Annotated in this window: 98 protein-coding genes and 9 pseudogenes (1 of these 107 running past the window's edge); 49 read left to right on the plus strand and 58 right to left on the minus strand. The window is 72.4% G+C overall.

The genetic code is table 11. The annotated features are described in order from the left end of the window. Positions 1-542: 542 nt before the first annotated feature. Together ACF1ED_RS07430 and ACF1ED_RS07435 are read left to right on the plus strand one after the other, a co-directional pair. Positions 543-1,283, plus strand: a complete 741-nt coding sequence (locus ACF1ED_RS07430) for an N-acetylmuramoyl-L-alanine amidase (protein ID WP_391757542.1) — start codon at positions 543-545, stop codon at positions 1,281-1,283. A 431-nt stretch (positions 1,284-1,714) separates the two neighbouring features. Next, positions 1,715-2,593: a MurR/RpiR family transcriptional regulator gene (locus ACF1ED_RS07435; protein WP_391757544.1), complete on the plus strand. Its 879-nt coding sequence runs from the start codon at positions 1,715-1,717 to the stop codon at positions 2,591-2,593. 298 nt (positions 2,594-2,891) lie between these two features. Here the strand turns inward: ACF1ED_RS07435 and ACF1ED_RS07440 are convergent, their stop codons facing one another. The 6 genes from ACF1ED_RS07440 to ACF1ED_RS07465 all read right to left on the minus strand — a co-directional run bounded on the left by ACF1ED_RS07440 (position 2,892) and on the right by ACF1ED_RS07465 (position 9,454). Further along, the gene (locus ACF1ED_RS07440) at positions 2,892-3,845 is read right to left on the minus strand and encodes an ABC transporter substrate-binding protein (RefSeq protein ID WP_391757546.1); all 954 of its coding nucleotides are present in this window, start codon (positions 3,843-3,845) and stop codon (positions 2,892-2,894) included. A gap of 299 nt (positions 3,846-4,144) precedes the next feature. Then, positions 4,145-5,434 carry a cyanophycinase gene (locus ACF1ED_RS07445; protein ID WP_391757548.1) on the minus strand — a complete coding sequence of 430 codons (1,290 nt, stop codon included), beginning with the start codon at positions 5,432-5,434 and terminating at the stop codon, positions 4,145-4,147. A gap of 135 nt (positions 5,435-5,569) precedes the next feature. Further along, a complete protein-coding gene (locus ACF1ED_RS07450; protein WP_391757550.1) occupies positions 5,570-6,787 on the minus strand; it encodes a M20 family metallopeptidase in 1,218 nt (405 codons plus the stop codon). Next, positions 6,784-7,548 (minus strand): amino acid ABC transporter ATP-binding protein, encoded by a 765-nt coding sequence (locus ACF1ED_RS07455; RefSeq protein WP_391757552.1) that lies wholly within the window; start codon positions 7,546-7,548, stop codon positions 6,784-6,786. The genes ACF1ED_RS07450 and ACF1ED_RS07455 overlap by 4 nt, the downstream gene beginning before the upstream one ends. Continuing rightward, positions 7,545-8,510 (minus strand): amino acid ABC transporter permease, encoded by a 966-nt coding sequence (locus ACF1ED_RS07460; RefSeq protein WP_391757554.1) that lies wholly within the window; start codon positions 8,508-8,510, stop codon positions 7,545-7,547. The genes ACF1ED_RS07455 and ACF1ED_RS07460 overlap by 4 nt, the downstream gene beginning before the upstream one ends. A gap of 2 nt (positions 8,511-8,512) precedes the next feature. Continuing rightward, positions 8,513-9,454, minus strand: coding sequence for an ABC transporter substrate-binding protein (locus ACF1ED_RS07465; RefSeq protein ID WP_391757556.1), 942 nt, complete (start codon positions 9,452-9,454; stop codon positions 8,513-8,515). Positions 9,455-9,756: 302 nt separating this feature from the next. Between ACF1ED_RS07465 and ACF1ED_RS07470 the strand changes: the two genes are divergently transcribed. Beyond that, positions 9,757-11,187 carry a pre-peptidase C-terminal domain-containing protein gene (locus ACF1ED_RS07470; protein ID WP_391757558.1) on the plus strand — a complete coding sequence of 477 codons (1,431 nt, stop codon included), beginning with the start codon at positions 9,757-9,759 and terminating at the stop codon, positions 11,185-11,187. A gap of 101 nt (positions 11,188-11,288) precedes the next feature. Here the strand turns inward: ACF1ED_RS07470 and ACF1ED_RS07475 are convergent, their stop codons facing one another. From ACF1ED_RS07475 to ACF1ED_RS07490, 4 genes are all read right to left on the minus strand, one after another. Then, positions 11,289-12,677 (minus strand): aspartate ammonia-lyase, encoded by a 1,389-nt coding sequence (locus tag ACF1ED_RS07475; protein WP_391757560.1) that lies wholly within the window; start codon positions 12,675-12,677, stop codon positions 11,289-11,291. Positions 12,678-13,017: 340 nt separating this feature from the next. Further along, positions 13,018-13,320: a DUF3140 domain-containing protein gene (locus ACF1ED_RS07480; protein WP_391758711.1), complete on the minus strand. Its 303-nt coding sequence runs from the start codon at positions 13,318-13,320 to the stop codon at positions 13,018-13,020. Between the two features lie 134 nt (positions 13,321-13,454). Beyond that, positions 13,455-13,991, minus strand: a complete 537-nt coding sequence (locus ACF1ED_RS07485; RefSeq protein ID WP_391758713.1) for a Dps family protein — start codon at positions 13,989-13,991, stop codon at positions 13,455-13,457. A gap of 35 nt (positions 13,992-14,026) precedes the next feature. Further along, positions 14,027-14,266 carry a DUF6959 family protein gene (locus ACF1ED_RS07490; RefSeq protein WP_391757561.1) on the minus strand — a complete coding sequence of 80 codons (240 nt, stop codon included), beginning with the start codon at positions 14,264-14,266 and terminating at the stop codon, positions 14,027-14,029. A gap of 120 nt (positions 14,267-14,386) precedes the next feature. On the opposite strand from ACF1ED_RS07490, the gene ACF1ED_RS07495 reads away from it, so the two are divergent. Further along, entirely contained in the window at positions 14,387-15,382 is a 996-nt protein-coding gene (locus ACF1ED_RS07495; protein ID WP_391757562.1) for a hypothetical protein, read from the plus strand. Between the two features lie 189 nt (positions 15,383-15,571). Here ACF1ED_RS07495 and ACF1ED_RS07500 read toward each other — a convergent pair. Together ACF1ED_RS07500 and ACF1ED_RS07505 are read right to left on the minus strand one after the other, a co-directional pair. Beyond that, a pseudogene (locus tag ACF1ED_RS07500) lies at positions 15,572-16,857 on the minus strand (ABC transporter permease). Beyond that, entirely contained in the window at positions 16,857-17,516 is a 660-nt protein-coding gene (locus tag ACF1ED_RS07505) for an ABC transporter ATP-binding protein (protein ID WP_391757564.1), read from the minus strand. Before ACF1ED_RS07505 ends, ACF1ED_RS07500 begins: the two are co-directional and overlap by 1 nt. Positions 17,517-18,229: 713 nt before the next feature. Between ACF1ED_RS07505 and ACF1ED_RS07510 the strand changes: the two genes are divergently transcribed. Genes ACF1ED_RS07510 through ACF1ED_RS07525 form a run of 4 tightly spaced genes read left to right on the plus strand, consistent with a single transcriptional unit; the run spans position 18,230 to position 25,237 of the window. Continuing rightward, on the plus strand, positions 18,230-18,634 hold the full coding sequence (locus ACF1ED_RS07510; protein WP_391757566.1) for a CU044_2847 family protein: 405 nt from the start codon (positions 18,230-18,232) through the stop codon (positions 18,632-18,634). Between the two features lie 3 nt (positions 18,635-18,637). After that, a complete protein-coding gene (locus ACF1ED_RS07515) occupies positions 18,638-20,836 on the plus strand; it encodes a hypothetical protein (RefSeq protein ID WP_391757568.1) in 2,199 nt (732 codons plus the stop codon). 49 nt (positions 20,837-20,885) lie between these two features. Continuing rightward, positions 20,886-21,923, plus strand: a complete 1,038-nt coding sequence (locus ACF1ED_RS07520) for an AAA family ATPase (protein WP_391757570.1) — start codon at positions 20,886-20,888, stop codon at positions 21,921-21,923. A gap of 20 nt (positions 21,924-21,943) precedes the next feature. Beyond that, positions 21,944-25,237: an SAV_2336 N-terminal domain-related protein gene (locus ACF1ED_RS07525; RefSeq protein WP_391757572.1), complete on the plus strand. Its 3,294-nt coding sequence runs from the start codon at positions 21,944-21,946 to the stop codon at positions 25,235-25,237. 343 nt (positions 25,238-25,580) lie between these two features. On the opposite strand, the gene ACF1ED_RS07530 is transcribed toward ACF1ED_RS07525, so the two are convergent. Beyond that, positions 25,581-26,600: an MASE1 domain-containing protein gene (locus tag ACF1ED_RS07530; protein WP_391757574.1), complete on the minus strand. Its 1,020-nt coding sequence runs from the start codon at positions 26,598-26,600 to the stop codon at positions 25,581-25,583. Between the two features lie 223 nt (positions 26,601-26,823). Continuing rightward, the gene (locus ACF1ED_RS07535) at positions 26,824-27,666 is read right to left on the minus strand and encodes a PP2C family protein-serine/threonine phosphatase (RefSeq protein WP_391757576.1); all 843 of its coding nucleotides are present in this window, start codon (positions 27,664-27,666) and stop codon (positions 26,824-26,826) included. A 437-nt stretch (positions 27,667-28,103) separates the two neighbouring features. Here ACF1ED_RS07535 and ACF1ED_RS07540 point away from each other — a divergent pair, with 437 nt between their 5' ends. Then, positions 28,104-28,865 carry a metallophosphoesterase family protein gene (locus tag ACF1ED_RS07540; protein WP_391757578.1) on the plus strand — a complete coding sequence of 254 codons (762 nt, stop codon included), beginning with the start codon at positions 28,104-28,106 and terminating at the stop codon, positions 28,863-28,865. Between the two features lie 100 nt (positions 28,866-28,965). Here the strand turns inward: ACF1ED_RS07540 and ACF1ED_RS07545 are convergent, their stop codons facing one another. The 3 genes from ACF1ED_RS07545 to ACF1ED_RS07555 are packed head-to-tail and all read right to left on the minus strand — an operon-like array spanning position 28,966 to position 29,533. Beyond that, positions 28,966-29,088 carry a hypothetical protein gene (locus ACF1ED_RS07545; protein ID WP_391757580.1) on the minus strand — a complete coding sequence of 41 codons (123 nt, stop codon included), beginning with the start codon at positions 29,086-29,088 and terminating at the stop codon, positions 28,966-28,968. 3 nt (positions 29,089-29,091) lie between these two features. Beyond that, positions 29,092-29,292: a hypothetical protein gene (locus ACF1ED_RS07550; RefSeq protein WP_391757582.1), complete on the minus strand. Its 201-nt coding sequence runs from the start codon at positions 29,290-29,292 to the stop codon at positions 29,092-29,094. Then, complete coding sequence (locus tag ACF1ED_RS07555; protein WP_391758715.1) at positions 29,246-29,533, minus strand: hypothetical protein; 288 nt, start codon at positions 29,531-29,533, stop codon at positions 29,246-29,248. Before ACF1ED_RS07555 ends, ACF1ED_RS07550 begins: the two co-directional genes overlap by 47 nt. Before the next feature lie 201 nt (positions 29,534-29,734). On the opposite strand from ACF1ED_RS07555, the gene ACF1ED_RS07560 reads away from it, so the two are divergent. After that, the gene (locus ACF1ED_RS07560; protein ID WP_391757584.1) at positions 29,735-30,052 is read left to right on the plus strand and encodes a DUF6221 family protein; all 318 of its coding nucleotides are present in this window, start codon (positions 29,735-29,737) and stop codon (positions 30,050-30,052) included. Between the two features lie 295 nt (positions 30,053-30,347). Here the strand turns inward: ACF1ED_RS07560 and ACF1ED_RS07565 are convergent, their stop codons facing one another. The 3 genes from ACF1ED_RS07565 to ACF1ED_RS07575 all read right to left on the minus strand — a co-directional run bounded on the left by ACF1ED_RS07565 (position 30,348) and on the right by ACF1ED_RS07575 (position 33,090). Next, the gene (locus ACF1ED_RS07565; RefSeq protein WP_391757586.1) at positions 30,348-30,887 is read right to left on the minus strand and encodes a hypothetical protein; all 540 of its coding nucleotides are present in this window, start codon (positions 30,885-30,887) and stop codon (positions 30,348-30,350) included. Positions 30,888-31,553: 666 nt separating this feature from the next. Continuing rightward, complete coding sequence (locus ACF1ED_RS07570) at positions 31,554-32,393, minus strand: hypothetical protein (protein ID WP_391757588.1); 840 nt, start codon at positions 32,391-32,393, stop codon at positions 31,554-31,556. A gap of 412 nt (positions 32,394-32,805) precedes the next feature. Then, entirely contained in the window at positions 32,806-33,090 is a 285-nt protein-coding gene (locus tag ACF1ED_RS07575) for a hypothetical protein (RefSeq protein WP_391757590.1), read from the minus strand. A gap of 180 nt (positions 33,091-33,270) precedes the next feature. Here ACF1ED_RS07575 and ACF1ED_RS07580 point away from each other — a divergent pair, with 180 nt between their 5' ends. The 6 genes from ACF1ED_RS07580 (at position 33,271) to ACF1ED_RS07605 (ending at position 45,627) form a co-directional block, all read left to right on the plus strand. Continuing rightward, the gene (locus ACF1ED_RS07580; protein ID WP_391757592.1) at positions 33,271-33,522 is read left to right on the plus strand and encodes a hypothetical protein; all 252 of its coding nucleotides are present in this window, start codon (positions 33,271-33,273) and stop codon (positions 33,520-33,522) included. 971 nt (positions 33,523-34,493) lie between these two features. Further along, on the plus strand, positions 34,494-40,685 hold the full coding sequence (locus ACF1ED_RS07585) for a DNRLRE domain-containing protein (protein ID WP_391758717.1): 6,192 nt from the start codon (positions 34,494-34,496) through the stop codon (positions 40,683-40,685). A 98-nt stretch (positions 40,686-40,783) separates the two neighbouring features. Continuing rightward, a complete protein-coding gene (locus tag ACF1ED_RS07590; protein WP_391757594.1) occupies positions 40,784-41,353 on the plus strand; it encodes a hypothetical protein in 570 nt (189 codons plus the stop codon). Between the two features lie 844 nt (positions 41,354-42,197). Beyond that, positions 42,198-42,389: an SflA family class IV lanthipeptide gene (locus ACF1ED_RS07595; protein WP_391757596.1), complete on the plus strand. Its 192-nt coding sequence runs from the start codon at positions 42,198-42,200 to the stop codon at positions 42,387-42,389. A 2-nt stretch (positions 42,390-42,391) separates the two neighbouring features. Beyond that, entirely contained in the window at positions 42,392-45,016 is a 2,625-nt protein-coding gene (gene lanL, locus ACF1ED_RS07600; protein WP_391757598.1) for a class IV lanthionine synthetase LanL, read from the plus strand. A gap of 296 nt (positions 45,017-45,312) precedes the next feature. Further along, entirely contained in the window at positions 45,313-45,627 is a 315-nt protein-coding gene (locus ACF1ED_RS07605) for a hypothetical protein (protein ID WP_391757600.1), read from the plus strand. A 449-nt stretch (positions 45,628-46,076) separates the two neighbouring features. On the opposite strand, the gene ACF1ED_RS07610 is transcribed toward ACF1ED_RS07605, so the two are convergent. Continuing rightward, positions 46,077-46,529 (minus strand): hypothetical protein, encoded by a 453-nt coding sequence (locus ACF1ED_RS07610; protein ID WP_391757602.1) that lies wholly within the window; start codon positions 46,527-46,529, stop codon positions 46,077-46,079. 317 nt (positions 46,530-46,846) lie between these two features. Here ACF1ED_RS07610 and ACF1ED_RS07615 point away from each other — a divergent pair. From ACF1ED_RS07615 to ACF1ED_RS07625, 3 genes and pseudogenes are all read left to right on the plus strand, one after another. Further along, positions 46,847-47,458 (plus strand): annotated as a pseudogene (locus ACF1ED_RS07615) (ISL3 family transposase); the annotation flags it as partial. 238 nt (positions 47,459-47,696) lie between these two features. Next, entirely contained in the window at positions 47,697-48,341 is a 645-nt protein-coding gene (locus ACF1ED_RS07620; RefSeq protein WP_391757604.1) for a transposase, read from the plus strand. Positions 48,342-48,427: 86 nt separating this feature from the next. Next, positions 48,428-48,937 (plus strand): hypothetical protein, encoded by a 510-nt coding sequence (locus tag ACF1ED_RS07625; protein WP_391757606.1) that lies wholly within the window; start codon positions 48,428-48,430, stop codon positions 48,935-48,937. Positions 48,938-49,205: 268 nt separating this feature from the next. Here ACF1ED_RS07625 and ACF1ED_RS07630 read toward each other — a convergent pair whose 3' ends face one another. Beyond that, on the minus strand, positions 49,206-49,727 hold the full coding sequence (locus ACF1ED_RS07630) for a GNAT family N-acetyltransferase (RefSeq protein ID WP_391757608.1): 522 nt from the start codon (positions 49,725-49,727) through the stop codon (positions 49,206-49,208). Positions 49,728-49,996: 269 nt separating this feature from the next. Between ACF1ED_RS07630 and ACF1ED_RS07635 the strand changes: the two genes are divergently transcribed. From ACF1ED_RS07635 to ACF1ED_RS07655, 5 genes are all read left to right on the plus strand, one after another. Continuing rightward, positions 49,997-50,455, plus strand: a complete 459-nt coding sequence (locus ACF1ED_RS07635; protein ID WP_391757610.1) for a hypothetical protein — start codon at positions 49,997-49,999, stop codon at positions 50,453-50,455. An 851-nt stretch (positions 50,456-51,306) separates the two neighbouring features. Beyond that, positions 51,307-51,861, plus strand: coding sequence for a tellurite resistance TerB family protein (locus ACF1ED_RS07640; protein ID WP_391758719.1), 555 nt, complete (start codon positions 51,307-51,309; stop codon positions 51,859-51,861). A gap of 73 nt (positions 51,862-51,934) precedes the next feature. Beyond that, complete coding sequence (locus tag ACF1ED_RS07645; RefSeq protein WP_391757612.1) at positions 51,935-52,459, plus strand: DUF6296 family protein; 525 nt, start codon at positions 51,935-51,937, stop codon at positions 52,457-52,459. 666 nt (positions 52,460-53,125) lie between these two features. Then, a complete protein-coding gene (locus tag ACF1ED_RS07650; protein ID WP_391757614.1) occupies positions 53,126-53,377 on the plus strand; it encodes an antitoxin MazE7 in 252 nt (83 codons plus the stop codon). 2 nt (positions 53,378-53,379) lie between these two features. Then, positions 53,380-53,760 carry a toxin Doc gene (locus ACF1ED_RS07655; protein WP_391757616.1) on the plus strand — a complete coding sequence of 127 codons (381 nt, stop codon included), beginning with the start codon at positions 53,380-53,382 and terminating at the stop codon, positions 53,758-53,760. Between the two features lie 471 nt (positions 53,761-54,231). Here ACF1ED_RS07655 and ACF1ED_RS07660 read toward each other — a convergent pair. Beyond that, positions 54,232-54,606, minus strand: a pseudogene (locus ACF1ED_RS07660) (LysR substrate-binding domain-containing protein); the annotation flags it as partial. 285 nt (positions 54,607-54,891) lie between these two features. Between ACF1ED_RS07660 and ACF1ED_RS07665 the strand changes: the two are divergent. Both ACF1ED_RS07665 and ACF1ED_RS07670 read left to right on the plus strand, forming a co-directional pair. Continuing rightward, positions 54,892-55,551, plus strand: a complete 660-nt coding sequence (locus tag ACF1ED_RS07665) for an NPCBM/NEW2 domain-containing protein (protein WP_391757618.1) — start codon at positions 54,892-54,894, stop codon at positions 55,549-55,551. A gap of 927 nt (positions 55,552-56,478) precedes the next feature. Next, positions 56,479-57,306 (plus strand): hypothetical protein, encoded by an 828-nt coding sequence (locus ACF1ED_RS07670; RefSeq protein ID WP_391757620.1) that lies wholly within the window; start codon positions 56,479-56,481, stop codon positions 57,304-57,306. Positions 57,307-57,324: 18 nt separating this feature from the next. On the opposite strand, the gene ACF1ED_RS07675 is transcribed toward ACF1ED_RS07670, so the two are convergent. Together ACF1ED_RS07675 and ACF1ED_RS07680 are read right to left on the minus strand one after the other, a co-directional pair. Next, positions 57,325-57,555 (minus strand): hypothetical protein, encoded by a 231-nt coding sequence (locus ACF1ED_RS07675; RefSeq protein WP_391757622.1) that lies wholly within the window; start codon positions 57,553-57,555, stop codon positions 57,325-57,327. A gap of 307 nt (positions 57,556-57,862) precedes the next feature. Next, the gene (locus ACF1ED_RS07680; RefSeq protein WP_391757624.1) at positions 57,863-58,483 is read right to left on the minus strand and encodes a hypothetical protein; all 621 of its coding nucleotides are present in this window, start codon (positions 58,481-58,483) and stop codon (positions 57,863-57,865) included. Between the two features lie 486 nt (positions 58,484-58,969). On the opposite strand from ACF1ED_RS07680, the gene ACF1ED_RS07685 reads away from it, so the two are divergent. Then, a complete protein-coding gene (locus ACF1ED_RS07685) occupies positions 58,970-59,278 on the plus strand; it encodes a hypothetical protein (RefSeq protein WP_391757626.1) in 309 nt (102 codons plus the stop codon). Between the two features lie 304 nt (positions 59,279-59,582). Here ACF1ED_RS07685 and ACF1ED_RS07690 read toward each other — a convergent pair. After that, positions 59,583-59,981: pseudogene (locus ACF1ED_RS07690) on the minus strand (transposase family protein); the annotation flags it as partial. 261 nt (positions 59,982-60,242) lie between these two features. Here ACF1ED_RS07690 and ACF1ED_RS07695 point away from each other — a divergent pair. Continuing rightward, entirely contained in the window at positions 60,243-61,460 is a 1,218-nt protein-coding gene (locus tag ACF1ED_RS07695) for an MFS transporter (protein WP_391757628.1), read from the plus strand. On the opposite strand, the pseudogene ACF1ED_RS07700 reads toward ACF1ED_RS07695, so the two are convergent. Both ACF1ED_RS07700 and ACF1ED_RS07705 read right to left on the minus strand, forming a co-directional pair. Further along, positions 61,457-61,986: pseudogene (locus ACF1ED_RS07700) on the minus strand (dienelactone hydrolase family protein). The gene ACF1ED_RS07695 and the pseudogene ACF1ED_RS07700 overlap by 4 nt on opposite strands. A gap of 230 nt (positions 61,987-62,216) precedes the next feature. After that, positions 62,217-62,342, minus strand: coding sequence for a hypothetical protein (locus tag ACF1ED_RS07705; RefSeq protein ID WP_391758771.1), 126 nt, complete (start codon positions 62,340-62,342; stop codon positions 62,217-62,219). A 3-nt stretch (positions 62,343-62,345) separates the two neighbouring features. On the opposite strand from ACF1ED_RS07705, the gene ACF1ED_RS07710 reads away from it, so the two are divergent. The 3 genes and pseudogenes from ACF1ED_RS07710 to ACF1ED_RS07720 all read left to right on the plus strand — a co-directional run. Beyond that, on the plus strand, positions 62,346-62,558 hold the full coding sequence (locus tag ACF1ED_RS07710) for a hypothetical protein (RefSeq protein WP_391758721.1): 213 nt from the start codon (positions 62,346-62,348) through the stop codon (positions 62,556-62,558). A gap of 16 nt (positions 62,559-62,574) precedes the next feature. Then, positions 62,575-62,712: pseudogene (locus ACF1ED_RS07715) on the plus strand (transposase); the annotation flags it as partial. 132 nt (positions 62,713-62,844) lie between these two features. Further along, positions 62,845-63,282, plus strand: a pseudogene (locus tag ACF1ED_RS07720) (transposase); the annotation flags it as partial. A 15-nt stretch (positions 63,283-63,297) separates the two neighbouring features. Here ACF1ED_RS07720 and ACF1ED_RS07725 read toward each other — a convergent pair. Further along, entirely contained in the window at positions 63,298-64,146 is an 849-nt protein-coding gene (locus ACF1ED_RS07725; RefSeq protein WP_391757630.1) for a DUF4253 domain-containing protein, read from the minus strand. A 45-nt stretch (positions 64,147-64,191) separates the two neighbouring features. Further along, positions 64,192-64,502: pseudogene (locus ACF1ED_RS07730) on the minus strand (transposase); the annotation flags it as partial. A gap of 32 nt (positions 64,503-64,534) precedes the next feature. Between ACF1ED_RS07730 and ACF1ED_RS07735 the strand changes: the two are divergent. After that, a complete protein-coding gene (locus ACF1ED_RS07735; protein ID WP_391757632.1) occupies positions 64,535-65,236 on the plus strand; it encodes a bleomycin resistance protein in 702 nt (233 codons plus the stop codon). A 679-nt stretch (positions 65,237-65,915) separates the two neighbouring features. Here the strand turns inward: ACF1ED_RS07735 and ACF1ED_RS07740 are convergent. Further along, on the minus strand, positions 65,916-66,374 hold the full coding sequence (locus ACF1ED_RS07740; RefSeq protein WP_391758723.1) for a hypothetical protein: 459 nt from the start codon (positions 66,372-66,374) through the stop codon (positions 65,916-65,918). Between the two features lie 639 nt (positions 66,375-67,013). On the opposite strand from ACF1ED_RS07740, the gene ACF1ED_RS07745 reads away from it, so the two are divergent. The 3 genes from ACF1ED_RS07745 (at position 67,014) to ACF1ED_RS07755 (ending at position 68,685) form a co-directional block, all read left to right on the plus strand. Continuing rightward, a complete protein-coding gene (locus ACF1ED_RS07745) occupies positions 67,014-67,367 on the plus strand; it encodes a hypothetical protein (RefSeq protein ID WP_391757634.1) in 354 nt (117 codons plus the stop codon). Between the two features lie 185 nt (positions 67,368-67,552). Continuing rightward, positions 67,553-67,765 (plus strand): hypothetical protein, encoded by a 213-nt coding sequence (locus ACF1ED_RS07750; RefSeq protein ID WP_391757636.1) that lies wholly within the window; start codon positions 67,553-67,555, stop codon positions 67,763-67,765. Between the two features lie 425 nt (positions 67,766-68,190). Then, a complete protein-coding gene (locus ACF1ED_RS07755) occupies positions 68,191-68,685 on the plus strand; it encodes a hypothetical protein (RefSeq protein ID WP_391757638.1) in 495 nt (164 codons plus the stop codon). Between the two features lie 229 nt (positions 68,686-68,914). Here ACF1ED_RS07755 and ACF1ED_RS07760 read toward each other — a convergent pair whose 3' ends face one another. After that, positions 68,915-69,754 carry an alpha/beta fold hydrolase gene (locus ACF1ED_RS07760; RefSeq protein ID WP_391757640.1) on the minus strand — a complete coding sequence of 280 codons (840 nt, stop codon included), beginning with the start codon at positions 69,752-69,754 and terminating at the stop codon, positions 68,915-68,917. Between the two features lie 67 nt (positions 69,755-69,821). Here ACF1ED_RS07760 and ACF1ED_RS07765 point away from each other — a divergent pair, with 67 nt between their 5' ends. Both ACF1ED_RS07765 and ACF1ED_RS07770 read left to right on the plus strand, forming a co-directional pair. Further along, positions 69,822-70,343 carry a MarR family winged helix-turn-helix transcriptional regulator gene (locus tag ACF1ED_RS07765; RefSeq protein ID WP_391757642.1) on the plus strand — a complete coding sequence of 174 codons (522 nt, stop codon included), beginning with the start codon at positions 69,822-69,824 and terminating at the stop codon, positions 70,341-70,343. An 808-nt stretch (positions 70,344-71,151) separates the two neighbouring features. Next, the gene (locus ACF1ED_RS07770) at positions 71,152-71,334 is read left to right on the plus strand and encodes a hypothetical protein (RefSeq protein WP_391757644.1); all 183 of its coding nucleotides are present in this window, start codon (positions 71,152-71,154) and stop codon (positions 71,332-71,334) included. Between the two features lie 680 nt (positions 71,335-72,014). Here the strand turns inward: ACF1ED_RS07770 and ACF1ED_RS07775 are convergent. From ACF1ED_RS07775 to ACF1ED_RS07805, 7 genes are all read right to left on the minus strand, one after another. Then, positions 72,015-72,815 (minus strand): SDR family NAD(P)-dependent oxidoreductase, encoded by an 801-nt coding sequence (locus ACF1ED_RS07775; RefSeq protein ID WP_391757646.1) that lies wholly within the window; start codon positions 72,813-72,815, stop codon positions 72,015-72,017. A gap of 685 nt (positions 72,816-73,500) precedes the next feature. Continuing rightward, positions 73,501-75,102: a phytoene desaturase family protein gene (locus ACF1ED_RS07780; RefSeq protein ID WP_391757648.1), complete on the minus strand. Its 1,602-nt coding sequence runs from the start codon at positions 75,100-75,102 to the stop codon at positions 73,501-73,503. A gap of 18 nt (positions 75,103-75,120) precedes the next feature. Then, positions 75,121-75,579, minus strand: coding sequence for an SRPBCC family protein (locus ACF1ED_RS07785; RefSeq protein WP_391757650.1), 459 nt, complete (start codon positions 75,577-75,579; stop codon positions 75,121-75,123). After that, positions 75,558-76,544, minus strand: coding sequence for an SDR family oxidoreductase (locus ACF1ED_RS07790; protein ID WP_391757652.1), 987 nt, complete (start codon positions 76,542-76,544; stop codon positions 75,558-75,560). The genes ACF1ED_RS07785 and ACF1ED_RS07790 overlap by 22 nt, the downstream gene beginning before the upstream one ends. A gap of 311 nt (positions 76,545-76,855) precedes the next feature. Then, positions 76,856-78,076: a hypothetical protein gene (locus ACF1ED_RS07795; protein ID WP_391757654.1), complete on the minus strand. Its 1,221-nt coding sequence runs from the start codon at positions 78,074-78,076 to the stop codon at positions 76,856-76,858. A 1,167-nt stretch (positions 78,077-79,243) separates the two neighbouring features. Next, the gene (locus ACF1ED_RS07800) at positions 79,244-80,101 is read right to left on the minus strand and encodes a PRD domain-containing protein (protein WP_391757656.1); all 858 of its coding nucleotides are present in this window, start codon (positions 80,099-80,101) and stop codon (positions 79,244-79,246) included. Positions 80,102-80,275: 174 nt separating this feature from the next. Further along, on the minus strand, positions 80,276-82,486 hold the full coding sequence (locus ACF1ED_RS07805; RefSeq protein ID WP_391757658.1) for a glucose PTS transporter subunit IIA: 2,211 nt from the start codon (positions 82,484-82,486) through the stop codon (positions 80,276-80,278). 472 nt (positions 82,487-82,958) lie between these two features. On the opposite strand from ACF1ED_RS07805, the gene ACF1ED_RS07810 reads away from it, so the two are divergent. Both ACF1ED_RS07810 and ACF1ED_RS07815 read left to right on the plus strand, forming a co-directional pair. Beyond that, complete coding sequence (locus ACF1ED_RS07810) at positions 82,959-84,281, plus strand: ammonium transporter (protein ID WP_391757660.1); 1,323 nt, start codon at positions 82,959-82,961, stop codon at positions 84,279-84,281. Then, positions 84,278-84,616, plus strand: coding sequence for a P-II family nitrogen regulator (locus ACF1ED_RS07815; protein ID WP_391757662.1), 339 nt, complete (start codon positions 84,278-84,280; stop codon positions 84,614-84,616). Before ACF1ED_RS07810 ends, ACF1ED_RS07815 begins: the two co-directional genes overlap by 4 nt. Positions 84,617-85,133: 517 nt before the next feature. Here the strand turns inward: ACF1ED_RS07815 and ACF1ED_RS07820 are convergent. Then, positions 85,134-86,105, minus strand: a complete 972-nt coding sequence (locus ACF1ED_RS07820) for a hypothetical protein (protein WP_391757664.1) — start codon at positions 86,103-86,105, stop codon at positions 85,134-85,136. Between the two features lie 228 nt (positions 86,106-86,333). Further along, the gene (locus ACF1ED_RS07825) at positions 86,334-87,872 is read right to left on the minus strand and encodes an MFS transporter (protein ID WP_391757666.1); all 1,539 of its coding nucleotides are present in this window, start codon (positions 87,870-87,872) and stop codon (positions 86,334-86,336) included. A gap of 139 nt (positions 87,873-88,011) precedes the next feature. On the opposite strand from ACF1ED_RS07825, the gene ACF1ED_RS07830 reads away from it, so the two are divergent. Continuing rightward, positions 88,012-88,452, plus strand: a complete 441-nt coding sequence (locus ACF1ED_RS07830; RefSeq protein ID WP_391757668.1) for a MarR family winged helix-turn-helix transcriptional regulator — start codon at positions 88,012-88,014, stop codon at positions 88,450-88,452. A gap of 13 nt (positions 88,453-88,465) precedes the next feature. On the opposite strand, the gene ACF1ED_RS07835 is transcribed toward ACF1ED_RS07830, so the two are convergent. Beyond that, on the minus strand, positions 88,466-89,548 hold the full coding sequence (locus tag ACF1ED_RS07835) for a ParB-like protein (protein ID WP_391757670.1): 1,083 nt from the start codon (positions 89,546-89,548) through the stop codon (positions 88,466-88,468). Between the two features lie 422 nt (positions 89,549-89,970). Further along, entirely contained in the window at positions 89,971-90,387 is a 417-nt protein-coding gene (locus tag ACF1ED_RS07840) for a S8 family serine peptidase (RefSeq protein WP_391757672.1), read from the minus strand. On the opposite strand from ACF1ED_RS07840, the gene ACF1ED_RS07845 reads away from it, so the two are divergent. Continuing rightward, a complete protein-coding gene (locus tag ACF1ED_RS07845; protein ID WP_391757674.1) occupies positions 90,341-92,062 on the plus strand; it encodes a PP2C family protein-serine/threonine phosphatase in 1,722 nt (573 codons plus the stop codon). The two genes, ACF1ED_RS07840 and ACF1ED_RS07845, sit on opposite strands and share 47 nt — an antisense overlap. A gap of 129 nt (positions 92,063-92,191) precedes the next feature. Here ACF1ED_RS07845 and ACF1ED_RS07850 read toward each other — a convergent pair whose 3' ends face one another. From ACF1ED_RS07850 to ACF1ED_RS07865, 4 genes are all read right to left on the minus strand, one after another. Further along, positions 92,192-92,566, minus strand: a complete 375-nt coding sequence (locus ACF1ED_RS07850) for an FKBP-type peptidyl-prolyl cis-trans isomerase (protein ID WP_391757676.1) — start codon at positions 92,564-92,566, stop codon at positions 92,192-92,194. A 196-nt stretch (positions 92,567-92,762) separates the two neighbouring features. Continuing rightward, complete coding sequence (locus ACF1ED_RS07855) at positions 92,763-94,283, minus strand: long-chain fatty acid--CoA ligase (protein WP_391757678.1); 1,521 nt, start codon at positions 94,281-94,283, stop codon at positions 92,763-92,765. Positions 94,284-94,985: 702 nt separating this feature from the next. Continuing rightward, positions 94,986-95,411 (minus strand): hypothetical protein, encoded by a 426-nt coding sequence (locus ACF1ED_RS07860; protein ID WP_391757680.1) that lies wholly within the window; start codon positions 95,409-95,411, stop codon positions 94,986-94,988. Positions 95,412-95,648: 237 nt separating this feature from the next. Beyond that, positions 95,649-96,020, minus strand: coding sequence for a winged helix-turn-helix transcriptional regulator (locus ACF1ED_RS07865; protein ID WP_391757682.1), 372 nt, complete (start codon positions 96,018-96,020; stop codon positions 95,649-95,651). Between the two features lie 77 nt (positions 96,021-96,097). On the opposite strand from ACF1ED_RS07865, the gene ACF1ED_RS07870 reads away from it, so the two are divergent. After that, complete coding sequence (locus tag ACF1ED_RS07870) at positions 96,098-96,508, plus strand: RidA family protein (RefSeq protein ID WP_391757684.1); 411 nt, start codon at positions 96,098-96,100, stop codon at positions 96,506-96,508. Between the two features lie 168 nt (positions 96,509-96,676). On the opposite strand, the gene ACF1ED_RS07875 is transcribed toward ACF1ED_RS07870, so the two are convergent. Then, entirely contained in the window at positions 96,677-97,339 is a 663-nt protein-coding gene (locus ACF1ED_RS07875) for a gamma carbonic anhydrase family protein (protein WP_391757686.1), read from the minus strand. A 282-nt stretch (positions 97,340-97,621) separates the two neighbouring features. Between ACF1ED_RS07875 and ACF1ED_RS07880 the strand changes: the two genes are divergently transcribed. From ACF1ED_RS07880 to ACF1ED_RS07890, 3 genes are read left to right on the plus strand one after another with little or no spacing between them, the layout of a single operon-like run. After that, positions 97,622-98,044, plus strand: coding sequence for a phage holin family protein (locus tag ACF1ED_RS07880; RefSeq protein ID WP_391757688.1), 423 nt, complete (start codon positions 97,622-97,624; stop codon positions 98,042-98,044). Then, the gene (locus ACF1ED_RS07885; protein WP_391757690.1) at positions 98,041-98,436 is read left to right on the plus strand and encodes a DUF3618 domain-containing protein; all 396 of its coding nucleotides are present in this window, start codon (positions 98,041-98,043) and stop codon (positions 98,434-98,436) included. The genes ACF1ED_RS07880 and ACF1ED_RS07885 overlap by 4 nt, the downstream gene beginning before the upstream one ends. Further along, positions 98,433-98,699, plus strand: coding sequence for a DUF4235 domain-containing protein (locus ACF1ED_RS07890; protein WP_391757692.1), 267 nt, complete (start codon positions 98,433-98,435; stop codon positions 98,697-98,699). The genes ACF1ED_RS07885 and ACF1ED_RS07890 overlap by 4 nt, the downstream gene beginning before the upstream one ends. A gap of 142 nt (positions 98,700-98,841) precedes the next feature. On the opposite strand, the gene ACF1ED_RS07895 is transcribed toward ACF1ED_RS07890, so the two are convergent. The 5 genes from ACF1ED_RS07895 to ACF1ED_RS07915 form a co-directional block, all read right to left on the minus strand. After that, positions 98,842-99,765: a GDSL-type esterase/lipase family protein gene (locus tag ACF1ED_RS07895; RefSeq protein WP_391757694.1), complete on the minus strand. Its 924-nt coding sequence runs from the start codon at positions 99,763-99,765 to the stop codon at positions 98,842-98,844. 493 nt (positions 99,766-100,258) lie between these two features. After that, positions 100,259-101,140: a restriction endonuclease gene (locus ACF1ED_RS07900; protein WP_391757696.1), complete on the minus strand. Its 882-nt coding sequence runs from the start codon at positions 101,138-101,140 to the stop codon at positions 100,259-100,261. Between the two features lie 199 nt (positions 101,141-101,339). Further along, entirely contained in the window at positions 101,340-101,777 is a 438-nt protein-coding gene (locus ACF1ED_RS07905) for a DUF2267 domain-containing protein (protein WP_391757698.1), read from the minus strand. Positions 101,778-101,828: 51 nt separating this feature from the next. Continuing rightward, positions 101,829-102,224, minus strand: a complete 396-nt coding sequence (locus ACF1ED_RS07910; RefSeq protein WP_391757700.1) for a DUF2267 domain-containing protein — start codon at positions 102,222-102,224, stop codon at positions 101,829-101,831. Positions 102,225-102,378: 154 nt separating this feature from the next. Next, positions 102,379-102,810 carry an Hsp20/alpha crystallin family protein gene (locus ACF1ED_RS07915; RefSeq protein WP_391757702.1) on the minus strand — a complete coding sequence of 144 codons (432 nt, stop codon included), beginning with the start codon at positions 102,808-102,810 and terminating at the stop codon, positions 102,379-102,381. Positions 102,811-102,882: 72 nt separating this feature from the next. On the opposite strand from ACF1ED_RS07915, the gene ACF1ED_RS07920 reads away from it, so the two are divergent. After that, the gene (locus tag ACF1ED_RS07920; protein ID WP_391757704.1) at positions 102,883-103,557 is read left to right on the plus strand and encodes a type III effector protein; all 675 of its coding nucleotides are present in this window, start codon (positions 102,883-102,885) and stop codon (positions 103,555-103,557) included. A gap of 121 nt (positions 103,558-103,678) precedes the next feature. On the opposite strand, the gene ACF1ED_RS07925 is transcribed toward ACF1ED_RS07920, so the two are convergent. From ACF1ED_RS07925 to ACF1ED_RS07935, 3 genes and pseudogenes are all read right to left on the minus strand, one after another. After that, positions 103,679-104,095, minus strand: coding sequence for a hypothetical protein (locus ACF1ED_RS07925; RefSeq protein ID WP_391757706.1), 417 nt, complete (start codon positions 104,093-104,095; stop codon positions 103,679-103,681). Positions 104,096-104,329: 234 nt separating this feature from the next. Next, positions 104,330-104,716 (minus strand): annotated as a pseudogene (locus ACF1ED_RS07930) (acyl-CoA dehydrogenase family protein); the annotation flags it as partial. 42 nt (positions 104,717-104,758) lie between these two features. Beyond that, entirely contained in the window at positions 104,759-105,163 is a 405-nt protein-coding gene (locus tag ACF1ED_RS07935) for a VOC family protein (RefSeq protein ID WP_391757708.1), read from the minus strand. Between the two features lie 634 nt (positions 105,164-105,797). Here ACF1ED_RS07935 and ACF1ED_RS07940 point away from each other — a divergent pair. Further along, positions 105,798-106,592, plus strand: coding sequence for an SDR family NAD(P)-dependent oxidoreductase (locus ACF1ED_RS07940; RefSeq protein WP_391757710.1), 795 nt, complete (start codon positions 105,798-105,800; stop codon positions 106,590-106,592). A 50-nt stretch (positions 106,593-106,642) separates the two neighbouring features. Here ACF1ED_RS07940 and ACF1ED_RS07945 read toward each other — a convergent pair whose 3' ends face one another. After that, the gene (locus tag ACF1ED_RS07945) at positions 106,643-107,833 is read right to left on the minus strand and encodes a polyprenyl synthetase family protein (RefSeq protein WP_391757712.1); all 1,191 of its coding nucleotides are present in this window, start codon (positions 107,831-107,833) and stop codon (positions 106,643-106,645) included. A gap of 29 nt (positions 107,834-107,862) precedes the next feature. Continuing rightward, complete coding sequence (locus ACF1ED_RS07950; protein WP_391757714.1) at positions 107,863-109,011, minus strand: tetratricopeptide repeat protein; 1,149 nt, start codon at positions 109,009-109,011, stop codon at positions 107,863-107,865. A 421-nt stretch (positions 109,012-109,432) separates the two neighbouring features. On the opposite strand from ACF1ED_RS07950, the gene ACF1ED_RS07955 reads away from it, so the two are divergent. Next, entirely contained in the window at positions 109,433-110,686 is a 1,254-nt protein-coding gene (locus tag ACF1ED_RS07955) for a cation:proton antiporter (RefSeq protein ID WP_391757716.1), read from the plus strand. Between the two features lie 227 nt (positions 110,687-110,913). Beyond that, positions 110,914-111,716, plus strand: partial view of a phytoene desaturase family protein gene (locus ACF1ED_RS07960; protein WP_391757718.1) — the 5' end (the start) only. Its footprint extends 832 nt past the window's final position; only the first 803 of its 1,635 coding nucleotides appear in the window; its start codon is at positions 110,914-110,916; its stop codon lies off the right edge, out of view.

A 111,716-nucleotide genomic window follows, 5' to 3' on the forward strand; every position in this document is an offset into this window, starting at 1 on the left:
ACGGCTCCCCGCAGTGGAAGTCCGGCGCCGGCAACGTCTACGCCGACGAGGGCAACCACTGGGACGTGACCTTCTACAACTGCGGCGGCTGCTGACCGGCACCGCCGGGCCGGTGGCCTCGCGAGGGGCCACCGGCATCAGGGGCGCCCGGAGGGGTTCCCCCGGCTCCCGCACCACCACACCACGTCCTTGGACGCCGAGGGGAGGGCGCCTGCCGCCTGGACCGACTGCGAGGAGAACGATCCCGGCTTTCATCCGAAACGCCATGGGCAACCCACTTCAGATGGAGAACCGTTGAACCAGAAGACCTCTCGCCGCACAGCGCTGCGGGCTGCGATCGGCAGCGCCATCGCCGCGTCGGCCCTGCACCCGGGGACCGCTTACGCCCAGCCTCCTCTTCCTTCGCGGGGGAACGATCGCCCCTTCGTCACGAACCCCCGCGAACCCGGCGCGGTCTACGGATCCGCCGCCTCCCGAAGCCGGCACGCCGAACCCTTGAACGCCGCCGTCGGCTGCGCCACGCCCCGCGGAGGCCGTTCCTGATGGCCGTCTTCGTCACCCGTGCGCAGTGGGGAGCCCGGCCTCCCGCGAGTGTCAGCACCAGCATCACACCGGCCCAGGGCGGTGTGGTCGTCCACCACGTCGACGCCGTCAAGGTGGCCCGGACCGTTCACGCCGACTGCGCCGCGCAGGTACGAGGCATCCAGAACTTCCACATGGATTCCAACGGCTGGTCGGACATCGCCTACAGCCATCTCGCCTGCGTCCACGGCTACCTCTTCCAGGGCCGCGGCGAGAACGTACGCACCGCTGCCCAGGGCACCACGCAGGGCAATGACGACTGGTACGCGGTCTGCGCGCTGACGGGTGGCACCAGCGGCGGCTACGACACCATCACGGTCGGCCTGATCGACGCGATCCGGTACGGAATCGATCGACTGCGGGTGTCGGGCGGGGCCGCGCAAGCCATCACCGGCCATCGCGACCATCACGCGACCGGGTGCCCCGGGAACCTGTACGCCCGCGTCCTCAGCGGAGAGGTGAACCCGGGCGGGGGCCCGCTCCCCTACCCGGGCGTCGCCTTCCGCCAGTCCCCGGCCACGGTGCACGCCAGTGTGGCGACCTGGCAGTACCGGATGAACAGCGCGCACGGCTACGCACTCACCGTGGACGGACAGTACGGGCCGGGGTCGGAGGCGGCCTGCCGCAGTTTCCAGTCGAGCAGGAACCTGAGTGTGGACGGCATCGTGGGCCCGGCCACCTGGGGGGCGACGTTCGCCTGACGGAAGGCAGTCGATCGGGCCGGATCCCCGTCGCGCCGAGGGCCGCGCGATCGGGACGAGGCGGACGGGAGTGTGGCCGCCGCGCTTCGGCGGCTCCGCGACCACGGTGTCCCGCACGGTGTGACCGTGCGGGACACCGCCGTACCGGCCGGGGAGCACGCATCGACAGGCAGCCGGGCTGAAGCGGCGGTCTCGCGGGGTGCTCCGTGGCATCCGCGGGTCGGGGCGGGGCCGGCGGCAGGACGTCTCGGGCGTGATCGCGGAGGCGGGTGTCCGCCGGTGCCCCGCGCAACCTTGGCGGCCGTTCGGCGAGGACTGGGCAGATTCCGTAACAGGCGGTACAGTCGATGACCGTATCCTGATGATCTGAAACGCGAAGAGCCTGGGCTGTGACCAGTCCCCGGTGTCGCCGCCCCGGGGAAAGGTGAACGATGAGTCCCACGCTGGCCGATGAGATCCGCAACAGGCTCGGAGAGCTGAGCCCGGCGGAGCGCAAGGTCGCGCGGGTTCTGTTGGCGGGATATCCCTCCGCGGTCTTCGAGACGGTCGCCACGATCGCCGAGCGGGCCGGCGTATCGGCGCCCACGGTGTTGAGGTGCGCTTCACGCCTGGGTTACCGGGGTTTTCCCGATCTGCAGGCGGCTCTCCGTGCGGAACTCGACGCCCGCAACGCCTCCCCCATCACCTTGTACACGGCCGTGGAGGCATCGGAGCAGCAGCCGGCGGACGCCTCGCGGGGTTCCACCGGATCCCGCCTCGGCGAGCGCGCGACGTTGATGCGGCAGGCGGTCTCCCAGACGTTCGACGAGGTGGCCCCGCACGAGTTCGAGGACGCGGTGAGCCTCCTCGGCGACCCCAGGCGCCGGCTTCACCTGGCCGGAGGACGGTTCACCCACCTTCTGTCCGAGTATCTGGGCCTCCACCTGATGCAGTTCCGCGACCAGGTGGGGCTGGTGCCCCACAAGGACGTGGAGCGGACGTCCTACCTCACCCAGCTCGCCCGACGTGACGTGACCGTCCTGTTCGACTACCGAAGGTACGAGCCGGACAAGACGCTGATGGCAGAGCTGGCCCAGGAGCGGGGCGGCAAGGTCATCGTCTTCACGGATCCGTGGCTCTCCCCCGCCGCCGCGCATGCGGACGTCGTCCTCATCACCCAGGTCTCCTCGGACTCGCCTTACGACAGCTTGACGCCCGCCCTCGCCATCGTGGAGTCGCTGGTCGGCGCCGTCCTGGAGCGGCTGGGCGGTGAGGGACACGAGCGGATGAAGGAGGCCGAGAAGGTCGCCCGTCGCGTCGGTCTCCTGTGAGCGGGACCTTCGCCGTCGTCCTCAGGCCGGCCGTCGGGACCGAGGCGCCCTCGGGGAGGGCCCTGGCCCCACCCGTACCCACGACGGCTCCCGTGGCCTCCGCGAGGCGGGCCGGCGGGTAGGGGGCGTGGACCGCGGGAGGCCCGGTCCCGAGCGGATGCGCGCCTCGCTCCGCCGGCGGTCGGCGGCCCCGGCCCCACCACGGTCGTCCGCGGCCACGGACGCTCCCGCGGGCTCACCCTGGAGGAAGCGGTCCCAGGCCGTCACCTCCAGGATGTGAAGTCCCCTTCGTCGCAGGTCAGTCGAGGGCTCCGTTCACAGTCGCCTCCGCGATCCCGATGCCGGGCACCTGGTAGCTCACCAGGACCTTCCGGTACGAGCCGTCGTCCATGAGGGACTGAAGAGCGGCCTGAATGGCCTCCTTGAGACCCGGGAGTTCCTTCGACACCCCGATTCCCATCGGGGAGGCGCTGTACTCTCCCACCGCCTTGCGCCCCGTCACCGTGGAGAACGACGCCCCGCCGTCCGCATGGGTGGCGACGTGAGCGGCGGTGACCTCGTCGAGGTAGTCGGCGACCACCTTGCCGCTACGGAGGGCGAGCTGGGCCTCGGAGTCCTTGGAGAAGGCGAGGATCTCGATCGGGGGGAGCCCCTCGGCCCGGCAGAGTTCCTGGCGCTGCTGCAGAAGTTTCTGATGGTTGGTGCCGGTCTGTACTCCGACGGGCTTTCCGCACACGTCCGTGACGACGGTGATCTTCTCCGGGTTGCCCTTCCTGACGAGCCAACCGGGTCCGGCGTTCAGGTAGTCGACGAAGTCCACCGACTTCTGCCGGGCCTTCTTGTCGGTCATGGCCGACATGACGACATCGAATTTCCCCGCCTGCACGGCGGGCAGGATGCCGTCGAACTTCTGCGGCTCGAACTCGAACTTGATGCCGAGGCGAGCGCCTATCGCCTGGCCGAGGTCGAAGTCGATGCCGGTGATCCGGCCGCTGCCCTCCTCGGCGTACATCTCGAAGGGGGGATAGGGGACGTCGGTGGCGACACGCACCCTGCCTTTGGCGCGAACGGCTGCGGGGAGCATGGCGTAGAGCTCGGGGTCCGGCTCGACCGTGAGGTCGGGCAGAACGGTGACGGGGCCGCTCATTCCGACGCGGGCGGAGGACGGCGCGTCGGGTCCGGTGCCGCATCCGGAGGTGAGCAACGCCAGAAGCAGTGCGGAGACGACCGCGGCGTGGGAACGGGCGGGCATGGAACGGCCTTTCTCGAAGGTGACAACCGGCGGAGGCGGTTCTGCGGTGTCCGGCTCCGGCCGGCAGGAAGCGGCGGGGTGAAGCGACCCGGCTGGACGGGCCGCGGCTTCACCCCGCCGCTTCCTGAGGGGCTTCTCCTGAGGAGCGGGCGGCTACGAGAGGGAGGACGGCCGCCCCTCGGACGGTGAGCGGGCGGGGACGCCGTCCTGGGAAAGACGGAGGCGGCCGGGCCTGCCGTCCTACGTGCCGGCCGCGGGCGGTGGCGCGCGGAAGGCGCCGGGTCGCGGCACCCGGCCGATCACTCGGATGTGATGTCGATCCGCAGCGAGACGAGGGACTGGGCGGTGGTGCCGTCGCCGGTGTAGGCGGCGAAGCCGCGCGCCTTGGTGAAGGTCACCGCGAACCGCGGTCCGGTCTCGAAGGTCGTCGCGGTCGCGCTGTTCTGGGCGCGCGTCGCCGCGAGCTGTCGGGCGGTGGTGCGGAAGGAGTAGGGGGTGCCGCCGGGATTGGCGGCGGAGTAGAAGACGTCGGTGTTGACCGGTACGGGGGCCGTGGCACCGGGGAGCAGCGGCTGCTTGCCCGGGTGGACGCGCGGCGTCCAGGTACGGGCGTCGTACTGGTCTTCGTCGCTGAGGTAGCTGTAACGGGCCCGGCGGAGGGACCAGGAGCCCGCGGAGTTATGGGCGCGGGCGTCGCGCAGGTCGAGGACGGCGACGCCGTTGGGGCCGAGGACGGTCAGGTGCTCGCGATCGGTGCCGGGCCGGTCGACGACCAGGGCGGTGTTCTCCTCCAGGGCGTAGACGCGGTCGTGGCCGGTGTCGGAGGCGAGTCGCAGCGCTCGGCCCTCGCGGCCGTAGGCGCCGGTGTGGGTGTCGACGAGGCCGGAGCGGAGGAAGCCGAAGCCACCCCGGGGGATGTATCCGAGGCGGGTCGGGTCGTCGAAGTAGCCGGGTGCGCTGCCGTCCCGGAGGGCTTCGTAGGACTCGCCGCCGCTGACCATGTGGGGTCCGGAGGCGATCTGGGCACCGGCGGAGGATCCGGAGACGACGGCGCCGTGGGCGAGCTTGGCGCGGATGGCCGCGAGGACCTTGGAGTCCTTCTGCCGGTCGCCTCGGAGGAGCGTGGTGACGTAGCGGTACTGGTCGCCTCCGCCGAAGAAGAAGCCGGTCATGGACTCGACCTGGGCGACGACGGCGTCCGAGTCGGCGTTGGCGACATGGTCGATGTCCAGGGGGAGCCACTGGGCGTCGGCCGCGCCGTGCCGCTTGAAGAGCTCGGCGTAGTAGGCGCCGTTGCAGGCCGAGTTGCTGCACAGGTCGGGATCCGCGGCGTTGGGGTCCTGGCTCTCGGGTACGGACGCGGCGGTGATGACGCCGATGCGGGCCTTCGGGCCGCCGGCCCTCTTGATGATCTCGCCGTAGACCTGGGTGTTGTTCTCCTTCAGGCCTCCGCCGATCAGGACGAGGGAGCCTGCTTGGCCGCGGGCGGGCCGGGAGTCGGCGCTCGCCGGTGGGACGGCGGCGAGGAGGGCGACGGCGAGGCCGCCGGCGAGGATGGTGCGGCGCGCAGGAGTGGAAGGGACGCGCATCGTGTCTCCCGGTTCGAAAGGGGTGGTGGAGGAGCTCGTGCGGCCGGCGTGGACACGGGAGCGTGGCGATCCGGCGGGTCGGTCGGAGCCGCGGTGGAGGAAGTGAGACTTCTTTTCACCGCGGATCGCGGCCGTTCAGTCGGTGCCGATGTCGCCGAGGGAGGCGATCAGGTCGGCGAGCAGGGCGATGCGCTGAGGCACGCTGGTGATGTCGAGCCATTCCTGAGGCGTGTGGTCGGCACCGCCGACGGGTCCCAGGCCGTCCAGGACGGGGATTCCCGTGCCGGCGATGAGGTTGGCGTCCCCCACTCCGCCGGTGGCGGCGGCGCCGAGATCGATCCCGGCGGCACGGGCGGCTCGGCACGCGTGCTCGAACATGCGCCGGGAGGCGGGGGTGTCCTCCATGGGCGGGCACAGGTCGAGCTGCTCGACCCGGACGGTGACGCCGGGGACGCCGGGATGGTCGGCGGCTTCCTGGATGGCGCGGGTCACGCGCTGGATGTCGGCGGTCGTGGCGGCGCGGACCTCGACGTGGAGTTCGGCCTGGGGGCAGACGATGTTGGGACGGGTGCCGGCCCGGACCACGCCGACGTTGACGGTGACGTCGTCCCAGTGGCCGTTGAGGGCCTGGAGGGCGACGGTCAGGTGGGCGGCGGCGAGTGCGGCGTTGGCTCCGCGTTCGGGTTCGATGCCGGCGTGGGCGGCGCGCCCGGTGACGGTGAGGCGGAAGTCGGCGACGCCCTTGCGGGCGATGACGAGGTCGCCGTTCTCCCGGGCGCATTCGAGGCCGAGGCCGTGGTGCATGCCCTGCGCGGTGCGCTCGATGAGGCTCCTGCTGGCCGGGGAGCCGATCTCCTCGTCGGGGGTGGCGAGGAGGACCAGTTCGGCGAAGCCTTCGAAACCGAGCTCGCCCAGGATCTCCAGGGCGACGATGCCCGCGAGCAGTCCGCCCTTGTCGTCGCTGACCCCGGGGCCGTGAGCGGTGGAGCCGTCGACGCGGAAGGGGCGGGCGGCGGCGGTTCCGTCGTCGAACACGGTGTCCATGTGGCCGGCGAGGACGATCCTGCGTCCGCCTGCCGTCTCCGGCAGCGCGCCGCGCTGCCGTGCGACGAGGGCGTCGCCGTGCTGGTGGCCGTCCGGTGTGGGCGGGAAGCGGACGCGTTCCACGTCGAACCCGATCGTCTCGAGTCGGTGCTCGATCCAGTCGGCGACCTTGTTGACCCCTGCGGCGTTGTAGGAACCGGAGTCGATGGAGACGAGCTGCTCGAGGTCTCGGAGATAGGCGGACTGACGTGCCCGGGCGAGACCGAGGAGGCGTTCGACGCTCTCCCGCCCGCGGGTGGGGGCGGTCACAGGACCTTGGACAGGAAGGCGCGGGTGCGCTCCTGCTCCGGGTCGACGAGCACCTGGCGGGGGTCTCCGGCCTCGACGACGACGCCCTCGTCCATGAAGACGGCGGTGTCGCCGACCTCGCGGGCGAAGCCGATCTCGTGGGTGACGACGACCATGGTCATGCCGTCGGCGGCGAGCTGCCGCATGACGTCCAGGACGTCTCCGACGAGCTCGGGGTCGAGTGCGGAGGTCGGCTCGTCGAACAGCATCAGCTTGGGCTTCATGGCGAGCGCGCGGGCGATGGCGACGCGCTGCTGCTGTCCGCCGGAGAGCTGGGCCGGGTAGTGGTGCGCCCGGTCGCCGAGGCCGACCTGTTCGAGCAGGGCCCGCGCCTGCTCGCGCGCCTCGTTCCTGCGGGCCCCCGCGACCTTGACGGGGGCTTCCGTGACGTTGTCGAGGGCGGTCATGTGCGGGAAGAGGTTGAAGCGCTGGAAGACCATGCCGATGTCCCGCCGGCGGTCGGCGACCTCGCGTTCGCGCAGTTCGTGGAGCTTGTCACCGTGCTGGCGGTAGCCGACGAGCTCACCGTCGACGGTGAGCTTGCCGCCGTCGACCTTCTCCAGGTGGTTGATGCACCGCAGGAAGGTGGACTTGCCGGACCCGGAGGGGCCGAGGAGGCAGCAGACCTGGCCGCGGTCGACGGTGAGGTCGATGCCCTTGAGGACCTCCAGCCTTCCGAAGCGCTTGCGGACGCCTTCGGCTCGCACCATGGGGGTGCTCATCGGTTCTGCTCCTTGCTGTTCTTGCCGAGCCGCTCCGCGGTTCCGCCCAGGAGGCGGCGGAGCGGGGAGACGTGTCCGGCGCGGGTGGTGCCGCGGCCGTAGCGCCGTTCCAGCCACGCCTGGGGCACGCCGAGGAGGGTGACGAGGGCCAGGTACCAGATGCTGGCCACGACCAGCATGGGGATGACCTGGTAGTTCTGGGCGTACACGTCCTGGATGTTGGACATCAGGTCGTGGGCGGAGATGACCGAGACCAGGGCGGTCATCTTGAGCATGTTGATGGTCTCGTTGCCCATGGGCGGGATGATCACGCGCATGGCCTGGGGCAGCACGATCCGGCGCATGGTGAGCGCGGGTCGCATGCCCAGCGAGTGCGCGGCCTCGGCCTGGCCGGGGTCGACGGACTGGATGCCGGCGCGGACGATCTCCGAGGCGTAGGCGGCCTCGTTGAGGCCCAGGGCCAGCAGGGCCGCGATCGCCGGGGTCAGCAGGGTGTTGGTCTCGGCCTGGAAGAACGTGACGTCGGTGAAGGGGATGCCGATCTTCACGTACTTGTAGAGGGCGGCGGCGTACCCCCAGAAGATGATCTGGACGAGGAGCGGGGTGCCGCGGAAGACCCAGACGAAGGCGTTGGCCAGCCCGTACAGCACGGGGCTGGAGGAGAGCCGCATGACGGCGATCAGCGTGCCGAGGGCCAGGCCGAGGAGCATGGCGGCGGCGGTCAGCCAGAGCGTGGTGGCCAGGCCGTCGAAGATGAGGTCGGCGAAGAGGTAGTCGCCGACGATGTCCCAGCGCAGGTTGTCGTTCTTGGCGAGGGATCCGATCAGGCCGACGAGGGCCATGAGCGAGGCGACGGCCGCGATCCAGCGTCCGTAGTTGCGGACGGGGACGATGTCGAGTTCCGCGGTGGCCGGCCGTGCCGCGGCGGCGTTCTTCTGCGGGGTCGGGGCGGTGGCGGGCATGTCTAGTCCACCGCCGCGTTCTTGGTGGCTTCCTTGATGGCGATCGAGGCGACGCCGTACTTGCCGTAGACGGCGACGACCGTTCCGTCGTCGATGAGCGTCTGGAGCGCCTTCTGGATCGCGTCCGTCAGCTGGGGAAGGTCCTTGCTGACGGCGATGCCGTTCGGGGAGGCGTTGTAGCCGCCGGGTGCCGCGGGGTCCTCGGCGAGGTCGAAGGCCTTGCCTCCGTCCGCCGTCTTGGCCACCCAGCCGGCGGCGGGCTTGGTCAGGACCTGCGCGATCACCTTGCCGGAGCGGAGAGCGAGCTGGGCGTCGGAGTCCTTGGGGAAGGTCTGGATGTCGATCTTGCCCTTGCCGGTCTTGCCGCAGGCGTCCTGGTGGGACTTCAGCAGGTCGAGCTGGTTGGTCGCCGCCTGGACGGCGACCTTCCGTCCGCACAGGTCGTCGAGCGTGGTCACGTCAGCCGGGTTGCCCTCGGCCACGAGGATGCCGGAGCCGGACTGGGAGTAGTCGACGAAGTCGACGACCTTCTGCCGTTCCTTGTTGTCGGTGATGGCCGACATCGCGGCGTCGAACTTGCCGGCCTGGATCGCGGGGACGATGCCGTCGAACTTCTGCGGGGTGAAGGTGAAGCGCACGCCCAGCTTCGCCCCGAGCGCCTGGCCGAGGTCGTAGTCGAGCCCGGTGAGGGCCGGCTCGCCCTCCTTCACGAACATCTCGAAGGGCGGGTAGGGGACGTCGGTCGCGACCCGGACCTCACCGGCCTTCTTGATCTTCTCCGGAAGGAGGTCGTGCAGCTTCTGGTCCTTCACGACCTCCATGCCGGCGACGACCAGCTTCCCGGAGGGAGCGGGAGCCTCGTCGCCTCCGCAGGCGGACAGCGAGGCGAGCAGGGTCGCCGCGACAGCGGCGGCCGCTGCGGGACGTATGGAACGAGCGTTCATCGCGTGGAACCTCTCGGTGATTTCTGTCGACGGAATCTGGCCGCCAGACACAGATGGAAAGTTACAGAAGAACCAACTCAATGACTAGATGTAAGTCTCGTTACGTTCACGTAACGGGCCCCACGCGGCTCACCGGAGGAATATTTAGCCCGATTTAAGGCTTCTGAGAGCTCGAATGAGGAGCTTGATCCGTCATACGGACTTACATCTTCCCCTCGTAGCCCATTACTTGTATGTTCCGCTACCAATCCGGTCGCCTCTGGAAGGTGACCACCGGATCGAGCCATCCCTCAGGAGTGCAGATGACCCACCGTTCCCTCAGATCCACCTCGGCTGCCGCCGTCGTCGTCACCGCGTTGGCATCGGTCCTGATCGGGCATCAGCCCGCCCACGCGGCGGCCGACAGGATCCGCCTCGGCAACTCCTCCGACGTCAGCCGCGGTTCGTGGAACGGTCCGGCGTTCACGATGAACGGCGCCGGCGGGATCGTCACGGCCTCGATGACCAGGGCCATCGACGAGATCCGGGGTGGCACCGGCAGCCTCGACGTCGTCGTCCTGGCGGGCTCGGCGCCCACGTCGGGCAGCAAGACCCCGGAATGCGACACGATCACCGCTCTCTCCGGGGTCAACTCCTGTACGACCTGGACCCTGACGGCAGCGGCCGACGGCAACAACAGCCAGGTCAACACCGACGTGCGCAACGCCGAGTTCGTCTACTTCGCCGGCGGCGACCAGTGCCGCTACACGGCCTGGAAGGGAACCGCGCTGGAGGCGTCCGTCGAGTCGGTCGTCGCCAAGGGCGGCGGATCGGGCGGCGGCAGCGCGGGGCACCACGTCAACAGCCCGATCGTCTACGACGCGTGCAACGGCAGCGTCACCAGCGCCGAGGCCCTCGCCAACCCCTACGACCGGTACATCAGCTTCACCACCGGCATGTTCGAGTGGGCGAACTACGGCGCCGTCATCAACGACTCGCACTTCGTCACCCGTGACCGCATGGGCCGGACCATGGCGTTCCTCGCCCGATCGGTGAAGGACGGCCTCGCGCCGGGAGGCGCCGCCTGGGGCGTGGGCGTCGAGGAGGGCGGCGGCTCCCTCTTCCTCGACCGCAACGGTACGGCGACCCAGTACGGCAAGGACGCCTACGTCGTCCTCGCCGACCACCAGCCGGAGCAGGCCGTCGACCGGAAGCCGCTGACCTACTCGGGCTTCAAGATCTGGCGCCTGACGCCGGGCTCGACCTTCGACTTCAAGAACCGTCCGACGTGCGGCTACTACCTGCGGAGCGTCACGAACGGCGTCGCCGACGCGAACCTCTACAGCGGCACTCCGGTGACCGACTGCGGCGGTCAGGGCGGCGGGGCCGCGCTCGCCGAGAGCGAGCCGAACGACACCCGGGACACCGCTGACGACGCGACCGGGCTCGCCTCCCCCGCGTCACTGACCGGCGGCATGAAGTCGACCAGCGACCGTGACTACTTCAAGCTGTCGGTGAACGCCGGGCAGACCGTCTCGGTGAACTGCGCCGTGCCTTCGGCCTACGACGCCGACCTCTACTGGCTCGACGCGAACGGAAGCACTCTGGAGCGGTCCGTCAACGACGGTGCCGGCACGGACGAGTCCCTTTCCTTCACCCGCACCGGTTCCGGCACGGGCACCTACTACCTCGACATGGAGGCCTACAGCGGTTCCGGTTCCGCGACGTACACCTGCACCGTGACGAAGAGCTGAGACGACCGCGTCCCGCGCGGCCCGGCCGGATGCGGTCGGGCCGTGCGGGGCTGCCCCGGGGCCGTGCCACCCACCGGCAGGACGGCCCCGCACCACCTGCCTCACCTGGGCCGGGCAAGGCGCAGGGGGTCGAGAAGAAGGTCGAGCCCGTCCTCCGGGAGCACCCCTGCGCGCACCGCCAGTTCCCGGACGGGAACTCCCGTCGTCCGGCACTCGCGGGCCAGGGCCGTGGCCTGCTGGTAGCCGATCACCGGGTTGAGCGCGGTCGCGAGACCGGCGCTCCTCTCCACCAGGCCGCGCAGGCGCTCCTCGTCGGCCTCGATGCCGACGACGCAGCGTGCGGCCAGCAGACGGCAGGCCGCGTCGAGGCGGTTGACGGAGTTGAGCAGGTGATGGGCCATCAAAGGTTCGAAGGCGTTCAGCTGGAGCTGACCGGCCTGGGCAGCCGCGGAGACGGCGGCATCCGCTCCGACGACGTCGAAGCAGACCTGGTTGACCGCCTCGGGCAACACCGGATTGACCTTTCCCGGCATGATGCTCGACCCCGCCTGCAACTCCGGCAGCCGTATCTCTCCGAGTCCCGCCCCGGGACCGGAGGCGAGCAGTCTGAGGTCGTTGCAGATCTTGGACAGGCGGAGGGCGAACTGCCTCAGGGCCCCCGAGAGCCGGAGGAAACCGCCCACGCCTTGAGTGCTTTCGACCAGGTCACGGGCGGGTCGGACCGGGAAGGACGAGACGGTGCGGAGGTGATGGAGGGCGAGACGGGCGAAGCCGTCGTCCGCGTTGAGACCGGTGCCGATCGCCGTTCCCCCCAGGTTCACCTCCAGCAGGGAATCGCCGGCCAGGCGGATGAGGTCGGCGTCGTCCCGCACCGTGAGGGCGAACGCGTCGAACTCCTGGCCCAGGGTCATGGGCACCGCGTCCTGCAGCTGGGTGCGGCCGATCTTGACCGTCTTCGCGAACGCCCCGCCTCGTTCCACGAAGGCGTTGCGCAGCACGGTCATCCCGTCCAGCAGGCGTCCCGCAGCGGAGTGGAGGGCGAGCTTGACGGCGGTGGGGTACACGTCGTTGGTGCTCTGGGAGCGGTTCACGTCGTCGTGGGGGTGCAGGTGGTCGTAGCTGCCGCGCGCATGCCCCAGGATCTCCAGGGCGCGGTTGGCGATGACCTCGTTGGCGTTCATGTTCGCCGACGTGCCCGCCCCGCCCTGGAAGACGTCGACGACGAACTGGTCGAGCAGTCGGCCCGCGCGGATCTCCCGGCAAGCGGCCACGACGGCACGCGCCCTCTCCTCGGGAAGGGTGCCGAGGTCGAGGTGCGCGAGTGCGGCCGCCTCCTTCACCGCGGCAAGCGCCGCGACGAGTTCGGGGTGCGCCGAGAGGGGGATTCCCGTGAGGGGAAAGTTCTCCAGCGCGCGAAGCGTGTGGATGCCCCAGTAGACATCCGCCTCCACCTCCCGCGCACCGATCAGGTCCTTCTCCTCGCGACGCATCTTCGCTCCTTCACCCTCGACGCCCTCGACACCCCGGCCTCTGCCGTATGACCTGAAGTATCGTATGTTACAGAAGGGGCTCGCAAGACCAGTTTGGAGTTAGACGTTACTCACCCGGAGGAGCACCCGGGGTATGGGCGACAGCGGCGCCCCGGACTTCCGGCAGAGAACGGCGGACCGGCGCGGGGGGGCGAAGGGGCGATGCCGACAGGCACGCCACCGGATCTCCCGGCGGAGCCGGTGGGGGGTGGATCCGCCCGCCCCCACCGGACGCTCCCGTGTCAGCTGTGCGCGCGGCCGGCGGAGTCGCGGAGCCTGGGCGCGCCCGGCTGCCATGGGGTCAGAGTGGGTCATGCCCCCAGTTCATGAGGGAGTGGCGCCACGGGGTACCGGTGACGTCCCCGGTGGGGCGTTGCGCGAGATGACGGTGGATGTAGCCGGTGACCTTGCGCATGTGGGCGATGTCGTCCTCGGTGAGGTCGTTCTTCTTGGTGCGGAGGAGTTCGACGACGCGCCGTCCGGAGGCGTGTCCGACGCTCTCGCCGCCGCCCGTGCTCTGCCCGACGCTTTTCGACTCCTCCGCCTCCAGCCACTTCTCCAGTTCACCCGGCGGCATGTTGACCGCTTCCTCGAACTCGCTGATGCGTTCGTTCCGGGGCGAGGGCTCGACCGGGACGACCGGGAAGCCACAGCCACCGGCCGGAATCTCGACACCCCTGGCTCCGGACGGCTGTGCGCGTCTCACTCCGGACGGGGAGCCGCCGGCCGCCGTGCGGGTCAGGGCTGGTTGCGCGCCTGCTCCGCCGCCTGGTCCGCCGCCGCCCGCTCGGTCGCCGCGCGAGCGGTGCTCAGGGCCCCGCCGCTGCTTTCCAGATGGGCGCGCACGAACCACTGGAAAAGCTCCAGGCCGCGCAGTTGTTCGATGAGCATGTCCTGGGTGACGGGATCGGAGGTTTCGGTGGCCTGCATGGCCTCCCGGTGGTCCTTGACGACTCCGGTGTAGACGAGGTCGAGGGCGCCCAGGTGCGCGACGGCTTCGGCCCGGCCGATGGAGTAGTCGTCCCAGGTACGGTCCGCGACCAGGGCGCCCGGGGTGCCCTGGGGCTCGCCGCCGAGAGTGGCGATCCGTTCAGCGAGGTCGTCGGTCATGGCCCGGACCTGGTCGACCTGCGGGTCGATCATCTCGTGAACCGCGATGAAGTGCGGGCCGACGACGTTCCAGTGGATGTGCTTGAGCGTCAGAGCAAGATCGTTCAGTGCGTGCAGGCGCCGCTGGAGGAGCGTGACGATGCTGCTGCTGTCCTGGGGCGACATGCCGGGGACCGTGTACTGCGGGACGGACTCAGAAGTCACAGCCGTGCCTTTCGCGAGGAGACATCTCGCAGCCAGGCAACCACTGCGGTGAACCGGCCGCCCGTCGACGACCGCCGTACGGCGGCGCCGGTCACTTCGACGAGTGCGGCGACGTCCGGCCGCAGGGCGCCGAGGGAGTCCCCCTGTGTCAGGAGCCCGGGGAACCCGCGGCCCGGCAGCCGCACCACGGCGTCGTTGCCGCCGTCCGTGAACGGTTCGGCCTCCAACCGTTCCACCGTTCCACCGGTCTTCCGTCCGGTGTCCCTCGTGGGCGGCCGTCGTCCGCGTACGACCGGCAGCCTCGTCCACCTTCCTCGAAAGATCAACAGGCGTCCGGCACGGGATAGCCTCGGCGGATGATTCCCGTGCGGTTCCCGAAGGTCATCACCCGTCACCACGGCGACGGGATCCGTGCCTATCCGGTCGAGGACGGCGTCGCCGGGAGGCTGCGGCCCGCCGCGGTGTTCCGGCCGCTGGACGGCGACGAGGTGACGGGGTCGGCGGTCCGGCCGGACCTTGAGCGCGTCGTCTACACCACTCCGCACCGGGTCGTCTGCCTCGACCGCTCAGGCGGCCTGCTGTGGGAGTCCGGGTTCGCTCCCCGTTCCGACGTCCGCCACGGCCACCAGCCCGGCTGCGCGCTCTCCCTCGACGGCCGGACCGTCTGGGTCTACCGGCCGGGCGCGATGGCGGGCCGCGCCGACGTGGACCAGTGGGTCGTGCACGACGCCGGGAGCGGGGCGGTCCTCGCCCGCCGGGAGGTCCGGACGGCGGGGCACGGCGGCTTCCACCACGTGCACCCCGTGGACGGCAGCGTCTACCTCGACATCGGTGAGGGCCAGGACGGTACGGTCGTCCTCCGCGGCGTGGCCGGCGGCGACGGGGCCGTGGAGTTCACCGAATACCCCTGGCCGGACCGCTGCCTGATCGCCCTCGCCCCCGGCGGTGAGCAGTTCATGACCGTCGACCACGAGCAGGCGGACGTCGCCTTCCACCGCCACCCCGACGGCGAGGTGCTCCTCACCCTCCCGGTCGAGGCCTTCGGGTACGACCCGGACGAGACCGCCGTGGAGTGGAGCGGCGGCTATCTGACACCGGACACGGCCGTGGTCACCCTCGCCGGCGAGACCGACGACGGGGAGGACTGGTTCCGGTTCCACCTCGTCGACGTGTCCACCGGCACGGTCGGCAGCGAGCCGCTGGCCGTCGAGGCCGCCCATTCCTACGACATCCACCCACTCGGGGACGGATCCTGGCTCACCGAGGGCCCGGTCCGCTGGTTCCGGGAGCCGCCGGCGGCCGTACCGCCGTCCCGGCCGGCGGACCGGCGGACTGACGGGCTGACGGGCTGACGGGCTGACGGGCTGACCGACTGGAGGGTCCGGAGGGTGGGAAGGTCCGGCGGACCGGGAAGTCCGGCGGACCGTCTCTTCCGCCGGGCCCTCGTCTCTCCGGCCCACCGTCCTCCCGGCCCTGGAACGTCGCGGCCCGCGACGGCCCGGCGTTCGCCCGCCGGGCCGTCGCGGGCCACCGGTCGTCCGTTACGCCGCCGCCAGGGCCAGCGTCGGTGACTGGCGGGCGGCGCGGACCGCCGGGTACAGGCCGGCCGCCGTACCGATCGCGAGCGTCGCGACGAAGCCGGCTCCGGCCACCCAGGGCGGGACGACCCAGGGAAGCCCCCCGGCGGAGGCGTGCACGGCCGTCGCCGCCGCGCCCAGGGCCACCCCGGCGATGCCGCCGAGGCCCGAGAGCATCAGGGACTCCGTGCGAACTGGATGCGGATCTGGCCCCGCGTCGCGCTGAGCGAGCGGCGCAGTCCGATCTCGTGCCGCCGCTCCAGGACCGAGATGATCATGGTGTTGGCGACCCCGACGCCCCCCACCACCAGGGCGATCCCGCCCAGGCCCAGGAGGAGGGTGGAGAACGCCCCCTCCGTCGCCGCCTTCGCCTTGAGCGCCTCGGACGGGTCGCTCACGGCGACGTCCTGCGGGTTTCGCGGATCGATCGTCGGGGCGAGCAGCCGCTGGACCTGCCGGACGGAGGCGTCCGTGGACCGTTCGTACACCGAGGTGGGATGCCCGTCGAAGCCCAGCAGTCGTTGCGCCGCGTCCCAGCCGACGAGGGCGGAGCGCTCGATCTCGGGGGCGAGCGGCAGCGGGTCGAGGATGCCGACGACGGTGAAGTACCGGTCGTCGATCCAGACCTGACGCCCCGGCCGGTCGATGCCGAGCCGTTCCGCGGCGACGTGCCCGAGGACGACGGAGGGGTAGCGGCCGGTGGCGGCGTTCAGCCGACTGCCGGAGGCCAGGGTGCCGCGCAGCACGTCGAGCAGCCCCTCCGTCGCCGCCTTCACCGCGATGCCGCCCGTCTCCTCCTCAGGGATCAGCCGCGAGCGGCGCACCGAGTGCCTGAGGTCTCCGGTCGCGCCGGCCTCCTCCACGCCCTCGATGCGGCCGACCATCCCGACGGCGTCCTTGGGCAGTCTCACCTCCTGACCGCTGAACATCCCCTCGCCGGGCTTGGCGACCAGCATGTTCGTGCCCAGCGCGTCGAGCCGCTGGAGCAGCTGCGCCTGGCTGGAGGCCGAGATGCCGACGACCGCGATCATGGTCGCGATGCCGATGGCGATCCCGAGCGCCGACAGCACCACCCGTACGGGTCGGCTGCGCAGTCCCGCCGAGCCGACGTGCAGCACGTCGCGGGGGCCGAGGCGGCGGGCCCTGAGCACGGCGGCTTGCCGGTCGCCCGTCTGCCGCGCGGCCGCCGGGGACGCGCCCGTCTGTTGCGCGGCCGCAGGGAGCGCTGCTCGTTCGCGTCTGCCGGGCATCAGAGCACGACCTTTCCCCGGGTCGAGTCCGCGACGACCCGGCCGTCGCGGATGCGGACCTGCCTCGGCAGCCGCTGCGCGATCTCGGTGTCGTGGGTGATGACCGCGATCGTGGCACCCTCGTCGTTCAGGGCGTGCGGCAGCTCCATGACGGCCCCGCCCGACGCCGTGTCCAGCGCGCCGGTGGGTTCGTCGGCGAGGAGCAGGTCGGGCTGCCCGACGAGGGCGCGGGCGATGGCGACGCGCTGCTTCTGACCGCCCGACAGCTCGTGCGGCCGGTGCCGCATCCGGTCGGCGAGGCCGACCCGGGCCAGTGCCCCGGCGGCCAGCGCCGGGCGCCGAGCCCGGGGCAGGCCGGAGTAGAGCAGCCCCTCGGCGACGTTCTCGACGGCGCTGAGGCCCGGGGCCAGGTGGAATGCCTGGAAAACGAAGCCGATGTGGCGGGCGCGCAGGGCCGAGAGGCGGCGGTCGGTGAGCCTCGCGACGTCGTGGCCGGCGATCGCGACCCTTCCCGAGGTGGGGCGGTCGAGGGTGCCGACGATGTGGAGCAGGGTCGACTTGCCGGAGCCCGAGGGGCCGACGATGCCGACGAGTTCGCCCGCGCCGATGGTGAGGTCGACGCCGTCGAGCGCGCGGACGCCGCCCGCGTACTCCTTCACGACGCCGCTGAGCTCGACGACCGGCGGCCGGCCGGGGGCGCGGACAGGGACCGCGACCGGGCCGGGGTGCGGTGCGGGCTCCGGACCGGGGGTAGGACGGGGGCCGAGGTCCGCGGTGGGGTGCGGTGCGAACTCCGGACCGGGGGTGGGGCGGGGGCCACGCCCAACCCGGAGGAGGCAGGCGGTCTGACCGTCCGCGTGACCTTCTAGGCGGTGGGACCATCCCCACGTGAGCGGGGAGCAGTCCTGGGAACGCGCCGGGAAGCCGGGCAAGCACTTCCCCTTCGACTGGAGCGGGCCCGACCGAGGAGCCCGTCCGTCCACCCCGGTTGCCCGGCGCCCCCGAACCACGAGCCGACGGCCTCCGGTCCTCTTCCGGGTGCCGGAGCTCACGTGGCCCCCACGACGACACGCGCCGCACGCCCCGGCCGGCGTCGCGGGACGTCACCGCCGGGAAGCGAAGGGGACGGGGCGATGCCGGTGCCGTAGACGTCGATGGCGCCCTCGTGGTGGTCGTGCGCGTCGGAGACGGCGAACTGACCGACGCCGAGGTCGCGCAGGTGGCGGAGTTCGTCGACGCCCGAGGAGAACGGTCGGTTCCGGCGTCTCGACGAAGGCCGTCATGTACGTCCGCAGGCCCTCGTTCTGACGGACTTTTCCCGGAATCCGGGGGAAGTTCGGCACGGTCGCGTCGCTCGTGCACAATGTGGCGCATGCCCGACCACCTCGAACTCGAACTCGCCGGTGCCGCGATCCGCGTGGAACTCGCCGGCGTCGGAGAGCCGGCCCCCGCGCTCACGCCCGCCGGCCCCTCCGACGACTCCGCCGACCTGCCGGAAGGCTTCGGGGCCGTCATCCCGGTCGCCCGCGGCCGACGGGCCGCCGTGCTCGCCCAGGACGTGCTCCAGTCCGCCCTCCGGCCGCTCGGCCCGCTGCTCGAAGAGGTCCACACCGCGGTCACCGCCACCGCGCACCCGCCCCAGGAGCTGACGGTCGAGTTCGGCATCCAGATCGGCCAGGACCTCAAGCTCGGGATCGTCGGCGCCAACGGCCAGGCGACCATGACCGTCAGCGCCACCTGGCAGAACCAGGGCACCGGCGACGCCTCTCCGGCGTAGCCGATGGGCTGGTTCAGCCGGCCGGCAGCGCCGGTCTCCTACGCCGCGCTGCTGCGCGAGGGCGGCGAAAAGGCGGCAGGAGCCGCCGCGCTCCTCTCGCCGAACCACCTGCTGACCTGCGCACACGTCGTCAACGACGCGATGGGGCGGGACCTGCTCCACGCCGAACGCCCCACCGAGGAGAAGCCTCTGGAGATCGCCTTCCACGGCTCCGGCAGGCCCTCTCGGTACGGCCGGGCCCGGCTGTCGGTCTGGATGGCGCCCGAGCCGCGACCCGGCGACGTCGTGTGGGACGGCGATCTGGCGGTGCTCGAACTGGAGGAGACGGCTCCCGAGTGGGCCGCCCCCGTGGTGTGGCGGGACATGACCGAGGGGCTGGAACTCCGCGCCTGGCACGGCGGCGGTGTCGGCGTCACCTACGCCGACACCGTGGCCGGCTTCCGGGACGGCCCCGGCTGCTACCTCGACGGTTCCCTGACCGGCGCCGCCATCGGCCCCGGCTACAGCGGCGGCCCCCTGTGGGTGAAGTCCGACCGCACCGTCGCCGGGCTCGTCATCGCCCAGGTGACGTCCGGCCAGGGCCCTTTGCGGGCGCAGGAGACCGTCCGGCGCAGCTGGGCGGTGCCCTGGCAGACGGTACGGGAGCGCCTGACCCTGGCGGGCGCACACGACGTCCTCGCCGGATGCGAAGTCGTCGCAGCGGATCACCTCGCCCCCACGGGACCGGCCGAGGACTCCGTACGCCAGATGGTCCCGCCGCTGCGGGCCCTGCTGGACGACACGGCGCGCCGTGCCGACCACTGCAGGGACCTCGCCGCCCGCCTCGGCCTGGAGGCGCCCTCGGGGGGCGAGCGGTCCGCGCCCGCCCTGGACGAGCTGGCCACGCTGCTGCTCACCGAGGAGCGGGCACTGGCCACCCTGACGGAGTCACTGGCTCCCGTGGTCGGCCGCCACGGCGGCGAGCGCGCGGCGCTGAACGGCCTGCTGGCGCTCGGCCGCGTCGAGCCCGCCGTCAGCCTGCTCTCCGTCACCGAGCACAAGCAGCTGCACACCGCCCTGCTCGAGATCGCCGGGGACGAGCCGGAGCTGATCCCGCGCGCGGCGCAGGAGGCACTGCGGCTCCTGGAACTCCCGGAAGCGCTGACGCGCTCTCCCCGCCTGGCGGTGAAGGACGTCGACGCCGTCGTACGGGCGCTGGAGGAGTACCCGGACGGGCGCGGCGCCACGGCCGGCTCCCTGCCCGTCCCCGCGCTGCTGCGGCTCGCGGAGTTCGTGGCCGCCGCCGTCGCCGACCCGGACCGACGGCGTCGGCTGCGCGACTGGTGCGAACGTGTCGCCGGACGCCTGGACATCAGCGTCGCCGCGCTCGCGGAACGCCGTGCGGACGCCGAGGCGTGGGCCGCCCGCGTCCCGTCGCCCGTCACTCAGGTCATCGTGCGGCTGCACCGGGCGGGGGCCGCCGGTCCGGACCGCTTCCTGTGCGAGGTCTGGCTCGGTCACAAGGACGGCGGGCGCACGGCGGTGGCCACCCCGGAAGGCCCCCTGGAGCCGGGAGCGATCGGACGGCTGATACGCCAGACGGCGGACGGCAGCGGGGCGGCGAGCGGTCAGGCTCCGATACGCGTCGACGTGGTGGTGAAGGCCGACGGACTGGACATCCCCGTCGACGAGTGGGACGCGGGCAGCGTACTGGGGGACCTCTTTCCCGACCTCGCCGAAGAGGGCACGCCGCTGGGCGGCCGTTACCGGGTCGCGCTGCGCTGCCCCGACCTGACCGGCAGCACCCTGACGGCGGCGAGCGAGATGCGCAGGCGCTGGGCGGTCGGGGGCGACGGGACACTCGTCGTCGACGAGTCGTGCCACGACGTCAGGAGCCTGCACAAACTCCTGGACGAGCCCCACCGCGACACCGCGCGGGTCGTCCTCCACGGGCCGCCGGAGCATCGTCCCGACCTCCTTCGCGTGTGCCTGGCCATGGGGGTGCCCGTCGTGCTGTGGGACCGAGGCGCCGGGTCGTACAAGGACGCGCCCCTGATGGACGCCCTCGACCCCACCGGTCCCCTCGACAGGCTCCCTCGACGGCTTCAGGAGTTCCGCATGTCGCGGTACACCGCCTCGGGCGGAGCGGCGCGGCCGGCCCTCATCTGGGAGGAAGGCGAACTGGCGCTCCCAGGACCGCTGCGGCTGGCCGACCCCTCATGACGCACCACACCCATCGAGACCCCGCACCACGGAGAAGGACGGACACCCGATGACGGCCCACGAACCCCACGGGCAGCAGGACCCGGCCGACGACGGACAGGACGCCGACTGGCGGTTGTTCAAGGGTGACGGCCGCGCCAGGACCATCACCTTCCCCGAGGCCCCGCCCTGGCGGCGGTTCGGAGGCGGAGCGGACGGGGAGGCGGACGCCTCCCACCGCAACCGGCCCTATCTGATCGGCCCCCAGGAGGCGGACGTCGTCAATGCCGCACTGCTGCTCCGCCGACCGCTCCTCGTCACCGGACACCCCGGGACGGGCAAGTCGTCCTTGGCGTACGCCGTGGCCCACGAGCTGTCCCTCGGTCCCGTCCTGCACTGGCCGGTCAACAGCCGCACCACGCTCCAGGACGCGCTGTACCGCTACGACGCCATCGGCAGGCTCCGCGAGACCAACATGAGCCGTGAACCCCACGGCGGTGACGGCTCCACGCCACCGGACCCGGGCATCGGCTCGTACGTGCGGCTCGGCCCGCTCGGCACCGCCCTGGTGGCATCGGGGACGCCGCGCGTGCTCCTCGTCGACGAACTCGACAAGGGCGACGTCGATCTGCCGAACGACCTCCTGAACGTCTTCGAGGAAGGCGAGTTCGAGATCCCCGAGCTCGCCCGGCTCTCCGAGGAACAGTCCTCGGTGCGCGTGATGACCGCCGACTCCGGCAAGTGGACCGAGGTCGTCCGCGGCCGCGTCCGCTGCTCCGAGTTCCCCGTCGTCATCATCACCAGCAACGGCGAACGGGACTTCCCGCCGGCCTTCTTGCGCCGCTGCGTCCGCCTCGACCTGCCGGAACCGGACGAGACCCGGCTGCGCGCCATCATCTCCGCCCACCTCGGCCCGAAGGACGGTTCCGAAGCCCACGGCACGCCCGAGATCGACGACCTGATGCGTGCCTTTCTCGCCCGCAGGGCACGCGGTGAGCTCGCGACGGACCAGCTCCTCAACGCTGTCTTCCTCCGGCGCGGCGGCGTCGAACTCGACGCGGACGGACTGCTGGACGCCGTCCTGCACCGGCTCGCGCGCACCCTGTGACCGGGGCCATGCTGCACCGGGTGCGCGACGCCCTGTCCGGTGACGGCGAGCTCCTCGACGCCGAGGAGCTCCGCGACGCGCTGTGGCTCGCGGCCCGGTTGCCACCGGCGGCGGCCACCGCGCTGGCACGGCTGGCCCGGGCCGCGGAACCCGCCGCCGAGGCAGCGGTTCCGGCCCCGGCCGGGTCCGCCGCGTCCCCGCTGTCCGAGGGCGGGGACGAGAACCGGGACCCTCCCCCGGACGACCACCGGAACGGGACGGCCCCCGGCGTCACGACGGCCGGCGGCGGAGCGCGCACCCCGCAGGAGGACGGGCTGCACGGGGCCCCGGTGCCGCCGGGTCAGGCCGCCTCCTCCGACCGGTCCGCGATGGCCGTACGCGTCCCGGAGATGAAGGCGCTCGACGGTGCGGAGCTCCGGATCGGGCGCGCCCTGCGCCCCCTGCGGCAGCTCCGTCCCGACGCGCTGCGCACCGAACTCGACGTCGACGCGACGGTCTCCGCCATGGCCGAGACCGGCCTCCCCGACGCCGTGCTCCGTCCTGCGCGGACCCGCTGGCTCGACCTGGCGGTGCTCGTCGACGACGGCGTCTCGATGCTCCTGTGGCAGCGGCTCGCAGGCGAGGTCCGTGCCCTGATGGAGCGGTCCGGCGCCTTCCGGGACGTACGCCTCCACGGCCTCGACAGCCGCACGCCCGGCGGTCCCCGGCTGACCGGCCGTCCGTACGGCGGGAGCGACGGGGCGCGTCCGATGTCCACGGTCCTCGACCCCTCCGGCAACACCCTGCTCCTCATCGTGAGCGACGGCGTCGGACGGGCCTGGCGGGACGGGACGATGCACAGGGAGCTCGACCGCGCCGCGTCGACGGGACCCGTGGCCGTCCTCCACGCGCTCCCGCCGCGGCTCTGGGCAGGCTCGGGCATCGACACGCGGCCCTGGCGCGTGACGACCCGCCGCAGGGGCGCGGCCAACCGGTCCTGGCACGTCGAGGACCCCGTCCTGCCGCCGGAACTGGCCCCCTACGACGGCGTCCCGGTCCCGGTGCTCTCCTCGGAGGGGAGCGACATCGGCACCTGGGCCCGGCTCACCGGCTCCCCGGGAGAGACCGTGGTGCTCCCGCTCCTGACCGGTCCGGACACGCCTGCCCCCGCCGTCGGCGCACGGACGTCCACCCGGCCCGTCGGGTCCGCCGGGTCCGTCGGGGCGGAGGAGGCCGTGCTGCGGTTCAAGGCCTCGGCGTCCCCGGAGGCGTACCGCCTCGCGGCACACCTGGCGGCCGTGGCGCCGCTCCCCGTCCCGGCGATGCGGCTCGTCCAGCACGCCCTGCGGCCGTCCGTCGACACGGCCCACCTGGCGGAGGTCTTCCTCGGCGGCCTCGTCCACGGCGTCGACGGCTCCGCCGACCTCCCGCACCAGAGGACCTTCGACTTCGCCGAGGACATCCGCACGGTTCTGCTGGGCACGGTGCCGGCCTCCGAACTGGTCAGGACGGCACGGGAGGTCACGGCCCGTCTCAGCGGACTCCCGAACGCGTCGACGGGGTTCCCTGCCTGGTTTCCTCACTCCGAGGGCCCGGAGCGGGTCGGATCGGGCAGCCGCAGGCCCTTCGGCCGGGTCGACGAGACCCTCCGGCGCAGGCTCGGCATCGCCCCGCCGGAACCGGAATCCGCACCCGAATCCCCCAGCCCGCACGTCGAGCTGCGGGAGCTCCCGGACGGCTTCGTCTTCGACGAGGAGTCGACGGGATGGCGCCGGCTGGCCGTCACCGACCGTCGCTACGAAGGCCCGGGCGGCCTGCCGTACGAGGTGTTCGCCGAGTACGAGGGGGGCTGGTCGGACATCGGGCTGCTCCTGGCGCACGACGGCGAAGGCCGCGTGCTCGTCATCCGCACGCCCGAGGTGCGCAACGCGCGGTACGCCGTCGACCTCGTGACGACCGAGGTGACGGCGCTGAAGCGGCTGGAAGGCCATCACGCACCGCGTCTGCTGGCCTGGGACGCGACCCGTGTCCGGCCCTGGCTCGCGGTCGAATGCGCCCTGGACGGCGAGTCCGAACCGGCACCGAACCTGCATGACTTCGTACTGCGGCACGGCGCCCTGCACCGGGGAAGCCTGCTCTTCGTCGCCCGCCGACTCGCGAGGAGCCTGGCCTACGCTCACCAGAGCGGCCTGATCCACGGGTCGCTCACGGCGCGCAGCGTGCTCGTCGCGGGGCGGGAGATCCAGATCACCGGGTGGCTGACGGCCTCGATAGACGGCAGGACCAGCCCGCACCGGGCCGCTTACACGCCGGACGCCCGGTACCTGGCGCCGGAGCAGGAAGCGCCCGGCGCCGAACCGACCGGTGCGTCCGATGTGTACGCCCTCGGTGTCATCCTCCTACAAGCGGCGACGGGCACGGAGCCCGGGGAGCACCTGGCCGGGTCGCGGGAGGCGCTGCGTGCTGGGCTCCCCGCCGAGTGGATCACCGTTCTGGAGGAGTGCACGCGGAGGGACCCCGGGCGCAGGCCGTCCGCCGAGCGCTTGCTGCAGGTGCTCGATTCTCTTGAGGAGGACGAGTTCAGGGGCCACGGCACGACCGTGTACCTCGGGCTGGACCGCCACCTGGAGCCCGTGCGGCTGGACCTGGAGAGCGGACACCGGCAGGGCCACGGTCCTCACCTCCTGCTCCGCGGGCTTCCGGCCGCGATCCGCGGGAGCGTCCTGCGCCGCGTGCTGGACCAGCTGACGCGGCAGAACCCGACGGGGCTGGAAGTGGTTCGCGCGGACTACGACGGACGCAGCGGACTCGCCCTCTTCGAGGACGTCGTGCACGGTGCCTCCTTCCTCCGCCTGCGCGAGGGCCCCGCACACGTCCTCTCGTTCTGCGAGAAGCTCAGACAGGAGGTCACGAAACGCTGGGACGTCCTGGGGAAGGGCATCGACGATTCGGACTTCGGGACGCTCGAACACGAAGCGGACGAGTACGGCATCCCGCACGTCCTGCGGCGCCTGGTCATCGTCGTGGAGGACTTCCAGAAGGTGCTGCGGCTGGCGCCGGAAGTGGTGACGGCGCTGAACCAGATCGCGGAGGAGGGGCCGAGACTCGGCATGCACCTGATCGTCAGCACCGACGACACGGACGGCCCCCTGACGGACCGCGCCTTCGCCGGAAGGATGCCGGCGCGCATCGATCTGCGGGACTCGTGGGATGAGCACGCCGAGCGGACCGAACCTCTGATGGCGCAGGCGACCCTGCGGGTTCCGTCGGCAGACGGGCCGGTGTTCTTCCTGGCCGGAGTGGAGGACGGCTTCGAACCGACGCCCGGGAACTGACGCCGAGCGTACGACGACCGGTCAGGGCGGCACTCCGGAGGGTTCCTCGCACGGCGGCCGGTCCCCGTCTTCACGGGCGGCGCCACTGTCCTCGTCGCCGTCATCACCGAGCCCGCGACCGGGCCGGACTCACCGCCGGGAACCGCCGCTTCTTCCCCGGGCGCCGGCGCCGGCCCACGCCGGGTGATGGCGATGCCCCCGCGTCCTGCCATCCCGCCCCACCTCGGCCCGCCCCGCCCCCGCCGGTCGCTCCGCCGTGGCCGCGTACAGCCGCCCCGACGGCCGGAGCCCCGCCAGCCGGCGCGGTGCGGGGCGGCGGGACTCGGGGGGGGCGGGACGGGGGTCACGGATCCCGGTGCTCGACCGGCGGGTCCGTCCGGCTCCCGGTAGTGCCGGACGGACCCGGCGGGGGGTCCCCCGCCGCGAGGTGTTCCAGGACCTCCGCCAGCTCCTGGCAGGCGCGGCGCACCGACCGGCGGGTCGCGCGCTGCTCGGTGATGACGGCGGCGAGGAGCAGGGCGGTCAGGGCGGCGGACCCGTTGAAAGCCTGGAGCTTGACCATGATCTCGACATCCGACAGACGGAGGAACGCCCCCCGCCCGGAGGTCGCCTCGAAGGTGGTGAGCACGGAGGCGAAGAGCGCGCACAGCATGCTTCCGGCGAGCTGGAAACGGAGCGCTGCCCAGATCAGCAGGGGGAAGACGAGGAACAGCATGCTCATCGGGCTGAGCACGGCCATGGGCATGAGGACCAGCGTCGCCAGCCCCAGGAAGGCGGCTTCCTTCCAGCGCCGTACCCGGAACCGTCCGGCCGGCCTCCCGAGGACGAGCAGAAGCGGGGCGACGAGCAGCACCCCCATCGTGTCGCCCACCCACCAGGCCAGCCAGACGGACCAGAACTCGCTCCTGCCCAGGGAGTCCGTCGCCACGTGCAGTCCGACCCCCGCGGTCGCACTGATCAGCATGGCGCCGAACCCGCCGAGGAAGACCAGGGAGAGCCCGTCCCGCAGCCGCGCCATGTCGAGCCGGAAGCCGACCCGCCTCAGCAGCAGGAAGGCGCAGAGCGGTGCGACGGTGTTGCTCGCCACGGTCACCAGCGTGGTGGGCCCCGGGGTGGTGAGGGAGGCGATGACGAGGAAGGACCCGAGGGCGACTCCGGGCCAGACCCGCGCGCCGAGCAGCAGCAGGGCGGCGACGGCGACGCCGGTGGGGGGCCAGATGGGGGTGACCACCACGCCCTCGACGACGAGGCGGCCCAGCAGGCCGAGCCGCCCGGCCGCGTAGTAGCACACTGCCACGGCCAGCGACGCCAGGGCCGCCTCCGTGGAACTCCGGAACTGCCGAGTGACCAACACGTCAGCCATCAGACACCGGCCAGGCCGCCACGACCGGGCAAGGTGCCCCTGCGTGTCGGGCGCCCCCGTACGGCACGAGCTCGGACCGCTCCGACATCCGCCCGGGGACACCGGTGGACCGGGGCGGTTCCCGTCCGATGCCGCCGGATCACGCGCTGGAGGCCGCTGGACGCCCGCCCAGGAACGGGGCCTGCCAGGGACGCCCCCCTCTCCCCTTCGCGCCCCTCTCTCTTCAGCCCTCGTCCTGCGACCGGTCCGCTCCGCCGTCATGGCCCACGACCAGGACGGCCGCGTCGTCCTCGTGCCCCACCGTGGCCGCCAGCCTCATGACGGCGGTGGCGAGCGCGTCGACGCCCAGCCCGGCGACGGCGGTGATCCCGGCGAGCCGCATCACCCGGTCCAAACCGTCGTCGAGGTGGAGCGAGGGTCCCTCGACCACCCCGTCGGTCAGGAGGACGAAGACGCCGCCGGCGGTGAGCCGGTGGAGCGTGGTGGGGTAGTCGACGCCGCGGAGTACGCCGAGCGGAGGCCCGCCCTCTCCGTCGTCGATGCCGGAGCGGCCGTCGGCGGTGGCCCAGATGTGGGGGATGTGACCGGCCCGGGCGCACTCCAGGGTGCCGGCGGCGGGGTCGAGCCGCAGGAAGGTGCAGGTGGCGAAGAGGTCGGCGCCCAGAGAGATCAACAGGTCGTTGGTGCGACCGAGCAGCTCTCCCGGGTCTTCGGTGACGGAGGCCAGCGCGCGCAATCCCACGCGGACCTGTCCCATGAAGGCGGCGGCCTCGATGTTGTGCCCCTGCACGTCGCCGATGGACATGCCGATCCGTCCGCCGGGCAGGGGGAAGGCGTCGTACCAGTCGCCGCCGACGTTGAGCCCGTGGTTGGCGGGCTCGTAGCGGACGGCCAGCCGGGCGCCCGGAAAGCGGGGAAGGTCCGAGGGCAGCATGCCGCGCTGCAGGGCCACGGCGAGTTCGACGCGGGAACGCTGCGTCTCGGCCAGCTCCCGCACCCTGGCGGTCAGCGACCCGAGCCGGACCAGAAGGTCCTCGCTGCTGTCGGCCGGCCGTCTGCGGAACATCGATCACTCCGGCGTCACGAAAGTCCTCGCATCGGTTCGTCCCGTCTCCAGCGCTCAGGGCCAAGGGGACCGCCTCGGTAGGGAAGGTCCTCCCCCACTCTGCCCGGAGGGGGCGATGTCCGCATCTCATCGAGCCCGCGCCCCGCCCCACGGCCGTCGCCACGGCGCCCGTCCCGCCCGGCGGCTCCGCGAGCTCCGTGCGGCCGTCCGAGGAACGACGGGCGAAGGCTCGAAGGGCACCGCATCAGGATCAAGGACACCGCACAAGGATCCCGGCGACGGATCCACCACGCCCTCGTCACACCGTTCGATCGGCCCATGACGGACGGGGCCGTCCGGTAGACAGCGCCCATGACGGCGGTCCGGCACCACGACGGAGCTACGCGAGAAGCGAACTGGCTCCCTCTCCGTCCGGGCGTCATCGCACAGTGGTGACCATGCTGAGCCGAGTAGCCGTCCTCTCTGACATCCACGGAGTCCTGCCCGCTCTGGAAGCGGTGCTCGACGAGCCGGAAGTGCGCGCGGCGGACCGCATCGTGCTCACCGGCGACATCGCGGCCGGCCCGCAGCCGACCCAGGTCCTGGACTTGCTGACGGGGCTCGGGGAGCGCGTCGTCTGGATCAGCGGGAACGCCGACCGCGAACTCCTCGAACACCGCCGCGGCCGACGCGACGCCGTCCCGGACCCCATCGCGCCATGGGCCGCCGAGCGGCTCCGCGGGGATCACCTCGACCTGCTCGCCCGCTTGCCGAGGTCGCTCGTCCTGACCCTGCGGGGCATGGGGAAGGTCCTGTTCTGCCACGCCACCCCTCGGGACGACGAGGAAGTCGTCCTCGTCGACTCCCGCCTCGACCGCTGGCAGGACGTGTTCGGTGACCTCGACGCCGACATCCGCACCGTCGTCCTCGGACACACCCACATGCCCTTCGTCCGCCTCGCCCATGGCCGCCTCGTCGTCAACCCCGGCAGCGTCGGCATGCCCTACGGGCGGACCGGAGCCCACTGGGCGCTCCTGGGTCCGGGCGTCGAACTACGGACCACGAACTTCGACGTCGAGGCCGCCGTCGCCCGGGTCACCCGCGACTCGGACTATCCAGGAATCACCGAGTGGGCCGACTACTTCCTCCGGGCCCGCGCAACCGACGCGGACGCCCTCACCGCCTTCGGCCCCCGGGACGGACGCACTGACACCGCGTGACGACTGGATGATCGTCGTCCGGCAGCGGAAGTCGTGCCGGAACCGCTGTCCGCCTCGGTACGGCGGATCGCGCAGCCGCGTATCGCGCGGAACGGGCGGCTCAGCCGAGTCGGTCGGTGGGCTCCGTCGCCCGGGAGCGGGTCGCCGCGAGGCCGGCGAGGAGCTTGAGGTGGTCTTCGGGGAGCTGTCCGGCTCGGCGGTGCAGAGGGCTCAGGTCGTGCACGGCTCACCCGGACACGGGCAGGTCCACGGACTGGTGAGTCAGCTCCAGGGGGCCGGCTTCGGGGTGCCGCAGCCGTTCGGTGCCCTCGTGGCGGATGCGGCCGTCGTGCGCGGCCCACAGGTGCGGAAGCCGACGCTGAGGGTGGGCAGCTCGCCGATCAGCTCGCGCAGGCCCGGTCGTGGGGCTCGCGGCCGTCCTCGGCACGCAGCAGGGCGACGGTGTGGGCGGCGCCGGCGTCCCGGTCGACGAAGAGGTCGTGTGAGCCGGCGTCGAGGAAGTGGTAGCGGGCGAAGTCGGGGCGGCCGCGTTCGTCGGTGGTGGGGCTGTCGAACATCGGCGCGTGCAGGGCGCGGCCGAGCGCGTTGCGGGCGATGACGTCCAGGCGGCCGTCACGTACGAAGGCGGCGGACAGGGCGGTGGAGTCGTCGATTCCGCCTTCGGCGATATGCCGTGCTCCACCCGTAGCGGCGACGGCCCCCTTCCGCCCTGACGGCTGTCCGCACCGATCCGCCTCAACGGACTTTGACGGCGTCTCAACGAAGTGTGCCCGGCTCGGTCAGCTTTCGGGTTCAACCGGCGGAGTCGACGGCGTCACGGGCGGAACCTGAGCGACACACCGCAATCGGCATGGGAGATCATGCGGGGTATGACTGCCGAACTGATCACCTGGCTGCACGAGCAGATCGACGCCGACGAAGTGGCAGCCGCAGACCAGCCACCCGGGTCGTGGCTTCCCGAAGGGCTGTCCCCCGACAACCCGCTTGCCGCGCTTTACTCGCCGGCCCGCACCATCGCCATGCGCCGCGACTTGCTCGCCGCCTGGCGCGACCAGGAACACGCCGGGACCCAGGACCACGACAGCCACAGCAACGACTGGTCGCTGCGGGTCCTCGCAGCGACCGCATACTCCGATCGCCCGGGATACCGCGAAGAGTGGGCCCCTGCCGACGACGAGCCGGCCTGACGCCGTCGACTCCGCCGGTTGAACCCGGGGGCTGACCCAAGCCGGTCAAGCTTCGTGGGCCCCGAGAGCGCGGCAGGAGAGGCCGGCGGTCTCCTTCAGCTGCCCGAGCAAGCCGGCGAGGCGCTCCAGCCAAGGGGTGCGACGGCGTCAGTGCGAGGCGTCGGGGGGCTCCGGGCTTGCGTGGTCCAGGAACTGACCCCGTGACCGCCGGACGGCCGCACAAGGGTGCCCCGGTACCGAGAGAGGAGGCGCAGGCCCTCGCTGCGGCCCCAGGGCGAGACGGACTGGTCTGTGGCTATCGCACGTGGACGACGTCGGTACAGCCGGGGTCGACGCGCTCCGGGTTCTGGTGGGCGACGGCGTCTTTCCATCGTGCCCGCTCGGCCTGTAGTTGCACGCCGTCGGCGCTGGTCGCGAAGAACGCGGAGCGGGCCTCGGACAGCGTGTCGTCGGACGGGCCGCCGAGCACGCCGATGACGTACCGGTGACCGGGCACCAGCGGCTGCCGCAGGAGGTCCGGGCGCGCCTGCTCGGTGGCGCCCTGAGTGACGGGCATGGTCTTGGGCAGCGTCCCCTTCAGGACCTCGTCCACCGTGACCCGCACGGTGACCCGCTGCTCGCCGTCGCTGCCGTGGGTGGGGCCGGACTGCTCGCCGGCCGTCACCACGGCGACGTGGTCGACGACGCCGGCCTTGTCCCGGTCGGTATCCATGATCGGCACGCAGACGGCCGAGACGGTGACGTCGCCCTCCTGGAGGACCACAGCGACGGTCGTCGCAGACGCCGCGAGCACGACGGCGCCGGCGAGCGGCAGGAGCACGGTGCGCTTCATCATCCCCACAGCTTCACGTAGTTGGCCTTGTCGCTCGCGTTCTCACGCAGGACGGAGTCGGCGGAGTCCGCCTTGTGACAGAGCCCCGGCGCATGGCCGAGCTCGTGCACGACGATGTTCTTCCGGTACTCCGGCGTACGGGGCGTTCGCGGTGCCGGGCGAGGGTGGTCGCGGCGCCGAAGACCCCGATGGCCTGCGGAGACATCATGGGCGTTCCCCTCGGCGGTACTGACGGACGCCGACGATGGCGACCAGCCGCCGCACCACGCCCTCTCCCCGGCCGACAACGGTGCGCGCTTCCCGGGCCCTGCCTCTGCTCTCGTCATGCTGGACGACTGAGTTGGACAGCCTCCAGGGGTGCGGTTCTGGAGGTTCGACGCGGTTGTTTCCGCATCTGTCGGGTGCGGTGGTGGAGTCGACCTCACGGAATGCGGGTGTGGGCACATTTCGTACGCGGGCTCCGGCCCGGGCCGGAGCCCGCCTGGGCCGGATCTGCCGTCCCTGCCCGGCAGTCCACTGCCGTCCACTGCCGCCGGCAGCGGACGGGTGACTTCCTCGGCGGCCTTGCCACCGCTGTCCGGCACGTGATCATCCGGTCTTTCCCGGTTCTTCCGAGCGGCGTCTCCCGCTCGGGCATGCCCGCCCCTTTCTCCTCGGCGCCGCCGGCGGTCAGGCCCGGTCGGCCGCGATGACGCGCAAGGTATCGTCGGCGAGCTGCTGCGGGTGGGCGGTCTTCAGCGTGGTGCTCAGGGTCTGCCAGGTCCTGAAGGCGATGGAGCCGTCGGGCTGCTCCTCGCCCTCCGACTGCCGGGTGAGTGACCATTCGGATTCGCCGCGGTGGAAGGTGTACTCCTCGCCGCCGTCGGTGATCGTGATGGTGCAGCCGCATCCGAAATCTTCGTCGGCGTCCTCGTACGCGCCGTCGGAGTGGTGCTGGTTCAGCATCACCTCCTGGTCGTGCCGCTCGGCGAGCAGGGCGGCAACGGCCACCACGGTCTCGTGGACGTCGGTGGGCAAGGGAGCGGTGCCGGGGGCGGCGTGCAGGGCGCGCACGGTGGTGGAGGCGTGCCGGTCGACCAGCTTGTGGACCGTATCGGCCACCGTCCGCAGCGTCGCCAGGGCGTCGGCCAGGTTCGCCGGCTGCCCGGGCCCGGCCGGGGCGGGCAGCTCGGCCTCGCCGCGCTCGACGATTCGGCCGACCGAATGCACGAGCTCCTGGAGGGCGTCGGCGTTGTGCCGGAGCTGGACGAAGAGCGCGGAGGCGACCGTCGCCGCGTCCTGCGGCGTGTAGAGGGACCAGGCACTCGACAGGGAGTGGACCGAGGCGCCGGCGGTCTCGGCGGCCGCGCAGGCCATCTCCACCGAGTCCCGGGGATCGTGCAGGCCGTACTCGACCGCGCTGCGCACCTCCGAGACGTAGTCGCCGTGTCCGTCATCGGTCCGCTCGTACAGGGCGGTCCAAGGGGTGTCGTCGTCGAGGCCGGTCTCAGCGGCCTGGTTGATGAGCATCCCCGGATCTTTCCAGAACCTGGCTGGTCCCGGCGCCGCAGGAAGGACGGAGGGCTGGCTTTGTGCGCACGTGTGAGCAGTGTTCATTCACCAGTTCGGGAGGCGGCGAAGCCTCATGGGGATCGAACGTCGCCCTGATGCCCGTGTCTGACGCACGCCCACCGCTCGGCGGAGCGGCGGAGCGGGCGTGTCTCCCGGGGGAATTCGGGGTCTTACTGGGAGAACGCGTAGGTCCGGACGGGGTCGAGGTGCAGTTCGTAGGGTCCGAAGCAGTCGGCCGCGAGGGTCGCGACCGGAGCACCGCAGGGGCAGGCCCGGTTGAGCCCCTCGTCGCCTGCCGGTCCACAGCACCCGGTGCTGTTCTCCCCGTTGGGCAGTGGCTGCAGGCCTGCCGCGTCGTCGGGGTGCACCACTACTGTCCGTCGGCGGCCCGCCGAGATGACGAAGCCTTCTTCGCGACAGATCCGATGCCCTCGCGGCTGAGCCGGCTTGGGGTTGTCCTGATCGTCCTGCACGACGTAGGGGGTCCCCAGGGTTCGGGATCGATCGCGTAGCGGCCCTGCGGAATGATGGAAGGTGCCCGGCGCGTCTCCTTGTCCCGGTCGCGCTCGCCGACGGAGAAGTCGGGGACGGCGGCCAGCTCCGCCAGCTCCGACGTGATCGCGGCGCCGCACTTGGAACAGAGGAAGACGGTCATCCCCTTGTTGTAGTCCTCCGGGCTGCCGCTTCGCATCCTCGTTCCGCCGCTCGGATTCGATGCGCGCGTCGAGGGCGGCCACCGGGGTCCGTCATCGCGCGGGGACGTCTCATCGAGCATGAGAACAGCGGCGGCCCCTGACGCTGCTCGAAGCCGTGGGCACCTGCTGTCCGTTCTCGCGTGAACGAAGCCAGTGAGCGGGAGGCGGGTGGTGGCGTCGGCCAGGAAGGTGCCGCAGGTGTCGCCGTAGAGCGCGAAATCGTCCACACCCAGCATCCGGGCACCACCCCGGTCCGCCGGCACCACACCGGTGACCTCCACCAGGCGCCGCAACGGCGAGGCGTCGTGTGCAGCGGCTGTGACACCACTCGCCGAGCCGGCCGCATCCCGTACATGCCTGCCGTGGGCGCGCCGGGCCTCGTCCAGGTGTGAACCCCCACGCCCGCGTCAGAGGCATCGACAGGATTCTTGCCAGAGCCGTGCGGTACGACGGGAGCACCGCCACGGCACTTGACGGTGCGGCGCGACGGGTGCCCGGCCGTCGGCGCGGCGGCCTCCGCCGGATGCCGGAGGGGCCGGCAGCGGCCCGGTCGCGCTGTGCGGCCTGCGGCGGGAGGTGCCCGGGTCAGTCTGGTCGGCGGGAACGTCTCGCGCCGGAAGGCGCGGGCTCCTGCGCCCGGTGCCGTTTCGGTCGGTGAGGCCCGCCCGGCCGTGCGCGCCGTGCGGTCCGGAGGAGTACGGCCGCCTCGTCGTCCCGAAGAACCGCCGCGTCCCGGGAAACGTATCCGTCCTCGCCTGGAGCATTCCGCCTGCCCGCCTGCCCGCCCGCCCGCCCGCCCGCCCGGGGAGTTCTGCCAAACTCTCCTTCACGAGAAGTAAAATGACGGTCAAATATCACGTGAAGAATGGCGCACCGAAACGCCTTCGTTTCGCCCGCGACCTTTTCCGGGGGTTCGCGCGCGGGTCGGGCCCGGGGGTGGTCGACCCTGGGTGACCTGTGGCTTCACGACTTCTACATGTCTAGATATGGCCGTTCTTGATGCGGCATCACCTCTTCTCGGTGGGGTTGCTGTGAACGCGTACGGAAAGCCGTGCGACCTTGCTCAGTTCTTCCTCAAATATCGAATCGATCTTTGACCCGCGTCACATGCCTGGGGCAAAGTCCAACCCCGCAGCGGCTCTCGCGCCCCGGCTGTCATTCATCGGTTCATCGGTTCGTCGAAGACGATTGCAGGTCCCCGCGGGCGCCAGAGGCGCGAAGGGCGGTCGCGGCCCTGCCAGGAGAAGAGTTGAAGCACGACTTGTCGTGGGAGGGTCCAGGCGTGTCCGCGCCCGGCCGCTCCCCCTGGAAGGGCGCTTCCGTCGCCCTCCAGCGCCGCCGCAGACTGATCCCGTCGGTGGCGATGACCGTCGCCGCGGTGCTCGGCATCGAGGCGGCACTCCTCGTGGGCGACGCCGGCCAGGCCGTGGCGCTGTCCCCCACCCCGCGCGCCGCGCCGGCCGCCGAACAGCCGGTCACGTACGCCACGGAGGCCCAGGACCTCGCCTCCGCGCAGGTCGCGGCGAAGCTGTCCGGCAAGCGGGTCGAGGCGCTGTCCGAGCGCACCGAGAACTCCACCAGCTACGCCAACCCGGACGGGAGCGTCACCGTCGAGACGGCCGGCGGCCCCGTGCGGTTCCGCGGCGCCGACGGTGAGTGGCGCGACGTCGACGTCGACCTGGTCAAGAACGGCGACGGCAGCGTGACCGGCCGCGCCCACCCGCTCGGGCTGAAGCTGGCGGGCCGCACCCCCGCGGCCGGCCGGGCGAAGTTCAAGGCCTCGGGCGCGAAGGCCGGACAGCCCGCCTCCCCCGCGGTGCCGCTGGTCACCCTCGACGACGCCAAGGGCCGCGGGATGACGGTGTCCTGGCGCGGCACGCTCCCCGAGCCGACGCTGTCGGGCACCACCGCCCGCTACGCCGACGCCCTGCCCGCCACCGACCTGCTGATCGAGTCGACCCGTACCGGCTTCGAGCAGTACCTGGAGCTGAAGAGCCGCGACGCCGTCGCCGCCAACGGCTCGGTCACCCTGTCGCTGGACGCGAAGGGCCTCAAGGCGCGGGCGAACGCGGACCGTTCGGTCACGTTCCTCGACGCGAAGACGGGGAAGCAGGTCGGTCAGCTGCCCGCCCCGGTCATGTGGGACGCGCGCGTCGACAAGGCCTCCGGCGACCACACGCACCGGGCCGACGTGGGCCTGAAGGTCACGCAGACCGGCGACCGGGTCGACCTGACCCTCACCCCCGACGCGGCGTTCCTGGCCGACCCGGAGACCGTCTTCCCGGTCACCGTCGACCCGGCGGTGAACCTCGGCACCAGCTTCGACACCTTCGTCCAGCAGGGCTACGGCACCGACCAGTCCGCCGCCACCGAGCTGAAGCTCGGCAACAACGGCTCCGGCCAGGTCGCCCGTTCCTTCCTCTCCTTCCCGATGTCCCAGATATCGGGCAAGGTGATCCAGTCCGCGAAGCTGAACCTGTGGGCCACCCACTCCTGGTCCTGCACCGCCAAGCCCTGGGAGGTGTGGACCACGAGCGCGGCGAGCACCGCCACCCGCTGGACCGCGCAGCCCACCTGGAGCACCAAGCAGGCGAGCAGCACCCAGACCAAGGGCTTCTCCTCCACCTGCGCCGACGGCTGGGTCAACGCCGACGTGACCTCGATGGCGCAGAGCTGGGCGAGCAACGGCAACGGAAGCAACCACCTGGGCATCCGCGCCACCGACGAGACCGACCCGTACGGCTGGAAGCGCTTCAACTCCGGCAACGCGGCCTCCAACACCCCGTACCTCTCGGTCACCTACAACACCAAGCCCGGCGCGGCCACCCCGGTCTCCCCGCTGAGCGGCACGGCCACCAACGACGCCACGCCGACCATCACCGGCAAGGCCACGGACGCCGACGGCAACACGGTCCAGCTCTCGTACGAGATCTGGACGGCGACCGGCACCGCCGCGCTGCAGACCGGCAAGTCCGCCTTCGTCGCCTCGGGCGCCAACGCCCCGTGGACCCCGACGACCGCGCTCGCCCCGGGCGCCTACAAGTGGCGCGCCGCCGTCTACGACGGCTCGGTGTGGAACGGCACCTGGTCCGCCTGGCAGAACTTCACCGTCGACACCACGGCGCCCGGCACCACGGCCATCGCCTCGACGGCCTTCCCCGCCGACACCTGGTCCGGCACGCCCGGCGCCGACGGCACCTACTCCGGCGACTTCACCTTCACCCCGCCGGCCTCCGACGTGAAGGACGTCCAGTACGCGCTGGACGGCGGCGCCTGGACGACGGTCGCCACCACCGGCGCCGCGGTCACCCGGACGCTGTCCTTCGGCGCCGGCAAGCACACCCTGTCGGCGCGCACGCGGGACGCGGCGGGCAACGTCTCCGCCGCCACCAGCCGCGTCTTCTACGCCGGTTCGGCCGCCGCGCTGACCACCCCCGGCGACGGCGAGCGGTCGGCCCGCCGGGTCGGCCTCTCGGCCCAGGCCAAGAACACCTACACCGGCGTCACCTACCAGTACCGCCGCGGTGAGACCGACACGTGGACGAACGTGCCGGCCGCCCACGTGACCAAGGCGTCCGACGGCTCCGCCGTCACCGCCTGGCCGGTGGCGGCCCCGGGCGGCGTCCCCGCCGGGCTCACCTGGAACATCACCGACACCCTCACCACCGACGGCCCGGTCGAGGTCCGCGCGGCGTTCACCGACGGCACCTCGACGGCGTACTCCCCGGCCAACACCGTGACCGTCGACCGGAACGCGGGCACCGCCCCGTCGGCCGAGGCGGGCCCCGGCTCGGTCAACCTGCTCACCGGCAACTACACCCTCCAGGCGACCGACGCCTCGCTGTTCGGCGTCTCCGTCAGCCGCACCGCCGAGTCCCGTCCCGTCGGCACCCCCGAGACCGACGGCCAGGCTCCGATCTTCGGCACCGAGTGGAACGCCAACACGGTCGCCGAGGTCACCAAGTCCGAGTGGGCCTACCTCAAGCAGACCTCCGCGACCTCGGTCGTCGTGATCGACCACGAGGGCGGCGAGACCGGCTTCACGGCCACCACCGGCGGCGGCTGGAAGGCCGAGCCCGGCTCCGAGGAGTACACCCTCACCGGCTCGCCGACCGGCACGTTCACCCTCAAGGACACCGAGGGCGCCGCCACCGTCTTCACGAAGCCGGGCACCGGCGCCACCGCGTGGCAGGTCTCCAGCACCACCCTCAACGGCCTCTCCAACACCACCACCCAGGTGGTCTCCGAGACCGTCACCGAGAACGGGAAGACCCTGGCCCGCCCGAAGCGGATCGTCGCGCCGACCTCGGCCGTGCCCTCCGCCACCTGCGCCGCCACTCCCTCCACCAAGGGCTGCCGCGTCCTGGAGTTCGTGTACGCCACCTCCACCACCGCCACCGGCTGGTCCGGCGGCGCCGAGTTCGGCGACTACACGGGCCGGGTGAAGGAGATCCTGGCCTGGTCCACCGAGCCGGGTGCCGCCTCCGCCACCTCCAAGGCCGTCGCCACCTACCGCTACGACCTGGGCGGCAAGCTGCGCCAGCAGTGGAACCCCACCCTGTCGCAGGCCACCCAGACGCAGTACTCGTACGACTCCGCGGGCCGCGTCACCTGGCTCCAGGAGAAGTCGCAGCTGGGCTGGGACTTCGACTACGGCAAGGCGGGCAACGCCGCCACCGCCGGCGAGGGCATGCTGCTCAAGGTGCGCCGTCCCGGCCTCCGGCAGGGCACCCGTGACGTCGTCGAGGGCGAGGCGGCCACCAGCATCGTCTACGACGTGCCGCTGACCGGTTCCTCCGCGCCGCACCGGATGGGCGCCGCGGACGTGGGCGCCTGGGGCCAGCTCGACGCCCCCACCGACGCCACCGCGGTCTTCCCGGCCGACGCCGTGCCCTCCGCCCACGCCGGCTCCGGCCTCACCGCCGACGCCTACCGGCGGGCGAAGATCACCTACGTCAACGCCTCCGGCCGGCAGGTCAACACCGCCGCGCCCGGCGGTCACATCACCACCACCGAGTACGACCGGTTCGGCAACACCGTCCGCGAGCTGACCGCCGGCAACCGGGCCACCGCCCTGGGGCTCTCCGCCGCCGACAACGCCACCCTCGCCGACCTCGGCATCAACGGCATGACGACCGCCGAGCGGGCCGAACTGCTGTCGACGCGCACGCACTACGACGAGAACGGCACCCGTGAGCTGGACAGCCTCGGGCCGCTGCACCGGATCACCCTGACCGGCGACCTGAAGTCCGGCACCACCACCCTGCTCCCGGCCGGTGCCTCGGCGCCCGCCCGCTCCTGGGTGCTCAACGAGTACGACGGCGGCCGGCCCACCGACGGCACCGCGACCGTCCAGGACCAGCTGACGAAGATCAGCACCGGCGCGCAGGTGCTCCAGTTCCCGACCGTCCAGGCCGACCCCCGGGTCGTCCAGACCGTCTACGACTGGGCGAAGGGCGTTCCGCTCCGGTCCGTCGAGGACCCGGCGGGCAAGGCCATCACCAGCGTCGTCGAGCGCGACGCGCAGGGCAGGGTCGTCAAGGAGAGCCGTCCCGGCTCCACCGGCACCGACGCCGCCACCCGCCTCACCACCTACTGGTCCGCGACCGGCACCGGCACCTGCCAGGGCCGCCCCGAGTGGGCCGACCTGCTCTGCTCCACCGGTCCCGCGGGCGCCGTCACCGGCGGCGGCACCAACCCGAGCCAGCTCCCCGTCACCACCACCGAGTACAACTGGTGGGGCAACCCGGCCAAGGTCACCGAGACCGCCAACGGCGTGACCCGGACGACCACCACCGAGTTCGACGGCTCGGGCCGCGTCGTGAAGTCCGCGATGACCGGCGGCACCGGCCAGGCGGTCCCCGAGACCACCACCGAGTACGACGGCGAGACCGGCATGGTCGTCAAGACCACCTCGGCGACCGGCGGCACCCTCTACAAGGGCTACGACAAGCTCGGCCGCCTCGTCTCCTACGTGGACGCCGACGGCGGCGAGACCAGGACCGAGTACGACCTGCTCGGCCGTCCGGTGAAGGTCACCGACGGCACCGGCGCCACCACCTCCTACGTCTACGACCACACCGCCGACCCGCGCGGCCTGCCGACCTCCACCACGGACTCGGTGGCGGGCACGTTCACCGCGACGTACGACGCCGACGGCGAGGTCTCCGCGCAGAAGCTGCCCGGCGGCTACACCATGACGCAGCGCCAGGACCCGACCGGCTCCACGCTGACGCGGACCTACACCCGTGACAGCGACTCCGCGCAGGTCTACTCGGACATCGTCACCGAGTCCGCCCACGGCCAGGTCGTCAGCCACTCCGGCTGGTCGGTGCAGAACTACCGCTACGACCAGGTGGGCCGGCTCACCGACGTCACCGACACCGTCGGCGACGTGTGCACCACCCGCGGCTACGCCTTCGACAACCGGGGCAACCGCACCGGCCTGACCACGGCCACCGGCGCCGAGGGCGCCACCTGCCCGACCACCGGCGGCACCACGACGGCGTACGCCTACGACAGCGCCGACCGGCTCGTCGACAGCGGCTACGTCTACGACGCCTTCGGCCGCACCACCGCCCTGCCCGGCACCACCATCGGCTACTACGCCAACGACCTGGCGTACCGGCAGACGGCGGCCGGCAAGCGGCAGACCTGGCAGCTCGACGCCGTCCAGCGCGTCCGCTCCTGGACCGTCGAGGAGGACCTCGCCGGCACCTGGACGCAGACGCAGTCGAAGGTGAACCACTACGGCGACGACTCCGACGTCCCGCGCTGGATCACCGAGGACACGGCGAGCGGCGAGGTCACCCGCAACGTGGTCACCGCCGACGGCGACCTCGGGGCGACCACCAGCGCCGAGGGCGACGTCGTGCTCCAGCTGAACAACATCCACGGCGACGTGGCGCTCCAGCTCCCGCTGGACCCCGCGGCGGCCCCGCTGGTGCTCGACAACGACGAGTACGGCAACCCGCGCGCCGGCCAGCCCGGCACCCGCTACAGCTGGCTCGGCGGCAAGCAGCGCTCCGGTGAGACCCTCACCGGCCTGACGCTGATGGGCTCCCGCCTCTACAACCCGGTGACCGGCCGCTTCCTCCAGCCCGACCCGGTCTACGGCGGCAACGAGAACGCGTACGGCTACCCGGGCGACCCGGTCAACTCCTACGACCTGGACGGCCACAAGAAGAAGCCGCGCAAGTGCGGCTGGCTCTGCGAGCTCGCCTTCGAGGCACTGGACTTCGCCATCGGCAAGATCCTGTGCAAGGGCGCGGGCCTCGGCGCCGTCGCCTGCTCCGGCGCGGTGGGCGGCGTGCTCGCCGTCGCGAAGTACGCCTACCAGTGCTACAAGCGCTGCTGGAGCACGTCGACGGCCGCGAAGCGGTTCCTCCGCGGCTTCATCAGCGGCGCGGGGGTCGAGTACGGCATCTCGACCATCCGGCGCAGATGGGGCCGGCAGATCCGCCGGGCCGTGGGCCGGCTGCGCGGGCCCATCGTCCGCTACCTCGGCGCCCGGTACTGGGTGTACGTGCGGAGGGCGCTGGACGCCGCGCTCTGACCGGCGGCTACCGTCCTGACGGATGACCTGGGGTCCCCCGCGCCTGCGGGGGACCCCTGCCCCGCTCCCCGGAGCGGGGCTGATACATGGAGCGTGTGATGAGGATGTTTCTGCTCGTGGCGGGCCGCTCGCTGCTGTACGCGCTGCCGTACGGCCTGATCTCGACCCTGGCCGTGGTCACGCAGCTCGAATGGACCGGCCGCGCCCCCGACCGCGGGACGGCGGAGGCGGTCGAGGTCACCGCCCTGGTCGGCGGGATCGTCACCGTCGGCATCTTCCTCGCCTGTCTCTGCCTGGGCGCCGAGCACCTGCTGAAGCTCCGCCGGGCCGGGGTCCCGCTCATCCCCGCCGAGGCGACGGTGCCGTACCGGCTCGCGTTCGCCCTGCCCGTCCCGCCCGACGAGGCGCTGCGGCTCGCCCGCGGCGCGGCCCGGAACCTGGAGGAGGACGCCGAGGTCGTGAGGTACGACCGGGCGGCCGGCCGCCTCAAGAGCGTCTGGCACCCCGCCCACCGGGATCTCGTCCTCACCGTCCACGTCACCGCGACGCCCACCGGTTCGGCCGTCACCGTCGCGAGCCGCCCGCGCTTCCGGCTCACGCCCTTCGACGCGGGCCAGGGCCGGGCCGGCGTGCGCGAGGTGGCGGTCCGCATGGGCGCCACGCTCTGACGCGCCCGGACCCCGCGCTCCGGGAGGGGCGCGGGACGCGCGGGCACGGTGGGTCGCAGTCGGCCGGGGAAGTACGCCGGCACCCGCTGGTACGGGCCATGCGGCCCTGCGGTCCGTAGACGCTCGTTGAACCGCGGGGCGCCGCACGCCCACAGCGCTCCGAGACCGTCGGCCGTTCTCGTACCAGACCTCACCGGGGATGCGCCCCCACGTAGCCGCGGGCCACGCTTCCGTCGGGGGCCGGCAGCAGGATGCGGTGCCGGTCCTGTCACCGGTCTCGGCGACCTGGGGGACACGGAAGTGCTGCCCCGGCACCGGCCTCCCCCGCCCAGTGGGCGCGCTCTTTGCGGCTGACGGCATTCCCGCGTCGGTCCCCCGATGGGCCACGTCGTTCCCCGGTGGGTGGACGACGGACTCTCCACGCGGTCGGCCGGGCGGTCCCGTCGAAGTGCAGGGGGGAGCACTTCACGCCTCACCGAGCGCGGCAGAGGTGTCCGGACAGGAAATGACGGGCTGCCCGTACGGCGAGCGGCGGGGCGGGAAACGGCGCGAACGACCCTCTTGACGGGCCCGCCCGGCGTCCCGGGACGGGCGGCGCCGCCCCCGGCGCCGGCCACCGGGCCGCCGTCCCACCTGGGCCTCCCGCGTTCCCGCCGGACCGTACCGGCGCCCCGGAATCCCGTCCCCGGCCCGTCGGCGGTGCTGGGAGCATGGCCGAACCGACGCCTTGTCACCGGATGCGCCCCTCCCTACTTTTGTCCAGCGAGTTCACGGTCCGACGGGCCCACCGGCCCGCGCAGGGCCTTCCCGCTCCTCAGCGCACGACCGACCCTGGAGGCGTCACATGCCCGTAGCCGTGCCGGAACTTCTGGAAGCCGACACACCCCTCGACTTCCGCGACGCGGGTCCCCTGGAGATCGACGACGCGGCGATCGCGTTCGAGGACGACGACCGCGGCGACCGCGAGTACACGGCGTGTCTCTCCGACCCCTGGGTGACCGCCACCACCCGCTTCGCCTGCGACTTCAACTCCTAGCGGTGGCCGTCTCCATCGCCGGCCGCGACGGCTGGTCCGACGACACGTGGGCGTACCTCAACGACCCCCGGATGCCGGCGATGGAACACGGCTGGAAACTGCACGTCTCGACGCGCCCCGGCGAGCTCGACGCCGTGACCCGGCTCGTCCTGCCGGTACTGTCCCGGCACGTCTGCCACGCGAAGTTCGCCCGCGACCCGGAGACACTGCGCCGCCTCAACTCCGGCACGGTGAGCGCCGCGGCCGTCGGCAAGGCGATCACCGTCTACCCCCTCGCCGGGACCGTGGTGGCCCTCGCCCGGGAACTCGCCGCCGCCCTGCGCGACCGGGAGGGTCCACAGGTCGTCAGTGACCGGCGGGTCGACCCGAGGGCCCCGGTCTACTACCGCTACGGCCCCTTCACCGGCGACTACCGGACAGGCCGGACCGGACGGCTCGAATCCGTCATGACCGGCCCGGACGGCCGGATCTTCGACGGACTGGCCACCGGCCGCTACCGCCGCCCGCCCTGGGCCGAGGACCCCTTCGCGGCCGCCCCCGCGCACGCCGGGGGATCTGTCGCGCCCGCCCTCGGAGGCGGCCGCTACGCCGTCACAGCGGGCATCGCCCGTACCCCCCGGGGCAACGTCTACCGAGCGTCCGACCGCACCCTGGGCCGGCCCGTGGTGGTCAAGCAGGCGCGGGCCTTCGTCGGCGAGGAGGAGTCCGGCGCCGACGCCCGCCACCACCTGCGCAACGAACACGCCGTCCTCACCGCCCTCGACGGCGTCCCCGGCGTACCCCGCGTCCTGGACTACTTCGCCCACGGGGCCGACGAGTACCTGGTGACGAGCAGCTGCGGCGACCGCGACCTGCGCCGGGAGATCCTGCGCAACGGCCCCTACCGGGACGACGGCCCCCGGCCGGGACGCTCCCTGTCCGTGCTCGCCGCCCGGCTCCTGGAGATCCTGGACGCGATCCACGCCCGGGACGTGGTCGTCCGCGACCTCAAGCCCGACAACATCGTCCTCGACGGCCCCGGCCACCTCGGCCACCTCGGCCACCTCGGCCGTCCCGGCCGTCCCGGCCGTCCCGGTCACCGCGTCCACCTCGTCGACTTCGGGACGAGCGAACGCAACGGTACGGGGCCGGGCGGCGCGACCCCCGGCTACAACGAACCGGTCCTGTCCGCGACCGGCCCGGCCACCCCCGCCGACGACCACTACGCCCTCGGCGCCACCCTCTTCTTCGCCGCCACCGGCCTGGACCCCGTGATCGTCGACGCCGACCGCGTGACCAACCGGGACCGGACCCTGGCCTGCCTGGCGCAGGTCCTGCCCGCAGACGCCCACCAGAACGTCCGGGCGGCGATCACCGGCCTCCTGAGCTTCGACCCGGCCGTACGGACCGCCGCCGCCGACCGCCTGCGCACCGGCGCCCCCCACCCCGTACCGGCGCGTGGGCCGGTACGCGGACCGGCCCACCGCCCCGTACCCCTCCGGATCGACGACGATCTGCTGGACGAGGTCATCGCGCACACGGCCGCCTTCTGCGCCGCCGAGGCCGAGGCGATCACGGACCCGGTACGGGCCGCCAGGCTCTCCGTCCCCACCTCGCTCGACGTCTACGGCGGCAGCTCGGGCCTCGGCCTGGAACTCCTCCACCACACCGACCGGCCCCACGTACGCGAGACCGTCGCCGCGCTGGCCCGGTGGACGGCGGCACAGTCCAGGAACCTGCCGCCCGGCTTCTACACCGGCCGCACCGGCGTCGAACTCTTCCTCGCGGAGGCGGAGGCGGGGGCGGGCGCGGCGCCCCACGAAGGCGGGGAGTCCGGAGCTCTGCCGGGCCCCGCGCCGGATGGCGGGCCGCCCGAGGCAGACCTCATCGCGGGCGCCGCCGGCATCGGCATCGGCCGTCTGCTGCTCGCCCGGCACGCCCTGCGGTCCGGCGACCCGCACGCCGCCGACCGCCACCTCGCCGTCGCCGCCGGTTGCGACCGCATGCTGGCCTCGGGCACCGCCCGGCTCACCCCGGCCGGCCCGGACTCACCCGGCAGCGCGGCACTCCGCGAGGGCCTCGCGCACGGCGAGGCGGGCGTCGTCTCCTTCCTCCTCGCGTACGGCGCGTGGACCGGCGACCCGGACACGGTCACCCGCTCCGAGCAGGCAGCCGCACGCCTGGCCGCCGTCACGCCGGACGTCATCGCCGCGGCCGCCGCGCCCGGGGCGACCCGCCGCTACGGCTCGTGGTGCCGCGGCCTGGCCGGCATCGGAGCCGTACACCTCCAGGCCGCCGGGAACCTCAAGGACCCCCGCCACCTCGGCCTCGCCCGGCAGGCCGCGCGCGCCTGCGTCGCCCTGGCACCGAGGATGCCGCTGGTCACGCAGTGCTGCGGTCTGGCCGGAGTGGGCGACCTGCTGGTGGACGTCGCGGAAGCGTCCGGCTCGGAGGAGTTCCGGGACGGGGCCGAGGCCGTCGCCCGGCTCGTTCTGAGCCGCAGCGGCGGCACCTGGTCCCGGCCCGTCTTCCCGGACACCGGCCTTGCCCGTCCGAGCGCGACCTGGGCCGGCGGCTCCGCAGGAGTCCTCGCCTTCTTCCGACGCCTGCGCCACCGGGGCGGCCCGCGCCTCGGCCTCACTTCCTGAGCACCGAGGGACGCCGCACTCCACCCGCAAGAGGAGGACCTCGCCCAGCGGGGGGGTGCGGCTCAGCTGGTCGGAGCGTCGTGGGACCGACCAGGGGTCCGTCCGACCGCCGCGGGTACCGGACTGCCCCGCAGGGCAGCGAGATGACGTGCGGCCTGCCCGGACGTTCCTTCTCGCCCCCTGCGGGAGGCACAGAGGTACAAAGGTGGTGTTCACCGTACGGGTGGGTACCCGGTCACGGGACCGTCGCCCGGTCGGAGTCATCACTGTCCACTACTACGGCTGCGGGTGCCGACATGGACCTTTCCGGGCAAAAGGCCGACTACCTGGAGGAGTTCCGTTGTGAAGTGGCGGACGGGCTGCGAGAAGAGCTCGACGAGCGCGGGGCCCGTCTGAGGGACCTCGCGTTCGCCGAGGCCGAGGAGGGGGTGTGGGCCACGGCGGTCGTCGACCTGCCGGAACGAAGCGGACCGTGGGTGCGGCGCCGGCTGGCCGTGCCGGCATCGGGGCCGGACAAGGACGCGTGGCCGGCGGGGGCCGTCTTCGCGTCGGCGCCGGTCCAGGAACTGGATGCCCCGTCCGGACCGGGGCGAGGCGACGGAGAGACGTAGTCCGGGTCGCTCCCGAGCAGCGTGCCGTCATGGTGAGGACAGCTCCCGCGAAGACTCCGGAATCAGCCGCACCCCAACCGCTCTCGCTCCCAGGGGGACGGCGCCCGGGGCGGATGAGCGGACGGGGCGGGAGGAAGGACGGCTGCTCCTCCACGAACTCGTCGAGCACGCCGCCTGGCCGCTGTACGAACACCGCCGGGCCGGCACCCACGGCCTGACCGCACACGCCCAGCTCCGCCTTGTTCGTCCCTCGCGCGGGACCTCCCCCGACCGTGGGGCGGCCGTGGGGCGACCGCCGGATCCGCACAAGCTCACCCATGGGCGAAGGCCGGCACACCAGCGAGTGCGCCGAAACCCATCCGGTCCGGCCCCGGACGAGTTCCTGTTCCTGGACCAGCAGACCGGCGGCAAGACTCTGGACCTGTTCCGCAATGCCTCCGAGTGGGCGATCAGCCGGCGGCAAGGATGTCGGCGAGACTTACAGCGGGGCGGCCAAGCATCTCGGTCAACGCGCGCCGCTGGCGCTCTGTCAAAGCGGTGGCGAAGATCACTGCAGCGGCTTCGGCCTGTTCACAGGCCTGAGCCACCTCGTGGACTTTGCCACGGCTCAGCAGAGTCCGCGAGGAATGGGGCAAGCCCATCCTCCGGGCCCCGCCGTCCGAGACGCCTCGTCGTTGCACGATCTGCACGACGACCCGGGCACCACGTGCCGCCAGTTCCGTGGCTGCCGACGTCATCAGCGTTTCGAAGTCCTTCTGCTTCGCAGAGAAGTAGCCGACCAGGACCACGTCAGCACCTGCGGCCGTGAGCCGGAACGGCCGGCGCCGGGCCTGCTGGCGCCGGGCCGACTTCGATGGTGCGCGGCGGCCCGGGCACCGGTCGCGCCTTCGTGGCTGATGCATGCGCCACAGGCTAAATGCCCGGCCGTCTGCGGCGACACCGCGTTTCCCTTGACGGAGGCCGGTGATGTGCACGTGTGGCTCTGTCCACGAGAAGGGGTTCTGGCTCAACTTCCGTGCAGCGGCCACTGTGAGTGACGGCTGAGTGTCTGAGGCTGGGTGCTCGAAGTCGCCCGAAAATAGGCCGTGGCCACGGCAGTTGGGCTGACAGTTCGGGGCCGTGGAAGAGATCGTGCTCCGTCTGAAGGAGCTGTTGTTCCCGTCGGTCGTGAACATCGCGGTGCTGTCGGTGGACGTGAACATTGCGATAGTGCGCGTTGATGTGCACTGCCGCTGGCGCCTCCTGCCCGGGATGTGGGATCTGGTCGACCTGCGTTCACAGCTCCTACCTGCGGTTTCCTGCCGATGTGCCGAGCGGTGGGCGAAGGGTTGTCCTGCAACTTCGCGTCCGGCGGTTCCGGTGCCGGAACACGATGTGCCCGCGCCAGACCTTCGTGGAGCAGATATCCGGCTTGACGCGCAGGTACGGCCAGCGGACGGAACGGCTGCGCTCCGCCCTGGCCGCAGTCGGCCTTGCCCTGGCCGGCCGTGCTGGCGCCCGGCTGGCATCCGTCATCGGCGTGTCCGTGAGCCGGAGCACGGTCTTGCGCCTGGTCAATGCGCTTCCCGAGCCGGAAGTACCGGCGCCGCGAGTGGTCGGTGTCGATGAGTACGCCACCCGCAAGGGCCGCCACTACGGCACTGTTCTGGTGGATGTCGAAACCCGCCGCCCGATCGATCTCCTCCCGGACCGGGAGGCGTCCAGCCTGGCCGCCTGGCTCTCCCGGCGGCCAGGCGTCGAAGTCATCTGCCGCGACCGAGCACCGTTCTTCGCTGAAGGCGCCGCTGCCGGAGCACCGCAGGCGGTTCAGGTCGCGGACCGGCGGCACCTCTGGCACAACCTGAGCGAGGCCGCTGAACGCACCGTCGCCCAGCACCGCCGCTGCCTGCACGTTCTGACACCTGCGGCACCTGAACCCGAGCCAGCATCCGCTCCGGCCTCGGGCCCGTCCGACTCACCCTGGCCACGCGGGCACCGGTTCGCCGACCGGACCCGATCCCGTCACGCCGCGGTGCACGACCTGTTGAAGGTAGGGCACAGCCGGCGCTCGGTCGAACGGCAAACTCGGGATGACCTGGCGGACCGTCAAGCAACTTGCCGACGCGGCGACGCCGGAGGAGCTGTTCAACGGACAGTGGCAGAACCGGCGCTCCGTCCTCGACGACTACAAGCCTTACCTGGACGACCGCTGGAGCGAGGGCTGCACGAACGCCTGGAAGCTCTGGGAGGAGATCGTGCCGCTCGGCTACAAGGGCAGCTACCAGCGCGTCCGCGCCTACCTGCGCGAGAAGCGCACCTCGCCACGGCCGGTGACCGCCAGGCCGCCATCGGCCCGACCGGTCGCCGGATGGATCCTCCGGCGCCCCGACACCCTTGCCGAGGCCGAGCAGCTCCAGCTCAAGTCCGTCCGGACGCACTGCCCCGAACTCGACGCCCTCACCCGGCACGTCCGGTCCTTCGCGGCCATGCTCACCGAGCGCCAGGGCGAGCGCCTGGCCGCCTGGCTCGATGCTGTCCGTCAGGGCGACCTGCCCAGCCTCCACACCCTCGCCGCAGGCATCGACCGCGACCGCAATGCTGTCATCGCTGGCCTCACACTGCCCTGGAACTCCGGTGTCGTCGAAGGCCATGCCAACCGGATCAAGATGCTCAAGCGCCAGATGTTCGGCCGCGCAGGCTTCGCCCTCCTGCGGAAGCGCGTCCTCATGTCCTGATCACCGACGACGGTAGGAACTCGATGGCAGCCGGGGAGGCGGATGTGTAAGCCTTCCCCTTCCAGATGCCGACGGAGAAGACCTTGATGACCAGCGACGACGCCCTCGATCAGTTCAGACGCATCGCGCGTGAGAGGGCATTTGGCAGGCATGTCGGGTCGGACAGGCTCATCCAGGCAGGTCTGGACGCGCTGGTAGCTGGGGTCGAAAGCCCGTCCCTGGCCATGCTGGCGGGACTCCTCCGAAGCGAAGAACCCGAAGCGCCAGAGCTCTTCGACCAAGTCCTGGACGAGCTGGGACTGCTCTTCCACCCACCCACGGACCCCCGGGCCACAAAGTGGGCGATGGCCTACTGGATCGCCGGTCAGATCGCCGACGGATCCCTGGATCCCGCCACCGGCACTCACCTCATCTGGGCAGACATCGCCTATGACCTCGGCTACCCCGAAGAGCTGGCACCACTGGTGTCCTGCGCGCACAACCTGGACGGCTGGGAGGAGAGCTGGGGAGTATCCGTCGAGGAACTCAACGGAGAAGCGGTTGAGGCAGCGAAGCAGTTCCTTAACAAGGGGGCGGGAGCCGAGGCGCGGGACTGACCAGCGGTCCCTTCTCGCCACCGGGATTCGTCGCCCGCGAGCTGATCCGCTCACTCAGCGTGGCCGCGTCACAGAAGTTGAGCCAGAACCCGAGAAGGGACAGCAACTGTTCATCGCTTCGGACAGCAGACGGCGGCGGTGCGCGAATCGAGCATCTACCAGTTACGACAGCATTTGCACCGGGGCTGTCGGGTACTCACCGGCACGTGGGGCGAGCAGCCGAGCGATGACCATGTGGCTGCCCGTCGTGAATGCCTCTGGGCAAAGCTCAAAGGCTCTTTCGCATGAGGATGCACATCGTCTCGTGGCGACGGATCGATCCGTCGGGCCCTTCCTCGTCCCAGGCATCCGGTTCGCGGCTGTATGCGACGTAGCCCAAGCGCTCGTACAGGGCGCGTGCCCTGGAGTTGTCCTCCTCCACGGCGAGTTCGGCCGTGCGGAGCCCGCGGTGCCGGATTCGTTGTTCGGCAGCACGGACGAGCAGCGTTCCCAAGCCACAGGACTGCAGCGCCGGCAGCACGGCGAGCTGCCACAAGGTTCCGGCTTCCGGGGAGACCTGATAGTCGATGCCGCCGATCGCCACCGGCAGGTTCGCGGGAGTGCAGACAGCCAGGTAGTCCACCTCCCCTGCCGCAGCACGCGTCAGCTCTCGCTCCACGTGGCGTAGATGGGTGGCCGAGCCGGACCAGGTGCACGCCGGCAGATCCTGAGGCAGCAGATCGCGCACGGTGACACGAGTGGTGACGGTGGCGTACGGGGAATCGTCTTCGGTGATCACGCCCCGAAGCATGCAACCTTGGAGAGGACACGACAACGGGTTTCACCCTGCTGGGTGCCGTGTGCTGTCGTTCCGTTTCTCGTGAACATCGAACACGACGGAGCCGGGGTGGCTCCGGAAACGCTGAACGAGTGCTGTCGAAGCTGGGGTTCTGGCACGGGTTCTGTGCAGCAGGGCCTGGGCATTGCGAGCGGAGAGACGGTTGCCTCGCTGGTCAGGGCTGGATTTGCTCCGGCTCGACGAGATTAGGGTGCTGATTCACCGAACCGAGGAGAGCTGGCGTGCCCGACAGACCGCGGATGGAGGAGGCCCTTGATGTCCTACGTGCCGAACTGGAGGTCGGGCGGTCGGCGACGGAGTTGACCACGCGGGCTACGTGGCTGGCCTTCATGCGATTCGCGCGACAGCGCTTTGCCACCGCGCCGACGCCCGATTCAGACGGCTTGCTCTTCCAGTACGGGACGTACGCCTTCAGCGGGCGGCCGATGTTCACTGTGGACCTCACGCGACAGTTCGACATCAGTGACGACGGCGGTGAGCACGACCGCTACGTACAGATTCACTGCGAACTCCACTACGAGTGCGAACCCGCCCTGGACGCCCTGGGAAGCTTCAACTCATGGTTCTTCCACGACGCCAACGCGGGCCTCGACGAGTGGCTAGCCGCCATGGAGGGGCACCTCGAACTGCTGCTGGCTCGTGTGCCCTCCGAGATCGACGTGTACGAGGAGCCGGTATAGGCCGTCACGCAAGCAGGACTCGCTTGCGCAGGAGGTCGAAGCCTGCGCGGCCGGACATCTGGCGTTTGAGCATCTTGATCCGGTTGACGTGGCCTTCGACGACACCGGAGTTCCAGAGCAGGGTCAGTCCGGCGATGACGGCGTCGCGGTCTCGGTCGACGCCTGCGGCGAGGATATGGAGGCTGGGCGGTCACCGGCTGCGGTGAGGTGCGTTTGTCGTGCAGGTAGGCGCGAACACGCTGGTAGCTGCGCTGATAGCCGAGCGGCACGATCCCCTCCCACAACTTCCACTGGAGTACGACGCTTCGTCCTGCGCTCGTTACATCGGCGGGAAACCGCAGGTAGGAGCTGTGCACCCGGGTCGACCAGGCCCCACACCCCGGACAGACGGCGTCGGCCGTGGGGCAGTGCGCGTCGACGCGCACCATCTCGATATTCACGTCCACCGACAGCACCGCGACATCCGCGATCGACGGGAACAACAGCTCCTTCAGCCGAAGCGCGACCCCTTCCACGGGCCAGACTCTGAGCCCAGCCGCCTCGATGAGGGCTCATTTTCGGGCGACTTCGATGCCACCCTGAAGTGCTCTATCGACACTCAGAGTGGTCATTGCACGGAGGTTGTGCCAGAGCCGAAGCTGGTGAGCAAAACCCGTGTGCCATGTTCATGTGCACGCCGACACGCGGCTGACCGCCGCTGCTCCGGCCGTGCCGGTGCTGGGGTGACACGTGTGCTGGGGGCGTCATGTCAGGGGCGGCGGAACTTCACGATGTGCGGTAGGCGTTGGCGGGGTGGTGCGTGATGACGCGCGGCCGTTAAAAGACGACACGACAGAAGCTGGGTGGAACAAGTGGCGATGTGGGATCGGATCAAGGACCAAGCGGCCAGGGGTCTGCAGCAGGCCCAGGGAGCGCGCGGCGGCTCCGGTGGCCATGGGCCGTCCGGCGCGCGGTCCGGCGGCGGTTCCAGGGCCGAGCTCGTGAGTGCGCTGAAGTTGCAGCTCACGTCGTTGAAGACAGAGCTGAAGAGCGGCGCTTTCCGGGATGCCAGCATGGCCATGTGCGCGTTGGTGGCCGCTGCCGACGGGCGGATCGACCCGGCCGAGCGCCAGCACGTCGAATCGCTCATCGTCACCAACGACGTCCTTCAGAACTTCCCCGCCGACCAGCTTCGCCAGCGTTTCAACAAGCACGTCGACCAGCTTTCGGCCGGTTTCGTCATGGGCAAGGCGGCGGTGCTCCAGGAGGTCGCCAAGGTGGCGAAGAAACCCGCCGAGGCGCGGGCCGTCATCCAGACCGGCATCGTGGTCGCGGGTGCGGACGGCTTCATCGAGCCGGCCGAGGAGCAGATCATCCGCGAGGCGTGTGCTGCGCTTGGCCTGTCGGCGTCGGAGTTCGGCATCTGACCCGCTCCCCCTCGGCGAAGACACGTGCGGCGGCGCGCGGGTGACGGGAGAAGAAGAGGGTGGGGGGGCCTCGATGGCATACCCCCACAGCTATGAGCTCGTCTTCCAGGAGCCGACGGCGGCCGACGACGTGGTCGTGGTCCGCCGCGAGGAGCGTGCCGGGCCGAGCGGCTGCCCGCTCTACGAGAACGATACGGACGTCGGGCTTGGCCGGGATCGGCGAGCACGGAGACGTCCGCATGCCCTCGGGCGGCGGTCATCGGGACCCTCCCTCCCGGTGACGGCCCGTGCGGGGGTAGGCGCGGGCAGGAACATCCGACCCGGCCGTCGTTCCGCGACCACCGGACTGCGCTCCGGATCTGACCGGCCCGGGCGCCGGCGAAGCCGGAGCGGATCGTCAGGGCCCGGTGATGCGGAGCTGAAGGCCGTTCGGTGGCCGCTGCCGAGGGGCCAGGTCAGGCGGACTTTCCACGGCGGGCGGGCGACCTTCATGAACGAAGTCGCCCGTGCCCCCGATGACGTCGGACAGAGCAGTGCCCCCATCTCGGCGAGCTCACCCGGTTCCGGGTCTGGCTCCGCGGCGGCCTCGGCGCTGTAAAGCACGTAGCGGCTGCTCGGGGCGAACGGTCGCGTTCTTGAGACCGCGGGGTGCGGTCTTCCCGTGCAGGTGCTGGGGCTGGAGCTGGGGCTGGAGCTGGGGCTGGAGCTGGGGCTGGAGCTGGGGCTGGAGCTGGGGCCGAGCCACTCGCCAGCGGTGGTGGTACGGAAGAAGTCGAGCATGCCGTCGTCACGGGTGAAGGCGTGGCCGCCGATATGGCCGTGCAGCGCGAGAGCGCCGGACCGGATGACGACCTCGAACCGGTACGCCGGGCTTTGCCGGTACGCCGGGCTTTGGGGAGGTGACACCCCAGGTGTCGGTATAAGCCATCCCCCAGGAGGGTCACGGTGTCACCGGCTGACTCCCGCTCGAACAGCTCCCTGATCCCGGCCATGCACGGATCCCGGCCATGCACGCCTTCAGCGCCCCGTACGGGTCGACGACGGTCATCGCTCGGTGTCCGTCCCAGCTCGGACGCGCTCTGCCGCCCCCCTGCCGCGGGAACCTCAGTCGTTACAACGACCGTGCCACGCGGGAGGACGCGGCGCCGGTCCCCGAACGCGGCCGGCGGCCGTCAGGACCACAGCCTCGGCGCGGCCGACCGATTCGAGCTGATTCGAGCGAACCGGTATTCACGAAGGTGCCTATCGATGCATACTCGGTGGCATGGCAGACACCACGATGAAGGTCAGCGCCGAGACCAAGGACCGGTTGGCCGCCGTCGCGGCCGCGCACGGGATGAGTCTGCGCGCCTTTCTCGCGAGCCTGGCCGACCAGGAGGAGAACCACCTGCGGCTGACCCGGGCGACCGCCGAGTTCCGCGAGGTCACCCGGCAGCCGGGCCTCGCCGAGGCGTTCGACGCCGCGTTCCCTGACGACGCCCCGGCCCCCCGAGACGCTGCCCGCCGGGCGGCCTGACCTTGGAACTGCACGTAGACCTCCGCTGGCTCCTCGACCGCCAGGAGGACCTGCTCGGCAAGGAACTCGCCGTCCGCGACTACTCAGGGCTGATGGCCGCCGTCGCACGCCACAAGGTCAACACTCCCGGCCTCGACGCCGGCGAACCTGACGCCTACTGGCGCGCCGCCGCACTGCTCGACGCACTCGTGCTGCTGCGCCCGCTCGCCGCACGCAACGCGTTCTTCGCGTACGGCGTGACCGTGGCGTACATCCGGGCGTCCGGGAAGACCGTCGACGACACCTTCGAGCCGTGGGAGGACCTGGTCCGCGACATCCGCGGGCTACGCCTGTCGGTGTACGACATCTCCGACCGGCTGCGGGCGATGCAGCCTGACGTGTAGCAGAACCGGCGCCTGCTCCGTCCGCTCAGTACCTAACGGCCTTCTGTCCTCCCGGCGGGGGCCTTCGTACGGCCCGAAAGCGCCTGGTGAACACGACGAGCACGGCCTCGCCTCCATCACGGCCCATCGTCCTCACCGACCGCCCTGACCACCCCGAGCCGGGCACAGCGCCGCTGCCGAATCCGGCCCGGCCCCGGCCGCGGCACCCAGGACCGTACGTGTGCGAGCCGCGGGAACCACTCGTCCGCTCGGCGGCTGAGGGCCATGACGGTGGGACCGCCCTCGCTCGGCCGGGAGCAGGAACGCGAAACGCTTTCTCTCCGGGTCGCAGAAGCGAGCCGAGCCCCCACACAGGCACCCCGCGCAGGCACCCCGCGCAGGGACAGGTACTGGCCCCTCCAGGAGGCGGTCGTCGAGGCTGCGGCGGTCGACTCGTCCCTGCGGGGCGGCGGCGTCGTCGGTTTCCCTCGGTCAGGGGTGGAAGGCGGTGGTCGCGATCTCGATGAAGGGGGCGGATCAGCGGGTTGGTGTCACCCTCGCACCACGCCGCCCCCACGTGGCTCGACGGCACGTCGAGCAGCGGCACCACGGTCAGCTCCGCGGGCAGGTCGTGTCCGAGCGGGGCCAGGCCGACCGCGCTGTTCCGCAGCACGGCCTACAGGCGTTCCTGGACGGCGCGTGCCACGAGGCCCTCGCGCGGCTCGCCGCCGTTCCAGTAAGGCTGTCAGAGGGGGCCGCGCCCTGCGGAAACTGGAACCAGCGACGGTCGTTCAGTTCGACCAGGCGCAGCCCGTCGCGGCGGGCCAGCGGATCGTCGGCGCGCAGCCCGCAGGTCGGGTCGGGTCGGGTCGGGTCGGGTCGGTCAACTTCCCTGCAACAGCTATCACTTGATCGAACGATCCGATTCAATGTGACTGCCGGACGCGACCATGCCTGAGGGGGAGTCACATGAGCAGCAATGCTTTACCACCGGACAACGTGCCACCGGTCCCGACATCCCCGCCCACGCCACCACCGCCCCCATCGACCATGCCTGCCCCACCGCCATCGGCCACGCCTCCCCCGCCACCGGCCACGCCGCCTCCGCTCTCGCCCCCAGCCGCCGCCCCTCCACCCCCTCCGCCCCGCAGGGTGGGAGAGATCGCGGCGCTCATTTCGGCCCTGGCCGCCGTGGCGGGTGTACTCCTGGGCTTCTTCGGGCTCCCGACTGTGATCAACTCGCCCACGGCCCGCAACCCCGCGCCGCAGGCACCGGTCGTCACGACGGCCCCGTCCTCCCCGACGGTCGAGACGACAGCCCCGTCGGCCAGCCCTGACGCCGAATCGGAAGAGCCCCCGGAAGAGCCCTCGGAAGAACCGTCGGAGGACCCGTCGACAGCACCGCCTCCCGCCCTGCCGTCGGGCACGGTGCCGTTGAGCGAACTCGACCCGGTCTTCGGAAGCCACAGCTACGAGATCCGGTCGGTGAACATGGGAGCCAAGCTCTACGACCAGGCGATGGTGTTCCGCGAATACTGTGACAGCAGCGTCGAGTACAGCATCAACCAGCGCTACAAATCCTTCTCCTTCGTGGTGGGGCTGGACGACAACGCCACAGCCGAATCCATCAGGTTCACGGTCAAAGGCGATGGGCGGGTACGGAAGGCCGTAGGCGCTGAGATCAACCGGCCGCAGACGGTGACAGTGGACATGACGGACGTCGTCAAACTCACCATCAAAGTCGAAATGCCGGATGTCTGTGATTCCTCCGGCGCCGTTCCCGCCATGGCGAACGCCACCCTCCATTCATAACGGCGGACGCCGGACACCGCCGGAGCGAGATCGTCCCTGAACTCCACCAGCCGGGCGCCGGGCCCGGAGGGCTCCACACTCTCCGGCGCACCGCCTGCGCTCACCCGCCCCTCACTTCCCCCCTCACCCTCCCCTCGCGCTCATCCCCGCTGGTCGACCCGCCCGAGAACAGGCCCGCGCCCACGAAAGGGACCCGGCAGACGGAAACTTCCGAAAGGGCAGCCCGTGACGGGCCCCGAGGAGGGCGTGAAGAGCGGAGATGGCTGGTCGGGAGGTGGGCGACCGGATCTCTGACAGCCTGGGGCGGCCCCGGGACCGAGTCGGTCGCCACGATGTCCTCGCGGAGCGCATGCAGTACCTGCCCCCGTCCCGGCCTTGCCGACGTGGACGGCACGCCGGCTGTCGTCGCCGCCACCGTGCCGTCCGCGTCCGCGTCCGCGTCCGCGTTCGCGTTCGGCCGCGCGCGGCCTGGGCGCGGGGAGCGTTGGACACGGGCGAGGGCCTGCCACGCAACACCCGGCAGCAGTCCGAACGCCGCGCCGGGCCCGTACCGACCGGGCTGAGATTCCTGGACACACCCATGCGAACCCTCCGCCGCATCAGGGGTGCGTCCGGCGCGAGCTGCCGGGCACGTCAGGAGCATCTGGGCCGGCGCATGGCCATGCCCATGTGCCGCGCGTCATGGCCCCTCGCGTGATGGAACAGCCAGGCCCATTCAACATGAACGTCCGAGAATGCCCGCTCCCCGCGCGGGAGGGGCAGGCATGCCGTGGTTCCGTTCTTGCGCCGGCTGTCCTCGTCAGGAGGGTGCCCGTCTCCGTCCGACGGGTCCATCTGGGCCATCCCCTGTCGCACACCGCTCGGCTCCGTGATGCGCTGGGGCAGGCGGGGGCTTCCGACCAGCCGATCTCCCCGAGTGGCCAGTACATGACCATGATCCTCACCATCGTCATCATCGCCACGGCGCTCGCCGTCGGCCTGTTCGCCAACCAGCTCCGGCGCCGGCGGCGCAGGGACGGCGGCAGCGACAGCGACAACGACAGCGGCGAGGAAGCGTCCGTCAGCGACCTGGTCAGCCCCCTGGAGACCCTCGCCGTCCTCCTCGTCGCCTTCGTCATCGTCCTGGCGGCCGAGTCGTACGGCTCCGCCTCCGCCGCCGTCGAGGCCGAGGCCGGACGGGTCGACCAGCTCTACGAGGTCGCCGACTACGCGCCGGAACCGCAACGCGAACGCCTTCAGGCCGCCGCCGTCTGCTACGCCCGCGCCATCCAGGCCGCCGAATGGCCGCTCATGGCCGAGGGCGGGGAGAAGTCACCCGTCGCGTCCGTGTGGTCCAGCGGCTTCCGCACGCACTTCAAGGAACTCGCCCACCGGGACGACCCCACCTTCGGCCTCCTCGTCGAGGCCGACGACGAACGCTCCAAGGCCCGCCAGACCCGCATCTCCGAGGCCAGCCCGGCCATCCCGCCGTCCGTCTACTGGTTCATGGTCGTGGCCCTGGCCGCCACCGTCGGCGCCTTCGCCTTCGGCCTCCCCCGCGACCGCGGGCCCTCCCACCTCACCCTCTTGTGCGTCCTCGCCGTGCTGTTCACCGGCTCACTGCTCCTGATCGAGGACATCGACACTCCCTTCTCGGGCCAGATCAAGATCACCAGCGAGACCATGGCGCAGACCGCCGAGGACATCTCCGAGGACTACGCCGCCGACCACCCCGACGACACCTTGCCGTGCGACACGGAAGGGAACCGGACCTGACCCGGCCGGAGCCTCTCGTCAGCGAGAGACCAGGGGCCGCTCGCCGGTGTGGGCGGTCCAGTGGCCGGCTGAGGTCTTGGTTTCCATGAGGAAGGCGCTCGGATAGCCGTCGTGCGGAAGGCCGGCCTGGTAGTGGGTCCCGGGGCCGGGACCGACGTGCGGGGCCCGGACGGTGGGGCCGGCGGCGTGGGCGGCCGCTGCCTGACCTACGGCGATCAGTGCTCGACGGTTCCGGGCGAGGTCCACCACGGTTGCTTCTGGGGCGCTCTCACGGCCGGTCTTCTGGCACTGGCCTGGCCCCGAGCACGATGGACAGGGTCCAGGACTGGGATCGTCCTGTTGCAGTGGGGTGCACGGATCACCTTGGGGGCGCTCATCCTCAGTGGCGCGTAACGCCCACTTCCTCAGGCCACACCGCTGCTCATCGCTCCCGCGTCTGCAGTGCATTGCATTGCACTGCATTGCACTGCACCAGTAAGGCAGGCGCACCGGGGACGGCGGACCACCACCGGTGCCGCAGAGGCGCCCCGTCCCGTGCCTGCTCGGCCGCCGCTCCTCAAGCCCGGGCGATCAGGGTGACGATCGGGCACGTCACGGCGGAGAGAGCGAGCAGATCGCCCACCGGACTCCAGGTGAACCGGCGGATCAGCACCGTGGACGACGTGTGCACCGTGCCACGGGACTGGCGCGCATGCGCCCGCATCGCGTCCTCGCACACCGCCGAGAAGTCATACAGCAGATCCCACAGCGAGTTCTCGAACCACAAGAAGTCGACCTCTTCACCCGCCCGCGTCTCCAGGACCAGACCGCCGTGCCAGGAGTCGCGGTGCAGGCGGCGCACGGCTCCCGCCGGGACGACCGTATGACGGAGGATCGAGCAACGGACTATCTCTCCCGGGCGCAGCACGATCCCGATCAGCGAGCATCGCCAGCAGAACGCGGCAAAGGCCAGCGGCAGAGCGGCGGCGAACATGACGTCCTTCCGGCCGGTGAACCACAGTTCCACCGCCCCGGCAACCGCACCGAGGGCGACAGCCCGCAAGAGGACCACCCGCAGCCATCGCCGCAACACCAGCCGGCCCCACCGGTTCGGCCGACAGAACCGTATCCGCCGCACCCACGGCGTCGCCGGCCCGCACCACGCGTCCAGCCCCGCCTGCCGCAACCCTGAAGACATGCGACGAACCTACGGCTCACCCTCCCCTGCTGGCATTGCCAGAACTCGGCAATCAACCACCCCCTTCATCGCAACAGGGCCGTATGCCGGTCCCGGTCAGAAAAGCCGCACCACATGCACGTCACCACACCGCTCCACGCCGCCCCACACCGCTCCGCTCCGCTCCGTTCCGGCACTCCGCACTCGCGAAGCCGACGGGCGACGCACCCGTCCCGGCGAATTACCGGAAGGACTCGAATGTCGGGCCGGGTACGGGTTCGGGTGACAGGTGGAGCCACGCGGCTTGGAGGGCCGGTACGGTCATGACGGTTTCGAGTTCGACGGGGGTCTTCGACAGGGGTCGGCCGGCCGCGTGCGGCTCGTCCGTGGTGGTGGGTCCACCAACCGCTACACCCTCATACCGACCAGCTCTTTCCTCGCACGTCCCGTGACCAGCACGGCTCCTGGCGACCACTCGTGGCGACGCTGGAGGAGGCCGCGCGACGCATGGCGCGCCTGGCCGACCGTCTGGAGAAGAAGCCCGCCCCGGCCGGCGTCGGAAGGACCCTCGACGCCGACAGCCTCGCGTACACCGTCGGCGACCGTCCCGACCTCGGTACTGATGGCTGGTCTCCGCTCGTCAAGGCCTTCACCGCACTGATCGACCACAACGACGACCGTCCGCTGAGCGAGGGCGCGGACGACACCGGCTTCGCCGACCACGCGGTTGCCCCGCGCGACAACAGACACGCCGCCCAGACCGCGATCACCTGCGCGACCACCTACGCGGACTCCAGCCTGCGCCCGGACTTCTAACGTCTCGGCCGGGGCGCGGCCCGCGTGAAAGCCGCCTCCCCGTCTTCGGCGCAGCCTGGGCGACGGTGTCGGCGTACTCCTGACGGCTGAGGAGGAGGGGCACGGCGCATACCCGCGGTACCTCTGCGTCACGGAGACGGTCGCCTGGTACCTCCGCACGGCCACGTCCCGGCCCCAGGAACGGTGTGCCGGGGCAGCATGCCCTGAGACCCGTACGGATCCACCAGGCGGCCGGCAGCACACCGGCCGGCAGCACACCAGTGGGCAGCACGTCGGCGGGCGGCTCATCACGGAGCGCTGCGCGACAGCGTGCTCCGCGCATGGTGCGCCAGGACTTCAGCTGTGCGAAGGCCCGTTCACCCGGGGCCCTCAGCCGGGCGTGATGTCGATTCAACTGCTGGCAGTGCTCGGGGTGTTCGTGGTGGCGGTACGGGGGTGCGGAACGTGGCGCCGGTGTCCCGGTAGGCGTGGTCCGCGAGGACGGGGATCCGCCGGGTCAGGCAGGTCTGGACGACGGCTGTGGGCGTGGGCCGCGGTCAGGCCGCGGGTCCGGGCCCGGCGTCACTCGGGAGAACCGGAATGGTGTGCCGTTCGGGTGGGCGATGGCCTGCGCGTTCATCACGGGCTTGCGGTGCTTGCAGTACTTACGGTGCTTCATGGAGTGGTGCGGCTCGCCCGCGCGGAACCTGGCGCTGGGGATCAGGGCGGTTGCCGAGTGGAATCACCGCGCTGGCGGCCAAAGGGGTCCCGCCTCGTCCCCACGCCCGCTGACCGGTCCGTTTCATCCTCCCGGCGCAGGATGGAAGGAGCTCGCTGGAACAGGTGTCTCCGCGTGCCCGCCCCGACCGCTCTCGGCATCTCGGGGGCCGATTGTCGACGTCGGTAACCTGCCAGAAGATGGTGGCCGTTCCTGCTGGACTGGAAGTCGCACTCTCCATGTGATGTCCAGTTCAGGACGGGATTCATGTCCACAGCAACCACCCCTTCTGTCCAATCTCCCACACCGGCGGACCGTTCACCTTCCATCTCCTGGCTGGCCGTCATATCGGTGATGCTGGGGATCTTCTCCATCGTCACGACCGAAATTCTTCCGATCGGCCTTCTCACGTCGATCGGATCGAGTTTCACCGTTTCGGACGGAATGACCGGCCTCATGATGACCATGCCGGGATTCCTCGCCGCGGTCTCGGCCCCTGTGGTCACGGTGGCCACAGGACGTGTCGACCGGCGGGTCATGCTGGGCGTGTTCATCCTTCTGCTGTCGATGGCCAACTTCCTGGCCGCCGTCGCATCGAGCTACTGGCTGGTCCTGGTCTCCCGCGCCGTGGTGGGCGTCACCATCGGCGGCTTCTGGTCCATCGGGGCCGGGCTCGCCGGTCAGCTGGTCCCCGCGAAGTCCGTGGGGCGCGCGACCTCGGTGATCTTCTCCGCCGTACCGCTCGGCTCGGTACTCGGAGTACCCCTGGGCACGTTCATCGGCGACGTCGCGGGCTGGCGGACGGCGTTCCTCGTCATGGGCGGCTTCACGCTGGCCGTCCTCGTGCTGCTCCTCGCAGTCGTCCCGCCCCTCCCTTCCGACCAGGCGACGCGCCTCGACGTCCTCGGCGGCATGCTCCGAAGCTTCAACACCCGCTTCGCCCTGGTCATGACCTTCCTCGTCGTGCTCGCCCACTTCGGCACGTACACGTACGTCACCCCCTTCCTGGAGCAGGTGACCCACGTCGGTTCGGGTCTCATCACGATCTACCTGCTCATCTACGGTGCGGCCGGCATCGTCGGCAACTTCCTCGGCGGATCCGTGGTGGGCCGCTATCCGCGGTCCGCCTTCGCCTCTGCGGCGGCCCTGATCGCCGCCGCGACCCTGCTCCTGCCCGTCCTGGGACGGTCGGACGCCGGCGCGGTGGCGCTGTTGATCGTCTGGGGCGTCGCCTACGGTGCCGTCCCGGTCTGCTCCCAGACCTGGTTCTCCAAGGCCGCCCCCGACTCCCCCGAGGCGTCCTCCGTCCTCTTCACCGCCTCCTTCCAGGCCACCATCTCCATCGGGGCCCTGGCGGGAGGGGCGGTCCTCGACCGTTCCTCGCCCTCCACGGTGATGGCGCTGGGCGGGTCGGCAGCCGTCCTGATGGTTTTCGCGGCCTGGGCCCACCGGGCGGGAGGGTTCACATGGCCGAAGTCCTCCTAGCCACAGCGCGATCGGGGCCGCCGCCCGCCGGAGCCCGACGCGGCCGGCTGCGAGTCAAAAGCGCCGGTGTCGGCCGTGGCGGAACCGTGGACGGTGTCGGGGTAGATCTCAGAGGTGTAGTCGACTCCCTCGGCGTCCAGGGCCTGGTTGAGTTCGGTGTGGGCCTGAGCGTCAGGTCGGTTTCGGCGTCGCCGGGGTGGGCCGCGGCGGTGCGCACCGCCGGGTGACCGCCTACGCAGGAGCCGGTCACCGCGTCGGGTCCGGCTCCGGGCCGGGTGGTGAGGAATCCGAGGCAGGCGTCGGCGTGGCGCGAGGTCTGTTCGATCGTGGGCGCCTCGATCAGGGGCATCGGCCGGACCATGACCGCGGTCCGGGCCCCTTCTCCGATGTGCTCGGGGAGTTCGACCAGCGGTGCCGGGCCGTGCCGGGGGAAGGAGCCGGGGACGGGTACGTAGGAGCCGTGGCCGGTCAGTCGGCGGGGCGTCTCCTGCGGCACGGGCCGGATGCCGAAGCCCTCCGCGTACATCAGCGCCCCTGACGAGCTCGTACACGGTAAGCGGCGAGACGTCGAGCCCCGGATGGCCGATCATGGTTGATCATGGCCGGGTGGTGGGGACCGTGACTCGCGTAGGGGTCATCAGCGACCGCCGGCCACCGGGCTGTCGGCCGATGTTATAGATGAACTCCCGCCCGAAACATGCCCGTTGTTACATGAGCGTCACCAGGCCAGGCCAGGTCAGGTCAGGTCAGGTCAGGTCAGGTCAGGTCAGGCGTGCCTGCCGGCAGCGGAAGCGGGCGGTGGGCGCCGGTGCGAAGCACCGGCCGGTGCTCGTCGACCGGCTCCTGGCCGTCCTCGGCCATCTTCGTCACGGGGTCACTCACGATGTGCCGGCCTGCTGGTTCGGCGTGGACCGTTCCGCCCCCACCCGGGCCCTCGGCAAGGTGCGGGCGTTGCTCGGCCGGGCGGGGACGCACGATCGGCCCGGGTGTCCGGCTGTGGGCTCCGGCCGAGGTCATCGAGCACCTCGGCGCCGGCGGGCAGACCGGCATCGCCGACGGCACCGAGACCCGTGTCCGCCGCCCGGCCGTCGGCCGTAAGGACCGGGATCGCTTCATCTCCGGGAAGAGCAAGCAGAACGCCGTCAGATCCATGCCGGTCACGAACGGCGAAGGCCGCGTGCTGTGGTGCAGCCCGACCAGACCGGGAAGGTGCGCGGACACCACCCACGCCCGCGAGTCAGGGCTGGTCGGGCTCCTGGCCGACGGTCCAGCAGCCGAGATCCTTGCCGGTGCCGGCTACCAAGGACTCGGCGCCCAGACCGGCGTACGCGTGGTGACGCCACCGCGCCACCGCGCCACCGCGCCACTACGCCATTCCGCCGCAGCCGGCGACGGCCGGGCACGGCCCTTGGCTCTGCGCGTCACCGCAGGCCAGGCAGGCGATGCACCAGTCTTCGAGACCGTCGTGGCCGCCATCCGTGTTCCGCAAAGCGGCCCTGGAAGGCCAAGGGCCCGACCTGATGTCATCCTGGCGGACCGCGCCCATTCATCCCGCGTGATCCGGAGTCACCTGCGGCGACGCGGGATCCGCGCTGTCATCCCCCAGCCGTCCGACCAGGTGGGCCATCGCCGTCGGCGCGGCCGCGCCGGCGGCCGCCCGCCCGCTTTCGAGGCCGAGGAATACAAGCAGCGCAACGCGGTCGAGCGATGCGTCAACAGTCTCAAGCAGTGGCGCGGCCTGGCCATGCGGGCGGACAAGCTCGCCATCGCCTGCCAGACCGCGCTCCAGTCCGCCGCCATCCCCATCCGGGTCCGGCGCTGATCACGAAGGCGTCGCTCAGTCCCACCACAGCGACCAAACCGTCGAACGCGCCATGCCGTCGCCTACTGTCCGCGGGTCCTGCACGGTGTCGGAGCAGTAGCCCAGCAACTCTGTGGCTGCCTGCGCTGCGGCCCGGGGGGTCAAAGGCGGTCTGTCGACAACCAGTTCCAGATACGCGCCATGGGCGAGGAAGAGCTCGGCACCCCACTGTTCCTGCCAGCGCCTGAGCAGCGCCGCGTCGTCGGTCGGAGCGAGGAACCGGTCGCCGTATCCGAACCAGTTGCCCGTCCCGATCAGATGGGGCAGGACCACGGGCACCTCGTAACCTCCTCGCGCTGGAACAAAGTTGAGCCACCGGGGCCCCCAGCCCCAGCTGTCCCGATCGCCGGTCCCCCATCGCGACACCCCTGGCAGCGGTTTCGCGATGACAGGTCCCAGTTGCGGTGCGAGACGGTCGGCGTCGTAGTCGTCTCGCCAGCCCTCCCGGTCCTCCTCGTCCCCACCGACGCCCTCCATCGACCACCGGAAGCTCGACACCACCACGGACGCCGCACGCGCGTCGTGGTCCTGACACACCACCTCGGCCATCAGGTTCTCCAGAGCAGCGGCGTCCACGCCGTCGTGAAGACTGGCCACGGCCTCCGGCGAGCTCAGGCTGACGTGGGGCCACCAACCGGTCTCACCGTGCTTCCCGCGCCATTCGTTCCAGACGTCACGCATCCTGTCCCGCGCCACAGACACCCCAATGACCTCAACGCCTGCGGCTGTAGTGATCCGCTGCGGAGGCGACTGGGGAAAACAGGTGCGCAGGACGCGGAAAAGCTCGCCAGCGGGGAGGCGTGGCTGATGGAGGAACGTGTTCATGGTGTCCAGACCCTACGATCCACCCACTCACGGCGCACTCCGATAGTGGACGTCGTGGCGTGGGGTGGGGTGGGGTGGCCCGGGTGTTCTTTCGGCCGGGGATCGTCCGGGCCCCGGGCGGGTGGGTTTCGGGCGGGTGGGTCTCGACGCCCGGCCGGGGAGACGGCCTTGGGGCGGATGCGCCGGAAGTCAAGGCGGACAGGTGCGGGCGTGAGCCTTTCCGGGGAGGAGGGCCTTCCCCACGGACGGCGCCGGTCGGCTGTGGGCGGCCGGACCGGTCGTAGTCGGGTGTAGGCGGCGAGGATCAGCCAGGTCCAGCCGAGGGTCTGCTTGAACAGGCGGGCCGTACCCCTCACCCTTCTAATCAATTTTGACTAGAGTGATCAGCATGAGCGAGAAGACGATTCCGATCCTGCCGTGTCGGACCATCCAGCCCGTTCTCGACTTCTATATGGCCCTCGGGTTCGAGGTGACCTTCCAGCAGAAGAGCCCCAACCCGTACGCAGCCGTCCAGCACGGCGGCATACAGCTCCACTTCTTCGGCATGAAGCACTACGAGCCGGCCGAGTCGTTCAGTACCTGCATCGTCCAGACCGATGACGTCGACGGGCTGTACGAGACCTTTCGGGCCCGGTTGAAGGCGGCGTACGGGCGAGTACCGAACCGCGGTCTGCCACGAATCGGGCCGCTGAGGAACACGTCACATGGTGTACGGCAGTTCCTCATGACCGATCCGGGCGGCAACTGCATCCGCGTCGGGCAGCAGATGAGCGACAACCAGCACCACCGCCCCGCCCCCGAAGAGACCTTCGCCAGGGCCGTGCACCACGCTTCCCTCCTTGCCGACTCCAAGGAAGACCTGACGGGCGCCGCGAAGATCATCGACCGGGCGCTGCGCCTGCGGGACGAGAGGCCCACATCTGTGCAGCTGCTTCGTCTTCTCGTGCTGCGGGCGGACGTCGCCACCCGTCTCGGCGACCAAGAAACCGCGACGTCAGCGCTCGCCTCGGCCACCGCAGTCCACCTCACCGCGGAGGAACAGGAGTCCGTACACGACGACCTCGAACGGCTCACGCAGCTGCTGGACTGAGGCCGGGAAAGTGCTGGTCACAGCCACTCACCGAGGACTGCAACCAGCACGGTCGGCTCATGGCGGACGGCAGGCTTGCCGTATCTCGTCACCACGGCTCGGTGACGCTCGAGACGATTGATCCCGCACTCGTCACTCCAAACAGCCGCAGAGCGCCCTCCTCTCACTTGGACTCGATCAGCCGTGCCGACCGGTCCCAACAGAACTCACCCCCGGAAGCTTGACGGTTCCGCCAACGGCTCTCGCCGGGCATCGGGATGCAGCAGACTCATCTCACTGCCTTCGCGCTGGACGTGTGTGCTCCTTGGTCGGAACACATGTTCAGGCGAAGGCCGCTTCCGCGTACGGCGGACACCGAGCCGAGTGATCAAGTACGACGCACCGTTCGACGGCGCACGTTAAAGATCAGGCCAGCCGCCGAGCAAAGGCGGAGACCCAAGTCGATCGTGGTCACGGCAGGGCAGCGCGGGGGCTCGCCGCAGTTCGAGCTCGCGCCGGAGAGGGGCCGCGCGCCCGCGGCGGTCGGCCACCGCGCTTCGGCCCAGCCGACTACCGCGGGCGCCATGCGGTCGAGTGCGGGATCAACCGTCTCAAGAGGAACCGTGCTGTCGCCGCGCGCTACGACAAGCCGGCGGTCCGCTCCGAGACGACCGTGCCGGTCGCTGTGATCGGCGAATGGCTACGACCCTGTCTCGCGCGTCATCACGTACATGTTCCCGATGTCCGGATCGCCGTACATGAAGAACAGCACCAGCCCGTCGTGCGCATCGCGGTCCACGTAGAAGAGCCACGAGTATGCCGACGGGGGCTCCGGAGCCGAGGGGGCAGCCACTGTCACGGGAAGCCGTCTTTCCACCCGTGTCCGGGTCGTCAGCGCGAGCCGGACGACCTGTCCCCCTTCTTCGTCAGCCAGTTGCCAGGTTCCCGTACCGGAGAGGCGCCAGCCGTCGTCGAAGTCGAAGTCCTGCCCGTCGAGCTTCTCGAGAAGGGCCGTTCCGTCTTCACGAAGCACCACGCGGGTCCCCTCGACGCTCTCCCAACCCCCAGCGACTTCCGCCGCCTTGGCATCGTGGAGCCCTGTCCCCTCGTAGTACTGATACGGGCCGGCGCACGCCGTCAGAGACGCCAGAACCGCCATCAGCACGCCGAGAGCCGCCCCCCACGCACGCAGCCTGCTTCCGCCCGCCACCAAGACCTCCCGCTTTCAGCCCGTATCGGCCAACCGATAGGAGCGGCCGCGGGAGACACCCTGCCAGACCAGTTGAACGCGTTCAACTCTGGGGTCGCAGGGGTGACGTCCACCTCTGCGGCTCGCACATCCAGCGCTGACCGCGACCGTTGACAGGCAGCAGAACAGCACTTTCGACACACGGCCCGGGTGTCGCTCGGCGTCGTCGGGAAGACGGCGAAGGCATCGGCCTGGCCGTCCTCGGTGGGAATCCGCAGCATGTCGGTGGGCATGGTTCTCCTCCTGCCGTGATTGATGTGTCCCGCGATCAACACGACGAAGGCGGAGCCCGCGCAGTCGCGCGAGATCCTCGTTCGAACAACGGACCCGCGCTGGCCCGTACGGCGCTCAGAAGCAGCGGGGCGCCGGGCCCCGCCGGGGCGCCGATCCGCGTGGGGCGCGACGCCGTCCCGGCAGTCATCCCCGCAACCATCCCCACAACGTGGTCCACCGAGCGAAGCCGGCCACAGCCGTCGTCGTGACCGTCCCCGTGCGAGCGGGAAGTGACGGGGATCAGTCGCGCAAGCCTCGCAGCACCACTCTCGGGTAGTGGCGGCCGGAGTCCAGGCGGTCTTCTCGGCGGTCGGCGTGGATGGCTGCGGTGTAGGCGATTCCACGCATGAGGGGCAGCAGGACGTCCCAGGTGACGAAGCCCTGGACGGGTACCGCGGCCCGTGCGCGTTCCAGGAGGCGGCCGGCGCCCTGGGCGGCCCGCGCGACGACCTGCTCGTCGCCAAGCTGGACGTCAACGTCAACGTCAACGTCACCGGTCTGGACGACGCGCGCGCCGCCGTACAGGCCGCCGGCGACCGCTTCGGTCGCATTGGCGTCCTGATCAGCAACGCCGGAAACTTCTACGCCGGCTTCTTCGAGGAGATGTCCCCGCAACACATGCGCCGGTAGGTCGCGACCCACCTCTACGTCGTCCTCTCCTCGGCCGCCGGCCTCGTCGGCGCGGAGCTCGGCGGCGTCCACGCCGCTTCCACGTTCGCCGTCGAAGGCTGGAGGAAATCCCTCCAGCCCGACATCGCCCGGTTCGACATCCGCGCCCCCTCGTAGAGCTCGGCTCCTTCCGCACCGAGCCGCTCGTGGACGCCTCCACCACCTGGCCCGAGCCGACCATCGACGACCACACCGAGCGCATCACCACCACGGCGGAAGTCTGGGGGAGCATCAACGGGCAGCAGCCCGGCGACCCCGCCAAGCTCGCCCGCGCCCTGCTGACCCTCGCCGACCAGAACGAGCCTCCGCGGCGGTTCTCGGCAGCTCCGACGTCATCGAAGACGCCACGACCAGGGTGAGGGAACTCCTCGTCCAGGCCGAAGCCTTTCGTGAGCCGGGCGGCGGCCTCGGCCACGACGACACCGACGCCTGACACCAGCCCGATGCGCCGGGCAGGACAACCGTCCCGCCCGGCGCGCTGGTACGGGCCGGCCCTCCGCAGCGCCATTGGGGGAACGGGGGCCCCGGCCGCTGACGACGGCCGCGGTCGCAGCCCCGTCCGGGCCCGCCGGCCGCCGGCCCGGGGCCGGTCTTCCGGCCGGCGGGGCGGCTTCCCGGTGGTGCTGGGTGCGTTCCGTCCGTGGTGGCGTGTGCCGCCCTGGGGCCGGGGCCCGCTCCGGCGCCGGGCCGCCATGGCCGCAGTGGCCGCACCGTGAGGGTGAGGTTCTCACGCGTCCGGCCCTCCCGGGCTCTCCGGCAGCGGCGCCCCGTAGGGTGTGGCGTCGTGAGCGCATGGCAGATATCCGATGAGGAGGGCGGCGTCCTCGCCGCCCGCTGGTGGCAGTGGGCCCTATCGGCCCCCGACGACATGAGCCCGGTGGCCGACACGACCGGCGCGCACGCCGCTTGGCGGCAGCCGGACGATCTGTGGTTCCTGGCGGGCACCTACGGAGGCCGGGTGGTGCGCCACTGCGAGATCCCGGCCGGGCGCCCCGTGTTCTTCCCGGTGCTCAACGTCCACCACACCAAACTCCACTCCCGCAAGCCCCTCTCCCTCGACGTGACCCAAGCCGAGGCGTACCTCAACGGCGCCCCTCTTCCTCTCCGCGAGTTCGTCGCTCCGCCCTTCCGCGTGGGTCTGCGCATGCATCTCGCCTGGGGTCTCTGGTCCGCCCTCACCCCGCTGGTCCCCGGTCAGTACGTCCTTGAGATCAGGGGCACCACGATGGAGGGCTTCCAGGTCGACACGACCTACCACCTCACCGTCACGACCGGCTGATCCGAGGGCCGGGACGCCTTTCCCCGTCCGCAGGGTCGCCCCTCCGTGCCGTTCCTGGGCATCGCCCTCGGCACGTTCCGCGACGTCCTCGGCGTCGACCTGACCGGACCGTTCCCGCGCGCCCAGCGCGCCACCCCGATGACCGGGCAGCCCATTCGGCTGCTGGCTGTTGGCTGTTGGCTGTTGGCTGTTGGCTGTTGGATCCGTGGTACGGCGGCGGCCGCGGTGCTCAAGCCAGGAACTGTGTCAGCAGGCGGTTGAGCTCGGCAGGCCGCTCGGTGGGAAGGGAGTGATGGGAGGCGCCCGGCAGGATGGCGACGTCGGCGCCGGGGAGGAGGCGACGGGCCGTGGCCGCCACCCGTTGCACGTTGTGGACCCGACTGCGTTCGGCCAGGAGCACCAGGGTCGGAACGGTGCAGGCGCTCACCTCCTGCGGCCGGGGGCGTCGCATGCGGACGACCTTCGACCGCCGGGCAGTGGCGGCGCTGTCCAAGAACGCCTGCCAGACCGGATCCTCAGGCGCGCGGCCGGTTTCCCACCGGTGGAAGGCTCGCGACCGCTCGGAGGCGGGCTTGAGGAGCATCGGCACTGCCTTCATGAGGTAGTGAAGACTCATGCCGGCAAAGCAGTTGGTCGGGTCGAGCAGGGCGAGCCGGCCGAGCCGTTGGGGTGCGTGCAGCGCGTAGGTCAGGGATATCCAGGCGCCGTAGGAGTGGCCGCACAGGTCCGTGCTGTCCAGGCCCAGCTCGTCCAGGAGTGCGTCGAGCCACGCCATCAGGTCTCCGGGGCCCCGCAGCGGCGCCCCGTCGTGCACGCTGCGGCCGATGTCGCCCATCACGTCGACGGCGTACACCCGGTGGGTGCGGGCCAGGTCCCCGATGTTGGCGAACCACGCGACCGAGGTCGTCCCGCCTCCGGGCAGCAATACGAGGGGGGCGCCGTCCTGCGGGCCGCAGACCTGGACCCGCGTGCTGCCGTAGGGGGTGGGTGCCTCGACGCTGTGGACCTCCACGGGCCACTGCCGCAGGACCGCGTCGTACGCCGCGAAGAATGACGCCTCGTTCCCCATGGCTCTCCTTATGATTACTCGATAAACGAGTGTCTCGGTGTTCGAGATAATAGCTCTGGAGGAGAGCGTGGACGACCAGGAACCCGGCCTTCAACTGGTTCATCTGCTGCGAGCCGTCACCGTCGAACTGGACCTGTTCGCCGCCGAGTTCGCCGGTCGCAACGGACTGCATTCGACCGACGTGCGTGCGCTGATCCACCTGCTGGACGCCGGCCGGGCGGGGACGACCGCCACCCCCGGGTGGCTCGGCGCGCAGTTGGGGGTGAACTCGGCTTCGACCACGGCCTTGGTCGACCGGCTGGAGCGATGTGGACTCGTCCGCCGGGAACGGGACACCCGCGACCGCCGACGAGTGCTGCTGGCCGTCACGGACGAGGCCGTCGCTATGGGCTGGTCGTTCTTCGGGCCGCTGATCAACGAGATGGTCGCCGCGACGCGCTCTTTCGACGAGAAGGACCTGACCGCGGTACGACGCTTCCTGCTGGCCATGCGCGACGTTGCCGCCGCCGGGCGACGAACGCCGGAGGAGGGCCCTGCCGGCCGACGCTCGCAAGGCCGCGGCACCTCACCGGTCGACGCATCCCCCTAGACATCGTCGTCAGTTATGGGCGTGATCGGTCGCTGAACCGTGCATGGCGGAGCCGGGAACGGCTCCGGGCCCGGTGGGACCGGGGCGTGCTCGATGCAGCGGATCGGCCGGGCTCCGGCTGGGGACGTGGACGGGGAGCTGAAGGGCGCGGTCCCTCCACTACCTCGCCTTCGAGGTCACCGGCACCGGCCGGAAAGAGATCCACGCCGCCTACGTGGTGGACAGCGGAGCCGGCCTCGAAGCGGCGGCCGCCGGGCCAGCCGGGCCGGGCGACATCGTCCGCGTACGGTGGGGCGTCCGTGAGGGCGGTGCCCTCGGACTGCCCACCACGCTTGTTTCCGTACGCCGGGGCAGCCCGGTCGACCTCGCGGACCTGGGCCCGGGCCTTGGAGGAGCGGCGCGGCGCCCCGTGCCGGTCGCCTACACCGGCACCGGGCCGAAAAGACCTCTCCGCCAGCCGGGCCGGCCGCCCCATCGCCCGTCCCCGCCATCCGTGACGCTCATGCCTTTCTTCAACGGTCGGTCTTCACCGACCGGCTTCTCCGCCAGCGCACCGACAAGGGGGCCCGCCGGCCTTCCTCCGAAGTTCCGATCGCGGGACCGGCACGCGGGGCAACTCCCAGCCTGCTCCGGCGCCGGCGTGGTCCGGGTCGATGTAGCGTCAGGGCCGTGGGGGTGAGATGTACTTCGACGAGAACGAACCACAGTCCGTACGAGACGAACGTTTCGCCGCGGAACGCGCCAAACGCAGAAGACACGCAGGACCGCACGTCTGGACTCCAAGGGAGCCCATATCGGCGCGGCGATCGTGACCATCGGTCTGGTGCTCCTCGGCTGGAACGGCGAGACGGTCGCTCTGGGCATCGTGAGCGGCGTCCTCCTGCTCTGGTTCTCCGCGGCGCTCGCATGGGCCTACGCCGACAAAGACCACGGTCGGCACGCGCTCCAGCGCGCGTACGACACCACCTTCGGATGGGGCGACGGATTCTGAACCCCCAAGGAGTGGGCGTGCTCCGGCGACGGACCGTCCCCGGTGAGCATGGCGGTGGGTGACCGGACCGGCATCTGAGCGATCACTCACCACGGCCCGGACTCGCGAAGGACCCGCACGACCGGCCCGGCGCCCTGCCCGCACCAACACGGACGCGGACGTGGACGTGGACGCGACCGACCGTCGCGTCGGATCACCAACGGGGGGACGACAGCCGGCTGAAGCCCAGAATGCGTCGGCGTCGGCGTCGACGCCGTGTCCCGAGGAGCCGCCTTCCACCGGCGAGCGCCCAGGGGTCAGGGGGCAGGGGGGCTCAGGGGTCAGGGCAGGGGCCGGGGACCGCACCCCGCCCACGCCCGTGGGAAGGGCGCCGTGGCCGTGCACATCGAGCGGGGCTCCTGAGCGCTCCACAGGGTCGGGGCTCCCGGATCCCACCCGGTCCGCGCCGCCCCCGGCGCGTTCGGTGGGGCGTGCGCGAGCGGTGCCCCGCGCAGGGGGCCGGCAGCGTTCTTCGGCGACAGCGGCGGTGACGGCGTGCGGGCGGGGCGACCGTGCGCAGCGGCGTGGTTCAGGTCGTGGTGTCCAGCTGATCCGGCCGCCCCGATGGTCACGTATCCCGTCCTTCATGGTGATGCCCGCCGATCGGGGTTCGGGCCGGCGGGCATCACCATGAAGGACGGCTACCCGTCGGCGGACCCGGGCTCCGCCATCCGGCGGTGCGCTTCCGCCTTGAGGCTGTCGGGGAGGATCTTGTCGGCCATGCCCTGCGCCCTGGTCTTCAGCGAGCCGGCGACGACCTTGTCCTTGCCCGCGAAGAGGGCGTCCAGCCCTTGCTTCGCCACCTGGGCGGGATCGTCCTTGTCGCCCTGGCCGACCTTGGTGTCACCCATGTCGGCGCGCCGGAAGAAGTCGGTGTCCGTGGGGCCGGGCATCAGGGCGGTCACCGTCAGGGGCGTGTCCTTGAGTTCGTTCTGCAGCGCCTGGGAGAAGGACTGCAGGAACGACTTCGAGGCGTTGTACACGGCCTGGAACGAGCCCGGCATGGTGGAAGCGATGGAGGACGTGATCAGCAGCCGTCCCTCACCCGCCGCCGCCATCGACCGCAGCAACCGCTTGGCCAGGTGGACCGTGGAGCGCACGTTCAGGTCGACGATCTCGAACTCGTCCTCCAGGTCCGTATCGAGGAACGCTCCGCCTTCTCCCACTCCGGCGTTCAGCGCGGCCACGGCCACCGGGCGTCCGGCGGAAGCCACCGCCCCGACGAGACGCTCAGCCTCGTCGTAACTGCGCAGATCGGCCCGCACGGGCCGCACGGTCGCCCCGGTCCGCCGCTCGATCTCCTCCGCCGCGGAGCGGAGGCGCTCCTCATCGGCGGAGTTCACGATCAGGTCGAAACCCCGCTCGGCGAGCTGCCGGGCGAGCTCGAACCCGATGCCACTGGACGCACCCGTCACTACCGCAAGTTCTCGGTTCTGGGTCATGTTCCGCGCCTACCCGTACCGGCCGCACCATGCACAGGCGTACGTATCGCCCCGATCCGGGAGCGCGACCGGGGCTCCGGGCGGGACCCGACGCACGTCGTCGGGCCGGCCGGCGCGACCCGCCTGAGGGGGCGGCCCGCCCTGCTGCTGCACGGCCCGGCCGCGGTGGGCTTCTTCCACGACGAACGCCACGTGCTGCGGCACGGCGCGCTGCCGGGCCCCGTCCTCGACACGCTCTTCGGCAGGGGGCGTGCATGCCCTGGACGGCGGGGCGCACCGGGGCCGCAAGGAACTCCTCACGGCCCGGCTCATGACGCCCCGGGGCGTGGGCGCCCCCGGCCGGCCCGGGAGCACTGGCTGCGCACGGTCGACGGCCTGCGGGGGCGCCGGGCCGTCCTCTTCGACGAGATCGCCGTGACCCTCGCCGCAGCGGTGTGCGAAGGGAGCGGGGTGCCCTGCTCCTCCGGGGCCGCCGTCCGCCGTCTCGCCGAGGACTGCGTGGCCGTGGTGGACGGGTTCGCCACTCCCGGCCCCCGCCACGTGGAAGGCCCGTCGCGCCCGGAGCCGTCAGGGACGCGACCCCGCCCGGACCGTGGAGGACGTACGCCGTGCGACGACGGGCTCCGATCACGGCGGGGGTCCTCCACCGTGCTGCGGTCCGGCGGTGGGCGGCGGCGCGGTGCGGCTATGCGACGTGCGGGAGTCGCCGGCGACGCACGGTCAGCACCGTCGGCAGGTGACGGCGCAGGGCCGCCCTGGCCGCGTTGGCGCCCGGCGCGCCGTGGACGCCGCCGCCGGGGTGCGCGGACGCCGACGCGAGGAAGAGCCCCTTGACCGGGGTCTCGGGGCGTCCGTTGCCGGGGACGGGCCGGAACACGAGCTGCTGGTGCAGGGCGGCCGTGCCTCCGTTGAGCGCGCCGTCACGCAGGTTCGCGTCCATCGACTCCAGCGTGGGTGGCGCCAGGATCCTCCGCCGCAGGACGCGCGCGCGGAAGCCGGGGGCGTAGCGCTCGACGACTTCTTCCATGCGGTCCGCCATCGCTTCGCTCTCGCCGCCCTCCCAGCGCCCCGTCAGCCCCTGCCCGCCGGCATCGCCCTTGATCCGGTGCGGCAGGTGCGTGTAGGCCCAGGCGGATTCCGTGCCCGCCGGGGAGCGGGTGGTGTCGGCCGCGGTCATCTGGCCGAAGACGAGGAAGGGGTCCTCGGGTACGAGTCCCGTGGCGATCCGGGCCGCGAAGGCCGTCAGGCCGTCGATGCCGCCGGCGAGATGCACGGTGCCGGCGGTCGCGGCCTGCGGGGCCGTCCAGGGCACGCGGGAGTCCAGTGCCCAGTCCACCTTGAAGGTGGCGAAGTCCCACTGGAAGCGGCGCAAGTGCCGCAGGAAGTCGTCGGGCAGGTGCTCTTCGCCGACCAGTGAGCCGAACAGCGCGGGGGCCGACACGTCGGCCAGGACGGCCCGGCGGGCGGGTACGCGTTCACCGGCGGTGGTGCGTACGCCGACGGCCCGGCCGCCCCGGACGACGACTTCGACGACCGGCGTGTCGCAGCGGACCGCGCCGCCCCGGCGCTCCAGCCTCCGTACCAGGGCTGCGGTGAGCTCGCCGGCGCCGCCCGTGGGGACGGGGAATCCGTGGTGCTGGGCGAGCATCGACATGAGCCATCCGTAGCCGCCGCTGCCGGCCGCCTCGGGTGGCAGGTCGGCGTGCAGGGCGTTGCCCGCGAGGAGGAGGGCGCCCGCTTCGGCGCGGAACTCCTCCTCCCCCAGCCGTCGTACGGGCAGCAGCAGGCGGCGTACGAGCCCCAGTCCCCCGGCGTGACGGACGCCGCGCAGGAGCCGGGCCGTGGGGACCATCGGCGGGAAGGGGGTGAACAGGGCCCGCACGATGTCGGGGCCGAGCCGGTCCCAGGCCGCGCACAGGTCCGTCCACGCGGCCCCGTCGCCCGGCGCGAACCGTTCCAGGCCCGCGGCGGTGTCGTGCGGCAGCCGGTCCAGCACCGCGCACCGGCCGTCGGCGAGGGGGTGGGCGAGCACGCGCGGGGCATGGCTCCAGACGAGTCCCTCGCGGTCCAGCCCGAGGGAGGCGATGACGGGCGAGGCGGCGGCCAGCGGGTAGAAGGCGCTGAACAGGTCGCTGACGTAGTCGGGGTGCACGCCCCGGTCACTGCGTACGGCGCCTCCGGGTTCCGGTTGCGCTTCGAGGACCTCCACGCTCCAGCCGGCGTCGACGAGCAGGTTGGCGGCGACCAGTCCGTTGGGCCCGGCTCCGATCACGATCGCATCGGGCATCGCGTCTTCCTCCCGTCCTCAGGCGCGTTCCTGTGCGGAGGCTTCGACGTGGTCGTCGACCACGCGGGCGAGCCGTCTGAGCATGTCGCGGTGGCGCAGCTGGATCAGCGCGTCGAACGCGGCGTTGTGCAGGGCGCCGCCGATCCCGCGCAGCGGGTGCTCGTCCACGATGACCAGGGAGTCCTCGCCCCAGGGGCGGATGTCGATCGCCACCCGGGCGGTGCCGAGGGGGCCGCTGTCGACTTCGAGTTCGAGTGCTCGGGGTGCCTCCGCCCTGCGGACGATCGTCGTGCCCGACGCCGTCCACGGCCCGATCCTGACCGTGTACGCGAGGGTGGAGTCCAGTTCGGGCCACAGACCGCGGGCGGCGTGCGAGTCGCTCGTGCCGACCACCCAGTCCGCGTAGAGGGAGGCTTCGGCGAGGACGGCCCACACCTGGTGCGGGGCGGCGTGGATCAGTCGGTGGCGTACGGCCATGATCGCTCCTGGGGATGGGGATGGGGGTGGGGATGGGGGTGGGGGTACGCATCGGGGTCCGGGCCGCCGCCCCGGGCCTGGTCCGCGGCGGTGCCGCCGGGTCCCAGGAGCCCGGTCGCGGGCAGGGGGCGCTCCCCGCGGTCGGCGAGGACCCGCCGGGAGCGGTGCGCGACGACGGACGGCAGGAGGGACCGGGCCGCTTGCGCGCCGCGCAGCCAGGGCGGGGCGTAGATGTGCGCGGACCGGCGTTCGATGCCGTGGACCATCACCCGGACGTAGGAGGCGGGGTCGTGGACGGCGGAGGCCGGCCGGGGCAGGTGCGTCCGCAGTTCGCGGAAGACTGCGGTCTCGTCGGCTTCGCGGATCATGGCGGTATCGGCCCAGTTCAGGTACGCGACGCCGACGCCGACGCCGCGGTGCAGGACTTCGGCGCGCAGGGCGTGCGCGAATGCCTCCGCTCCCGCCTTCGACGCGCAGTACGCCGTGAGCAGGGGCGCGGGCGCGAGGGCCGCCATGGAGGCGACCTGGAGGTAGTAGCCGCGGGTGTGCAGCAGGTCCGGCAGGAAGCAACGCGCCGTCAGGGCGCTGCCGACGAGGTTGACGTCGATCACCCGTCTCCAGGCGTCGGTCTCGCAGTCCAGCAGGGGCCCGCCGAGAGCCACCCCCGCGTTGGCGACGACCACCGAAGGCCTGCCGAGCGCCCGGCGCACTTCCTCGGCCGCCCCGGCGAGCTCGTCGGCCTCTGTCACGTCGACGGTCCAGTGGGCGGCCGTGCCGGGGAGCTCCGCCGCGAGGCGGGCGAGACGCCCGCCCTCCAGGCCCACCAGGGCCACCCGCGCACCGCGGCGGGACAACGCGTGCGCCAGCCCTTCGCCGAGTCCGCGTGCGGCGCCCGTCACGACCGCGACGCGGCCCTTCAGGGGCCCCGAGCCGTCCTCGTCCTCACACCGGCCGTGGCTGGTCATGCCGGGCGTCTGCCCGCCCGAAGGGCCCCTACTCGGACCGACCGCTCAGTCCGACCGCTCGGTCCGGCCTACGCGGCTCCGCTCGGCCCTTCGTACGCGGCTCCCCGGGGCCCGGCGGAGGGGCCGGTGCGGGGGTGTGCCGGCGGCGGGCGTCCGGGCCCGCGCCAGGGGGCGTGCCGCCGCGGGGGCGCGGTCCCGGCCTCTTTCCGCCCCCCTCAGGCCGGCGGCAGCCTCTCGGGCGCCGGGGAGAGGGGCCACCGCGGTCACGGCCGTGTCCGCGGCGGCGTCCGCGCCCGACCGTGCCGTGGTCATCAGCGCGGGCCGGGGCCATGCGGCGTGCCGTCCTGTCGGGGAGCCGGGGCCGTTCGGGTGACGGGACAGGTCCCCCTCCCGGCCCCGGCCGGTGCGACGTACGACGCCGTGCCCGGTGCCGGTGCCGGTGCCGGTGCTGGTACTGGTGCTGGTGCTGGTGCTGGTGCGCCAAGCTGGTCCAGGATCTCGTCGGCGAGCAGGTCCTGCGGGCCCTTGAGCGCGTCGGCGGCCGCCCGGTCCGAAGGGAAGACCAGCTCGGCCGCGATGTTGTCCTGCACGATCCGGGCGAGGTTGTCCAGGGCCACGAAGACCGGGTCGGAGAGCGGCTCGGCGGCCGGCAGGTCGATCAGGTGGGTGGCCACCTTCGCCGGGTTCATGCACGGCCTGATGATGATCGAGTTCTGGTTCAGTTCGGACGTGGCCCACTGGGACAGCACGACCGTGTACAGGTCCTGCCACGCCTCCTCCCCGATCCGGGCCCGCCACTTCCGCAGGAGGCCCCGCACACCGGCGATCTGGGCCTCGGCGGCGTACCTCATGTTGGTGCGGATGCCGGCGTGCACGCTGTGGGAGAAGTCCTCGAACGACCTGATGTCGAAGGACCGGGCCGCGGCGGAGGCCTCGATGAACGCGAGTGCGCGGTCGAGCACCCACGCGCACGAGGCCACCAGTTCCGGCGGGAGGCCGGCCCGGCCGAGCTGACGCCGGGCCGCGGCCAGCGTGTCGGCGTACTGCCTCAGCGGTGTGATCCAGTCGGTGGCCGCGGCGTCCGCGAAGGCGACCATGGCGAGGTCGTGCGGATCGATGCGGTCCGCACCGGGGAGGTTCGGGATCCTGTCGCTCAGGTGGGGCGCGATGATCGAGAAGACACCGAGCGGCACGTGGCTGACGGACTTCGCCAGTTCGAACACCTCCCCGACGGGATGCAGCGACTCCTGGGTGTCCTCGTGGACGAGGGTGAACCTTCCGCCCCTGGCGTCGTTCTGGACCACCAGTACGGGACTGAGCCGCGTGATCAGTTCCGACTTGAGCGCGGCGTAGTGCGACCTCATACCGCTGTTGACCGCCACGATCGCCTCGCGCGCCCGAGCGCGCCGAGCGCCCGGGCCGCCGGCGGGCGACGGCCCGCTCCCGTCCTCGGCCGCCGCCGGTGAGGCCACGAGGCCCGCCATGACGCCGGCCGCGGTGGCGCTGCCGAGGAAGCTTCTGCGTGTGGACATTCTCCGCCTTCCGTAGGGGCCCGCTCGTCGGGCGAGGGGCGGGGAACAGCCGACGGCGCGCGGCCCGCCCTCCCGGCGGGGACGGCGCCGCCGCGCCCGCGTTCCCGGCAGAGGGACAACGATCGCGGGCACGCTCGGGCATCGGGTGGTCACGCGTCGAGGCGTGCGGCGGGGCCCGCCCGTGGGGGCGGGCCGTCGTGAACGCGGGGGTACGTGGCGGACCGGCCCGCGCACGTGGACGTGGATGTGGATGTGGATGTGGACGGCGGTCTCCGGTCCCTGCCCGGTCGCCGGGCTCCCCCTGCTCCACGGGGTGCGCCGCACGGTCCGCGGCACGTCATTCGCCGGGTCCGCCGTCCCCCGTCGCGGCGGTCTCCCCGACGGGGGCGGCGAGGGCGGCTTTCCTCGTCCCGAGGGCCGGGCGAGCCGTTCGCGGAGCCGGAGGAGCCCCCCGCCCCGCGTGCCAGGATCCTGCCCCACAGTGCCGCTCCGGGGTGTCCTCCCGGGCGTCCGGTCGGGGGCGCCCTCCGCCGGTCCCGGAGCGGTACCGGGCACGGGCGCGAAACCGGCGAGCGCTCCGTACCGCTCCCCGCTCGCCGCCGGTTCCGCGTCGGCTCCCTCACAGGGGGCGACCGCCGCGATGGGCTGGGCGGGGTCATCGACGGCCGGCTCGCCGGCACGCGCAGCGACAGGCCCGCTGCCCCGGCCGGGGTCCCGGCGCGGAACAGGAGCACGCCGGGACGGCGCGCGGAGGCGAGGACGAGGGCAGCGGCCGTGAGGAGCAGGGCGACGGGGACAGCAGGGCGGCGAGGGGAAGCCGGACCGGTGGCGGAAACGGTACCCGCGTCCCGGGGACCGCGTCGGCGAAGGCGAACTCGAATCATCGGGGTGGAGCGCCCGGCGGACGCCGTCCGGGAAAGGCCGGTTTCCGTGGCGGGGTCCGCCACGGTCCGGGGCGCTGCCGGGTTCTGGTGGACGGGGTGGAGGGCGACGGCGAGCGCCGGGGCGTCGAGTGCCGCGGCCCAGCCCGTCATGGTGCGGGGGACGGGCCGTTCGGCAGGCCGGACGCGGGGGGACGCCCCCCAGGGAGGCGAACCGCTGCCCCGCCGGGCACTCCCCCGCACGTACGCCGACGGTGACCGGCCGGCCGTATGTGCGGGGTGCAGCTCACACCGCGGTGCCGCCCGGCTCCGTCTCCATGGTCATCCGGGCGACGTGAAGCGCCAGGTAGGAGACCTCGTCCTCGCTCAGGCGCGTTCCCAGGCGCAGTTCGACGATCGTCGCCAGCTGCTGTGCGGTGCGGGTCGCCTCCGGGTAGTGGTGGCGGATGCCCTGGCCGATCGTGGACTCGTGGCCCTTCAGCTGCCGGTGCTGCTGGATCCGCACGAAGAGGTAGCGCACGTGGGTGATGAACCGCGCCGCGCTCATGGACTCCTGGGAGACGGACAGCCCGTGCCGTTCCCTGACGACGGCGAGCATCTGCTGGATGACGCCGGTCATCGTGTACGTGAAGGACAGGTCTCCCTTGGCGAAGCCCGCGTTCACCAGGTGCAGCGCGAGCGCGATCGCCTCGGGGGGCTCCAGCCGCGGGTCGACGCGCTCGTTGATGGCCGCGAGGAGGCGCTGGGCCTGGGCGTACTCGGTGGCGTACAGGGCCTGGACCTCGGCGCGCAGCGGGTACTCGACGACGATGCCCCGCGCGGCCCGGTCCAGCGCGCCGGCGACGTGGTCGGCGACGGCGATGGCGAGGGTCGGCCGGGTGGACTCACGCCCCTCGATGCCGGCCTCGTCGAGGGCGATCACGACGGCGCGCAGTACCTCCTCGTCGATGAGGGCGAGGGCTTCGCTCAGGTGGTCGGGGTCGCGGCCGTCCACCGGGACGAAGACGCGGACGATCAGCGCCGGGTCGACCGGCTTGCCCTGACGGGAGCTGAAGCCGATGCCGCGTCCGGTGAGGATGACCTCCTGGCCCTTGTCGTCGCGCGCGAGGACCACATTGTTGTTGAGGACACGCAGCGCCTTCAAAGCCTGCTCTCCTTGTCGTCCGCGGTCCGTTTCTCCCCCAATGATCCCGCATGGTCCGCGGCTGCCCCGCCGGGGCCGTACGGACCGGTGCGCGCGGCCCCGGTGCGGGCCGGGCCCCGTGCGGGTACGCGCTCCGCGGGGTGCGCGTACCCGTGTCGGGGCGGTGGCCGCTCGTCACCGCCGTACGGTCACCACGGGTGCGCCGACGGCGACGTCCTGCCCGGTGTGCGGCTCGACCGAGGTGAGCTCCGCCGTGTTGGTGACGGTCATGAGGGTGACGGTCGGGTGCTCCGCCGCGCGCACGGCGTCGAGGTCGACCTCGACGAGGAGGTCGCCGGCACGGACCGCCTGACCGGTCTCGGCCCGGACGTCGAAGCCCTCCCCCTGCATCTGCACCGTGTCGATGCCGACGTGGATGAGCACCTCGACGCCCTCGGCGGTGCGGATGCCGAAGGCGTGGCCGGTGTCGGCGACGACCATCAGCTCCCCGTCGACCGGGGCGACGACACGGCCGTCGGCCGGTTCGATGCCCACGCCCTCGCCGAGCGCGCGGGAGGCGAAGACGGGGTCCCCGACCTCGTCGAGGTCGACCACACGGCCCGCGACCGGTGCGGCGAGCTCGATGTCCTTCCCGGCGGTGGCGACCGGAGCGGCGGCGACGGGAGCGGGGGCGGCCGCAGCTGCGGCGGGGGCCGCGACCGCAGCGGGGACGGCGGGCGCCGCGGTCGGGGCGGCCTCGGCGCTCGCGGGGGCGCCGACGGTGACGAGCTCGCGGTCGTCGGCCGCCGCCGTGGCCGTGGCCGTGGCCGTGGCCGTGGCCGTGGCCGTGGCCGTGGCCGTGGCCGTGGCCGTGGCCGTGGCCGTGGCCGTCGGGGAGGCCGCCTCGGCGGCGTCGCGCTCGGCGTTGGCGCGGGCCCGGTCCTGCGGGGTGCGGAAGTCGGAGAAGTACACGAGGGCCATGGCGGTGAAGAAGGACGCCGTGATCGCGATGACGTAGACCACCATCGGGTCGAAGACCGGGATGGTCAGCAGCGAGGTGAAGGCGAAGGCGTTGGTGTCCACGCCGCCCAGGACGCCCACGATGACGCCGCCGACGAGGCAGCCGACCAGCATCCGCGGGTAGATCCGCTTGAAGCGCAGGTGGATGCCGTACAGCGAGGGCTCGGAGATGCCGCCGAAGAGGCCGGCGGCCAGGGCGCCGGTCGCGGTCTGGCGCATCTCCTTCTCGCGGTGGCGCAGCGAGAGCAGGAGCACACCGGCGGTGGCGCCGAAGCAGGCGAAGTTCCACGCGCCCATGGGGCCCTGGATGAAGTCGTAGCCGAGGGTGCTGATGTTCTGCAGCATGAGTGCGTTCAGCGGCCAGTGCAGGCCGAGCGGCACCAGGAACGGGTACAGCAGCGGGATCATGATCGCGAAGACGATCGGCGCGTTGTTGTTCAGCCAGGACAGACCCTCGCCGAGGCCGTTTCCGGCCCAGATGCCCAGCGGGCCGATGAGGAAGGCGGTCACCGGGATCATGATCAGCATGCTGAAGAACGGCACGAAGACCATGTGGACGCTCTCGGGGAAGACCCGCTGCAGGCCCTTGTAGACCAGGGCGAGCAGGGCGACCATCAGCAGCGGGACGAAGACCTGGCCGCCGTAGTCGTTCAGCTGCATCGGCAGACCGAAGACGTGTGCCACGGACTCCGTGGTGCCCAGCGTCTCGTTGGTGGTGGTCGTGACGCCGGGGATCTTGGAGTTGATCAGGCCCGTGAAGTTCGGGGTCATCACCGCGGCCATCACGGCGGCGCCCACCCACGGGTCGATCTTCAGTTTCTTGGCCGCGTTGTAGGCGACGAAGACCGGCAGGAAGTACAGCACCGAGCGCCACATGGCGTCGACGAACACCCAGGTCGCGGACTTGTCCGCGGCGCGGAAGTCCACCACGCCGAGGGCGTCGAGGACGGAGGCGATCGCGATGATCAGCGAGGAGCCGAGCAGCACGCCCATGAGCGGGCGGAACGAGTCCGAGAGGTACTCGAAGAAGTTGTCGATCCAGACGAAGCGGCCGCGGCTCTTGGCCCGCATCTCGGCCTTGACGTCGGCGTCCGACTGCCGCGGCGGCGTGCCGCCGTTCGTCATCGACGGCAGGTTCATGATCTCGGAGTAGACCCGTGCGACGGCTCCGCCGATCACGATCTGGAGGCGGTCGCCGGACTGCGGCACCGTGGCCATGACACCGTCGAGGGCGTCGAGCGCGGCCGCGTCGGCCTTCGCCCCGTCGTGGAGCTGGAAGCGCAGCCTCGTCGCGCAGTGCGTGAGGCTCTCGACGTTCTCGGCTCCGCCGACGCCGCGGAGGATCAGCTCCGCCGGCGTGCCGTGACCGGTTGCGGGTGTGTTCATGATGCGTCCTTGCATCCTCGGGCTGTCGCCGTCCTGGTTCTGTCCGCGATCTCTCCCGCCCGGATCCGGGCAACAAAAAAGGCCCGGGTCGCGCACACGGCGCTACCCAGGCCTTGCCTTCCCTCAAGCGCACACCACCCTGGCGTCGCGTGGGCGACGAAGACGGTGTCCTCGGGAAGTAACAATCCTGCGATCGAGATCGATCCGACCATACTGTAACACCGGGTTTCGGCCGGACAGGACACGTGGCCGCCGGCCTCGCGGCGCGCCCGCCCGCTCGCCCCCCGCTCGTCCCCCGTACGGGCCCCGCGACGCGACGGCGCGACGGCGTGGAACCAGGGGACGGCCCGCCGGACTGTGAGGGCCCGGTGATCTCCGCGCAACATGAAACACGACGGAAATGCCCGTGTACGCATCGTGAAACGCGCCGCCGTGAGGCTCTGCGTCGAACCCGTACCGGAGGAGACCGTTGATGCCCCTCGCCGCCGCACCCCGGCTCGACACCGGCGACACCGCCTGGCTGCTCGCCGCCACCGCGCTCGTCCTGCTGATGACCCCGGGCCTGGCCCTGTTCTACGGGGGCATGGTCCGCACGAAGAGCGTCCTCAACATGCTGATGATGAGTTTCGTGTCGATCGCCCTGGTCACGGTGGTCTGGCTGGTCGCGGGCTACTCCCTCGCGTTCGGCGACGACGCCTTCGCCGGCCTGATCGGCGGCCTCGGCCACCTCGGTCTGGCGGGCATCGGTCCGGACACCCTCACCGGCACGGTTCCCACGCTCCTCTTCGGCACCTTCCAGCTGACCTTCGCGATCATCACGGCGGCGCTGATCAGCGGCGCGGTCGCGGACCGCGCCAAGTTCGCGGGCTGGCTCGTCTTCGTACCGGTTTGGACGCTTCTCGTATACGTTCCCGTGGCGCACTGGGTGTGGGGTCCCGGCGGCTGGATCACGCACTCGCTGGGGGCCCTCGACTTCGCGGGCGGGCTCGTCGTCGAGATCGCGTCGGGCGCGTCGGGCCTCGCGCTGTGTCTGGTGCTCGGGCCGCGCATCGGCTTCAAGAAGGACGCGATGAGGCCGCACAACCTGCCGATGGTGCTGCTCGGCGCGGGTCTGCTGTGGTTCGGCTGGCTCGGCTTCAACGGCGGTTCGGCGCTCGGCGCGAACGGCCTGGCCGCCGCGTCCCTCCTCAACACCCTCGTCGCCGGGTGCACCGGCCTGCTCGGCTGGCTCTTCGTCGAGCAGCGGCGCGACGGCCACCCGACCACGTTCGGCGCGGCGTCCGGCGCGGTCGCCGGGCTCGTGGCGATCACTCCGGCGTGCGGGGTCATCGGGGTGCCGGGCGCGGCGGCGGTCGGTCTCGCCGCGGGCGTCGTCTGCTCGTACGCGGTCGCCTGGAAGTTCCGCCTCGGCTACGACGACTCGCTCGACGTCGTGGGCGTGCACTTCGCCGGAGGTGTCATCGGCACGCTGCTGATCGGCCTGTTCGCGACCTCGTCGATGACCGGCGGCACGGAGGGCCTGTTCTACGGCGGCGGGTTCGGCCAGCTCGGCCGGCAGGCCCTCGCGGTGGCGGCCGTGGCGGCGTACGCCTTCCTCGCCACCTACGGGATCGGCAAGGCGCTCGACCGGGTGATGGGACTGCGGGCCTCCGCCGAGGAGGAACTGACGGGACTCGACCAGACGGTGCACGCGGAGACCGCCTACGATCACGGCGTGCTCGGCCATGGCGGCGCGCCGCTGCACGCCGCGTCCCCCGTCACCTCGCCCGCCAAGGACAGGAAGCCCTCCGCATGAAGCTGATCACCGCGATCGTCAAGCCGTTCCGCCTCGACGAGGTGAAGACCGCGCTCCGGGAGCTCGGCGTCAACGGGCTCACGGTCACCGAGGCCAGTGGCTACGGGCGCCAGCGCGGGCACACCGAGATCTACCGGGGCGCCGAGTACCAGGTGGACCTGGTCCCCAAGGCCCGCATCGAGATCGTCGTCGAGGACGCCGACGCGGAGCCCGTCATCGACGCCATCGTCCGCGCCGCCCACACGGGCAGGATCGGCGACGGCAAGGTGTGGGCGGTGCCGGTGGAAACGGTGGTGCGGGTACGCACGGGACAGCGCGGCCCGGACGCGCTCTGAGCCGGAGACACTCTGAGCCGGAGACGCTCTGACCCGGAGACGCTCTGAGCCGAGGACGCCGGTCCGGCGGCGTCGACGGCGTCCGGGTGCAGCGTGGGCGCCGTGAGCCGGGCGGTCCGGCACGCGGCGCCGACGGGCGCCGCCGGCCGTGCCGAGGACGCGGGGTCCTCGTCCGCGCGCAACGCGAACACCTCGGCCTCGGGGCCGGGTTGGCCGCACCGGGAACGCGGACCGTCCCCGGCGGACTCGACGGGCTCGGCCTCGGGCAGGGAGCGAGCCGTGGTCCGGCCCTTCGGTCACCGCCTCATCAGCTCTGGTGCGATCCTCGTCCGTCCGCCGATCACGGCGTGCTCGCGAGCGGTGGACGGACGAGCGCGGACGGGCAGCGGCCGCCCGCGCCGGGGCGCGTCCCGCGTGACGGGCTCGCCCGGCCGGTGCGGCCGGGCGGTGTCCTGGCCCCCGCGTCCGGCTCCCGCACCTCATGGCTCCGAGGACGCGGAACCGGGCGGGGGGCGCCTCACCGCCCGCAGATGGCGGCGGTCAGCAGCGAGCCCCCGTTCGCCTCGTCGTCCGTGCCGAGCGCTGCCCGGCGGGTGCCGGGCACGCAGTCGAGGGCTTCGACCTTGTGACCCTCGAACTCCGCCAGCGTCCGGGGGGCCTCGGCGGTGGCGAGGCGTACCGCCCCCGAGGCGTCGAGGCCGACGTGACCGGCCGCGTAGACGGCAGAGTCGAACGGGCCGTCGTCGCCCGGGTCCGACGCGGAGCTCACGAGCAGACCGCCGGAGGCCGTGATCTTGAGGTCGGAAGCGTGGCGGACGTCGTCCGAGGGGTACGGGGCGCGGATCTCGGCGGTCCGCACCGCGCCGAACCTGGGCTCACCGTACTGGTCGAGGACCATCCGGGCGGCGTACAGGGTGGCCGGACGGTCGTCCTGGCCCCGGTCCGCCCAGACCGCGACCATGACACCGGGCTGCGCGGTCGGCGCGAGTGCGAAGCTCTCGAAGTTGTCGCCCTCCGCGATCGCCGGGAGCGGGAACAGGTCCAGGACCTCCACCCCTGCACCCCCTGCATCCCCCGCATCCCCGACGACCCGTACCCGGTAGCCGATGCCCTCGCCGGCGAGGGCGATGTACTCCCCCGGCCTGCCGGGCACCCGGTCGATGGCCTCCAGGTCGACGGGCTCGCCCGCGCCCCTCCAGTCGAGCGGGACGACGCGAGGGGCCTTGCCGGGGCGGTAGGCGTACTGAGAGATCCGGGGCTCGCCGGGCTTCTTGCTGTCGTGCACGACCAGGGCCTCGAAGCCGCTCCCGGTGCGCTGGGTCACGGCGATCCCGCTGATGCCCAGGGCCGCCGCCGTGGCGCCGCCGGGGTTCCGTTCGCGGCGCTCCGCCCCCTGGGCGGTGAACGCGGCCATGAGCACGGCCAGGGCCGCGCCCGTGGCGACGACGGTGCGGGCGAGGGCGGTTCGGGGAAGGGCTGTTCGGCGCATGTGACCTCTCGGCTCCGTGATGGCGTACGTGCACACCGCCCCGCGTCGACGCGCGTAGACAGGAGGGCGACCCGGACGGTAACGGCCCAAGGCGACGCGGCGCAAGGCCTGTTCACCATGCGGCCACCGGGCCGGCCGGACCGGCGCCGTCCGGCGACGGTCCTCCCGCAAGGCCGTGTGCGGCGGTGCGGAAGCCCCCTGCGTCCGCACCGCGCGCCGGCTCCCGCCTCAGCCTCCGAGAGCCGGCGCCTTCTCCTTGTCCGTGGCCTCAGCGGCTCCTGTGGCCCCCGTGCTCGCGGCGGTCGCGACGGCCGGGGCGCCCGTCCCCTCGGTACGGGGCGCGTGGCCGCCCCGCAGACCGACGCGGGCGATGACCGCGACCAGGGCGAAGGCGGCGGCCCCGATCCAGAAGGTGAGGGCGAAGCCGGACTCGGCGGGCAGGGCGGGCACGCCTGCGGGCAGGTGCTCCAGGGTCCGGGAGGCCAGGATCGTGGTGACCACGGCGCTGCCGATCGCGCTGCCGGTGGAGCGGGAGATGGAGTTGATGCCGTTGGCGATGCCGCTCTGGTGGTGCGGGACGCTCGCCATGATGACGGCGGGCATCGCCGCGTACCCGAAGCTGACGGCCGCGCCGACGACCACGCCGGCGCCGATCACCGAGGCGGTGTGGCCGTGGTCGAGGGCGAGCCAGGCGAAGCCGAGGGCGCCGAGGCCGGCGGCCAGGCCCAGAGCCGTACGCGGACCGCGACGGCGGACCAGCCGGCCGCCGATCGGCGAGGCGAGCAGGGAGACGATCGCCCCCGGCAGCAGGAACTCGACGGAGGCGCGCAGGATGGACGCGTCGAAGCCGTAGCCGGTGAGGGCCTCGGGCATCTGGACGAGGTAGGAGACGCCGAGGAAGTTCGCGAACATGCCGAAGCCCACGAGGACGCCCGCCAGGTTGGCCATCAGGACCGGCCGGTGGACGAACATGCGCATGTCGACGAGGGGCTCGCGGACCTTGAGTTCGGTGAACACCCAGACGACGGTCATGACGGCGGCTCCGGCGAAGCCGCCCAGGGTGCGGCCGGAGGTCCAGCCCCACTCGTGCCCCTGCGAGATGGGCAGCAGGAGCAGCAGCAGGGTGGCGCCGAGGGTCAGCGCTCCGAGGAAGTCGGTGCGGCCGCCGGCCTTCTGCCGGGTCGCGGGGACCAGGAGGACGACCGCGAGCAGGGCGAGGACGGCGAAGGCGGTCGCCATCCAGAAGGCACTGCGGTAGTCGGCGTCGGACCCGGAGGTCAGCAGGCCGGTCGCGACCAGCGCGAGACCGCTGCCGAACGCGAGGGTGCCGCTGACCAGCGACATCGCGCCGGGCAGCCGCTGCGGGCGGACCTCCTCGCGGAGCACGGACAGGGCGAGCGGGAAGATCGCGGTGGCGGCGCCCTGGAGGACCCGGCCCACGATCAGCACGGGGAGCGAGGTCGCCAGGGCCGCGACGACGGAGCCGGCGACCATGACGCCGAGGACGACCACGAGGGTGGGCTTCTTGCCGTGCTGGTCGCCGAAGCGGCCGAGCAGCGGGGTGAAGACGGCGGCGGAGAGCAGGGTGGCGGTGGTCACCCAGCTCGCCCCGGCGGTCGTGGTGCCGAGGTCGGAGCGGATGAGGCCGAGGATCGGGACCGGCAGGGTCTGCATCATCGACACGACCATGGCGGCGAGGCTCAGGGCGAAGACGACGAGCGTCTCGCGCCGCCGCTCGCCGGCGGGCGGGGAGGTCACGTGGTTCATGGGCGGGTGGGGGCCTTCCCGGTGCTTCAGGGCATGGATCGTTGACGTCATCAAGTAAGAGGTTCGAAGGTAGGCCCGGATAGTTGAGTAGGTCAAGTAAACAATTGATAATGTCAAGCACCGCGAGTACGCTCGAAGGATGCGCGCGACCACCCCCGAGACGCCCACCAAGCTCCAGCTGCTGGAGCTCCTCGCCGCCATCGGCACCGCCCAGTGGCGCGACTTCGCCGTGGCGGCGGCCCACCACGGCCTCACCTCCACCCAGGCCAAGGTCCTCGCGCAGCTGAACGGCCCGCTGCCGATGCGCGCCCTCGCCACCCTGCTGGTCTGCGACGCGTCGAACGTGACGGGGATCGTCGACCGCCTGGAGGCCCGCGGCCTGGTGCGCCGCGAGCCCGACCCCTCCGATCGCCGGGTCAAGAACGTGATCGCGACGGACGAGGGCCGGGACGTCATCCGGCGCGTCCGCGAGGAGATGCAGACCACCCACGGCGCCCTCGACACGCTCGACGCCGACGACAGCGCGACCCTCTACTCCCTGCTCGCACGGCTGCGCCCCGGCATGGAGAAGGACGCCTGACGCGGAGCCCCGCTCAGCGGCCGGTCCGCTGCGCCTTGTAGGCGAGGGCGTAGGCGAGCTTGCCCGGCTTCGCGTCTCCGTACGGCTTGGAGAGCTTGCCGAACTCCCCCTTGTCCCGGGCCTTGCCGTCGTTCCACGCGGCCAGGACGCCCAGCTCACGGGCGGTCCGGCCGCCGTCGACCACGGTGTCCGGGGACAGGGCGGTCTGTGCCTTCGTCAGGGCCTCGACCGCCCCGAGGTATCCGGCGAGGTCGTCGGTGTTCCAGTCGTCGAGGCCGGCGGGCCGGGTGTCGCGCAGCCAGGCGCCCCAGAAGAACTCTTGGAACGGGATCGTCCCGGCCGCGTAGCCGATGTCGCGGCCGAAGTAGAGCAGGCTGCGGTAGGGGTCGTCGTCGAACTCGGCGAGTCCGACGTTCCTGGGCAGCTCGGCGACGTCGACGTCGTTCCCCCGGGCGTCGCGCAGCCACACCCACTTCTCGGCCTTCATGCGGTCCCAGAAGGCCGGCCGGGGCAGCCGGCCGAGGTTGTCCACGACACGCAGCCGTATCCTCAGGTCCGCTCCTCCGTCGGGGAGTTCGTAGAAGGACGTGAGGGTGTGGTGGCCGTCGGTCAGGAAGAGGCTTCCGCCGGGGCCGATGACCACGGTCTTCATGGCCGCGACGCTCTCCGGCGTCTCCTGGCCGACGGGCAGTTCGCAGCGGAAGGAGTCCGGGTCGTCGAGCCGTGCGTCCGGGGCGGCGCTCGCGGCCTCCGCCTGACCGTTCGTCTCGCACCAGTCGTCGAACTTCTTGTTGATCTCGTCCTTGCCCAGCGTGTAGCGCCCGAGCTTGTAGTACACCTCGTCATGGCCGAGCGAGGGCTGCGTCGGACGCACGTCCCCTATCCGGACCTCCACGAGGTCGCCGGGCTCGGCGCAGAGGTACTCCCGGGGAGTCGGCCGCTGGTCGTGGCCGCAGAGCGAGGGCCGGAGACCGGGTTCACCGGGCGCCGCCGAGGCGGGGCCCGCGGCCGAGAGGACGTTGCCGGCCAGGGCGGAGGCGGCGAGCACGGCGAGCGTGCTCGTCAGGGGGCGACGGGCGGACTTCAGCGAGAACATGCGGTGACGGTTCCTGACGGATCGCGGGAGCGTGGGAGGCGCGGCCACGCTCCCGGGCACACGCGGCCCGTGGCGGGCCACCACACGTCTTCGCGGTGAACACCCGCCGAACCCCGGCCGGCCGGTACGGTCGGCGGCCCGCGCGGGTGCCTCGTCGCGGGCCGCGAGGGGGAAGTCTTCGTCTCTCCCGGTGCCTCTCCCCGCGCCGTCCGGCCGAAGAGCGGGGTGACACGGGCCGTCCGTCCGGCGTCGGTCACCAGGGCGACGCGTTCCACCCGCGCGGGCGCTCGGCGGCCGCCTTCGGCGCCGTCCGGCGGGTTCTCCGGACGGCTGCTTCCTGGACGGCTGATCGCGGGGGCTCCCACGGGCGGCCGGCGGCTTCCGTCCGGGAGCGCCCTGCCGGGGCGCTCCCGGACGGGGGATCAGAGGCCGCCGGTGTTCAGGAGGCGGTTCGGGCTGCCGGTGCTGAGGGAGGTCAGGTGGTCCTTGGTGGAGTTCGTGAGGAGGGCGGAGTAGATCTCCTCCGGCTCGGCGTTCGGGTGGGCCTGCTTGTACAGGGCGGCGGCGCCCGCGACATGGGGCGCGGCCATCGACGTACCGTCCTGGGCGATCGAGCCGCTGCCGAGGCGGGCCGAGCCGCAAAGCAGTCGAGGTGGCCGCCGCCCGTGACGAGCAAGGGGCGGGCCGGCCGCGCATGACGGGCCGCCGGGCGGGCAGGGGCGGGGGGAGTCGGCGGTGGCGGGGCCCGGACCGCCGGCCCAGGGGTGTGCCGACCGGCCCCGGGAGGCGATCATGGGGTTTCCGCTGCCCGACACCGTCGAAGAGCTCAAGACCCTCATCGGCGACGAGATCTCCAGCCTGAGGTCCGCGGTCCGCCGCACCGCGGACCGGCCCGCCGTTCCCACCCCAGGGCCGGAGGTCACCTCCCCCGTCCAGACGCTCGCCGCCGCGCCCGAACTCCCGGCGCGCGGCAACGCCGGAGCGACCTGCCTGTGCGGCACCCACGATCCCGACGCCACCGGCACCTGCGCCGTCCTCGACGCCATCCCGGCGTCCGCCGTCCTCCTGGAGCCGCTCCACGACGAGACGGGGGCGGTACGGGACTTCCGCATCGTGGCGGGCAACAAGATCCGCTCCGCCGACTGGCTGGAGGCACCGGACCGGCAGGTCGGACAGCGGTTCCTGGAGGCCCGGCCCGGCGCGGCCGCGAGCGGGCTCCTCTCGGGCCTCGCGGACGTCGTCGCGGGCGGCGGGCCGCTGGAGGGCCGGGTCGTCGACTACACCGAGCAGCGGCTGGGCCGGCTGCACCGCGCCCCGCTCCTCTACTCCGCAGCGCGCTGCGGCGAGCAGGTCCTGGCGACCTGGCGGCCGGTGCAGAGCCAGACCGAGCTCATGACGATCGACGCCCAGTACCTCGCCTCCCTCGGCTGGGGCAACTGGGACCTGCTGTCGGGGAAGGTGACCTGGTCGGAGGGGCTGAGCCGGATCTTCCACGCCGAGATCCGGATGCCGTGGACGCTGGACCAGCTCTGCGACGCGCTGCTGCCGGGTGACCTCACCGCGTTCTCCGAGTTCCTGACCTCCGTCCTGGCCGGGGAGGAACCCGCCTGGACCCGCATCCGCTTCCTCGTCCTCGGCGAGGTCCGCACGCTCGACCTCCTCGGCAGGCCCGTCGCCGGCACCGACGGGCGGCCCTGGGCCGTGAACCTGGTGGCCCGCGACCTCACCCCGCAGATCCGCAGCCGGCGCAGGATCGCCGAGACGGAGCGCGAGTCCGACCGGCTCCGCCGCCAGGCCTGGGCCGAACGCCGGGTGGCCGACGCCCTGCGTGAGGCGCTGCTGCCGACCCACTCCGAGGCCCTGGCCGCGGTCGGGCTGACCGTGGCGGCCTCGTACCGGCCCGCCGAACCGGACGCGGCCGTCGGAGGCGACTGGTACAAGTGCCGGCTCCTGCCCGACGGGCGGGTCCTCGTCGCCATCGGCGACGCCGCGGGCCACGGGCTGGACGCGGTGGCCCGCATGTCCCAGCAACGGCACGCGCTGGCCGGCCTCGCCCAGACCGGGGCCTCCGCCGGCGAGATCACCACCTGGCTCAACGACCTCCTGTGCAGCGACCCCGCGAACCCGACGGCCACCGTCGTCACCGGCCACATCGACGAGGCCCGTGAGCTGCACTGGGCCGACGCCGGCCACCCCGCTCCCCTGCTGCTGCGCGACGGACGCGCCGAGCCCCTCCGCACCAGTGAGCGCGGCCCCCTGCTCGGAGCCCTGCCCGGCTACGCGTACGAGACCACGACGACGCCTCTGCGGCAGGGGGACCTGCTGCTCCTCTACACCGACGGCATGGTGGAGCGCCGGGGCGAGGACGTCACGAAGGGCATCGACCGCCTCGCCGAACTCGTCGCCCGCTCCGCCGGTGCGGCGCCCCAGGCGTTGATCGACGGGATCCTCGCGGACCCGGAACAGACCGGCCTGGAGGACGACACCTGCATGCTGGCGATCCGCCTCGACTGACCCGCCGGCCTCCGCCGTGGCCCGGGGCGTCCGGGGCGTCCTGGGCGTCCGGGCAACGGGGCGCGCGCCCGTACGGAGCCCCTCGCGCCCGCACCCGCCCGGCGCGCCCCGGAGGGCGCGCCCCCGGTGTCAGCCGACCGAGAGGAGGTCCACCACGAAGATCAGGGTCTCGCCCGGCTTGATGGCCGGCGACGGCGAGCGGTCCCCGTAGGCCAGGTGGGGCGGGACGACCAGCTTGCGGCGGCCGCCGACCTTCATGCCCCGTACGCCCATGTCCCAGCCCTTGATGACCTGACGCCCTCCCAGGACGAACTCGAAGGCCTGGCCGCGGTTCCACGAGGCGTCGAACTCCTCGCCGGTGGAGTGGGCCACCCCGACGTAGTGGACCGACACGGTGGCCCCCTTGACGGCTTCGGCCCCGTCTCCGACCACCACGTCCTCGATGTGCAGATAAGGGGACGGCCGGCCCTGGGGGGAATCGATCTCCGGTCGCTCAAGGCTCATCGCCCGCTCCTCGCTCTCGTCGTCGGCCGACCTGCCGTCGGCCGAACTGCCTGGTGATCATTCTCTCCGACGGCCGCCCGCGCCTGCACCGAGGCGGAGCCGTGACGTCTTCCGGCCCGGCAGGACCCTCGGTCAGGGGAGCAGGGGATCGAAAGAGCAGGCGGTCAGGCGATCGGGCGGTCAGGCATCCGGACGGTCAGCCCTTGGCGTACGTCGTCTTCAGCTCGCGCTTGAGGACCTTCATGCTGGGGCCGAGCGGGAGCTCGTCGGTGATCTCGACGCGGCGCGGGTACTTGTGCTTGGCGAGGTGTTCCCTGGACCAGGCGATCACTTCGCCGGGATCGAGGTCAGCACCCGGCTTCGGGACCAGGACGGCGCAGACCTCCTCGCCGTGCACGTCGTCGGCGAGGCCGATGACCGCGGCGTGGCCGACGCCGGGGTGGCGCATGAGCACCTCCTCGACCTCGCGCGGGTAGACGTTGTAGCCGCCGCGGATGATGACGTCCTTCTTGCGGTCGACGATCGTGAGGTAGCCGTCGGCGTCCTTGGTGCCGAGGTCGCCGGTGCGGAACCAGCCGTCGACGAGCGCCTCGGCGGTGGCCTCGGGACGGCCCAGGTACGCGGTGAAGACGTTGTGGCCGCGCACGACGATCTCGCCCAGCTCGCCGGTGGGCAGCAGGTCGACGCGGTCGTCCGTCTCGGCGCGGGCGATCTCCACGTCCACGCCCCAGATCGGGTGCCCGACGGTGCCCGGCCGCGCGCCGTACCAGGGCTGGTTGACGGTGGCGACGGGCGAGGTCTCGCTCAGGCCGTAGCCCTCGTACACCGGGGAGCCGAACAGCTCCTGGAAGCGTTCGAGCACGGTGACGGGGAGCGATGCGCCACCGGAGACGGCGATGCGCAGCCGGGGCAGCCGCTCGGCCTTCTCCGCGGCGGCGAGGAGGTGGACGTACATGGTGGGCACGCCGTGGAAGGCCGTGACCTTCTCGCGGACCATCAGCTCCAGGGCCGCGGCCGCGTCGAAGCGGGGCAGCAGCACGAGGGTCTTGCCCGCGCGCCACACGGCGTTCAGGGAGGCGGTCTGCCCGAAGGCGTGGAAGAGGGGGAGCGAGCCGAGGACGATGTCGTCGGGGCGGTACTCGCCGCAGTCGAAGGCGTCGACGGTCGCGTTCATCACCAGGTTGAGATGGCTGAGCACCGCGCCCTTGGGTACGCCGGTGGTGCCGCTGGTGTAGAAGATGACGGCCGGGTCGTCGGCGGCCCGGGCCGCGTAGACCCGGATCGGGGCGGTCTCCCCGGCCAGGCGGTCGAGTTCGCCGTCGTCGCCGAGGCCGACGACGCGTGCGCCGACGGCCTCGGCGGCCGCGGTGCCAACGGCGGTCTGCGAGGAGTGGCACAGCAGCAGGCTCACGCCGCTGTCGCGCAGGACGTGCTCGGCCTCACGGGCGGAGAGCAGCAGGTGGACGGGGACGACCACGCCGCCGGCCGCGAGGATCGCGTAGTAGGCGAGCGGGAAGTCGACGGTGTTCGGCGCCATCAGGGCCACCCGGTCACCGGGGCGGACGCCGAGCCGCTCGACGAGCGCGGCCGCCCGCGCGCGGACCTGGTCCCACACCTCGCCGAACGTCAGGCGCAGTTCCCCCTGGACGAGTGCCTCCTTGTCGGGCCTGCGGCGGGCGTTGTCGGCGAGGATCGCGGCGAGCGAGAGAGTGGACATGGGGAGGGTGTGCTCCGTTCCGTTCTGGTGCGGCTCTGGTACGGCTCTGGTACGGCGGGGGTGCCGCGGGCCGTTCGGGCCGTACGCCTCCGAGCGGCGCGGTACGGCTGCCGGCGACCTCCCGTCGCTCGTCCGGCGCGGCCATAAATTAGCACTGCTAGTTTTGGACTATAGCCAGCGGCGGTGCCCGTGGAAAGGGGGCTTGCCCGGCGCACCGGGACCCAGTCGACCCGCACCCGTGCCGGCGGAGGTGGCCGAGGTCGCGGCCTGGCCCGCCTTCCGGCCGCGGGAGGGCGGGCGGCCCGCCGCCGCACCGCTGCCCGCGGCCCGGACGGCAGGACCCGACGTCCGGGCGGAGACCGCGGGGCCGTCGAACGCCGGCGCCTCCCCGCTTCCCACGGCCTTTCCGCCACGGCAGGGTTCGGCGCCCCCTACGAAGGCCCGCACGGGATCGACGAGCGCGCCTCCCGCCCGAACTCCCGGGCGTCTACGCGATCCGTCGGCGGGCCGTGACGGACCTGCCGGCCGTCCACCGATCACCGTGACGTGCCGGGCCGCGATGCGCCCACCGGGGGCGCCGCGGCATCCGTGCGGGGAGGCGGCCCGGGCATGCCCACCCGCTCGCGCCCCGGCCGCTCTCCCCCGCGGACGAGGACGTCGTCCGTGCCGCCCGCCTGCGGGCAGTCCTCGAACGGAGAGCGATCACCCGCTGGACGGCCGGAGCCGCAGCAGGATCGTGGCGGCTTCCCGCCGGACTCCCGCGTCGAGGTCCGACGCCAGTTCCCCGCAGAGCAGTTCCAGCTGCGCCGCGGCATCGCCGGACGGCTGGAAGACGCAGGCGAGGGCCGCGTCGAGCTCATCGGCCGTGTCGTCGTCGGCGACGGCCAGGGCCCCCAGGACCAGACGCAAGCCGATCGCGTCCCGGCGTTCCAGGAGCGCTTCCGCCGTCTCCTGCGTGACCGCCGTGTCCCACTCGTCCAGAAGGAGGCGGCGCAGGACGCCCTCGACGCCCGGCATGTCCGCCGAGGCCGCCAAGCGCCGCCCGGCAGCCGCTCGGACCGCCCACGACGGCGAGTCAGCAGCGCCGAGGAGCCCGTCCGGGCCCTCTCTGTCACCGTTCTCGATCACGCCCGTCATGCTGGCACACGAACCCGGCCGAGCCCGATTCCGCGAACACCACCACGGCTCGGAGAACCGGGAGTCCCGGGGCGCATCGGTTCCCCTATTGACGTCAGCCGATGGTCACCGCCCTCTGCGCCGTGAGGGTTGTTACTCGTGATTACCACAACTACTCCCTGGACGCCGCCACGGACGCCCCGGCGCGGCGAGGTGGGCTTCGCCGGCCGGTCCACCACGGGCGCGCAGTCACAAGCCGGTCTCCTCGTCCGCGTCGAAGTTCTCGCGCGCACGCTCGATGGCGGGCATGTGCTGCGAGGCCCAGGCCAGCAGCACGTCGATGGGGGGCCTGAGGGTCTTGCCCAGCGGTGTGATCCGGTATTGGACCGCCACCGGGCGGGTGGAGACGACCTCGCGCTCGATCACGCCGTTGCGTTCGAGACGTCGGAGCGTCGCGGTCAGCGACTTCTGTGTGACCCGGGGGACGGCCCGGCGAAGTTCGTTGAAGCGGCAGGGGCGTTCACAGAGCTCGTTGAGGACGCTGAGCGACCATTTGTCGAGGATCTGGTCGAGCAGTTCGCGGTGCGGGGCGTCGATGCGGACTTCGCCGGCGGTATCCATGACGAAACCTGGTCTCGTTGAAGTGTCTTTCTTCTCCTAGGTAGCTTCAAGATACCTACTACGGAGGAGAGAAACCCATGGCTGTTCAGCACTTCACCCCGGACGGCATGCTCCGCCCGGTCCCCTACCACCACGTCGCCGTGGGCACCGGGACGAAGCACGTCCACGTCAGCGGCCAGGTCGCGCGCAGGGCCGACGGAACCCCCGTCGCACCGGGCGATCTGGCCGGGCAGGTCGCCCAGGCGCTGCGCAACGCCTCCATCGGACTGACGGGCGCGGGCGCGACGTTCGCGGACGTGCTGCGCCTGACGTTCTACGTGACCCGGTGGGCGCCGGAGAAGATCGGCGACTTCATGGCCGGAGTGGAGGCCGTCGCCGGCGAGATCGGCCTCCCCTCCCCCATGCCTCCGGCCTCCCTCATCGGCGTCGAGTACCTCTTCGAGCCGGACGTGCTCGTCGAGGTCGAAGCGACCGCGCTCTTGGACTGACTCCCACGGGGACCAGCCGTCCCGATCCGGTCCCGTCCGGTCCGGTCCGGTCCAGTCCAGTCCGATCCGGTCCAGTCCGATCCGGTCCGGTCCGGATCGGATCGGATCGGATCGGGACGTGGCAACCGACGGGCAGGCCGTCACGCGCCCGGGGGGGGCGCCTGCCCCTCAGTCTTCCCCGGCGCGCCGCGGGCCGGGGCTCAGGACCTCGTCGTCCGCGTGCGCGCCGAACTCGGCGGCCCTCACCTCCGCGATGCGCTCGTACCGGCCGATCCGGTCGGTCCACTCCGCGTCGACACCGAACGCCACCCGCGCGAAACCCACCCGGCCGATGGCCTCGGCCAGACCCGGATCACCGGGGGCCAGCAGCCGCACCGGCTCGTCGAGTGCCACGGTGTGCGGCGGCACGAAGAACTCGTCCGGCACGGCGGCTCGCGCGTGGACGAGGGCACCCACGGCGACGACCGAACCGTCCCCCAAACGTGCTTCCTGGAGGACCGTCGCCGAGGTCGCCACGTAGACGCACCGGCCGACCCGGCAGCCCAGCAGCGTGGCGTGCGGGCCCACGAAGACGTGATCGCCGACGAGCACCGGCTGGTCACCGGCGACGGCGGATCCGCGCAGCACGGCGTTCTCGCAGATCACCGTCGCTTCCCCGATCTCGATCCGGGCCCCCTCGGCATCGAGCACCGCGCCGTACATCACCCGCGCCCTCGGCCCCACGCGGACGTCGCCGACGAGGGTGGCCGTCGGGGCGACGTAGGCGGTGGGGTGGACCCGCGGTCCGTGTCCCCGGTGACGGATGCGGATTCCCCGCGGTTCGGCGTTCACGAGCCGATTCTCACTCGACGGACCGCCGGTGTACCGGCGGAGATCGGACATCGAGTTCGCCGGGAACCGGGCCGGCCGCGAACCGAGGGATGAGCGGCGGGCGGGCGGGTAGGCGCGCGCGGAGAGCACCTGCGTGCCGCTGGGCCCGTCCCTCGGCACGCAGAAACGGCACGAAGAAACGGCATGGAGAAGCGGCACGGAGAGAGCGGGAGCGCTGTCGTCGGCCGCCGCCGAGGTGCCGAAGCGTTCCGCCCCTGCACGTGGAGGGAAGGTGAGGATGCCATGAGCGCCGCCGGACGGCAGCCCGGCCCCGTCGACACTGTGGAGGCGTCGGTGGGTGAGCTGGTCACACGGGCGTCGCAGCAGGTCTCGGAGCTGGTACGCGAGGAGGTGGAGCTCGCCAAGGCGGAGATGTCGCGCAAGGGCAGACGCTACGGCGTCGGGGGCGGCCTCTTCGGCGGGGCCGGCCTCGTCGGGGTTCTGGCCGCCCAGGCCCTCGTCGCCGCCGCCGTCGCCGCCCTCGCCATGGTCCTGCCCCTGTGGGCGTCGGCCCTGGTCGTCGGGGCCGTGCTGGCCCTGGTGGCGGCGGTGATGGCCACCGCCGGGAAGAAGCAGATCGACAAGGCGGGCAGCATCGCGCCGCGCCGGACCATCGACAGCGTCAAGGCCGATGTGGCCGAGATCAAGGAGAAGGCACACCGATGAGTCAGCAGTCCGAGACCGAGGGATCCCCGCCCACCCCCGAGGTGTTGCGCGGGCAGATCGAACAGACCCGTCAGGAGCTCGGCCGCACCGTCCAGGCACTCGTGGCCAAGGCCGACGTCAAGGCTCTGGCCAGGGAACAGGCGGCCGAGGCCAAGGAGAAGGCGGTGGAGGTGAAGGAACAGGCGGCGGTGAAGGCCGCGCTCGTCACCGACGAGCTCAGGGACAAGGCCGCGCACGCCGCCCGGGTCGTCCATGACAGGACCCCAGAACCGGTACGGGAGAGGGCGGGGCGAGCCGCGGCGACGGCCCGGAACCACCGCGGGGCGCTCGTCGTCGCGACGGCGGCGCTCACCGCCCTGGTGCTCACGGTGCGCACACGGAGGCAGCGATGAACAAGGCCAAGGTCGCCTACAAGCCGGTCGGCATGGTGATCGGGGCCGTCAGCGGCATGCTCGCCGCAGCGGCCTTCAAGCAGACGTGGAAGGTGGTCGCCCACGAGGACGACGCCCCCGACGCCACCGACGAGAACCGTGCCTGGAAGGAGATCCTGCTCGCCGCGGCGATCCAGGGCGCGATCTTCGCCGTGGTGAAGGCGGCGGCCGACCGTTCCGGAGCGACCGCCGTCCGGCGCCTGACGGGCTCCTGGCCGGGCTGAGGAAGAGGACAGGGAAGAGGAAAGGGAGAGGGCCGGGAGGGGGAGAGCCGCGCGGGAGGCACCAGGGGCCGGTCCTCCTCCCCCGGCCCCTCCCTGCCCGCCGCGCCGGTCCGGCTGTCGAGGGCGCCGCCCTGTCGGCCCGTCAGAAAGGCGCGACCGCTCGGACGCCCGCGAGCCGGGCCAGGAACCGGTGGACCTCCTCGTGCCCTTCCGCCGTCGGATGCAGTCCGTCGGCGAGCAGGTCGGGGCGGTCGCGCAGCGGTTCCCACGGGTCGAGGTGGTCGACGTGGCGGGTCTCGCACCAGGCGCGCAGGGCTGACCGCAGGGCCAGGGCCCGGTCCAGGGTGAAGCGCAGTCCCTCGTGGACGGGGGCGTGTTCCTCGTCGAGCCAGGTGGGGCCGACGACGACCAGCCGCGCGCCTGCGGCGAGGGCGTCGGCGGCCAGCGAGTCGAGGTGTTCCGCGAGGCGGGCGAGGTCCCCGTCGCCGGCGGCGGCGTCGTTGATGCCCGCCGCCACGAGCAGCGTGTCGGGGAGGCGGGCCGGCAGCAGCGCCGGCGTCTGGGCGGCCACGTCGGCCAGGGTCGCCCCGGGGACCGCCAGGTTGAAGAAACGGTGCGCGGTCTCGTTCGCGGCGATGTGCGCGGCCGCCAGATGTCCCGCCCAGCCACCGCGCGGATCGCAGCGCCCGTACGCGATGCTGTCGCCGGCGAGCACGATGCGGGCCGCGGGGCGCAGCGGCCTGGCGTCCAGGTACGCCCAGGCCCACTCGCCCGAGCCGAGCACCACCCGGCGGCGGACGGCACCGTGGCCCGCCTCGTGGGCGTCGGCGGTGGTGAGGTCGTCGTCGGTGAGGTGCAGGACGGTGCCCTCGACCTGGGCGTCGATCCGGCGTTCGAGGGTGAGGCCGGTGGCGGGGCCGCCGGTGGTGGCCGGCCGCGGTGGGACGGCATGACCGGTGAGGACCGCCGGGACGGCCGGGATCCGTGGTCCGAAGAGCGTGCTCCGGACGTGCTCGTCGAAGAGGGTGCCGGAGGCGAACAGGCGGTGGGGGCGGGGGACGGGCACGGGGGTGGCGCAACCTTTCTGCACTGCGAGGTGTACGCGCACCCGCAGGGTGTGGGGCTCGCGCTGTCCGCCCGGCGGGGTGATCGGGCGAAGATCGTTTCCCATCCTAGGGCCCGCCTCCGGAAGACCGCCGAGCAGGAGGGACCTCATCCGTTTCGCGGGCCGTCCTTCGTATGACCGGCGGGTGATGCCGGAGTGAGTGCCGAGGTGGGTGGGGCCGCCCCCGACACCGGCGGGCTGACGGTCGTCGCATGGGGTCCGGCCGCCGGTGCGGTCGGCTTGGGCCCCGGCCCCTCACGGGACGGCCCCGCCGTCGGTGGCCCCGCCATCGGCGGCGCGTCCGCCAGGGGCCGTGGCGGGGCGCGGTGGCGGGGCGCGGTGGCGGAGACCGAGGGTCTGCTCGATGCCCCCCGCCCCTCCCCCGCCCTCCGGCGGCTTCCCCGCGCTCCGGCGGCTCCCCCGTGGTCCGGCGGCCGGCAGGGGGCCGGCCGTCTCAGGTGTCGCAGGGGCTTCCGTCCCGGGGGCCCGGGACCGGGTCCGGGTCTCCCGCTGATGCGGCCCAGGGGGGCGGTGCCGTCGACGCGGTCCAGGCCGCCAGTTCCGTACCGTCGACGCAGACGATCCCGCAGGAGGCCGCGTACTCCAGCGCGGGGTCCGTGAAGGAACTGGTGGTGACGAGGACGGCGACGTCGGCCTCGTGCACGGCGTAGCAGGTGCCTCCGAACCGCTGGAGGTCCGGGGATCCCACCCGGTGGTCCTCGCCGTACTGCTTGCACTGCAGGACCACGCGGGTTCCTGCGGGGGTCGTCGCTATCACGTCCGCGCCGAGGTCACCGGCGCCGCCGACCACCTCGACGGGGGAACAGCCGTCACGGGCGCACAGGGCGGCGACCGTGTGCTCGAAGCCGTCCGGGTCGACGGCCAGGTGGTCCAGGGCCCCGGAGTCGACGGCGGGCGGGGCGGTGGGCGGCGGGACGGTGGGCGGGGCGGGGAAGGTCTCCGCCACGGGGTCGCCGGCGTCGGGCAGGGGTGCCGTGTCCGCGACCGCGGCGGCACCGGCCGCTCCCGGGCCGTTCCGCTCCGCCCGGCTCCGCCTCCGGCTCCGGCCGCGTGCCGTGGCGGTCCTGTTCCACCGGATCAGGACCGCCACGACGCCCAGCAGCAGCGCGAGGGCCGTGAGGACGGCCGGGAGGTACGAGCCGGTCGACCGTGCCGTCCTGACCATCAGGGCCGCGCCTCCGGTGACCACTCCCACGAGTCCCACCACGAGCACCAGGTCCCGCGCGGACCGCGCCGGGACCGTCCGGCGCCCCGCGCTCCCGTCCGCGCCCCTGTCGTCGGCCGCCGTCGCCCGGCCTCTCGCACGTCCCCTCATACGGCCCCTCCCTCGTCCGGACCCGTCTCCCGCCGACCGGCCCTCCCCTGACACGGACCCGCCTCACCCCTACGGCACCGCCGAAACGCGTCCGGGCCAGGCTGACGCCGTGCGGGTCCTGGTCATGGGCGGGCGCGGAACGGCCGGTCGTCCCGCGCCCCGGACGGTGTCGGCCGCACGGACCCGCGGGCGGGGGCGCCTACGCGGCCTGGGCGAGTTCGGGGCGGCCGAACAACAGCGCGTACCCGCTGGGGAGCCGGTGGAGGATGCGGGTGGTGAGCTCGGAGCCGGCGTGGGCGGCGACGGCGGTGAAGACGGATCCGGTGTCCCAGCGGGTGGTGGCCAGGGAGGCTCCGGAGCGGTCGGCGAGGTCCTTGACGAAGGCCCATCCGGTCAGGGGTTCGACGTCGGGGATCTGCACGGTGAGCACGCGTGCGGCCTCGAAGGGCAGCCGGGCGGCCAGGTCGACGCGCTCGTCGCCGGTGAGCTGCCGTCCGAGGCCCGCCAGGACCAGCTCGACGGCTTCGGCCGCTCTCTCCCGGGTGGGGTAGGCCCCTTCGTAACGGACCTTCTCCAGCATCTGCTCGTACGCCGTCCCGTAGGGCTGCGCGGGGAGAGGCGTGGGCCGGTCGGTCATCACTGGGGTGGTCGCCTTTCTCGCTGTCGCCGGCGGGGCGCCGGCGGGTGGTCAGGTGGTCCGGGGGCTGCCAAAGAGGAGGTCGTAGCCCTCGGGAAGCTGGAGGAGCATCTGGCCGAGCAGGTCGTCCCCGGCGGTGTCGGCGACGGTGGACAGGACGGCGCTGACGTCCCAGGTGGCGGTCTGTTCGGTGGCGCCCTCGATCCAGGCGGCGGTGGCCCTGACGAACCGTTCCGGTGTCAGGGGTTCGGCGCTCTGGAGGGGGTTCAGCAGGATCAGGGCGAAGTCGTCCGGCAGGCTCGCGGCCAGCCGGGCGCGGACTTCGCCGACCAGATGGGCACCGAGGAGGGCGAGTACCACCCGGGCCGCCCTGTCGGCCTCGTCCAGGGTGTCGTACGTGCCCCGTTCCCGGACGTGTCCGAGGAACGCCTCGCGTCGCAGGGCCATCGTGGTCGCCTCCCGTTCTCCTCGGAGTGCGGTCGGGGCGGGGGGGGGACGGGAGGGGAGGAGGGAAGGGGGATCCGTGTCCCGCCTGCCCCGCCTTCCCCGTCCTCCCGCCTCCGCGTGGTCCCGGGTGGTCCCGGGTGGTGTCACCGGGGTGTCAGCCGGAGATCTCCTTGCGGCCCGAGTCGCCGCCGACGGTGATCCTGCGGCGCTTGGCACGCTCGGCGATGGGGATGCGCAGGGTGAGCACGCCCGCCTCGTAGGCGGCCTCGATGCGCTCGGTGTCCAGGGTGTCGGCGAGGACGATCTGGCGGGAGAAGGCTCCCAGCGGCCGTTCGGACAGCTCCATCTGCACGTCGTCGGCCTTGGCCACGGGCCGTCGCTCGGCCTTGACCGTCAGCATGTTGCGCTCGACGTCGATGTCGATCGCCTCGGCGGTGACGCCGGGCAGGTCGAAGGCCACCACGTACTCGTCGCCCTCGCGGTAGGCGTCCATGGGCATCGGGGACGGCCGGGACCAGGTGGCCGGGCCCATCAGCTGCTGGGTGAGCCGGTCGAGCTCGCGGAAGGGATCGGTGCGCATCAACATGGGAAACACCTCCAGAGGGTCGGGCAGTTGCTGCCAATGCGCCTCACGGAAACCGTTGTAGCATGTCATCCAATGGATGACAAACGCAGCGTCGTCCATCCGACGACACCGGAGAAGACCCTCGTGAACCCTTCCGACCAGTCACCGGGGCCCGGCGGTGCCACCCCCGGGCCGGCGTCGTTCCTCGCGGCCGCCGCGGCCCTCCGCACCATCGACCGCGCCCTGCGCACCGCCGGCGACGAGACCGCGGAGGCGCCCGGACCCGGGCCGGAGCAGGCCCTGGCCTCGCTGATGCTGCTGCGGCAGGTCCGCGAGGAGCTCGCCGGGTGGGAGACCGGACTGATCGAGGCGGCGCGGGACGCGGGCGCCAGCTGGGCCGACCTCGCCCGGCCCCTCGGCGTCGCGAGCCGTCAGGCCGCCGAGCGCCGCTACCTGCGCGGGCGCCCGGGCCCGGCGGGCTCCACGGGCGAGGAACGCGTCCAGGCCACCCGGCAACGACGCGCCGACGACCGCACCGCGGCCGGCTGGGCGCGCGAGAACGCCGCCGACCTGCGGCGCCTCGCCGGCCAGATCACCGCGCTCACCGACCTGCCCGCCGCGGCGCGGGGGCCGGTCGGCGAACTCCACGCGGCCCTCGCCCACGACGATCCGGCCGACCTCGTCGCCCCCCTGGCGGCCACCCGCCGCCACCTCGCCCCCGCCCATCCCGAACTCGCCGCCCGGCTCGACGCCCTGACGCCTCCCTGAGCGGCCGGCCGGCACCGGGGCCGGCGACCGCCCGCAGGGCGCTCGCGCGGAATCCGTACGGAACCGGGGCGGGACCGAGGGGGGACGCACGAGCGGGCCCGGGCGCGGCGCGGGCCGGCGGTCAGCCGCGGGGCGTCCAGGGGGCCGGGGCGGGCTCGGGGCCGTCCAGGGCCTCGCGGAGCTTCTCCTTCAGGGTCTTGGGCGGGGCCGTCTCCTCTTCCCGGGTGTGGACGAGGCGGGCCACGGTCACGCGTATGTGGCACTCGCGGTGGTGCTGCCCGACCCAGACCAGCCAGGTGCCGTCCGGGGTGAGGAAAGCGCGGCGGGCGGGGGCGTCACCGGGCCGCGCGTGCCTGGCCAGGACGGCCGGCAGGTAGTTGAGGGCGGCGTCCTCCGCGACGGCCAGCGCCTGCTCCCGGGTGCCGTCGACCGGGTGCGTGGCCACCAGGGTCCAGCGGTGCAGCCTGAGTTCGACGCCGTCGGCGCGCCGGGTCTCGCGGGTGTCCTCCTCGATGAGGACGTGCCAGTCGTCAGCCATGCCGGGAGCCTAGCCATTCCGCCCCGCCCGGAGCAGGCCGGTTCCCGGCCGGCTCAGTCCCCGCCGCAGCCGCCGCAGCTCCCGCAGGAGTCCGCGTCCGGGCCGCCGGCCCACGAGCCGTCGCCGTTGCGGGTGCGGGAACGGGCCCGGACCCGCGGGGCCGGGGGCGGCGGCCTGCTCTACGGGGGCGGGTTCGATGCCCTCGCCGACCATCGCCACGCCCTCGTCGATGAAGCGGCCGATGATCTCCTTCATGATCTCGGTCGTCCCGCCGTAGACGGTCTGGATGCGGCCGTCGGTGAAGGCGCGGGCCACCGGGAACTCGGTCGTGTAGCCGTATCCGCCGTGCGGTTGCAGACACCGGTCGGCGACCCGCTTCTGCAGCTCGGTCGCCCACCGCTTCGCCATCGACGCGTGGACGGCGTCCAGAGAGCCCTTCGCGTGCCCGGCGATGCAGCGGTCGACGAAGGCACGGGTGACGGCGCACTCGGTGGCCATCTCCGCGATCTCGAAGCGCACGTGCTGGAGCTCGGCCAGCGGCCGGCCGAACGCCTCGCGCTCCTTCACGTACCGCCGGGTGACGTCCAGGACCTCCTCGGCCGCGGCGTCGGGGGCCGGCGCCGTCCGCGCGGATCCTCGCGCGGCGCCGGCCCTCCCGCCCCGTCAGAGGGAAGCGTGGTGCGCGGCCAGCACGAAGGCGTGCCCCGCCGGGTCCATGAAGCGGCGGACGTCGGTACGGCGGTCCGTGCGGGTGCCGTTGTGCTCGGCGGTCACCGGGCGGGCGCCCAGGGAGACCGCTTCGCGCTCCGCCTCGTCGATTTCTTCGGGGGCGACGAGGATCCACAGGTGGGACTGCTGGGAGTCCTCCGGCCGGGGCCAGCTCGGCGGTGCGTGGCCGGGGTCGCGGTGAATGCCGAGGAGGGTTCCGTCGGCACCGGAGATCAGCAGCAGGTCGTGACCGCCGGCGCTCGGCTCGACGGTGGCGTCGAGCAGCGCGGCGTAGAAGCGGGCGAGGGACTCGGGATCGGTGCTGTCGAGGACGAGGACACTGCTCTTCGAGACGGTCATGGGGTCCGTATGCCCCCTCGCCTTCCGCGCAGGCAACGGGAATCGGGCGTCGACCGCCCTCAGGGAAGGAGGCCGGGGGCGGATGGCTCCCGCACGGCCCGGCGGACCCCTGGCAGCCCCGGACGGTTGATCGTCATGGCCGCCGACGCTACGGGCGCGGGTCCGCCCCACCCCCGGCGGAGGGAGGGGTACGCCCTGCCGGGGAACGGTGACCGCCCCGCGCCGGTGGGGGGATCGGGCGGGGCGGTCACCTGCCGTGGGCCCGCGGGAGGGGGGATGACCGCGGGCGGACGGCGGGGAGGCGGTCCATGCGCTCCGCTGCCCCGCCTACCCCCGCTTCTCCCGGGCACACATCCGCGCGTCCCGCCGTCTTCGGACCCGCCCCTGCCGCCCGGACGGGAGCCCGGGGGGGGGCGCGGGCCGTCCGGGCGCGGACCGTCCGGAGGCGGACCATCAGGGCGCGGGCCGTCCGGGCGGCCACCGGCCTTCGGCAGAGCCCTTTGGGCGAGACGGGTGTCTCCTGATGCCGACGGCTCCGGACCGGGTAGACGGGATCAGGCAGTACCCCCGGTCCACAAGTGATCCACAAGTGATCCGCAGGCGATCCGCAGGCGATCCGCAGGAAAGGCCCCCCATGCTCATCGATCTGTCAGGACGGACCGCTCTGGTCACCGGCTCCACCCAGGGGATCGGTGCCGCGATCGCCACCGGTCTGGCGCGCGCGGGCGCCCGTGTGGGGGTCAACGGGCGCAGCGGGGAGCGGGTGGCACGGGCCATCGCGGGGATCCGCTCCGAGGTGGCCGGCGCGGAGCTGGTACCCGTGGTCGCCGACGTGGCGAGCGAGGAGGGAGCGCGCCGCGCCGCGGACGCGCTGCCGCAGGTGGACGTCCTGGTGAACAACCTCGGCGTCTTCGGGGAAGCGGATCCGCTGGCGATCAGCGACGACGAATGGCGGCGCTACTTCGAGGTGAACGTCCTGGCCGCCGTGCGGCTGATCCGCCAGTACCTCCCCGGCATGAGCGAGCGCGGCTGGGGGCGGGTGCAGAACATCGCGAGCGATTCGGCCGTGGTGATCCCCGCGGAGATGATCCACTACGGCATGTCCAAGACCGCCCTCCTGGCGGTCACGCGCGGCTTCGCCAAGCAGGCGGCGGGCACCGGCGTCACCGTCAACTCGGTCGTCGCGGGGCCCACGCACACGGGCGGGATCGAGGATTTCGTGTACGAGCTGGTCGACTCCTCGCTGCCCTGGGACGAGGCCCAGCGGGTGTTCATGCGCGAGCACCGCCCCCAGTCGCTGCTGCAGCGGCTCATCGAACCGGAGGAGATCGCCTCGATGGTCGTCTACCTGGCCTCCGACCACGCCTCCGCCACCACCGGCGGCGCCTTGAGGGTCGACGGCGGGTACGTCGACTCGATCCTGCCGTAGCGCCGGGGCCGCCGGCGGTGACGAGGGCGGTGCCGGGCGGCCGGCAGGGCTCACCGGACGCGGTCCGCCAGGCCGGTGAACAGGATGTCCAGCTCCTCCGCGGCCGTACGCGTCAGCGGGGTCGCCCGCAGGACGCCTCGGGCGGCGTCCAGGTGGCGGCGCGCCTCCTCGCGGGTCGCGGCGCGTCCCCCGGCCTCCTCGACGAGTGCGGCGACGCGCTCGGCGGTCGCGCTGTCGATCACGCCGTCGGTCACGCCATCGGTCACACCGTCGGTCGCGCCGTCGGTGCGCCGGGAGGAGGCGAGCAGCGCCCCGAGCTCGCGCGCGGCGCGGCCTCCGCCGGCCAGCGCGGCGAGGACCGGATGGGTCTTCTTCCCCCTGCGGAGGTCGGCGTGGACGGGTTTGCCGGTCGTCGCCGGGTCGCCCCAGATGCCGAGGACGTCGTCCACCGCCTGGAAGGCGAGGCCGAGATGACGCCCGGCGCGGTCGAGCGCGGCCGCCGTCGGCTCCGGTGCTCCGCCGAGGACCGCGCCGAGCGCGAGCGCGCATCCCAGCAGGGCGCCCGTCTTGCCCTCCGCCATCGACCGGTACTGCTCCGGTCCGACCGCGCCGGGCCCGTGCCAGGGCCGCCGCTCGAACCGCAGGTCCTCCGCCTGGCCCGCCACCAGGTCGTTCAGGGCGCCGCAGAGGCGGCGCACCGCCGCCGCCGTGCGGTCGCTCCGTGCCTCGGCCAGGCCGGTCACCGCCCGGGCGAGGAGCGCGTCGCCCGCCAGGACGGCCGGCCCCGTGCCGTACGCCTTCCACACGGCCGGGCGCCGCCGGCGCAGCGCGTCCACGTCCATGATGTCGTCGTGGAGCAGGGAGAAGGTGTGGACGAGTTCGACGGCCACCGCCCCCGGGACGGCGTCGGCGGCGTCCGCCCCCACGGCTTCCGCCCCGAGCACGGCGAGGGCCTGCCGCACCCCCTTGCCCTCGGACCCTCCGGGGTCCGGGGTCCCCGCCGTGTCGGCCCAGCCCAGGGCGTACGCCGCCATCTCCCCGGTCCAGGGGTGCAGACGGCCGACCGCGCCGACCAGCGCGGGGCGGACCGCTTCCCGGCAGCGCCGCAAAACGCCGGTCGCCGAGGTGCCGCGCTCCGAGGGGGCGCCCCCCTCGTCCACCGCGTCCGGCGCGCCCCTCACCTCCGCCGTGCCGACGGGCGGGCGGATCCAGGAAGCGGACACGGACACGGACGCGGACATGGGCATGGGCATGGGCATGGAGAGGGCGCTCACCGCAGCCCCTCCGGGTCGGCCGCCCGCAGTGCCTCCGCACCGGTGTCCGGCAGCGCCGGTCGCGCCGCCGCCGGCCCGGCTCGGGTGGGTTCCGGCAGCCGGCCGATGCCCAGCTCGGCGGCGGCTCCGTCCACGATGTCCCGGGCGTGGAGCAGTCCGATGCGCTCCAGGTCCGTGCGGAGTGCGGCCAGTTCGGCCGCGGTGTGCGCGGCGTCGCGCCCCAGCCGGGCGTCGGCCTTGACCAGCCCCAGCCTCGACAGGGCGGTCCCCCGGGGCTCGTCCATCGCCCGGAACTCGTCGAGGGCCCGTACGTACAGCTCGCGGGCCTGCCCGTAGCGGCCCGCCCGGTACAGGACGTTGCCGCGCATCTTGTGGTTGTAGGCGAGCGCGCCGCGGAGCCGTATCTCGCGGCAGGCCTCCTCCGCCCGCGACAGCAGCGCCAGGGCGCGTTCGACGTCTCCGTCGCGTGCGGAGACCACGTCGGCGATGCCGCGCAGGGCCCACGCCCAGCCGCGCCGGTCCTCGGCGCGCTCCGCAGTCTCGGCGGCCTCCTCGAAGAGGGCGAGGGCCTCGTCGAAGCGGCCAGCGTTGCGGTGCATCTGCGCGATGCCTTCCAGCGCCCACACGGTGTGCCGGGCCTCGCCCCGGCGGCGCGCCTCGGTCAGCAGCTGTTCGTGCAGGCGCGCCACGCTCGCGTAGTCGCCCTGGATGCGCCCGGTCTCGGCGAGGCCCGCCAGCGAGTAGCCCCGGGCGACGACGTCCCCGCCCCGCTCGCCGGCCTCGGAGGCCAGCCTGAGCAGCCGGTACGCCAGCCTGAAGGCGCCGCGCTGCCGGGCCAGCGTGCCACCGCTCCACAGGGCCCAGGCCATCGCCCCTTCGTGGCCGGCCGCACGCGCCGCCCGGTAGCTCGCCTTCCACGCCCGGTCGGCCTCGCCGGTCCGCCCGAGCCTGCGGCACGCCTCCGCGACGGCCAGCCGGCAGCGCGCCGCCTCGTGCAGGTCTCCGGACCGCTCCGCCTCCCGGGCTCCCCGCAGGCCCTCCGCGAGGACGTCCGGGAGGGAGGCGTTCACCGACAGGGACCCCAGCGCTCCCTGGTACTCCGGCGCGGACGCCCTCACCGACCGCTCGCTCACCCGACCTGTCATCAGAACCTCCTTCCGCCGACTCGACGATCGAGCCGGCACGGGGGTCAAGACGGCTCCGGCGGAAGGGGGTTCCCCATCGGCGGCAATGTCCGTCTCGGTGGGGGCGCGGGGTCCGCCTCAAGTGCTACGCGGGGAGCGGCGGCCTCCTCACCGAGATCTACGCCGGCCCCGCCGCCCGGGTCCCCTACGGCGCCGCGGCGCACCGCGCGGAAAGCGGCGGGACGACGGCCGGCCGAGAACGCGCCGCGCGGGAGAACGGGGGCGCCGCGCATCCGGGCCGACCCGCCGTCGCCGTCACCGCCCTCGCCACCACCACCGTCACCGACCCGACCGGGACCGGCCCGAGGCCACTCCGAGGCCCGACTCGCCCCTCCCACGCCCCATGGGGATGAAACGGACGTCATGGGACAGGATGTGAGGGGTGACGTTGTCTGATGCTGTGTACCTGGCGGCGGGGACCGGCGCTCTGGGGGCGGCCGTGGTGCCCCGGATCGTCTCCCGCCGGCCGTTGTCGACGCCGATGCTGTTCCTGGCCGTGGGCATGCTCGTGGGGCTGTCTGCCGTACCGGCGGTGGATCCGGTGGGGTCCCGGCTGTGGGTCGAGCACGCCACCGAACTGTGCGTCATCGTGTCGCTGATGGGCGCCGGGCTCGCGCTGAACCGGCCCGTGAGCCCGCGCGGCTGGGCGGGGGCGTGGCGGCTGCTGGGCATCAGCATGCCGCTGACCATCGCGGCGACGACGGCCGCCGGCGCCCTGCTGCTGGGGTGGCCGTTCGCCTCGGCGCTGCTGCTGGCCGCCGTCCTGTCGCCGACGGACCCCGTGCTGGCCGCGGAGGTGCGGGTGGGCGAGCCCACCGACGATCCGGACGACGAGGACGAGGTCCGCTTCTCCCTCACCGCCGAGGCCGGGCTCAACGACGGTCTCGCCTTCCCGTTCGTGCTGGCGGCGCTGGCCGTCGCCGCGGCACCGGCGGGGACGGCGGGCTGGGCCGCCGACTGGTTCCTCGTCGACGTGCTGGTCCGGATCGCCGTCGGGGTCGCGGTCGGCGTCGTCACGGGCCGGGTGCTGGGGTGGATGTTCTTCCGGGCACGGCCCCGGGCACTGCGGCTGTCCGAGCACATGGAGGGGTTCGTCGCCATCGGCGCCACGTTCGTCGCGTACGGGGCGGCCGAACTGTCGGGCGGGTACGGGTTCCTGGCCGTGTTCGTCACCGCCTGCACGATCCGAGCCGCCGAACGCGACCACGGCTACCACAAGGTGCTGCACGGGTTCACCGAACAGATCGAGCGGTTGCTGACCGTCTTCCTCCTCTTCCTGCTCGGCGGCTACCTCGTCGCCCACGGCCTGCCGTCGCTGACCTGGCAGGGCGCGCTGGTCGGGGTCCTCCTCGTCCTCGTCGTCCGGCCGGCCGCCGGATACGCGGGCCTGCTCGGCGGCGGCACCGGCCCGCGGGAGCGTCTGGTCACCGCCGCGTACGGGATCCGGGGCATCGGTTCCCTGTTCTACCTGGCCTACGCCCTCGGCCACAGCGGGCACTTCGCCGCGTACACCGACCAGCTGTGGGCCGTCGTCTCCTTCACCGTCTTCCTGTCCGTCTTCCTGCACGGCGCCACCGCCGCACCCGTCATCCAGCGCCTCGACCGCCTCCGCCGCTCCTCCCCCGCCCCTCCCTGACCGTCGCGGACCGGCTCGGCCGACGGGCGGTCCGTTCCGGGGACGGCCCGTACAGGTGTTGTCGGGAGGGCGGGCGGAACCTCGGCCCCGGCGGCGCGTTTCCCGGGTGACTCCTTCCTCCCGTCCCCTGTCCCTGGAGCGGTATCCGTGCGCATGCGTCATGTCCCGTCCGTCGCGCCTCTGGTGTCCGTCCCCGCCGTCGGCGGTTCCCGGTGGGGGTGGTGCGGATGAGCCGGAGCGTCCTGGTGGGGCGGCCGCTGACCGCGGGCGGGGTCGCGGAGGCCTACGACGCGGTGGTGGTCGGATCGGGGGCGGGAGGACTGACGACCGCGGCCTGTCTGGCCCTGCAGGGGCGGCGGGTGGCCGTGTTCGAGCAGCACTACACCGCGGGCGGCTACACCCACGCGTACCGGCGGCGCGGCTGGGAGTGGGACGTCGGCATCCACTACGTCGGCCAGCTCGGGCGGGGCGAACCGGTCCGGGTGCTGTCGGACTATCTGACCGGCGGTGTGCTGCGGTGGGCTCCGCTGGGGGATCGGGTCGACGAGTACAGGCTGGCGGGCGAGGTGTACCGGACGCCCGTCGGCTTCGCCTCCCACAAGGACGGTCTGATCGCGCGTTTCCCCGCCGAGCGGGCCGGGATCGAGGCGCTGTTCCGGTTGGTCGGGCGGTGCCGGGCGGTGCTGCCCGCGCTCGCGCTGGGGCGGCTGTCGGGCCCGGTGGTACGGCGGCAGGCGCGTCTGCTGCGGGCGGCGGCCGTTCCGCCCGAGGCGCTGAGGCCGGCCAGGGACGTGGTGGAGGGCCTGATCGGTGACGAGCGGCTGCGGCAGGCGCTGCTCACGCAGAGCGCGCTGCTGCTGGCCGATTCCACCCGGCGGCTGCCGTTCTTCCTCCTCGCGGTGCTGTTCGAGCACTTCCGGACGGGCGCCTGGTACCCGGTGGGCGGCAGCGCCGCCATCGCCCGCGCCCTGCTCGGCCCGATCCGGGCCACGGGCGGGGAGGTCTTCGTGCGCGCGCCGGTCGCCCGGAT

The organism is Streptomyces sp. NPDC014656 (assembly GCF_043084305.1).
In the GTDB taxonomy this organism is placed as follows: Bacteria; Actinomycetota; Actinomycetes; order Streptomycetales; family Streptomycetaceae; genus Streptomyces.

Coding starts and splice junctions, on each gene's coding strand:
- ACF1ED_RS07935 (WP_391757708.1), bottom strand. CDS start 105,163: ATGACCGTCTCGAAGAGCAGTGTCCTCGTCCTCGACAGCACCGATCCC.
- ACF1ED_RS07605 (WP_391757600.1), top strand. CDS start 45,313: ATGGACCTTTCCGGGCAAAAGGCCGACTACCTGGAGGAGTTCCGTTGT.
- ACF1ED_RS07530 (WP_391757574.1), bottom strand. CDS start 26,600: ATGGCTGACGTGTTGGTCACTCGGCAGTTCCGGAGTTCCACGGAGGCG.
- ACF1ED_RS07815 (WP_391757662.1), top strand. CDS start 84,278: ATGAAGCTGATCACCGCGATCGTCAAGCCGTTCCGCCTCGACGAGGTG.
- ACF1ED_RS07805 (WP_391757658.1), bottom strand. CDS start 82,486: ATGAACACACCCGCAACCGGTCACGGCACGCCGGCGGAGCTGATCCTC.
- ACF1ED_RS07445 (WP_391757548.1), bottom strand. CDS start 5,434: ATGCGCGTCCCTTCCACTCCTGCGCGCCGCACCATCCTCGCCGGCGGC.
- ACF1ED_RS07830 (WP_391757668.1), top strand. CDS start 88,012: ATGCGCGCGACCACCCCCGAGACGCCCACCAAGCTCCAGCTGCTGGAG.
- ACF1ED_RS07595 (WP_391757596.1), top strand. CDS start 42,198: ATGCCCGTAGCCGTGCCGGAACTTCTGGAAGCCGACACACCCCTCGAC.
- ACF1ED_RS07920 (WP_391757704.1), top strand. CDS start 102,883: ATGGATGACAAACGCAGCGTCGTCCATCCGACGACACCGGAGAAGACC.
- ACF1ED_RS07575 (WP_391757590.1), bottom strand. CDS start 33,090: ATGACCGTCTTCCTCTGTTCCAAGTGCGGCGCCGCGATCACGTCGGAG.
- ACF1ED_RS07470 (WP_391757558.1), top strand. CDS start 9,757: ATGACCCACCGTTCCCTCAGATCCACCTCGGCTGCCGCCGTCGTCGTC.
- ACF1ED_RS07945 (WP_391757712.1), bottom strand. CDS start 107,833: ATGTCCGCGTCCGTGTCCGTGTCCGCTTCCTGGATCCGCCCGCCCGTC.
- ACF1ED_RS07645 (WP_391757612.1), top strand. CDS start 51,935: ATGGCATACCCCCACAGCTATGAGCTCGTCTTCCAGGAGCCGACGGCG.
- ACF1ED_RS07825 (WP_391757666.1), bottom strand. CDS start 87,872: ATGAACCACGTGACCTCCCCGCCCGCCGGCGAGCGGCGGCGCGAGACG.
- ACF1ED_RS07735 (WP_391757632.1), top strand. CDS start 64,535: ATGAGCGAGAAGACGATTCCGATCCTGCCGTGTCGGACCATCCAGCCC.
- ACF1ED_RS07630 (WP_391757608.1), bottom strand. CDS start 49,727: ATGCTTCGGGGCGTGATCACCGAAGACGATTCCCCGTACGCCACCGTC.
- ACF1ED_RS07785 (WP_391757650.1), bottom strand. CDS start 75,579: ATGGCCGTACGCCACCGACTGATCCACGCCGCCCCGCACCAGGTGTGG.
- ACF1ED_RS07565 (WP_391757586.1), bottom strand. CDS start 30,887: ATGATGAAGCGCACCGTGCTCCTGCCGCTCGCCGGCGCCGTCGTGCTC.
- ACF1ED_RS07840 (WP_391757672.1), bottom strand. CDS start 90,387: ATGAGGGTCTTGAGCTCTTCGACGGTGTCGGGCAGCGGAAACCCCATG.
- ACF1ED_RS07850 (WP_391757676.1), bottom strand. CDS start 92,566: ATGAGCCTTGAGCGACCGGAGATCGATTCCCCCCAGGGCCGGCCGTCC.
- ACF1ED_RS07810 (WP_391757660.1), top strand. CDS start 82,959: ATGCCCCTCGCCGCCGCACCCCGGCTCGACACCGGCGACACCGCCTGG.
- ACF1ED_RS07845 (WP_391757674.1), top strand. CDS start 90,341: ATGGGGTTTCCGCTGCCCGACACCGTCGAAGAGCTCAAGACCCTCATC.
- ACF1ED_RS07910 (WP_391757700.1), bottom strand. CDS start 102,224: ATGGCCCTGCGACGCGAGGCGTTCCTCGGACACGTCCGGGAACGGGGC.
- ACF1ED_RS07760 (WP_391757640.1), bottom strand. CDS start 69,754: ATGGGGAACGAGGCGTCATTCTTCGCGGCGTACGACGCGGTCCTGCGG.
- ACF1ED_RS07485 (WP_391758713.1), bottom strand. CDS start 13,991: ATGTCGCCCCAGGACAGCAGCAGCATCGTCACGCTCCTCCAGCGGCGC.
- ACF1ED_RS07940 (WP_391757710.1), top strand. CDS start 105,798: ATGCTCATCGATCTGTCAGGACGGACCGCTCTGGTCACCGGCTCCACC.
- ACF1ED_RS07880 (WP_391757688.1), top strand. CDS start 97,622: ATGAGCGCCGCCGGACGGCAGCCCGGCCCCGTCGACACTGTGGAGGCG.
- ACF1ED_RS07915 (WP_391757702.1), bottom strand. CDS start 102,810: ATGTTGATGCGCACCGATCCCTTCCGCGAGCTCGACCGGCTCACCCAG.
- ACF1ED_RS07535 (WP_391757576.1), bottom strand. CDS start 27,666: ATGTTCCGCAGACGGCCGGCCGACAGCAGCGAGGACCTTCTGGTCCGG.
- ACF1ED_RS07775 (WP_391757646.1), bottom strand. CDS start 72,815: ATGACCCAGAACCGAGAACTTGCGGTAGTGACGGGTGCGTCCAGTGGC.
- ACF1ED_RS07495 (WP_391757562.1), top strand. CDS start 14,387: ATGATTCCCGTGCGGTTCCCGAAGGTCATCACCCGTCACCACGGCGAC.
- ACF1ED_RS07620 (WP_391757604.1), top strand. CDS start 47,697: ATGACCTGGCGGACCGTCAAGCAACTTGCCGACGCGGCGACGCCGGAG.
- ACF1ED_RS07515 (WP_391757568.1), top strand. CDS start 18,638: ATGGGCTGGTTCAGCCGGCCGGCAGCGCCGGTCTCCTACGCCGCGCTG.
- ACF1ED_RS07820 (WP_391757664.1), bottom strand. CDS start 86,105: ATGCGCCGAACAGCCCTTCCCCGAACCGCCCTCGCCCGCACCGTCGTC.
- ACF1ED_RS07510 (WP_391757566.1), top strand. CDS start 18,230: ATGCCCGACCACCTCGAACTCGAACTCGCCGGTGCCGCGATCCGCGTG.
- ACF1ED_RS07885 (WP_391757690.1), top strand. CDS start 98,041: ATGAGTCAGCAGTCCGAGACCGAGGGATCCCCGCCCACCCCCGAGGTG.
- ACF1ED_RS07585 (WP_391758717.1), top strand. CDS start 34,494: ATGACCGTCGCCGCGGTGCTCGGCATCGAGGCGGCACTCCTCGTGGGC.
- ACF1ED_RS07520 (WP_391757570.1), top strand. CDS start 20,886: ATGACGGCCCACGAACCCCACGGGCAGCAGGACCCGGCCGACGACGGA.
- ACF1ED_RS07460 (WP_391757554.1), bottom strand. CDS start 8,510: ATGCCCGCCACCGCCCCGACCCCGCAGAAGAACGCCGCCGCGGCACGG.
- ACF1ED_RS07570 (WP_391757588.1), bottom strand. CDS start 32,393: ATGCTCATCAACCAGGCCGCTGAGACCGGCCTCGACGACGACACCCCT.
- ACF1ED_RS07950 (WP_391757714.1), bottom strand. CDS start 109,011: ATGACAGGTCGGGTGAGCGAGCGGTCGGTGAGGGCGTCCGCGCCGGAG.
- ACF1ED_RS07435 (WP_391757544.1), top strand. CDS start 1,715: ATGAGTCCCACGCTGGCCGATGAGATCCGCAACAGGCTCGGAGAGCTG.
- ACF1ED_RS07560 (WP_391757584.1), top strand. CDS start 29,735: ATGACTGCCGAACTGATCACCTGGCTGCACGAGCAGATCGACGCCGAC.
- ACF1ED_RS07835 (WP_391757670.1), bottom strand. CDS start 89,548: ATGTTCTCGCTGAAGTCCGCCCGTCGCCCCCTGACGAGCACGCTCGCC.
- ACF1ED_RS07900 (WP_391757696.1), bottom strand. CDS start 101,140: ATGAGGGGACGTGCGAGAGGCCGGGCGACGGCGGCCGACGACAGGGGC.
- ACF1ED_RS07590 (WP_391757594.1), top strand. CDS start 40,784: ATGAGGATGTTTCTGCTCGTGGCGGGCCGCTCGCTGCTGTACGCGCTG.
- ACF1ED_RS07475 (WP_391757560.1), bottom strand. CDS start 12,677: ATGCGTCGCGAGGAGAAGGACCTGATCGGTGCGCGGGAGGTGGAGGCG.
- ACF1ED_RS07625 (WP_391757606.1), top strand. CDS start 48,428: ATGACCAGCGACGACGCCCTCGATCAGTTCAGACGCATCGCGCGTGAG.
- ACF1ED_RS07865 (WP_391757682.1), bottom strand. CDS start 96,020: ATGGATACCGCCGGCGAAGTCCGCATCGACGCCCCGCACCGCGAACTG.
- ACF1ED_RS07855 (WP_391757678.1), bottom strand. CDS start 94,283: ATGTCCACTCTCTCGCTCGCCGCGATCCTCGCCGACAACGCCCGCCGC.
- ACF1ED_RS07465 (WP_391757556.1), bottom strand. CDS start 9,454: ATGAACGCTCGTTCCATACGTCCCGCAGCGGCCGCCGCTGTCGCGGCG.
- ACF1ED_RS07725 (WP_391757630.1), bottom strand. CDS start 64,146: ATGAACACGTTCCTCCATCAGCCACGCCTCCCCGCTGGCGAGCTTTTC.
- ACF1ED_RS07890 (WP_391757692.1), top strand. CDS start 98,433: ATGAACAAGGCCAAGGTCGCCTACAAGCCGGTCGGCATGGTGATCGGG.
- ACF1ED_RS07650 (WP_391757614.1), top strand. CDS start 53,126: ATGGCAGACACCACGATGAAGGTCAGCGCCGAGACCAAGGACCGGTTG.
- ACF1ED_RS07440 (WP_391757546.1), bottom strand. CDS start 3,845: ATGCCCGCCCGTTCCCACGCCGCGGTCGTCTCCGCACTGCTTCTGGCG.
- ACF1ED_RS07430 (WP_391757542.1), top strand. CDS start 543: ATGGCCGTCTTCGTCACCCGTGCGCAGTGGGGAGCCCGGCCTCCCGCG.
- ACF1ED_RS07790 (WP_391757652.1), bottom strand. CDS start 76,544: ATGACCAGCCACGGCCGGTGTGAGGACGAGGACGGCTCGGGGCCCCTG.
- ACF1ED_RS07610 (WP_391757602.1), bottom strand. CDS start 46,529: ATGCATCAGCCACGAAGGCGCGACCGGTGCCCGGGCCGCCGCGCACCA.
- ACF1ED_RS07925 (WP_391757706.1), bottom strand. CDS start 104,095: ATGGCTGACGACTGGCACGTCCTCATCGAGGAGGACACCCGCGAGACC.
- ACF1ED_RS07870 (WP_391757684.1), top strand. CDS start 96,098: ATGGCTGTTCAGCACTTCACCCCGGACGGCATGCTCCGCCCGGTCCCC.
- ACF1ED_RS07905 (WP_391757698.1), bottom strand. CDS start 101,777: ATGACCGACCGGCCCACGCCTCTCCCCGCGCAGCCCTACGGGACGGCG.
- ACF1ED_RS07685 (WP_391757626.1), top strand. CDS start 58,970: ATGGCGCGCCTGGCCGACCGTCTGGAGAAGAAGCCCGCCCCGGCCGGC.
- ACF1ED_RS07740 (WP_391758723.1), bottom strand. CDS start 66,374: ATGGCGGTTCTGGCGTCTCTGACGGCGTGCGCCGGCCCGTATCAGTAC.
- ACF1ED_RS07795 (WP_391757654.1), bottom strand. CDS start 78,076: ATGTCCACACGCAGAAGCTTCCTCGGCAGCGCCACCGCGGCCGGCGTC.
- ACF1ED_RS07455 (WP_391757552.1), bottom strand. CDS start 7,548: ATGAGCACCCCCATGGTGCGAGCCGAAGGCGTCCGCAAGCGCTTCGGA.
- ACF1ED_RS07670 (WP_391757620.1), top strand. CDS start 56,479: ATGACCATGATCCTCACCATCGTCATCATCGCCACGGCGCTCGCCGTC.
- ACF1ED_RS07695 (WP_391757628.1), top strand. CDS start 60,243: ATGTCCACAGCAACCACCCCTTCTGTCCAATCTCCCACACCGGCGGAC.
- ACF1ED_RS07680 (WP_391757624.1), bottom strand. CDS start 58,483: ATGTCTTCAGGGTTGCGGCAGGCGGGGCTGGACGCGTGGTGCGGGCCG.
- ACF1ED_RS07780 (WP_391757648.1), bottom strand. CDS start 75,102: ATGCCCGATGCGATCGTGATCGGAGCCGGGCCCAACGGACTGGTCGCC.
- ACF1ED_RS07540 (WP_391757578.1), top strand. CDS start 28,104: ATGCTGAGCCGAGTAGCCGTCCTCTCTGACATCCACGGAGTCCTGCCC.